98 protein-coding genes and 1 tRNA gene (1 of these 99 running past the window's edge) are annotated in these 115343 nt (G+C 45.7%); 68 read left to right on the top strand and 31 right to left on the bottom strand.

Annotated elements, in window-relative coordinates; translation table 11 throughout:
• Window positions 1–351, top strand: the 3' portion of a protein-coding gene (locus FBF61_RS27865) for a hypothetical protein (RefSeq protein ID WP_138483654.1). It extends 222 nt beyond the left edge of the window; the window shows 351 of its 573 coding nt (coding positions 223–573); its start codon lies beyond the left edge, outside the window; the stop codon is at window positions 349–351.
• A 111-nt stretch (window positions 352–462) separates the two neighbouring features.
• Window positions 463–1524 carry an agmatine deiminase family protein gene (locus FBF61_RS27860; RefSeq protein WP_374756636.1) on the top strand — a complete coding sequence of 354 codons (1062 nt, stop codon included), beginning with the start codon at window positions 463–465 and terminating at the stop codon, window positions 1522–1524.
• 2 nt (window positions 1525–1526) lie between these two features.
• Here the strand turns inward: FBF61_RS27860 and FBF61_RS27855 are convergent, their stop codons facing one another.
• Window positions 1527–2333 carry a glycoside hydrolase family 25 protein gene (locus FBF61_RS27855; RefSeq protein ID WP_138483650.1) on the bottom strand — a complete coding sequence of 269 codons (807 nt, stop codon included), beginning with the start codon at window positions 2331–2333 and terminating at the stop codon, window positions 1527–1529.
• Window positions 2334–2465: 132 nt separating this feature from the next.
• Here FBF61_RS27855 and FBF61_RS27850 point away from each other — a divergent pair, with 132 nt between their 5' ends.
• The 3 genes from FBF61_RS27850 to FBF61_RS27840 all read left to right on the top strand — a co-directional run bounded on the left by FBF61_RS27850 (window position 2466) and on the right by FBF61_RS27840 (window position 3468).
• Window positions 2466–2666, top strand: coding sequence for a hypothetical protein (locus tag FBF61_RS27850; RefSeq protein ID WP_138483648.1), 201 nt, complete (start codon window positions 2466–2468; stop codon window positions 2664–2666).
• Window positions 2663–2929, top strand: coding sequence for a type II toxin-antitoxin system RelE family toxin (locus tag FBF61_RS27845; protein ID WP_138483646.1), 267 nt, complete (start codon window positions 2663–2665; stop codon window positions 2927–2929). The genes FBF61_RS27850 and FBF61_RS27845 overlap by 4 nt, the downstream gene beginning before the upstream one ends.
• A gap of 158 nt (window positions 2930–3087) precedes the next feature.
• On the top strand, window positions 3088–3468 hold the full coding sequence (locus FBF61_RS27840) for a T9SS type A sorting domain-containing protein (RefSeq protein ID WP_138483644.1): 381 nt from the start codon (window positions 3088–3090) through the stop codon (window positions 3466–3468).
• Window positions 3469–3577: 109 nt separating this feature from the next.
• Here FBF61_RS27840 and leuS read toward each other — a convergent pair whose 3' ends face one another.
• Complete coding sequence (gene leuS, locus FBF61_RS27835; protein ID WP_138483642.1) at window positions 3578–6445, bottom strand: leucine--tRNA ligase; 2868 nt, start codon at window positions 6443–6445, stop codon at window positions 3578–3580.
• A 295-nt stretch (window positions 6446–6740) separates the two neighbouring features.
• Between leuS and FBF61_RS27830 the strand changes: the two genes are divergently transcribed.
• The 4 genes from FBF61_RS27830 to FBF61_RS27815 all read left to right on the top strand — a co-directional run bounded on the left by FBF61_RS27830 (window position 6741) and on the right by FBF61_RS27815 (window position 11673).
• Window positions 6741–7412: a porin family protein gene (locus tag FBF61_RS27830; RefSeq protein ID WP_138483641.1), complete on the top strand. Its 672-nt coding sequence runs from the start codon at window positions 6741–6743 to the stop codon at window positions 7410–7412.
• A 160-nt stretch (window positions 7413–7572) separates the two neighbouring features.
• Entirely contained in the window at window positions 7573–9063 is a 1491-nt protein-coding gene (locus FBF61_RS27825; RefSeq protein WP_138483639.1) for a helix-turn-helix domain-containing protein, read from the top strand.
• 163 nt (window positions 9064–9226) lie between these two features.
• Entirely contained in the window at window positions 9227–10147 is a 921-nt protein-coding gene (locus tag FBF61_RS27820; RefSeq protein WP_138483637.1) for a sterol desaturase family protein, read from the top strand.
• Window positions 10148–10290: 143 nt separating this feature from the next.
• Window positions 10291–11673, top strand: a complete 1383-nt coding sequence (locus tag FBF61_RS27815) for a T9SS type A sorting domain-containing protein (protein ID WP_138483634.1) — start codon at window positions 10291–10293, stop codon at window positions 11671–11673.
• 13 nt (window positions 11674–11686) lie between these two features.
• Here FBF61_RS27815 and FBF61_RS27810 read toward each other — a convergent pair whose 3' ends face one another.
• Window positions 11687–12607: a sugar phosphate isomerase/epimerase family protein gene (locus tag FBF61_RS27810; RefSeq protein WP_138483632.1), complete on the bottom strand. Its 921-nt coding sequence runs from the start codon at window positions 12605–12607 to the stop codon at window positions 11687–11689.
• A 100-nt stretch (window positions 12608–12707) separates the two neighbouring features.
• Here FBF61_RS27810 and FBF61_RS27805 point away from each other — a divergent pair, with 100 nt between their 5' ends.
• The 7 genes from FBF61_RS27805 (at window position 12708) to FBF61_RS27775 (ending at window position 21861) form a co-directional block, all read left to right on the top strand.
• A complete protein-coding gene (locus FBF61_RS27805) occupies window positions 12708–14294 on the top strand; it encodes an NAD(P)/FAD-dependent oxidoreductase (protein ID WP_138483630.1) in 1587 nt (528 codons plus the stop codon).
• Between the two features lie 140 nt (window positions 14295–14434).
• Complete coding sequence (locus FBF61_RS35425; protein ID WP_310590292.1) at window positions 14435–14566, top strand: DUF4160 domain-containing protein; 132 nt, start codon at window positions 14435–14437, stop codon at window positions 14564–14566.
• Between the two features lie 67 nt (window positions 14567–14633).
• Window positions 14634–14873 carry a DUF2442 domain-containing protein gene (locus FBF61_RS27795; RefSeq protein ID WP_138483628.1) on the top strand — a complete coding sequence of 80 codons (240 nt, stop codon included), beginning with the start codon at window positions 14634–14636 and terminating at the stop codon, window positions 14871–14873.
• A gap of 37 nt (window positions 14874–14910) precedes the next feature.
• Window positions 14911–15564 (top strand): NUDIX hydrolase, encoded by a 654-nt coding sequence (locus FBF61_RS27790; RefSeq protein ID WP_138483626.1) that lies wholly within the window; start codon window positions 14911–14913, stop codon window positions 15562–15564.
• Between the two features lie 167 nt (window positions 15565–15731).
• Window positions 15732–18497 carry a DNA gyrase/topoisomerase IV subunit A gene (locus FBF61_RS27785; protein ID WP_138483624.1) on the top strand — a complete coding sequence of 922 codons (2766 nt, stop codon included), beginning with the start codon at window positions 15732–15734 and terminating at the stop codon, window positions 18495–18497.
• Window positions 18498–18700: 203 nt separating this feature from the next.
• A complete protein-coding gene (locus FBF61_RS27780; RefSeq protein WP_310590290.1) occupies window positions 18701–19294 on the top strand; it encodes a SanA/YdcF family protein in 594 nt (197 codons plus the stop codon).
• Window positions 19295–19335: 41 nt separating this feature from the next.
• Entirely contained in the window at window positions 19336–21861 is a 2526-nt protein-coding gene (locus FBF61_RS27775; RefSeq protein ID WP_138483620.1) for a DUF5686 and carboxypeptidase-like regulatory domain-containing protein, read from the top strand.
• 7 nt (window positions 21862–21868) lie between these two features.
• On the opposite strand, the gene FBF61_RS27770 is transcribed toward FBF61_RS27775, so the two are convergent.
• Together FBF61_RS27770 and FBF61_RS27765 are read right to left on the bottom strand one after the other, a co-directional pair.
• Window positions 21869–22849 carry an ABC transporter ATP-binding protein gene (locus tag FBF61_RS27770; protein ID WP_138483618.1) on the bottom strand — a complete coding sequence of 327 codons (981 nt, stop codon included), beginning with the start codon at window positions 22847–22849 and terminating at the stop codon, window positions 21869–21871.
• A gap of 2 nt (window positions 22850–22851) precedes the next feature.
• Complete coding sequence (locus FBF61_RS27765) at window positions 22852–23424, bottom strand: nitroreductase family protein (RefSeq protein ID WP_138483616.1); 573 nt, start codon at window positions 23422–23424, stop codon at window positions 22852–22854.
• A gap of 235 nt (window positions 23425–23659) precedes the next feature.
• Between FBF61_RS27765 and FBF61_RS27760 the strand changes: the two genes are divergently transcribed.
• Window positions 23660–23980 (top strand): heavy metal-binding domain-containing protein, encoded by a 321-nt coding sequence (locus FBF61_RS27760; RefSeq protein WP_138483614.1) that lies wholly within the window; start codon window positions 23660–23662, stop codon window positions 23978–23980.
• 20 nt (window positions 23981–24000) lie between these two features.
• Here FBF61_RS27760 and metF read toward each other — a convergent pair whose 3' ends face one another.
• Together metF and FBF61_RS27750 are read right to left on the bottom strand one after the other, a co-directional pair.
• The gene (metF, locus tag FBF61_RS27755; RefSeq protein ID WP_138483612.1) at window positions 24001–24957 is read right to left on the bottom strand and encodes a methylenetetrahydrofolate reductase [NAD(P)H]; all 957 of its coding nucleotides are present in this window, start codon (window positions 24955–24957) and stop codon (window positions 24001–24003) included.
• Window positions 24958–25371: 414 nt separating this feature from the next.
• On the bottom strand, window positions 25372–25827 hold the full coding sequence (locus tag FBF61_RS27750) for a GNAT family N-acetyltransferase (protein ID WP_138483610.1): 456 nt from the start codon (window positions 25825–25827) through the stop codon (window positions 25372–25374).
• 176 nt (window positions 25828–26003) lie between these two features.
• On the opposite strand from FBF61_RS27750, the gene FBF61_RS27745 reads away from it, so the two are divergent.
• On the top strand, window positions 26004–26720 hold the full coding sequence (locus FBF61_RS27745) for a YebC/PmpR family DNA-binding transcriptional regulator (protein WP_138483608.1): 717 nt from the start codon (window positions 26004–26006) through the stop codon (window positions 26718–26720).
• 9 nt (window positions 26721–26729) lie between these two features.
• Here FBF61_RS27745 and FBF61_RS27740 read toward each other — a convergent pair whose 3' ends face one another.
• Together FBF61_RS27740 and FBF61_RS27735 are read right to left on the bottom strand one after the other, a co-directional pair.
• Entirely contained in the window at window positions 26730–27176 is a 447-nt protein-coding gene (locus tag FBF61_RS27740) for a transcription elongation factor (protein WP_138483606.1), read from the bottom strand.
• Window positions 27177–27248: 72 nt separating this feature from the next.
• Window positions 27249–28952 carry a T9SS type A sorting domain-containing protein gene (locus FBF61_RS27735; protein WP_138483604.1) on the bottom strand — a complete coding sequence of 568 codons (1704 nt, stop codon included), beginning with the start codon at window positions 28950–28952 and terminating at the stop codon, window positions 27249–27251.
• 211 nt (window positions 28953–29163) lie between these two features.
• Between FBF61_RS27735 and FBF61_RS27730 the strand changes: the two genes are divergently transcribed.
• The 5 genes from FBF61_RS27730 to FBF61_RS27710 all read left to right on the top strand — a co-directional run bounded on the left by FBF61_RS27730 (window position 29164) and on the right by FBF61_RS27710 (window position 35765).
• Window positions 29164–30084 (top strand): aspartate carbamoyltransferase catalytic subunit, encoded by a 921-nt coding sequence (locus tag FBF61_RS27730; protein ID WP_138483601.1) that lies wholly within the window; start codon window positions 29164–29166, stop codon window positions 30082–30084.
• Between the two features lie 105 nt (window positions 30085–30189).
• A complete protein-coding gene (locus FBF61_RS27725) occupies window positions 30190–31080 on the top strand; it encodes an SDR family oxidoreductase (protein ID WP_138483599.1) in 891 nt (296 codons plus the stop codon).
• A 150-nt stretch (window positions 31081–31230) separates the two neighbouring features.
• The gene (locus FBF61_RS27720) at window positions 31231–32448 is read left to right on the top strand and encodes a GWxTD domain-containing protein (RefSeq protein ID WP_138483993.1); all 1218 of its coding nucleotides are present in this window, start codon (window positions 31231–31233) and stop codon (window positions 32446–32448) included.
• Window positions 32424–33191 carry a 23S rRNA (guanosine(2251)-2'-O)-methyltransferase RlmB gene (gene rlmB, locus FBF61_RS27715; RefSeq protein ID WP_138483597.1) on the top strand — a complete coding sequence of 256 codons (768 nt, stop codon included), beginning with the start codon at window positions 32424–32426 and terminating at the stop codon, window positions 33189–33191. Before FBF61_RS27720 ends, rlmB begins: the two co-directional genes overlap by 25 nt.
• Before the next feature lie 306 nt (window positions 33192–33497).
• Window positions 33498–35765, top strand: a complete 2268-nt coding sequence (locus tag FBF61_RS27710; protein ID WP_138483595.1) for a CotH kinase family protein — start codon at window positions 33498–33500, stop codon at window positions 35763–35765.
• A gap of 4 nt (window positions 35766–35769) precedes the next feature.
• Here the strand turns inward: FBF61_RS27710 and FBF61_RS27705 are convergent, their stop codons facing one another.
• Together FBF61_RS27705 and FBF61_RS27700 are read right to left on the bottom strand one after the other, a co-directional pair.
• Complete coding sequence (locus FBF61_RS27705) at window positions 35770–36921, bottom strand: alpha/beta hydrolase family protein (protein ID WP_138483593.1); 1152 nt, start codon at window positions 36919–36921, stop codon at window positions 35770–35772.
• 181 nt (window positions 36922–37102) lie between these two features.
• Window positions 37103–37978, bottom strand: coding sequence for a diacylglycerol/lipid kinase family protein (locus FBF61_RS27700; RefSeq protein WP_138483591.1), 876 nt, complete (start codon window positions 37976–37978; stop codon window positions 37103–37105).
• A gap of 44 nt (window positions 37979–38022) precedes the next feature.
• Between FBF61_RS27700 and FBF61_RS27695 the strand changes: the two genes are divergently transcribed.
• The 6 genes from FBF61_RS27695 (at window position 38023) to FBF61_RS27670 (ending at window position 47000) form a co-directional block, all read left to right on the top strand.
• Complete coding sequence (locus FBF61_RS27695) at window positions 38023–39096, top strand: App1 family protein phosphatidate phosphatase (RefSeq protein ID WP_138483589.1); 1074 nt, start codon at window positions 38023–38025, stop codon at window positions 39094–39096.
• Window positions 39097–39113: 17 nt separating this feature from the next.
• On the top strand, window positions 39114–39800 hold the full coding sequence (locus tag FBF61_RS27690) for a response regulator transcription factor (RefSeq protein WP_138483587.1): 687 nt from the start codon (window positions 39114–39116) through the stop codon (window positions 39798–39800).
• 1 nt (window position 39801) lies between these two features.
• On the top strand, window positions 39802–41169 hold the full coding sequence (locus FBF61_RS27685) for a sensor histidine kinase (protein WP_138483585.1): 1368 nt from the start codon (window positions 39802–39804) through the stop codon (window positions 41167–41169).
• Between the two features lie 80 nt (window positions 41170–41249).
• Entirely contained in the window at window positions 41250–42497 is a 1248-nt protein-coding gene (locus tag FBF61_RS27680) for a TolC family protein (RefSeq protein ID WP_138483583.1), read from the top strand.
• A gap of 54 nt (window positions 42498–42551) precedes the next feature.
• Window positions 42552–43640, top strand: a complete 1089-nt coding sequence (locus FBF61_RS27675; RefSeq protein WP_138483581.1) for an efflux RND transporter periplasmic adaptor subunit — start codon at window positions 42552–42554, stop codon at window positions 43638–43640.
• A gap of 252 nt (window positions 43641–43892) precedes the next feature.
• Complete coding sequence (locus tag FBF61_RS27670) at window positions 43893–47000, top strand: efflux RND transporter permease subunit (protein WP_138483579.1); 3108 nt, start codon at window positions 43893–43895, stop codon at window positions 46998–47000.
• A gap of 135 nt (window positions 47001–47135) precedes the next feature.
• Here the strand turns inward: FBF61_RS27670 and FBF61_RS27665 are convergent, their stop codons facing one another.
• The 6 genes from FBF61_RS27665 to FBF61_RS27640 form a co-directional block, all read right to left on the bottom strand.
• Complete coding sequence (locus FBF61_RS27665) at window positions 47136–47990, bottom strand: hypothetical protein (protein WP_138483577.1); 855 nt, start codon at window positions 47988–47990, stop codon at window positions 47136–47138.
• A gap of 88 nt (window positions 47991–48078) precedes the next feature.
• Window positions 48079–49509, bottom strand: a complete 1431-nt coding sequence (locus FBF61_RS27660) for a hybrid sensor histidine kinase/response regulator (RefSeq protein WP_138483574.1) — start codon at window positions 49507–49509, stop codon at window positions 48079–48081.
• A gap of 42 nt (window positions 49510–49551) precedes the next feature.
• Window positions 49552–51003 carry a sigma-54-dependent transcriptional regulator gene (locus tag FBF61_RS27655; protein ID WP_138483572.1) on the bottom strand — a complete coding sequence of 484 codons (1452 nt, stop codon included), beginning with the start codon at window positions 51001–51003 and terminating at the stop codon, window positions 49552–49554.
• Window positions 51004–51054: 51 nt separating this feature from the next.
• Window positions 51055–52497 (bottom strand): RNA polymerase factor sigma-54, encoded by a 1443-nt coding sequence (gene rpoN, locus FBF61_RS27650; RefSeq protein WP_138483570.1) that lies wholly within the window; start codon window positions 52495–52497, stop codon window positions 51055–51057.
• Between the two features lie 661 nt (window positions 52498–53158).
• Window positions 53159–53485, bottom strand: coding sequence for a hypothetical protein (locus tag FBF61_RS27645; RefSeq protein WP_138483568.1), 327 nt, complete (start codon window positions 53483–53485; stop codon window positions 53159–53161).
• Between the two features lie 24 nt (window positions 53486–53509).
• Window positions 53510–53794 carry a YtxH domain-containing protein gene (locus tag FBF61_RS27640; RefSeq protein ID WP_138483566.1) on the bottom strand — a complete coding sequence of 95 codons (285 nt, stop codon included), beginning with the start codon at window positions 53792–53794 and terminating at the stop codon, window positions 53510–53512.
• Between the two features lie 389 nt (window positions 53795–54183).
• On the opposite strand from FBF61_RS27640, the gene FBF61_RS27635 reads away from it, so the two are divergent.
• Window positions 54184–54573, top strand: coding sequence for a response regulator (locus FBF61_RS27635; protein ID WP_138483564.1), 390 nt, complete (start codon window positions 54184–54186; stop codon window positions 54571–54573).
• Window positions 54574–54683: 110 nt separating this feature from the next.
• Here FBF61_RS27635 and FBF61_RS27630 read toward each other — a convergent pair whose 3' ends face one another.
• Together FBF61_RS27630 and FBF61_RS27625 are read right to left on the bottom strand one after the other, a co-directional pair.
• Window positions 54684–56957 carry a tetratricopeptide repeat protein gene (locus FBF61_RS27630; protein WP_138483562.1) on the bottom strand — a complete coding sequence of 758 codons (2274 nt, stop codon included), beginning with the start codon at window positions 56955–56957 and terminating at the stop codon, window positions 54684–54686.
• A 38-nt stretch (window positions 56958–56995) separates the two neighbouring features.
• Entirely contained in the window at window positions 56996–59323 is a 2328-nt protein-coding gene (locus FBF61_RS27625) for a glycoside hydrolase family 65 protein (protein WP_138483560.1), read from the bottom strand.
• A gap of 177 nt (window positions 59324–59500) precedes the next feature.
• Here FBF61_RS27625 and FBF61_RS27620 point away from each other — a divergent pair, with 177 nt between their 5' ends.
• Genes FBF61_RS27620 through FBF61_RS27610 form a run of 3 tightly spaced genes read left to right on the top strand, consistent with a single transcriptional unit; the run spans window position 59501 to window position 66781 of the window.
• Window positions 59501–63259, top strand: a complete 3759-nt coding sequence (locus FBF61_RS27620; RefSeq protein WP_138483558.1) for a T9SS type A sorting domain-containing protein — start codon at window positions 59501–59503, stop codon at window positions 63257–63259.
• A 28-nt stretch (window positions 63260–63287) separates the two neighbouring features.
• Entirely contained in the window at window positions 63288–66494 is a 3207-nt protein-coding gene (locus FBF61_RS34920; RefSeq protein ID WP_138483554.1) for a DUF6443 domain-containing protein, read from the top strand.
• An 11-nt stretch (window positions 66495–66505) separates the two neighbouring features.
• The gene (locus FBF61_RS27610) at window positions 66506–66781 is read left to right on the top strand and encodes a DUF7683 domain-containing protein (protein WP_138483552.1); all 276 of its coding nucleotides are present in this window, start codon (window positions 66506–66508) and stop codon (window positions 66779–66781) included.
• A gap of 3 nt (window positions 66782–66784) precedes the next feature.
• On the opposite strand, the gene FBF61_RS27605 is transcribed toward FBF61_RS27610, so the two are convergent.
• Window positions 66785–67030, bottom strand: coding sequence for a hypothetical protein (locus tag FBF61_RS27605; protein WP_138483550.1), 246 nt, complete (start codon window positions 67028–67030; stop codon window positions 66785–66787).
• On the opposite strand from FBF61_RS27605, the gene FBF61_RS27600 reads away from it, so the two are divergent.
• The 6 genes from FBF61_RS27600 to FBF61_RS27580 all read left to right on the top strand — a co-directional run bounded on the left by FBF61_RS27600 (window position 67030) and on the right by FBF61_RS27580 (window position 69974).
• Window positions 67030–67296 (top strand): hypothetical protein, encoded by a 267-nt coding sequence (locus FBF61_RS27600; protein ID WP_138483548.1) that lies wholly within the window; start codon window positions 67030–67032, stop codon window positions 67294–67296. The two genes, FBF61_RS27605 and FBF61_RS27600, sit on opposite strands and share 1 nt — an antisense overlap.
• A gap of 32 nt (window positions 67297–67328) precedes the next feature.
• Window positions 67329–68000, top strand: coding sequence for a hypothetical protein (locus FBF61_RS27595; protein WP_138483546.1), 672 nt, complete (start codon window positions 67329–67331; stop codon window positions 67998–68000).
• Between the two features lie 4 nt (window positions 68001–68004).
• Window positions 68005–68499, top strand: a complete 495-nt coding sequence (locus FBF61_RS27590; RefSeq protein ID WP_138483544.1) for a hypothetical protein — start codon at window positions 68005–68007, stop codon at window positions 68497–68499.
• Between the two features lie 214 nt (window positions 68500–68713).
• On the top strand, window positions 68714–68890 hold the full coding sequence (locus tag FBF61_RS34730; protein ID WP_166444622.1) for a hypothetical protein: 177 nt from the start codon (window positions 68714–68716) through the stop codon (window positions 68888–68890).
• A gap of 88 nt (window positions 68891–68978) precedes the next feature.
• A complete protein-coding gene (locus FBF61_RS27585; RefSeq protein WP_138483542.1) occupies window positions 68979–69506 on the top strand; it encodes a hypothetical protein in 528 nt (175 codons plus the stop codon).
• A gap of 12 nt (window positions 69507–69518) precedes the next feature.
• On the top strand, window positions 69519–69974 hold the full coding sequence (locus FBF61_RS27580) for a hypothetical protein (protein ID WP_138483540.1): 456 nt from the start codon (window positions 69519–69521) through the stop codon (window positions 69972–69974).
• A gap of 277 nt (window positions 69975–70251) precedes the next feature.
• Here the strand turns inward: FBF61_RS27580 and FBF61_RS27575 are convergent, their stop codons facing one another.
• Window positions 70252–70566 carry a hypothetical protein gene (locus tag FBF61_RS27575; RefSeq protein WP_138483538.1) on the bottom strand — a complete coding sequence of 105 codons (315 nt, stop codon included), beginning with the start codon at window positions 70564–70566 and terminating at the stop codon, window positions 70252–70254.
• Window positions 70567–70713: 147 nt separating this feature from the next.
• Entirely contained in the window at window positions 70714–71361 is a 648-nt protein-coding gene (pgmB, locus tag FBF61_RS27570) for a beta-phosphoglucomutase (protein ID WP_138483536.1), read from the bottom strand.
• 125 nt (window positions 71362–71486) lie between these two features.
• Here pgmB and FBF61_RS27565 point away from each other — a divergent pair, with 125 nt between their 5' ends.
• From FBF61_RS27565 to FBF61_RS27555, 3 genes are all read left to right on the top strand, one after another.
• The gene (locus tag FBF61_RS27565; protein WP_166444621.1) at window positions 71487–73256 is read left to right on the top strand and encodes an alpha-amylase family glycosyl hydrolase; all 1770 of its coding nucleotides are present in this window, start codon (window positions 71487–71489) and stop codon (window positions 73254–73256) included.
• Between the two features lie 159 nt (window positions 73257–73415).
• Window positions 73416–74246, top strand: coding sequence for an N-acetylmuramoyl-L-alanine amidase-like domain-containing protein (locus tag FBF61_RS27560; protein ID WP_138483534.1), 831 nt, complete (start codon window positions 73416–73418; stop codon window positions 74244–74246).
• Window positions 74239–75321, top strand: a complete 1083-nt coding sequence (locus FBF61_RS27555; protein WP_138483532.1) for a mechanosensitive ion channel family protein — start codon at window positions 74239–74241, stop codon at window positions 75319–75321. Before FBF61_RS27560 ends, FBF61_RS27555 begins: the two co-directional genes overlap by 8 nt.
• Window positions 75322–75391: 70 nt before the next feature.
• On the opposite strand, the gene FBF61_RS27550 is transcribed toward FBF61_RS27555, so the two are convergent.
• From FBF61_RS27550 to FBF61_RS27535, 4 genes are all read right to left on the bottom strand, one after another.
• Complete coding sequence (locus tag FBF61_RS27550; protein ID WP_138483530.1) at window positions 75392–77005, bottom strand: SulP family inorganic anion transporter; 1614 nt, start codon at window positions 77003–77005, stop codon at window positions 75392–75394.
• 177 nt (window positions 77006–77182) lie between these two features.
• Window positions 77183–78553, bottom strand: coding sequence for an ATP-binding protein (locus tag FBF61_RS27545; protein WP_138483527.1), 1371 nt, complete (start codon window positions 78551–78553; stop codon window positions 77183–77185).
• A complete protein-coding gene (locus FBF61_RS27540) occupies window positions 78550–79227 on the bottom strand; it encodes a response regulator (RefSeq protein WP_138483525.1) in 678 nt (225 codons plus the stop codon). The genes FBF61_RS27545 and FBF61_RS27540 overlap by 4 nt, the downstream gene beginning before the upstream one ends.
• Window positions 79228–79445: 218 nt before the next feature.
• On the bottom strand, window positions 79446–80003 hold the full coding sequence (locus tag FBF61_RS27535) for a DinB family protein (protein ID WP_138483523.1): 558 nt from the start codon (window positions 80001–80003) through the stop codon (window positions 79446–79448).
• 368 nt (window positions 80004–80371) lie between these two features.
• Between FBF61_RS27535 and FBF61_RS27530 the strand changes: the two genes are divergently transcribed.
• Together FBF61_RS27530 and FBF61_RS27525 are read left to right on the top strand one after the other, a co-directional pair.
• A complete protein-coding gene (locus FBF61_RS27530) occupies window positions 80372–80983 on the top strand; it encodes a DUF4136 domain-containing protein (RefSeq protein WP_138483521.1) in 612 nt (203 codons plus the stop codon).
• A 1-nt stretch (window position 80984) separates the two neighbouring features.
• Window positions 80985–81641 carry a hypothetical protein gene (locus FBF61_RS27525; protein WP_138483519.1) on the top strand — a complete coding sequence of 219 codons (657 nt, stop codon included), beginning with the start codon at window positions 80985–80987 and terminating at the stop codon, window positions 81639–81641.
• A gap of 19 nt (window positions 81642–81660) precedes the next feature.
• On the opposite strand, the gene pheA is transcribed toward FBF61_RS27525, so the two are convergent.
• On the bottom strand, window positions 81661–82734 hold the full coding sequence (pheA, locus tag FBF61_RS27520; protein ID WP_138483517.1) for a prephenate dehydratase: 1074 nt from the start codon (window positions 82732–82734) through the stop codon (window positions 81661–81663).
• Between the two features lie 116 nt (window positions 82735–82850).
• Window positions 82851–84722, bottom strand: coding sequence for a DNA topoisomerase IV subunit B (locus FBF61_RS27515; protein WP_138483515.1), 1872 nt, complete (start codon window positions 84720–84722; stop codon window positions 82851–82853).
• 272 nt (window positions 84723–84994) lie between these two features.
• Between FBF61_RS27515 and FBF61_RS27510 the strand changes: the two genes are divergently transcribed.
• The 19 genes from FBF61_RS27510 to FBF61_RS27420 all read left to right on the top strand — a co-directional run bounded on the left by FBF61_RS27510 (window position 84995) and on the right by FBF61_RS27420 (window position 105003).
• On the top strand, window positions 84995–87490 hold the full coding sequence (locus tag FBF61_RS27510) for an SLBB domain-containing protein (RefSeq protein ID WP_138483513.1): 2496 nt from the start codon (window positions 84995–84997) through the stop codon (window positions 87488–87490).
• A gap of 1 nt (window position 87491) precedes the next feature.
• Window positions 87492–88568, top strand: coding sequence for a GumC domain-containing protein (locus tag FBF61_RS27505; RefSeq protein WP_138483511.1), 1077 nt, complete (start codon window positions 87492–87494; stop codon window positions 88566–88568).
• A 1-nt stretch (window position 88569) separates the two neighbouring features.
• Window positions 88570–89403 carry an ABC transporter permease gene (locus FBF61_RS27500; protein WP_138483509.1) on the top strand — a complete coding sequence of 278 codons (834 nt, stop codon included), beginning with the start codon at window positions 88570–88572 and terminating at the stop codon, window positions 89401–89403.
• Window positions 89404–89420: 17 nt separating this feature from the next.
• Window positions 89421–90680, top strand: coding sequence for an ABC transporter ATP-binding protein (locus FBF61_RS27495; RefSeq protein ID WP_138483507.1), 1260 nt, complete (start codon window positions 89421–89423; stop codon window positions 90678–90680).
• Complete coding sequence (locus FBF61_RS27490) at window positions 90673–91755, top strand: DegT/DnrJ/EryC1/StrS family aminotransferase (RefSeq protein WP_138483505.1); 1083 nt, start codon at window positions 90673–90675, stop codon at window positions 91753–91755. Before FBF61_RS27495 ends, FBF61_RS27490 begins: the two co-directional genes overlap by 8 nt.
• Before the next feature lie 4 nt (window positions 91756–91759).
• A complete protein-coding gene (locus tag FBF61_RS27485) occupies window positions 91760–93808 on the top strand; it encodes an ArnT family glycosyltransferase (protein ID WP_138483503.1) in 2049 nt (682 codons plus the stop codon).
• Between the two features lie 6 nt (window positions 93809–93814).
• Window positions 93815–94513, top strand: coding sequence for a WbqC family protein (locus tag FBF61_RS27480; RefSeq protein WP_138483501.1), 699 nt, complete (start codon window positions 93815–93817; stop codon window positions 94511–94513).
• Window positions 94514–94515: 2 nt separating this feature from the next.
• On the top strand, window positions 94516–95172 hold the full coding sequence (locus tag FBF61_RS27475) for an acetyltransferase (protein WP_138483499.1): 657 nt from the start codon (window positions 94516–94518) through the stop codon (window positions 95170–95172).
• A 70-nt stretch (window positions 95173–95242) separates the two neighbouring features.
• The gene (locus tag FBF61_RS27470) at window positions 95243–96466 is read left to right on the top strand and encodes a glycosyltransferase family 4 protein (RefSeq protein WP_138483497.1); all 1224 of its coding nucleotides are present in this window, start codon (window positions 95243–95245) and stop codon (window positions 96464–96466) included.
• Entirely contained in the window at window positions 96463–97446 is a 984-nt protein-coding gene (locus tag FBF61_RS27465; RefSeq protein WP_138483495.1) for a glycosyltransferase family protein, read from the top strand. The genes FBF61_RS27470 and FBF61_RS27465 overlap by 4 nt, the downstream gene beginning before the upstream one ends.
• Window positions 97446–98204, top strand: coding sequence for a DUF5672 family protein (locus FBF61_RS27460; protein ID WP_138483493.1), 759 nt, complete (start codon window positions 97446–97448; stop codon window positions 98202–98204). Before FBF61_RS27465 ends, FBF61_RS27460 begins: the two co-directional genes overlap by 1 nt.
• Before the next feature lie 6 nt (window positions 98205–98210).
• Window positions 98211–99164: a hypothetical protein gene (locus FBF61_RS27455; RefSeq protein ID WP_138483491.1), complete on the top strand. Its 954-nt coding sequence runs from the start codon at window positions 98211–98213 to the stop codon at window positions 99162–99164.
• Between the two features lie 26 nt (window positions 99165–99190).
• On the top strand, window positions 99191–100078 hold the full coding sequence (locus FBF61_RS27450) for a glycosyltransferase family 2 protein (protein ID WP_138483489.1): 888 nt from the start codon (window positions 99191–99193) through the stop codon (window positions 100076–100078).
• Window positions 100075–101406 (top strand): hypothetical protein, encoded by a 1332-nt coding sequence (locus FBF61_RS27445; protein ID WP_138483487.1) that lies wholly within the window; start codon window positions 100075–100077, stop codon window positions 101404–101406. Before FBF61_RS27450 ends, FBF61_RS27445 begins: the two co-directional genes overlap by 4 nt.
• A 20-nt stretch (window positions 101407–101426) precedes the next feature.
• The gene (locus FBF61_RS27440) at window positions 101427–102479 is read left to right on the top strand and encodes an acyltransferase family protein (RefSeq protein WP_138483485.1); all 1053 of its coding nucleotides are present in this window, start codon (window positions 101427–101429) and stop codon (window positions 102477–102479) included.
• A 119-nt stretch (window positions 102480–102598) separates the two neighbouring features.
• The gene (trxA, locus tag FBF61_RS27435) at window positions 102599–102895 is read left to right on the top strand and encodes a thioredoxin (RefSeq protein ID WP_138483483.1); all 297 of its coding nucleotides are present in this window, start codon (window positions 102599–102601) and stop codon (window positions 102893–102895) included.
• Window positions 102896–102941: 46 nt separating this feature from the next.
• Window positions 102942–103487 carry a pentapeptide repeat-containing protein gene (locus tag FBF61_RS27430; protein WP_229215253.1) on the top strand — a complete coding sequence of 182 codons (546 nt, stop codon included), beginning with the start codon at window positions 102942–102944 and terminating at the stop codon, window positions 103485–103487.
• Between the two features lie 58 nt (window positions 103488–103545).
• Window positions 103546–104655, top strand: coding sequence for an N-acetylglucosamine-6-phosphate deacetylase (gene nagA, locus FBF61_RS27425; RefSeq protein ID WP_138483479.1), 1110 nt, complete (start codon window positions 103546–103548; stop codon window positions 104653–104655).
• A gap of 108 nt (window positions 104656–104763) precedes the next feature.
• Window positions 104764–105003 (top strand): hypothetical protein, encoded by a 240-nt coding sequence (locus FBF61_RS27420; RefSeq protein ID WP_138483477.1) that lies wholly within the window; start codon window positions 104764–104766, stop codon window positions 105001–105003.
• A gap of 57 nt (window positions 105004–105060) precedes the next feature.
• Here FBF61_RS27420 and FBF61_RS27415 read toward each other — a convergent pair whose 3' ends face one another.
• Window positions 105061–107259: a B12-binding domain-containing radical SAM protein gene (locus tag FBF61_RS27415; protein ID WP_138483475.1), complete on the bottom strand. Its 2199-nt coding sequence runs from the start codon at window positions 107257–107259 to the stop codon at window positions 105061–105063.
• Between the two features lie 161 nt (window positions 107260–107420).
• On the opposite strand from FBF61_RS27415, the gene FBF61_RS27410 reads away from it, so the two are divergent.
• A complete protein-coding gene (locus FBF61_RS27410) occupies window positions 107421–107780 on the top strand; it encodes a DUF31 family protein (RefSeq protein ID WP_229215252.1) in 360 nt (119 codons plus the stop codon).
• A gap of 366 nt (window positions 107781–108146) precedes the next feature.
• Here FBF61_RS27410 and FBF61_RS27405 read toward each other — a convergent pair whose 3' ends face one another.
• Window positions 108147–109415 carry a serine hydrolase domain-containing protein gene (locus tag FBF61_RS27405; protein ID WP_138483472.1) on the bottom strand — a complete coding sequence of 423 codons (1269 nt, stop codon included), beginning with the start codon at window positions 109413–109415 and terminating at the stop codon, window positions 108147–108149.
• Window positions 109416–109581: 166 nt separating this feature from the next.
• Between FBF61_RS27405 and FBF61_RS27400 the strand changes: the two genes are divergently transcribed.
• The gene (locus FBF61_RS27400) at window positions 109582–110985 is read left to right on the top strand and encodes a purple acid phosphatase family protein (protein ID WP_138483470.1); all 1404 of its coding nucleotides are present in this window, start codon (window positions 109582–109584) and stop codon (window positions 110983–110985) included.
• 67 nt (window positions 110986–111052) lie between these two features.
• On the opposite strand, the gene FBF61_RS27395 is transcribed toward FBF61_RS27400, so the two are convergent.
• Window positions 111053–113542 (bottom strand): M14 family zinc carboxypeptidase, encoded by a 2490-nt coding sequence (locus tag FBF61_RS27395; RefSeq protein ID WP_138483468.1) that lies wholly within the window; start codon window positions 113540–113542, stop codon window positions 111053–111055.
• A gap of 257 nt (window positions 113543–113799) precedes the next feature.
• On the opposite strand from FBF61_RS27395, the gene FBF61_RS27390 reads away from it, so the two are divergent.
• The 3 genes from FBF61_RS27390 to FBF61_RS27380 all read left to right on the top strand — a co-directional run bounded on the left by FBF61_RS27390 (window position 113800) and on the right by FBF61_RS27380 (window position 115062).
• Window positions 113800–113871: transfer RNA gene (locus tag FBF61_RS27390), tRNA-Glu, on the top strand.
• A gap of 190 nt (window positions 113872–114061) precedes the next feature.
• Window positions 114062–114571 (top strand): hypothetical protein, encoded by a 510-nt coding sequence (locus FBF61_RS27385; RefSeq protein WP_138483466.1) that lies wholly within the window; start codon window positions 114062–114064, stop codon window positions 114569–114571.
• 62 nt (window positions 114572–114633) lie between these two features.
• Window positions 114634–115062, top strand: coding sequence for a lipoprotein (locus FBF61_RS27380; RefSeq protein WP_138483464.1), 429 nt, complete (start codon window positions 114634–114636; stop codon window positions 115060–115062).
• Window positions 115063–115343: the final 281 nt, after the last annotated feature.

Genomic DNA, 115343 nt, shown 5'->3' with positions numbered 1-115343 from the left:
CAAAGTGTGAGCACCCAGGTCCTGCAGATTGACGTGTACAACAAACCCAATTCAAAGCTGACAGCAGTTTATCTGCGGCCCGCCTCCGAAAAAAGCGACCAGACAAGGGTACCTGCGTTGCTGCTTGAAGCTGCCCCGGATCACCGCGTTCAGACGCAGAGAGGCAAAAAAAGGTTGAAAAAGTTATCAAAAAAAGATATTCTTTATCATTACGACCCTTCAACCGGGATCGTCTCCAACTGGAAAGTCGGCGCAGTCCATAACAATGCCCGCAAAGTTACCAAAGCATATAATCTGGAAACAGAATATGGCACCTACCTGATTGATAACGTAGTGGTAGCAAATAATTAACCGCATTATTTACTCAATTTTATGAGTAAAATGGTTCCCTGGCGATAGGGAACCATTTTTACTTTTACGACATTTGCCCTTGAAACCAAAAAGGCAAATCAGTCAATATCCATCGTGCTTTCAGACAAAACTTCATCAACACCCCGCGAACTCGGTTTTACTTTTCCCGCCGAATGGCATCCGCATCGAGCTACCTGGCTTACTTTTCCGCATAATGATGCCTCGTGGCAGGGAACCCGGCTCGCTAAAATGCGCCCGCAGTATCTTGCTTTTATCAAGGCCATCAGCCAGGGTGAAAACGTCGGGATCATAGCAAATGACGAACAACTGAAAGGATTCATAACGTCGGAGCTCGGCAAGATTGGTGTGGACCTTTCGCGCATTGAGTTTATTGTAAAACCGACCAATGACGCATGGTGCCGCGACCACGGCCCTTCTTTTCTGATCAACCCGAAAACAAAAGAAAAACTGATCGTCGACTGGGGCCACAATGCCTGGGGAGGCAAATATCCTCCCTATGACGACGACAACCGCACGCCGGCTGCCGTGGCTGCATATCTTGACATTCCCATGGTAAATCCCGGGATTATCATGGAAGGCGGGGCCGTAGAATTTAACGGAGCGGGAAGTTTGCTGACGAGTAAATCATGTCTTTTGAACCCCAACAGAAACCCACATCTGAATCAGGGCCAGATCGAAGAAATCCTTTGCGGTTATTACGGGATTGAGCAGGTACTCTGGGTTGAAGGCGGGATTGTGGGCGATGATACCGACGGGCATATTGACGATACCACGCGTTTTATCAATGAAGATACGGTCATAGCATGCGTTGAAAATAACGCTGATGATGAAAATTACGGTATTCTGCAGACCAATCTTGATATGCTGAGAAAAATGCGGCTTGTTAATGGTAAGCAGCTTAATATCATTGAGATACCAATGCCTCGGGCCGTGATTATCGATGATTTCAGGACACCCGGCTCTTATGCCAATTTCCTGATCTGCAATGCCGGGGTGATTGTGCCGGTATTCAATAATCCAAATGATCAGGTTGCTGTTGACATTCTTGAAAAGGCTTTCCCGGAGCGCAAGATCATACCGCTCGAAGCTACCGAGATTATCTGGGGCCAGGGCAGTTTTCACTGTTTGAGCCAGCAGGAGCCGGTTGTATAAAATTACCGGCTAAGATCGGCCCAGTCCGACGGTTCGTGCAGGAAAACATTGTAATCCACAAAGCCGCGGATACCATCAGCCCAGCCTTTTTCGCTGTGCTGCCAGAAGAGCACCTGGGCATCCGTTGCCAGGTCGTCGACGTGTGTACGGGAATAGCCGGCCAGCCAGAGCGGATAGTCATCGAAATTTCCTTCGATGTATTTTTTATAATAGTGTTCGTTCACATAAATGATCGGCCGGACACCATAATGTTTTTCTATCAGTTCCAGCCAGTTGCGCACACCTTTTACGATGATCTCGTCCGGCTTTCTGGCGTCTGTTTCGAGGTCGAGTACAGGCGGCAAGTCGCCCGGCTCCATCCTTACCTGCCCAATAAAGTTATCCACCTGCCTGTTAGACATGACTCTGGGGTTATAAAAATGATATGCCCCGCGTTTCATCCCCACCCGCTTTGCCTCACTCCAGTTCCTTTTAAATTGCCGGTCAAGATGCGTGGCTCCTTCCGTTGCTTTGATATACACAAAATCTATCCCGACATTTTCCGAACGTGCTTTTTTTAATTTATCCCAATTGATCTTTGCATTGTGGTGCGAAACATCAATGCCATGGATCGCGTACCTGAGCGGAAGCTTGATGCCGAATTTGCTGATAAACTCCCACCGGTTCACATCTTCCTTATCATTCCACCAGACCAGCGCACCAATCAGTATGACCACAGCGCCTATAATGGCCCAGCCCTTCGCCGGCAGCGGTTTTAAATACTTGAAATTACTCTTGGTTTGGGCAGTGCGTGCCTTTCTCTTCGCCATAGGGCAGCAAAAATACAAAAAGATAGCAGCGTAGCAGAACTCTAACCGTAATTGTAATTCAATAGCATCGACCCAAAAATCACAGCCTTAAATAAATGCAGGTTTGTTACTAATTTACATTCAAAAAAGAATATGGAATCGATTATTGTGACACCAAAAAACCAGGAAGAATTCCGCCTTCTGACTGACCTTCTGGCAAAAATGGACATTTCTTCAAAGGTTCTTTCCGAAGAAGAAAAGGAAGATACCGGATTGGGGATTCTTTTGCAGGAAGCGGATCGGAATGAGAAGGTATCGCGGGAAGAAATTATGAACAAACTCGAAGAGAATTGACTGTCGAATTCCTGAGCAAATTTTCCAAGGATCTGGACAAATTCAATCAGCCACACACTAAGATAGCAGTGAGGAACCTCAAACTCGCCGTAGAGCAAGCCGCTTCTCTATCAGAAATCGCAACTATTAAAAAGCTGACAGGTTTTACACACGCCTACCGTTTCAGACTGGGCGATTACAGAGTCGGTGTTTTTACACAAAATGACACCATACAATTCGCCGGAATTGCCTACAGAAGGGATATCTACGACATATTCCCCTGATTTCTCCCAAAGCGCTGTTCATAAATCGACATCTGTCAACCATTCATTTTCCTATATCACCGCCCATGTACTTTGCAATACATAGTACCTAGCATAGCCTATATATTTGTCCTGTTCTTAATGAACATCTATTAGCCAACCTTAAATAAAATACAGCCATGAAAAAGTCAGTTAAAACCATCGTCTTTGCATTTGTTTTCAGTGCAGCATTCGCGTTTTCCGCAGTAGCATCCGACAAGGAGGCCAAGAAAGTGACAAGTTTCGCAACAGGGATCTATGTCACCAAAGAAGGAAAAATCAATCTGAACGTTGACAAGTACACCAGCTCAAAAACCACCATCCTGATCACCAACCGCGCCGGTAGTGTGATTTACAGAGAAGTACTGGGAAAAGACCTGTCGAAATTCAAACGTTCGTTGAACGTTGACGCATTGCCTTCGGGAAAATATACCCTGGAAGTTTCCAGTGACAAGGAAAAACAAATCAAGCATTTCGAGATTTCCGAAGAAGTCAAATCAAAGGAGATTACGCTTAACTGACGTTCGTTAAAGTTCTGGCAATCAAAAGCCCGAATAGCAAAAGCCGTGGTAACCCGGACAGCAAGGACAAAATCCTCGCCCCGCTTACCACGGCTTTTTTAATATACAATTAAATCACTACGTTCACTATACGTTTCGGAACGACGATCACTTTTTTTGCATCCTTACCTTCCATCCATTTCCGTACTGTCTCATTGGCAAGCACTTCCTTTTCAATTTCAGCAGCCGGTGTATCCAGCGCAAAGGGTAAGGATATCCGCACCTTACCGTTGATCTGTACCGGATATTCGAACACCGCGTCCTCAACGTGCTTCTGTTCCCATTTAGGAAACGCAGACTTGGAAACCGTGCCTTTTCCATGACCGAGCAGCTCCCATAATTCTTCGGTAATATGCGGTGCATAAGGTGATAACAGCACGACAAGCTCATTCAAAACCTCCTTACTCTGGCATTTGAGGCTTCCGAGTTCGTTCACACAAACCATGAAAGCACTTACTGCAGTATTGAATGAAAAATGTTCGATATCCTCCTCGATTTTCTTGATCGTTTTGTGGAGGATTTTCAATTCCTCGGGTTTGGCAGGAACATCTTTCACGACCCACTGGCCCGCATCATTGAAGAACAACCGCCAGAATTTCCGGATAAAGCGGTATGTCCCGTCGATACCGTTGGTATTCCAGGGTTTTGCCTGTTCCAATGGCCCCAAAAACATTTCGTACAACCGCAAAGTGTCCGCGCCGTACCTTTCGACAATATCATCCGGATTTACGACATTGAATTTCGACTTGGACATTTTCTCCACCTCTACGCCGCAATAGTATTTCCCGTCTTCCAGAATGAATTCCGCATGCTCACCGGCGATATCAGGACGTGTTGCTTTAAATTTCTCTACATCCAGGATGTCGTTTTCAACAATATTAACATCCACATGCAGAGCTGAAACTTCATATTGAGATTTAAGGCCCGCGCTAACGAATACTGGTTTACTGTAATTCTCACTTTTCACCCGGTACACGAAATTACTCCTGCCCTGGATCATTCCCTGGTTGATCAGCTTTTTAAAAGGCTCTTCCTCAGGAACGTAACCTCTGTCTTTCAGAAACTTGTTCCAGAAACGGCTGTAAAGCAAATGTCCGGTCGCATGCTCGGTGCCCCCGATGTACAAATCCACATCACGCCAGTAGCTGATCGCCTCTTTGGAAGCAAATTCGTTCTCGTTTTTCGGGTCCATATAACGGTACCAGTACCAGCTGCTGCCAGCCCAGCCCGGCATGGTACTCAGTTCGTAACCATTGCCTGAACCATGCGCCCAGTTTTCTGCACGTCCCAGCGGCGGTTCCCCGTTTTCGGTCGGCAGGTATTTATCTACCTCGGGCAAATTCAGCGGCAATTCGTTTTCTGCCAATAAATAGGGCAGCGGCTGTCCGGTGCTGTCATTTTTATAATAAACAGGAACCGGCTCACCCCAGTAACGCTGACGGCTGAAAACCGCATCACGCAGACGGTAATTGACCTTCCCTTTTCCTACGCCTTTTTCTTCAAGCCATTGGATCAAAACCTTATTAGCCTCGTGGAAGGTCATTCCGTTGATGATACCTGAATTGATATAATGTCCTTCCTTGGTGGCGTCGGCCTGTGTTTCTATATCTTTTTGTGCATCGAGGATCGGGATGATCGGCAGATCAAAATGCTTGGCAAAATTCCAGTCACGCTGGTCGCCGGAAGGTACCGCCATCACCGCGCCCGTTCCATATCCGGCCAGCACATAGTCCGCAATATAAACCGGTACTTTTTCCCCGTTAAAAGGATTAATGACATAAGCGCCCGTAAAAGCACCTGAAACCGTTTTCACATCGGCCATTCTGTCGCGCTCCGATTTCTTCTGCGTCATAGCAATGTACGCATCAATATCTCCACGCTGAGCCGGTGTCGTGATCTGATCAACAAGCTCATGTTCAGGTGCTAATACGATAAACGTCACACCGTAGATGGTGTCGACTCTTGTGGTGAAAACTTCGATTTTGGGAGTATTGGAGGAAGGGGACGAAAGGGATGACAATTCTCCCTTTCCTCCTTCCTCCATTTCCTCCTTAATCCCCAATTCGAATCGAACAAGCGCCCCCACCGACCTTCCGATCCAGTTGCGTTGCTGCTCTTTTAATGAATCCGTCCATTCAATGTTATCCAGTCCGTCCAGCAGACGCTGCGAATAAGCAGTGATGCGCATCATCCACTGACGCATCAGTTTCTGGATCACCGGAAATCCTCCGCGTTCAGAAACCCCGTCTTTTACCTCATCATTGGAAAGTACGGAACCCAGGCCCGGGCACCAGTTGACCGTAGCATCAGCCACATACGTCAGCCGGTATTTCAATGTCACTTTATATTTTTCTTCCTCTGTCCATGCGTTCCACTCAGCAGCCGTAAAAGCGGGGGTATCTTCATCGCAAGGTGCGTTGACGGGTTTGTTACCTTCTTTTTCAAAGACTGCGGTCAGGGATTCAATCGGCTCGGCTTTCTGGGTGTCGTTATTATACCAGCTGCCAAAAAGCTCCATGAAAATCCACTGCGTCCATTTGTAATAATCAGGGTCAGAAGTCCTGACTTCCCGGCTCCAGTCGTAACTAAAACCGAGGTTCTTCATTTGCTCGATATAGCGGGTAATGTTCTGTTCCGTCGTGATCGCAGGATGTTGCCCCGTCTGAATCGCATATTGCTCTGCAGGCAAACCAAAACTATCAAAGCCCATCGGATGCAGCACATTGAAACCCTTTAATCTTTTATACCTGGAATATATATCTGAGGCAATATATCCCAGCGGATGCCCCACATGCAGGCCAGCCCCGGAAGGATACGGGAACATATCCAGCACATAATATTTAGGAAGTGCTGACTCATTGGTTACCTGAAAGGTACCTTTTGAATCCCAATACTCCTGCCACTTTTTCTCTAGTTCGCGATGACTGTATTCACTCATGTTTGTTAGTTATTATTCATATTCCGGCAAAAACCAGAAATATTCCCTCAATGGGCTCTTTTTAAATTCAACTGTAACAATATTTTAGCCTGTTATTCACAATGCGACCGCAAAAATAGCTTTTTTGATTGTATTCAGATGACTTCCAGCAGCAATACATTTCGAATTGTCCGCCTGCCCTGTTGTAGAAACTACTACCCGATTAAAGTTAAAACAGCACATTCCCGGGCGGGCATGGGTTTTTAATAGTTGGTATACCAACAAATTATTCCATTTCAATTTAATAAGTGCATTTATGAAAAAAATGATGACCGCTTTCTTTGTGATCGCAATGAGTTACACAGCTATGGCGCAGTATGACCCGGGTTTCCGGTTTGGTATCAAAGCGGGCGCAAATTTGTCGAATATCAACGGTAGCAATGACCTTACGCTTTCTTCGGGAGGCAACGCATTTAATTTTCAGGATAACAGCAATCGTTCCCTCGGTTTCGTAGGCGGGGTGTTTTTCAGGTTTGGAAAAAATGTTTACATCCAGCCGGAATTCCTTTTGTCGCAGAAGGGCGGTAAGTTCAATGTATATAAAGACGGTGTTCAGAATTCCGATGGAAAAGTGGACGTTCGTTTTTCCAATCTGGATGTACCCGTGCTTTTCGGGGTGCGAGTAGCGAAGTTTTTAAGGATCAATGCAGGCCCGATGGCCTCTTTGCGGTTGTCCAGTAACGGAAAAATCGGCGATTCATTTGATGATATCACGGACGGAAATTCTAGTACAGAATTCAAAAACAGACTGGCTTACGGTTACCAGGCCGGTGTTGGCTTTGATTTTGGCAGGCTGAGCCTGGATGTCCGTTATGAAGGGAACTTTACGGATATTGTCAAGGTCAATTTTGACAACGCTACCACAGCTTCACAGTTTGGCAAGAAATCAAACCTCTTCCAGGCAACGCTTGGATTTGCGATATTCTGACGGAATGTGACAATGAGAAAACGGAGCCTGATCAACAGGCTCCGTTTTTTTGTTTTTACAGATTACCTGTGAATATCCCCGCGATTTCTACTTTTGTGTTTCTTTAATTAAATTGCCTGTAAGCAAAATCTTACAAATTCAGACCCATTCCTCCCGCACCGTGGCTATAAATACAGATAATGTAAGATTGGTTTTTGGATTAAAATTAAAACAGCTCCGTCTCGACAAAGGTATGTCACTCAGCGAGCTGTCTCAAAAATCCGGATTGTCCATTTCTTACATCAATGAGATTGAAAAAGCCAAAAAGTACCCCAAATCCGACAAGATCATCGCGCTGGCCGCAGCCATGGACGTGGACTATGATACACTCGTGTCCCTCAAACTGAGCAAACGCCTCGAACCTATCTCGGACCTGCTGAGCTCCAACGTCCTGACCGAACTTCCGCTTGAACTTTTCGGCATCGACCCTGCCAATTTGCTGGAAATTTTATCCGACGCCCCTACCAAGATCAGTGCTTTCGTGGGTACGCTTATTGAAATTGCACGGAACTATAATATGTCCATCGAGAAGTTTTACTTCTCTGCCCTGCGTACCTACCAGGAAATGCACGACAATTATTTTGAAGATATTGAACTGGAAGCCGAGCAGTTCCTGCTCGAACAAAACGTGAAACCGGAGCAGCTGCTGGATGAAACCTACCTCGCCGATATTCTTATTTCCCGCTTTAACTATAAAATCGAGTCGATCAATGAGAAGGCAAACCCGGAGTTTTCCAGTGTGCGTTCGCTGACCGTCACCAACCCCGCCGGTAACAGGCTGCTGCTCAACACACAGTTATCATCGGTACAGCGGGCATTTATATATGGTCGGGAGATCGGATATTTATACCTGAATTTAAAAAACAGGCTGCATACGACGGCACTGGTGGAAGCGGAGTCTTTTGAACAGCTTCTCAATAATTTCAAGGCTTCCTACTTTTCCAGCGCGATCATTATTAAAAGAAACCTGCTGGTAACAGCCATCGGCGATTTTTTTGCACAAACTACCTGGCAGCCCGAAAAACTGATCTCGCTGATCCATCATTTCAATACAACACCTGAATCGTTCTGTTACCGCCTCAGCAACATATTGCCGCGCTATTTCGGGATCAATCAGATCTTTTTCTCGCGTTTCAATAATTTTGTCGGACAGAACATTTTTGATATGACCAAGGAAATGCACATTTCAAAAAAGCATTATCCGCATACGGTCAAAGATGAACATTATTGCCGCCGGTGGGTAGCACTGACCATCCTCAACGATCTGGGTGAAATCATCACTGCCAAGGGCCAGCCCGGTATCCTTTGCAAGGCTCAAAAATCCACCTACATAGATACAAAGGACGAATACCTCGTGGTGAGTTTCGCTCAGCCCATGTCGCCGACGCCCAATCTGAACGTGAGCGTTTCCATGGGGATTTACCTGGACAATCAAACCAGAGAAAAGCTCGCATTTCTAAACGACCCCAATCTGAATGCCAGGGAGGTAAACCAAACTTGTGAACGCTGCTCCCTGTTTGAATGCAGGGAACGCATTGCTGCGCCTGTCATTCTTCAGAAAAAACACAAAAATGAGGAGCTCAGGAAAGCGCTCAAAAGGATGATAAATTAGGAGACTGCATAGGGGTTTGATCAGAAACAAATGTCATTGCAGAATAAGGATTACAATGCCGTACAATTGGTGAATTCCTGGATTAAAAATTACTTAGAAAGCAGCATCCAGGACATTCAAATTCTGTTCTCAACTATCTTTGTCAAACACTTGAAATACTGTTATGCCCGGCACTTATGATTTGGAGGACCTTGTATTAAAACTGTCCACCCCGTTTTATCTGTTCCTGATTTGCCTGGAAATATTCCTTACCCACAGCGTCGACCGCGATTCGCTTTCGGCCCGCACTGCCTATTCATTCAAAGATACGCTTACCAATGCCGCACTCATGCTCCTCAACGGAGGTATCGATCTGTTGTTCCGGGCTGCTTATATCGGCGTACTGATATGGTTCTATAATTTTCAGATTTTCGCCCCGATCGGAAATCCTTATCTGTACTGGTTCTCCCTTTTCCTGCTCGAAGACCTTGCCTTTTACACATTACATTATGTTGACCATCACTGCAGGCTTTTCTGGGCCGTACATGTGACACATCACTCTTCCGAACATTTCAATCTCACTACCGGCTTCCGCTCTTCAGTTTTTCAGCCTTTGTACCGGTTTGTTTATTTTATCCCGCTTGCACTCATCGGTTTCAATCCCGCAGACATTGTGATCATGTATTCGATCACGCAGATCTACGGGGTTATCGTACATACGGAGTACGTCAAGAAACTGGGCTTTTTGGAATATATCTTTGTAACACCCTCTCACCACCGCGTCCATCACGCCAGCAATATCGAATATCTTGACAAGAACATGGGTATGTGCCTGATCATCTGGGACAAGCTTTTCGGGACTTTTCAGGAGGAAATACCAACAGTGCCACCACGCTACGGACTTACCAAGCCGACGGAACATCAGGGCATCACCCAAACGATCTTTCACGAATGGAAGGAAATCGGGAAGGATTTTGAACAACCCGTCGACTTTGTGACCAAACTCAAATTCCTGCTCAAAGCACCTGGCTGGTCGCCTGACGGATCACGTCAAACCAGCAGGGAACTGCAAAAGGACCTGCATGACCACGGCAAAAAAGCCTAACTTCAAATCTTTTCTCTTTTTTGTAGTATTTTTTTCATTTTACGTAGATTTTATTCTATCTTTTCAGGAACGTAACCTTTCGGGCCTGATAGCTCGCTTTGTCGTTTATTATTAATCTTAAACAGGTTAGCCAGACAGCTGCGATGAAAAAACTTTTTACCTCTCTGAGTACATTCTGCATTTTATTATCCATTATTACCCCTTTTAAAACAAATGCGCAGATCATTTGGCGGGACGACTTCAACCGGGGAGCGCTCGGGGCTGCATGGCTGGCTTCTGATTATTCCAAATGGTCTGTTGTTTCGGGGAAGGCCTACAATTACATCGATGGAACGGGCGGCACACTGACTACCAGCAAAAAGTTCACCCAGACCAGCTACGTACTCGAGACTGTAGGGTTAACCCTGGAAAACGGCTATCACAGACAGTACAGCATTCTTTTTGGAAAGCTAGATCCCCGCAGCGAGTACGGTTATACGTTGAAATATCAGCCCAGCTACGATCAGGGCCTTACCCTGGGGCGGGCGGAAGGAAACGAATACTGGCCGATTGTACTGGCCCATAAAGATATAATCCTGGATCCGATAAAGCCGATCACGTTCAGAATTGAGAAGTATTCCAGCGGCCTGATCAAGGTTTTTCTGAACAGCGGTAACGGATATAGCAACGTCCCTGTGCTGGAAGCGACGGATACAACATATCCTGCTCTGGGTCATTTTGGATGGCGCGTAGATACGGAAACCGCTCCGGTTCCTTTTTCGGTCGACTGGATCGAGGCCAGGAGGTTGCCTTCTGTAATCACAAACCCGATCAACGATAACGGTAAAGCCTGTCACGTAGCGGTCATGTCACCTGGCTTCCCAGTGTATAGCGATCGTGACTACACCTTTTTGAAAGTACCGCCTGTTTTGAACGGTGCCGCTTTTATACAGACAGCCAATCTGGATAAATGGAATACCTCGCGATCATTCCTGAAATTCAAGCTGACAAAACAGTCAACGTTGTATGTATTATATGATCCGAGGGCAACGGCTTTGCCAGCCTGGCTCAGCGGCTGGACCAAGCTGCCCGACAGAGTGAAGACCAACGATCCTGGCACATCCTATCTTGATGTATACAGCAAAACTTTTCCTGCGGGAACCATTCACCTAGGGGGAAATCTGGCTTCTCCTGCCAAGGGTGCACTCACCCATTACCTTGTTGCTGCAAGCCTTTCCAACTCCGGCGCGCGCATGGCAGATGAATCTGAGGAAAAGGATGATAGCCCAGTTACCGCAGCGTCTGCCTTTCCCAATCCTGCCAGATCCCAGGCAACTATCCGTTACCAGCTAAGCGAAGCTGCGCCTGTTAAAATAAACTTGTTCGACTCCGGCGGCAGGCTTACTTCTGAACTCGTTAATGAATACCAGCAGCCCGGAACCTACGAAAAAGTGCTCGATGTCAGGAGCATGAAAGAAGGGATCTACATATACAGCGTACAAACCGGCATACAAACACAAACCGGCAAGTTGCTGATCGCCAGATAACACGGAACGACAATTACCCGAAAATCTGCTTTACATATACCATATCTGCCTTATGTGCTTCTATGGCGTTGGTTGTGTTCGGTGAAGTCTTTTCCAGGCATTGTTCCAGAACAAGGTGCGGCTTGACATTCATTTTTTTCAAAACATCGGCCAGCCGGGCGTAATCTATATCGCCCGGCCCGAATGTTTCCTGCCAGATACCACCCTTGGATTGGCGCAAATGCAGCTCGGCGATCCGGTTCCCATACAATTTTACAATGTCAAAAAGTGCGACCTGCGAATTGCCGGAACCCCTGTAAACCCAATGCACGTCCAGACAAAGCGACACGTTTTTCGGATCGGTGGCCAGCAGCATGTGATGGAACTCCCTGGCTGCCGCACGCAGTTCGACATCGTGGGTGTGGTACGCCAGCGACATTCCCTTTGTTTTCAGCTCGGCACCCAGCTTGTCCAGATTCCGGGCTTGTTCTGCAAGCTCCTCGTCCGATTTATCTTCCCCGCTGCCCCATTTGATCGGGTTTGGGTTGGTGACGATGATTTTAGTACCGGCTGGCTTCAAAGCATCGGCTATCGCCAGTACGGATTCCAGTGATTTGCTTGCCTCTTCTGATTGGTGCAAAGATGTATTTACATAAACTGAGGGCATTACCAGCTTGTATTTTTTCAGCAGCGGCAAAAGTTTAGGTACTTCGTCGGCATGATTAAAGGCAGGCTCATATGCTTTGATCCCCGTGGCGGCAAATTCCGATAAGGAAACATCCGGATTTGCACCCCAGTCCCGGCCTTCACGTCCAAAGAATGTGATCCAGGAATACTGGTTACAGGAAACAGGAAAGGTATTTTCGAGGCTTCCGGAAAAAGAAAGCTCCGGTAAAAAAGCCCCTCCGGCAGACAAAGCGAGCGTGTTTAGAAAGTGACGACGATTGATTGACATGATATCCGGGTTTTAGGTGATCCGGCCATTTCCCGCCGGTGAAATATCAAAGTTATCAAAAACCTTATCTTTGCACCATTAAAGGATAAATCCCTTTCCAATGCAAACTACCATTCAGCTTACACTCGCTCCCGAAATCGCCCTGGACGATGAGAATTTCCGGCAGCATATCATCAAAAAACTGAGGTTACGCCCAGGTGACAATCCCGTAATCCGGAAAACCCGCCAGTCTATCGACGCGCGCGGCCGGCAGGTAAAAATCAATGTACAGGCCGAAGTTTATGTCAATGAAATCCCGCCTTCGCTGATTCAGTTTCAACTGGAGTATCAGGACGTAAGCAAAAGCCCGGAAGCAATTATCGTGGGCTGCGGGCCGGCGGGTATGTTTGCTGCGTTAAGGCTCATTGAGCTGGGTATAAAACCGGTTTTATTTGAAAGAGGCAAAGATGTACGCACCAGACGTCGTGATCTGGCTGCGATCAACAAAGATCACATTGTCAATCCCGAATCCAACTACTGCTTCGGCGAAGGCGGCGCCGGGACGTACTCCGACGGAAAGCTATACACCCGCTCGAATAAACGCGGCGACATACGCAGGGTGCTGGAAATCTTCGTGGGGCACGGTGCCAGCGAACAGATCCTGATTGATACACATCCACATATTGGTACCAACAAACTTCCCGTAGTGGTATCTGAAATGCGGGCGAGCATTCTGAAAGCAGGTGGCGAAATCCATTTTGACACCAAGGTAACAGACCTTATTATTGGTCAGAATAAAATAAAAGGCGTAGTTACCAATGATAATCAGGAACATACGGGAATCGGCGTTATACTTGCGACCGGGCATTCCGCACGTGATATCTACGATCTGCTGCATGCCAAAAACATCCTGATCGAAAGCAAGTCTTTCGCGATGGGCGTCCGCATAGAACATCCTCAGAATACGATTGACAAAATCCAGTATCACTGCGAAACTGATCGTGGGCCTTATTTGCCGGCAGCTTCCTATAGTCTTGTAACCCAAACCAGGTACCAGGGAGTGCAGCGGGGCGTGTTTTCGTTTTGTATGTGTCCGGGCGGCTTTATTGTTCCGGCGGCAACCGATGCAGGCGAAGTGGTCGTCAACGGCATGTCACCTTCCCGGCGCGATTCCCCTTATGCCAATTCCGGCATAGTGGTTTCCATAGAGGAGGCCGATCTTTTACCCTACCGGGAATACGGACCACTGGCAGGTTTGCAAATGCAGAAAGAAATGGAAGCGACGGCCTGTAAGCTGGCGGGCGCTACGCAAACCGCCCCCGCTCAATTGGCCATGGATTTTGTAAAAGGAAAAATTTCGTCGTCTCTGCGCGAAACCTCCTATCAACCCGGACTTCACGCGGTGGATCTTCGCGAAGTTTTGCCTCCCCATATTGCATTTCCACTGCGCGATGCACTTTCAGATTTTGGGCAAAAAATGCGGGGATACCTTTCGGCAGATGCACAACTGATAGGTGTTGAAAGCAGGACGTCTTCACCCGTAAGAATTCCACGTGAGCGCGAAAGCTGCGAGCATCCGGAGATCAAAGGTTTGTTTCCCTGCGGGGAAGGCGCCGGCTATGCCGGGGGCATCATGTCAGCCGCTATGGACGGAGAACGTTGCGCCGAGCAGCTCGCAAAATTATATGCCGCTGTTTCCCAGGAATAGCCGGTTAAATCCTGTAATTGTTATTATTTATATTTGCATAATTGTATTTGACAATCATGCATTAACACACTTTAAATATGCCGGAAATTTTCAGAATGTTTGGAATGAAATTTTTCTTTTACAGTCTTGAACATTAGCCTATTCACATACGTGTGAGAAATGCCGATGGAACGGTTAAATTTACATTGAGGCCTGTCAGACTTGTGGAAAGCAGTGGTATGAAAACAAAGGATCCGGTTCTCGCTGAGGCTTTGGTAGAAGAGAATGAGTAATTGATTATTGACAAATGACATCAGTTTCATGGTCAAGAGATCATCGACGTTACAAAACTGGGAAATTATGAAAATCGATAAAGTTTGGTTTGATGAAAATAACATTTACGTCGTCACTGACAGCGGGCATACCATAGGAAACCCTTTGGCTTGGTTTAAGAGGCTCCAAAATGCTTCTCCGGAACAACGTTACAATTTTGAAATCGGGCCGGAGCACGACAGCGTCCACTGGGAAGAGCTCGACGAAGACCTGAGCCTGGAAAGCTTTTTTGATTTCAACAGGCAACTGAATTACGCAAGGATTTAAATTTAACAACGTTCGCTACTCAATCCCTCAACCTCACATGCCTACACTAGGATCATTTTCATCCTTTGTAAATCAACTGACCAAAAACCTGAAATATCCGCTGCCCGGGGAGTCGGCTCACCGGATCATGCAAGCTTCATCCAAACTCCGCCTGACTTTCAAACCCAACACGCGGACCCGAAAAAGTGCCGTCCTGATTTTATTTTATCCCTACAAAGGCGAGATCTATTTTCCGCTGATACTCCGGCCGGCTTACGACGGAGTCCATTCGGGACAAGTTGCCTTTCCCGGTGGACGTTACGAACCTTCTGACGAAGACCTGATCCGCACTGCCCTGCGCGAAGCCCAGGAAGAAATCGGATTGCGCCTGAATGATGTAAAAATCATCGGAATCCTGACCGAACTTTTCATTCCCGCGAGTAACTTTTATGTCCTGCCCGTCATTGCACACATGCCCTACCGTCCGGATTTCTACCCGGACCCCCGCGAGGTCGAAGATATTTTTGAGATCAAAATTGAAGAAATTTCTGATATTAATATTATCGGTTCCAGTGACATCCAAATACGTGGAGAACAGGTACATGCACCGCATTATATGGTCCAGGGATACAAGATTTGGGGTGCAACTGCCATGATGATCAGTGAACTTCTGACCGTTATAAATACCCCCGATCCCGACCCCAAAAGCTAAAAACTATCGCTTTATTTGTTATATTAGCAGGTAAATCAAATAACCCTTTCGGTGTTCTTCGTCCTGTTTTGTTCTTCTTGAATACATCAGTCCTGCAACGTAAGCCGGTTGGGATAATACCTTACAAAATTTACTGAATACTTAAAACCTGGTTCTTCCTTCATTTTATGGACGAAAACGGAGCTACGCCTGACGTAGAAGATAGCGGATTGCACGACAAATTACCCATCTCGGGTCTCTATGAAAGTTGGTTTCTTGATTATGCCTCTTATGTAATTCTGGAACGCGCGGTTCCGGCAATAGAAGACGGTTTAAAACCGGTACAGCGCCGGATCATGCACGCGCTGAACGAAATGGATGACGGCCGCTTCAACAAAGTGGCCAATGTGGTAGGATCATCCATGCAATACCACCCGCACGGAGATGCGTCTATTTACGACGCTATCGTGAATATCGGACAGAAAGAACTGCTTTTTGATACCCAGGGAAACTGGGGGGATATCCGCACCGGCGACAGCGCCGCGGCCGGACGTTATATTGAAGTGCGCCTTTCCCGTTTTGCCAAAGACATTGTATTTAATGATGATACCACCGAGTGGCAGCTTTCCTATGATGGCCGCAAACGCGAACCGGTAACGCTGCCCGTTAAATTTCCCCTTCTTTTATCGCTGGGCGTAGAAGGGATCGCGGTAGGATTGTCGACCAAGATACTTCCGCATAATTTCTGTGAACTGATCGAGGCTTCGATCGCTATTCTTCAGGAAAAAGAAATTACCATTTATCCCGATTTCCTGACCGGCGGGCAGATCGACATTTCCAATTACAATGACGGCCAGCGGGGCGGAAAAGTGCGTGTACGTGCCAAAATAGAGGAAGAAGACAAAAAGATGCTGGTGATCCGGGACATTCCGTTCGGCACGACCACCACTTCCCTGATCGATTCCATAGTGAAAGCCAACGACGGCGGGAAGATCAAGATCAAAAAGGTGGTCGATAATACGGCTGCCGAAGTGGAAATACAGGTACACCTGGCGCCCGGCGTTTCCCCGGATATCACCATGGATGCGCTTTACGCATTCACGGAATGTGAAGTTTCGATATCTCCCAATGCCTGTATCATTATCGCCGACAAGCCTCATTTTGTAGGGGTTACGGAAATTTTAAGGTACAATACCCAGCAGACTGTCGGGCTTTTGCAGCGCGAGCTGGAAATCAAAAGGCTGGCCTTGCTCGAAAAGATCCTGTATGGTTCTCTCGAAAAAATATTTATCGAAAACAGGATCTACCGGGACATTGAGGAATGCGAGACTTTCGAAGCCGTGATCCGAACCATCGATAAAGGACTTGATCCCTACAAACCACAGTTTTACAGGGAGATAACAGACGATGACATCGTCGCGCTCACAGAAATCAGGATCAAACGGATTTCCAAATATGACGGCTATAAAGCGGATGAGCTGATGCGCAAATGGCAGGAGGATCTTGCTGAGGCCGAGGATAACCTTGCGCACATAACCCGGTTTGCCATTGATTATTACAAAGATCTTTTAAAAAAATACGGAAAAGGAAGAGGCAGAAAAACCGAGATAAGGGCATTCAACCAAATCTCCGCAAATATTGTCGCGGCCAACAACCAGAAGCTCTACGTCAACCGGGCGGAAGGCTTCATAGGTTATGGTCTTAAAAAGGATGAATATGTCATGGACTGTTCGGACATAGACGATATCATTGTGTTCAAAGCCGACGGACGATGTCTTGTCGTAAAAGTTCAGGAAAAGGTATTCGTAGGCAAGGACATTATTTTCTGTTCGGTTTTCGTCAAAAATGATGAACGGAAAGTCTATAACCTGGTATACCTTGATGGGAAAACCGGGGTATCCTATATCAAAAGATGCCAGGTAACCGCCGTGACCCGCGACCGTGAATATGACCTGACACAGGGTTCGCCCAAGTCAAAAATCACCTATTTTTCAGCGAATGAAAATGGCGAAGCTGAGATCATTACTGTAAATCTCACCGCCCAGAGCAAGGCAAAGGTGAAGCAGTTTGACTTCAATTTTGCAGACCTCCTGATCAAAAACCGGAGCGCGATGGGCAATATCCTTACCAAATATCCGGTCAGGAAAATTACAATGAAACAGGCAGGAAGATCCACGCTCGGCGGTGTCGATATGTGGTTTGACCCGATCATCGGCCGGCTGAACCGGGACGAACGAGGTGAATATCTTGGGAATTTCGGGCCTTCCGACAGCATTCTGGTGATTTATAAAGATGGTACCTACGAGCTGACGAACTTCGACCTAACCAATCATTATGTGTCCAACGAAGTATTGCTTGTCAAGAAATTTGACCCGAAACTTGCGATCACCGCCCTGTATTACGACAGCGGGCAAAAATACCATTTCATCAAACGTTTCAATATTGAGACTTCTTCGCTTGACAAAAAGTTTCTCTTTATCAGCGACTCGAAAAACAGTAAATTGCTACTAGCAAGCACCGACAAGCGTCCGCGCCTGGAAGTGATCATTCCCAAAACCGCCCAGAAAGAGGAGATACACGAGGAGTATCTGATAGAAGAACTGGTGGACATCAGAGGCTGGCGGGCCATGGGCAACAAACTGCCAAGCGACAAATTCAAGGAAGTACGCTGGCTGCCGTCACTTCCCGATCCTGTTGAAGAGGTACCGGAAGTTGTTTCAGACGAAGAACCTGTTGACACGGATGTGGATGACGCGGAGGACGACAGCAATGAAAATGAAAATGAAAACGGGTACACAGAAAGCCTCGAAGCTACTGATCAATCCGTTGAAAATGAAACAGATGAGCCGTCTGAGAGAGAAAACCCCGAGGATATTTCAAACAGTCAAGCGAAACCTAAAAAGAAACCCAAAAAAGGGCCTGATGCTTCCGAAAGTCAGTTAGGCTTGTTTTAACAGAAACGGATGCAATTATTTCTGCCCGCATAAAGCAGCCAATTAGCAACAAAAGAGATACCCGAATGCGTACCTCTTTTAAAAGCGCTGAGTTATGCATGTACGGACGGATTATTACAAAGAGTTGGTAGATTTAGAGGGTAACTTTAAGTATACAGGTGAAAAGATTGATCAAAACCATATTAGTTTTATTATTCGTCTGCATGGTTTTCATCTTGCTTTGTAATTTTTGGATAGTTTATTGTACCCGGCAATTCAATTATTTTTCGATAGAAAGTCTTCCTTCCAACGATGTTGCGCTGGTTTTGGGAACGAGCAGGAATTTGGAGAATGGGAAAGAGAACCTGTTTTTCAAGTACCGGATGGAGGCAACGGCCCGGCTGTTCAAGGAAGGGAAAATCAAGTATATCATTCTAAGTGGAAATAATGATTCGCAATATTATAATGAGCCGCTGGACATGCAAAGGGCGCTTTTGAATCTCGGAATACCTGAAAATGTGATGACCCTGGATTACGCAGGATTCAGGACATTCGACTCCATTATCAGGTGCAAGGAGGTTTTTAACCAGGATAACTTCACGATCATTTCGCAGAATTTCCACAATGCAAGAGCTTTATACATAGCTCATAATGAAGGGATCAATGCCATTTCCTTTGCTGCGCAGGACGTTCCGGACGGGTATTCAGTACGAACGCTGATCAGGGAATACCTGGCCAGGCCAAAGGCTGTTCTGGATGTACATATCCTGCGTCCCCCCGCCGACATCACCTCCAATAATGAGATCAGGAAAAAATGAGAAAGATGAAAGCGGTAAAATGGGCATCACACACATCACTCATGAGATCCGGCAAAAAATCGATAAGACTTTTCGCATTTTTAATAGTAATAAACGCCTCATTTAAAGCATTTTCTCAAAATACATTTACTATAAAAGGAAAAGTTACGGATGCCAGCACCGGCGATCCCATTCCTTTCGCCAACATCGGGATTAAAGGCTCGGCTTCCGGCGCAGTCACCAATTTCGATGGTCTTTACCAGATCACTTACACGCCCCCTGCCGATTCCATCCTGGTTACATATGTGGGATACGTTACCAAAAGCAAAGCTATTGTTCCCGACCAGCAAAGCCAGGTCATAGACATTCAAATGTCGCCGGGCGCACTGCAATTGCGGGAAGTGAAGATTTTTGCAGGGGAAAATCCTGCGTATGCATTTATGCGAAAAATCGTTGCCCGGAAAACCAAAAACAACAGTGAAGAACTGGACGCCTACGAATATGAGAGCTACAATAAGATCCAGATCGATATAGACAATCTGTCGGAAAAATTCCGGAACAGGAAATCGGTAAAGAAAATGACCCATATTGTGGACAAATACGATGAGGTCAAAGGAGAAAACGGAGAGACTATTATCCCAATTTTCATTTCTGAATCGGTCTCAAATGTCTATTATCGCAGAAATCCAAGGAAGAAAAAGGAGGTTATCAACAAAACCAAGGTCTCAGGTGTGGGGCTTACCGACGGCAGCCTTGTTTCGCAGGTAGTTGGCTCGTCGTTTCAGCAATATAATTTTTATAACAACTGGCTGAATATCCTGGACAAGGATTTCGTATCCCCGATCTCCGACAGCTGGAAACTTTATTACGAATACTATCTGGCAGACAGTGTTTCCAATGGTTCCGGTTACGATTATCAGATCGATTTCGAACCGCGCCATGAGCAGGACCTGGCATTTACGGGGTCTTTCTGGGTGGACGGTGAAACTTTCGCGTTGACGCAAATGGATGTCAGCGTTGGAAAACGGGCTAATCTCAATTTCATCGAAAAGATCAAGATCCAGCAATCATACGAATTGTTTGAGGATGAAAAAACATGGATCCCCTCTAAAACCAGGGTCTTGATCGATGTGGACGAGCCGACCAAACAAACTGCTGGAATGCTCCTTAAATTTTACTCAGCCAACTCCAGATACAAGATCAACTCGCCCCGTGACAACCGGTTTTATGATACCGCCATTGAGCTCAAAGAGGATTACATGCAGCACGATTCAACGTTCTGGGCCAGGAGCCGGCCTGAGCCGCTGAGTGCAACCGAACTGCTTTCGTTTCAGCTTGTGGACTCGCTGAAAGTACTTCCAGTCGTTAAAACATATACCGAGATCCTCAATGTTTTTGTGAATGGATATAAGAAAATAGATAAATGGAATATCGATATCGGGCCATACCTTTTTCTGTATGCCAATAATGCGGTTGAAGGTCACCGCATACGGCTGGGATTTAAAACAGATCCCGGTTTTAGCAGGAAATGGATATTCAGCGGATATGGAGCTTATGGCACACGTGACAAAGCATTTAAATACGGAGCCGGGATTGATTATATCATCGACCGGAAACCCTGGACCATGGCCGGGATTTACTATTCCAAAGACTTGGAAAGACTGGGCGTTTCGGCGGAAACCATTGGACCCAATACTATTTTTGGCGCATTTTCCAGGTTCGGGGCTTTCCGGAGGCCTTATTGGCAGGAGGATATTTCTGCGTACTTCAAGCGCGAGCTCGTCAAAGGATTGTCCGGGAGTGTACAGCTACGCCATCGCAATTTCAACCCGTTATTTGAATTTGCCTACAAAACCGACGCCGCTTTGGGCGCAGAGTCGCCGCTGAAAAGCTCGTTTGACATTACCGAAATCAATTTCGAAACAAGGCTTGCCAGTAAGGAGACCTTCCTTCAGAATGATAATGAAAGGATCAGCATGGGCAATGGCAACTCGCCTGCCTTGACGCTGCGTTACACTGCCGGGTTTAAGCATTTTCTGGGTGGGGATTTCAGCTATAATAAATTCTCTTTCAATATTAAACACAGCTTCCGGTCTGGTGTTATCGGCCGAACTTACTATAATCTTACGCTGGGCTACATCCCGTCGACCTTACCCTACCCTTTGCTATATACTCCTTTGGGTAATGAATCCCTTTTTTATGTGGACAATGCCTATAACCTGATGCGGTATTTTGAATTTATCAGTGACAGATATATTGCGTTCCGGATGGAACACAATTTCGAAGGCCTGCTTTTCAACAGAATTCCGGCGATCCGAAAACTGAAGCTGAGAATGCTGGCAACAGGGAAGGTATTTTACGGAAGCGTCAGCGACGCCAATATTGCCCTGACGACCACCCAGGATGAGTCAGGACATGAAATCCAGACATTTAACAGGCTGAAAGATCGTCCGTATGTGGAGCTGGGTTATGGTATCGATAACATCTTCAAGGCCGGGAGGATTGATTTCGTGCACCGGCTCACATATCTTGATAACCCGAATGTGACCCCATTTGCAGTCAAAATTTCCTTCTGGTTCAGTTTGTAGAAGAGCCTCAGATACTTTTAAGGTCTTTGGCAGCGTAGGTAAGGAACACTTCCTGTCCGATTTCCAGGTCCATCCGGTTGCGATAAAATGACAGCTTTCCGCTTTTATTCACGCATCTGATCTCCCAGTGATTGCCATGGAAGCGGATCGCTTCCACTTTTCCATGCCATTTGCTTTTTTCGGGATGCCGCGTAGGTTTTATTTTTTCAGGACGTATAAAAAACTTTGTCCCACCCCTGGTTTCCTGATCAATCCAGTTGATATCGCCGGTCAGTTCAGCCACGTAACTGTTTGCCGGCTGGTTATATACTTCCTGCGGTGTTCCGATCTGAATGATCTCTCCGTTTCGCAGCACTGCTATCCTGTCCGACCAGGCGAGTGCATCGGTGGCTTCATGGGTCACAAAAATACAGCTCATCTGCTGCTGCTTCCGCATGCTTTCAATTGCATCTGCCAAAACCCTCCGGTTATGATTGTCGAGATGCGCAAAGGGTTCGTCGAGCAGTAATACATCCGGCTGCTCGGCGAGCGCCTTAGCAATAGCGGTACGCTGTTTTTCGCCTCCGGAAAGCAGCTTCGCTTTTTGATTTTTCACATAGCCCAACCCTGCCACGTCCAATAGTTCGGTAACCTTTTCAGCTTTGTATTCGGGTTCATAAAAACGAAGCGAATAAGCTATATTTTCCTCCACCGTCTGGTTGGGAAAAAGCTCAAATTCCTGATGGATCAGCTTGATAGACCCGTGCCCGGGCATGAGCTCTCCGCTAACCGGCTTCAATTTTTCTTCTTTAAAATAAACACTTCCCTGATCCTGGTCCAGAAACCGGCCCAGTATACGCAGTAAAGTGCTTTTTCCCGACCCGCTTTCTCCGAGTATACCCAGCCACTCTCCGGCACCGAGCGTCAGCTCAATACCGGAAAGCACCGTATTTGTCCCGAAGTTCCTGGAAACGGATTCGGCACGGAGTGTGGGCTTTGTTTTTTTCATTCTCAAGCCCAGGTAACCTTGTTTTCAATCGGAGTACGGCGTGCAGGTGCTTCCGGCGCATCGTGATATCCCATAAAGAAAAGTCCGAGACATTTTTGGGTACTGTCAATTCCGGCGAATTCTCCCAGCTGCGTTAAAATAGCCGGACTGCTCCAATACGAACCAATCCCGTAGGCCGTCGCCGTTAACCACATATTCTGCACCGCACAGGCCACCGACGCTGTTTCCTCCCATTCAGGAAGTTTGTCGGGATGAAGCTCGGCTGCAATGATGATTACGCAATTGGATTTTAATACTTTTTCCCCTGCGGCATCATATCTCGCTTGTGAAAACGACTCCGGCGGGGTTACTGTGCGATATCTTTCGGAAAAGAAACCCGCAAGCCTTTTCAGGCTTTCTCCTTTGAAAACAATAAAACGCCAGGGTTCAGTCAGCTTATGCGTAGGTGCATAGTTGGCATTTTCGAGTATATCGTTAATGATTTCGTTGGGAATTTCTTTTTCGATGTAGCTGGGTGGAAATATGCTGCGCCTGTTACGAATAACGTTATTTACTGCTTCTACTGAATTTTGCATCGTTACTATTAAAATTTACTGCTGTTATTTGTCAAAAAACAAAGCTAAGAATTATTGGCTGCCCTTTGTAAGAACAGGCAATGTGCATTTTCCAAATAATGAGAATATCGATGATTGTACCTAAAAATTACCGGCATCCTGTGCAACTTTACCTTTTAACAACTATTTTACAGTTAGCCTGACGGAAATCAGCTAATTTGTCCCGAAAATTTTGTAGCACTCAAACCTGATTCTTATGCTCGTTACCACTACGCCAAACATTGAAGGAAAACAAATTGTAAAATACATCGGGCTTGTCAACGGCGAGGCGATTATCGGGGCCAATTTTTTCAAAGATTTCCTGGCCGGAATTCGTGATGTAGTGGGTGGCCGTTCCGGTTCCTACGAGCAGGGACTCCGCGAAGCAAAAAGTATTGCGATCCGGGAAATGATGGATCAGGCGCAACGGCTGGGCGCCAATGCTGTAATCGGAGTTGATATAGACCTGGAAACCATCGGGGGCAACAGTTCGATGCTCATGGTCAGCGCCAACGGAACTGCCGTTTGTTACGAATAACAAACAGCAGCCTTCGTGTATCAGAATATCTTTTCAGCGATTTTCGCTACGTTATCGGATTTCCCCATGGTATAAAAATGCAGTACCGGTACGCCGTAATCGATCAGTTCCCTGCACTGCTGGACGCCCCATTCAATCCCTACCTGACGCACTTCTTTATCCGACGCACACCGGTTGGCCTCATCAACAAGTTCTTTCGGAAATTCAAGATGGAATATCTGTGACAAAACAGTCAGCTGCTTTTTGGTTGCAAGCGGTTTTAAACCCGGAATGATCGGAACGGTAATCCCTTCCGCCCTGCATCTTTCCACAAACCTGAAAAACTTCTGATTATCAAAGAACATCTGAGTAACAATGTAATTAGCCCCCAGATCGACTTTTCTTTTCAAATGTTCGTAGTCGGAATCAAAACTGACCGCGTCAAAATGTTTTTCCGGGTAGCCCGCGATACCGATACAGAAATCTGTCGGGTACATTTCAGTTTCTGCATTCAACAAAATACCTTTATTCATATCGCTGACCTGCTTCACCAGCTCGGAAGCATAAGTATGGCCGCCTGCCTTGGCTTTGAATATCCCTGCTGATTTTTCAGGATCGCCTCGTAATACCAGCACATTATCAATTCCCAGATAACTGAGGTCTATCAGAACATCCTCGGTTTCATCTTTTGTAAAACCACCGCAAATGACGTGAGGAACCGCATCAACATGGAAACGTTCCATCAGCCGCGCGCATATACCCACCGTACCAGGCCTCTTGCGAACCGGAATACGTTCCACCAGCCCGTCGGGCCCTATCCGGTCAATCAACTCTTCTCTGTGATAGGTAACATCCACAAACGGAGGCTTAAATTCCATCAACGGTTCTATCGAATTTAACAGTTCATTGATATTCTGACCTTTTAGTGGTGGGATGATCTCAATAGAGAACAGGGTTTTGCCATTAGCCTGGCGTATGAACTCGGTAACTTTGGTCATGTACTGATAATGGTGTGTTCGAAAAGAGTACAAATGAACACCATTTAAATATTCAAACCAATTCGTAAGGCACAAAAAAATGGCCTACCGCATTACAGTAGGCCATTCCACGTAAACCCTCCTCTATCAGTGTTCGTCAAAAATGTTATTGGGTGTCTGACAGGGCGTCAGTCCCAAAGCAACAATTTGCTTGACTGAATACTAATAACTAAAATTCTGTGCCAAATTATCAAACTTCTACAAGAACAACAAAAAATAGTAAAGTTTTTTAGTTTTTAATATAGAACAACTACTACAAACTGTTTTCTTTCGATGCATATCCGACTATATTGAGAGAACCCGCCACAATAATCTCTATTCACCATTTGATTATTATTTCATCATTATGGGAAAACCTTCCCCACAATGTCCTTGTCAAGCCGGCCTGGTCATTACAATATGTTCTATTTTATCTTCGAGATATACATTGCTAGACTGCTGAAAGCCAAACGATTCATAGAATTTCTTAAGGTATAACTGGGCACCTATCCGGATGATCCCCTTGCCATAAAGCTTCTCAGCGGTCATGATAGAAACATTCAGCAACTCCGCTCCAAATCCCTTTCCACGGGCATCCACTGAAGAAACGATCCGACCGATAGATACATATTCATAAGACAAACCAGGGGGAACAATGCGGGAATATACCATCAGCTTATCATTCAGGTATCCCAGCAAATGAGTACAATGCTGATCTTTGTTATCGACATCCAGGTAGCAACAGCGTTGTTCCACCACAAATACTGCACATCGCAGACCCAGCAACTGATAGAGCTCTTCGTTTGTAAGCTCATCGAAAGTTTTGATTCTCCAATCCAATTTTAAATTCATTTCGGGACCGTTGTTTCTGAAAGGATTTTATTTTTACCTGATTTTAATCGTCTTTTATAAATTTGCAGCATAATTCAGATTTGGCAATGTATCAAAAATTTAAGATTTCTGTGTGCGCGCCGTTTCCTGACAATCTTTAATCATTTTTTAAAACCTAATATTAATACACAATAAGCATGGGAAGAGCTTATGAATATAGAAAAGCGCGGATGTTCAAGCGTTGGGACAAAATGGCCAAGACTTTTACGAGGATTGGAAAAGATATAGTCCTGGCGGTGAAAAGCGGAACCGCTGATCCGAATACCAATGCCAGACTCAGGGTCCTTCTTCAGAACGCCCGTGCCGCGAACATGCCCAAAGACACCATCGAAAGGGCTATTAAAAGAGCCTCATCCAAAGACCAGGAGGATTACAAGGAAATGGTGTATGAAGGGTACGGCCCACACGGTGTTGCGATTTTGGTAGAAAGCACCACCGATAATCCGACCCGCACCGTTGCCAATGTAAGAAGTTACTTTAATAAGCTGGGGGGAAGCCTGGGAACAATGGGTATGCTCGACTTCATTTTCGACCGGAAATGTATTTTCAAAATAAAAAATACGGCTTCAAAAGACCTGGAAGAGCTTGAATTTGAATTGATCGACGTAGGCGGAGAGGAAGTTTTTCTGGACGAAGAAACCAATCAGATCAACATTTATGGAGAGTTCACAGCTTTCGGCGCACTGCAGCATTACCTGGAAGACAATGGTTACGAAATCATTGAAGCTGATTTTGAGCGGATTCCCAACGATACTAAAACCTTAACCGAGGAAGAGACTGCGGAGGTCGAAAAACTGATTGAAAAAATAGAGGACGACGATGATGTGCAGCGCGTATACCATAACATGGCCTAGCCGCCTGTTTTAGAATAACGCCAGGATCTCGTGCGTTTTCCTGAGGAAATCAAACTTGCTTCCTGCCTCCTTTCCGAGTAACGATGCCCCAACGGGTGATGAAGATGAGACTGCGATCACAGTCTCATCTTCGTATTTTATAGCTCCCAGACTCACGGAAATAAAAAACCAGCCTGCCGAAGTATGCAGCAGAGAACCGACCGCCGATCTTTTTGAAGATTCCCCCAGGCTGATCCTTTCCAGCAATAACCTCTCCTGCCTGATCTGCTCATACTGACGGGCGTGCATATTCCTGTCGAGCTGGCCCATGGACCGGGAAGTTTCATACTTATCGCCCATTGAGCTTTTGCCCTGGTCATTTGCCGACTCTTGTGCTGCTTCCATAGCCGCCCATGCAACCTGCATACTATCGTTCAAAAGCCCTTTCATGTGCTCAATTAAACCTGCCTTGTTCATCTTTCTGCTAAATCTGTATCATCGGCTCCGCAAAATTTGCGACCGTGCTGGCTTCAAAGATAAGAAAGACATTTATCGCTTGGCAATTTTCTTACTCACCAGCTGGCCGGAATTCATTTTAATGTTGATCAGATAATCGCCTTTTTGAAGTGAGGAAATATCGATCTGGTTACTTTTTGATTTGCGTAGAACGACTTTCCCACTGAGATCAAACAATATAACATCCTCCACCGTAGTGCCGTTATCGGTTACGACCTCAAGATGATGCTCAGCCGGGTTCGGAAATACGTAGTCTTCCGGTTTTCTTTCACCGGCACGAACCGCGATAATCTTGCTTAACGAAGATGTGCCGTCGTAATCTACCTGTTTAAGCCGGTAATAGGCCACTTTCGCACCCCGTGATTCATCTGTAAAGGAATACACGCTGCGCTTCTCACTATCACCCACACCCTGTATGTTCCCGATCGTTGTAAAATGGACAGCATCAGTACTTTTCAGGATTTCAAAATGATCGTTATTCGTTTCAGACGTAGTAACCCATTCAAGCTCGCTTCGGCCGTCGGCCAGCAATTTTCCATCAAAACTCACCAGCGTAACGGGCAGTGGCGGACCGGGCACAGTTGGCGGCTGTGCCATAAGGGGTTGTGCATTGGCCATTAAATTGGTGGTCTCACTCATAATCGCATCCCTCCAGAGTTCGGCGGCGCGGACCTGACCATCTGCATTAAAATGAAGCTTGTCATATCTGCCCGAATTATCGATCTGGTTCAGGTCCGCACCTCTGAAATTATACTTTGATGGGTCGATAAGATCATTTTGAGCGGCTGTAATTTCGGCTTTGACGCCATCATTGTAGCAGGAAGTTGCAATCATCCAGGCCAGTTTGGGATAGTTTGCTTCCTCTCTGGACTTGGCCATTACCATTTCGCTCCTGAAAACGAAACCAGCCCGCGTAGTATCCAAATCATTGACCCCATGGCCTGACAGAACAGCCCTGATGCCCGTTCGCGGTACATATTTGTTCATTGCATTCCTGATATTGGTGTAGGGCATCCGAATGCTGTATTTGATAAAACCATGATCAAACGGAAGGTTATAGGCCGACTTGTAAAACGACCCCATATTACTTCCTCCAAACGCGGCTCCGTAAAAAAGCACCGGAACCTGCAGCGAATTGACCAGTAAGTCCCCCAGCCTCGACCAGAACCAGGGATACTCTCCCATGGGGGCTATGCCGCAGGTCTGGCATAACGGCGTTGGCTGTAACGGCGGCAAATCATCGGCATTTCCTGAATTGAGATACTGGTTTCTCAAATTCATGTCGGCCATTGCGTCGATGGAATTGACCAGGTCACTATTGGCTCCGACCATTTCGCTTTCAGCGGCAGCCGCATTGGAATGCCCGACAATCAGGAACACTTCACCCACCCCGACCTTTTCTACTGATACAGTATTTTCTACCTGCACATTATTTTTGATACCCCTGACCTCCAGATTATACCGGCCACCTGTGGCCGTTAAAAAACCGGAAAAGACATTCCCCGAAGGACTGGCGATCTCCGTCCAGCCTACCTGTGAACCGGGCTCACCGTTTCTGGTGGTCAATCTGGCCTCGATCTTGTCCACGGCCTGTATGTACGTACCGGTGACGTATACCTTGGTATCCCCTGCCTGGTTTCTTTGGTACACCATTCTGGCTGGCGGAAAAGTGACGACAATCTGTCCGTAAACCGATGTGGCGCAAAGCGAAAACAATAACCATGTAAAAATTCTCATAAGCGTCTGAAGTAATGTTGATGTGAGATTAATATCAAAATATATAAGCAACAAATTCTACTACTCTAGTGAAATTTGTTTACATAAATATTCTCACGTGATCACGATACATTTAAGATTTACGGCGTTGTTGTTCCTTTTAAAATACAAATTCCATTTTCTCGTTGGCCGCTTCCTTATTATCTTTGCAAAACTTTCTTGAACATAAGCAATGACAAAACTTTCGGTCCGGCACTTACTTGGAATTAAAAACCTGAACGAGAATGACATTCACACCATATTAGATACGGCGACCCAATTCAAGGAAGTCATCAACCGGCCCATCAAGAAAGTACCTTCTCTAAGGGATATTACCATCGCCAACGTTTTTTTCGAAAATTCCACCCGCACCAGGCTGTCTTTCGAGCTTGCTGAGAAAAGACTTTCGGCAGATGTGGTGAATTTTTCAGCCTCCGGAAGTTCAGTAAAAAAGGGAGAAACATTGCTGGATACAGTCAACAATATCCTGGCCATGAAAGTGGACATGATCGTGATGCGGCACAGCAGCCCCGGAGCTCCTCATTTTCTCTCGTCGCGGATTCCGGCCAATGTCGTAAATGCAGGGGACGGTACGCACGAACACCCTACCCAAGCATTGCTGGATGCTTTTTCTATGCGTGAAAAACTGGGCGATCTGCAGGGAAAGAAAATCGCGATCATCGGAGACATTACGCATTCCAGGGTAGCGCTTTCCAATATTTTTTGTCTGCAGAAACTTGGCGCAGAAGTGATGGTTTGCGGGCCTTCCACATTGATCCCGAAACACCTGGACGAACTCGGCGTCAAAATCCGGCATAATGTGAAAGAGGCTTTACAGTGGTGCGATGTAGCCAATGTGCTCCGCATTCAGCTGGAAAGACAACAGATCAAATATTTCCCTTCACTTCGGGAATATTCTTTGTACTATGGCATCAACAAGGCAATGCTGGATGAGCTCGACAAAGAAATTGTGCTGATGCACCCGGGCCCGATCAACCGGGGCGTTGAACTATCCTCCGACGCAGCCGACTCCCATCATTCCATTATCCTTAACCAGGTGGAAAATGGCGTCGCAGTGCGTATGGCTGTCCTGTATTTACTGGCTCAACAGTAATATATTCCTTCTTTTTCTTAGATTTTAACAATTGCTTTCCCGGCACTCGCTTTCCGTTCTGTTTCCTTAACTTTACCCGGAAGCATCATTTCATTATATTTCACTATGGCTTACAATGAAGGAATGCTCCGCGACGGAGCGCTGGACAACAAGACAATCATCATTACTGGGGGCGGTACAGGTCTCGGCAAATCGATGGCTGCATACTTTTTAAAGCTTGGGGCGAACATCGTGATATGTAGCCGCAGATTGGAAGTACTGGAAAAAACTGCCAGGGAACTTGAAGAAACCACCGGCGGCAACGTCCTTTATGCAGCTTGCGATGTAAGGAAAACGGAGCAGATTGAAGACGTAATTGCAAAAAGCATCGAGCGGTTTGGCAGGGTAGACGGGCTGGTTAACAACTCCGCCGGAAATTTCATCAGTCCTACCGAAAGGCTGTCATTCAAAGCCGTGGACACGATCGTGGACATCGTTTTGCGCGGCACCTATTATTTTACCCTTGCCCTCGGCAAATATTGGATTGAACAAAAAATAAAGGGAACGGTTCTGAACATTTCAACGACCTACGCCTGGACAGGCTCCGGCTGGGTGGTACCATCTGCGATGGCCAAAGCCGGGGTTCTGGCCATGACCAAATCACTCGCTTTTGAATGGGCTGATCACGGGATACGCTTAAATGCCATAGCGCCGGGGCCTTTCCCTACAAAAGGTGCCTGGGAACGTCTTTTCCCCGAAGAGCTGGCCAAAAAGTTCTCATTTGAGAACAGGATCCCTTTGCAAAGGCTGGGAGAACATCAGGAACTGACCAATCTCGCAGCCTATCTGATGTCCGATTTTTCATCCTACATGACAGGTGAAGTCATCACCCTCGACGGAGGGGAAGTCCTTGCCGCCGGACAGTTCAATTTCCTGAGCGAAGTGTCTGACGACCAATGGGATTCCATTGAGGAAGAGATAAAAAACGCGAACCGTAACAGCAAGAAATCAGAATAAAAATTTTCTTACCGTTTTATTGGGTAATTTTACCCGTTCGTTCGTTATTTGACAAATGATGAAAACATGTACATGAGAACTACTTTAAGCGCTTGCATAGGTCTTTTTTCAGCTTTGGTGATAGCCGGATGTGCATCATCCAGTAAAACCATGAAGCAACTGCCGGAAGCCAAAGTGCATCCCACCCAACAGTCGGCTCAGCCGGTGTCTGCGGTTAATGAAGAACTTTCCCTCATCGCTATTCAAAGCAAATATTTAATAAAAGATACAACCCAGCTCAAAGTGTTTTTATACGTGGATGCGTACAAAGGCAAAAAACCGATCAAAGTAGAAGACTTTACTAAAATTTATAATCTTAACTACGTCATTTATTCGGATTACGGAACAAGGGACAGGCTGGGATATGGCAACGTCAAGCTGGATTCTTCAAACGTGACAAAGGTTGGTGACAAAATTGTGATTTCCTACGAGATCAAAAGTCCTAACAAGGAATATGGGGTGCTTTTAAGTGAGATCAGCCAGACCGGCACACTGAAAAAAGTGCTGAACGACCTTACCCTTCGTTTCAAGAAACATACAGTGAGTGAACAATATGGCGTTTACACTTCCGCAAGCAGCCAACCTTTACAGCGCCATTATGTCAATATCAATGAGCCTGTTACACTTAAAAACCTCACCCAATCCTCGGAGGATCTGCACGTTTTTTACTATAGCCATGATTTCGAGCCCGCAGGCTCTCCGATGAACATTGCACCGAAAAACGTCAGCAAGTCTCTGGAGGTGGACAGTACATTTACCATCAGATCGAACGAAACCATCCGCTTCGGTAAGGAAGGGTTGTATAATATTTTTTCAGATACTACCAGGTCCGAAGGCCTCGGTATACTGGTTGTCAACGAACGTTTTCCAAAACTGACCCGCCCTAATCTCCTGCTTGAACCATTGCTTTATGTCAGTACCAACAATGAGGTCAATGAGATCAAAAAAGCCGAAGATTATAAAAAAGCGCTCGACAAATACTGGCTTACGTTAATGAACGGAAATGCCCCGCTGGCCCAGCAGTCCATCCGGTCCTTCTATGGACGTGTGGAAGAAGCAAACCAGCTTTTTACAACCTATAAAGAAGGTTGGAAAACTGATAAAGGCATGATATACATTGTTCTCGGCCCGCCGGACAAGGTGCAACGCAGCAAAGACCGTGAAGTCTGGACGTACGACCAAAGAGGAAATGCCCAGAATGTTAATTTTACTTTTAATCGCAAAAACAATCAATTTGTGGATGATCACTATGAACTGGTTCGCTACGCCGAATACCAGCCTATTTGGTATCCAGTAGTAGAAGCATGGAGAAACGGAAGTATACGGTAAGAAAACCCGCACCAAGACAGTCCCAGGCCGACATGGTTTTTGGTACACAGTCTGTACTGGAAACCCTTCGTTCGGGAAAAGAAATAGAACGATTATTCATTCAAAGAGAGTTTGGTCTCGCTGAAATAGAAAAACTTGCAAAAGAGCTGGGTGTCCCCTACCAGCGCGTTCCTGTTGAAAAACTGAACCGGATTACCCGGAAAAACCATCAGGGCGTTATCGCTTTTGTGTCGCCGATCCAATATATGCCCCTGCACAATGTGCTGACGCAGGTATATGAAGAAGGAAAAACACCTTTGTTGTTACTTTTGGACAGGATTACGGACGTCCGGAATTTCGGAGCAATAGCCCGGACAGCCGAATGCGCCGGTGTGCAGGCGATCATTGTTCCAACCAAAGGTGGCGCCCAGATCAATGCCGATGCTATGAAAACATCGTCAGGCGCTCTCAACTTTCTGCCCGTCTGCCGGGAACCCAACTTGTATGAGTCATTACTTTATCTGAGAAATAGTGGGCTGCAGATTATCGCCTGTACCGAAAAAACAGAAAAATCACTTTACGACATTGACTTCTCTGTTCCTACCGTGATCATCATGGGGTCGGAAGAAGACGGGATTTCAAAAGAATTTATCCAGCTGGCCGACAGCGGCGCAAGAATTCCGCTGAACGGCCAGGTTGAATCTCTGAATGTTTCCGTCGCCAGTTCAATTGTTCTCTACGAGGCCGTGAGGCAAAGACGATGAGCAGGGAATTATAGATTTTGCATATATCAAGGAAGGCTGTCCCATACAGAGGATGGCCTTTTTTTCTCAAGTCAGGGCGACTTTTGGGCTTTTACAGGTGCTATGCTGTTCTCGGGATTGGGTCTTGTTTCATCAACTTTCACGGCTTTGACGAATTTGCGATTTAAAACCATTTTAGTTATTCCCAATAATTGCTATGCCAATATTTTGTCCGTTTTAACCCAAAATCCGCCGTTTTTAACCCGTTTTATTCCTATTTTACCTTCAGTATTTGTATATTGTTAAGATACACCTTACAAATATCTGATGAAAAGACTTCTTCTCGGATCCTTTTGGCTGCTTACTCTGATCCTTTGCAAAGCCACTGCCCAGCCAGTCCAGCTGACAAATCTTACCACGCTGTACATTACCACAGATGAAAATTTGCCTGTGGATTCAAAAAGCACCTGGCGCACGGGACAGCTAAGTATCGCTGCATCTCCTGGTACCGAAGGTGTTTATTCCGGGCCTATTGAAATCCGTGGAAGGGGAAATTCAACTTGGGAGCTAGCTAAAAAACCATATAGGATAAGGCTGGCTTCCAAATATCAGCTCCTCGGCATGCCTGCCAGGGAACGGAACTGGGTCCTGCTCGCCAACTATGCGGACAAAACCATGATGCGTAATGCACTGGCATTCGAAGTCAGCAAGTTTCTTGGGCTCCCGTACAGCTGTCCCTACCGGTTTGTAGATGTTTACCTGAACAATACTTTCGTTGGCAACTACACACTTACGGATCAGATCGAAGTAGCCGACGAAAGGGTTGAAGTTGAAGAACAGGAAGATACTGATACAGAGGAACCTGCCATAACGGGCGGATATCTGCTTGAAGCTGACGGGTTTGCCGACCAGGAGGTTTCCAAATTTACTACAGCACGCGGCATCAAGGTTACCATCAAGTATCCGGAGGACGATGAGATCAACACAGCCCAAAGCAATTATATCTCCAACTATTTTCAAAATATTGAAAACGCATTGTTTTCATCTGATTTTCAGGATCCCCAGAATGGGTATATGAAATATATGGACAAAGCTTCACTCGTGAACTGGTATCTGGCTTGCGAAATCACCGGCAATTCCGATTCATTCTGGAGCACATATATGTTCAAGAAAAAAAATGATGAAAAAATATATTTCGGGCCTCTGTGGGATTTTGATATCGCCTTCAACAATGATGAGAGACTAGGTGACGCCACTTTCAAAAGAATGTCCACAAATGGGCACTTCTCTGCAAATCGGGTCTGGATCGAACGAATGTTACAGGATGGCAACTTTCGGGCCGCGCTTTCGGAACGATGGAAACAATTAAAATCAGCCGGTTTACATTCACACTTTGACGGCCTGATCACCAGTATGACTTCCACACTCGCCCGGTCGCAAGTCAAAAACTATGAAGTATGGCCAACCCTGAACAGCAAGGTTTATCTCGAATATAATTACAGCGGCTCTTACAACGACCAGGTTGAATTTCTGAGAGACTATCTGGCAAAACGGTTGTCCTGGCTTGAACTTCAGATTACCGGCGAGCTGGGAAAAGAAACTTATTACAAAATCGTCAACAAGTCCACAGGCAAAGTACTGGCTCCCGGAAGCGACCCTTCGCTGCTGGTGCAAAAAAGCTTCGTCCAGGGCGACAACACTCTTCAATGGGCGTTGAGCAACATTGAATCCGATGGAAACAAATACTATTTCCTTTCAAACCGGGCATCCGGAAGATTGATCAGTTCGTCAGATAACAATACTTTAACGCAGCTCTCTCTGTCAACCGGACTCTCCGGTTCCCAGCAGCAGTGGCAGTTGATTTTCCTGCCTGACAATATGCATTTCGGACTGCTGAACCGGGCCAATGGAATGGCGATGGATAACTTTAACGAGCAAACGGACGAAGGCAACAAAATCATCCAGTTCGCAAACAATATCTACGCCGCCTCAAACCAGCAGTGGCAAATTGTACCGACTGAAGTAAACCAGAGTGCGTTACCGATTTACACTTCGGGCCTGAAGGCGACGACGGTAAAAAACAAGATCATATTATCCTGGGAGGTATATGATGAAAAAGGCGGATCGCATTTCGAAATCCAACGTTTCTCCGACCCAAAGAAATTTAATGCTGAAACGATCGGCACGGTACAGCTCACCGATGCCAGGACCGGCAGCTACAAATTCACCGATGAAAACCCGCTCCTGGGAATTAATTACTACCGTCTCAAACAGGTAGATATGGACGGAACGATTACGTTCAGCGCAATTGTGTCAGCCAAAAATACCGGCATCGCGCAGCTTTCGCTCTGGCCGGTACCCACTGCGGGAAAAGCGAACATTTCGTTTTCTTCTGTCTTCGCAGGCAACGGATCGCTTGAAGTGTATAACATTACCGGTCAGAAACTAGGGTTCTTTCCTTTCGCAATCCGGAATGGCGACAATAATTTCTCCTGGGATACCGCACCACTGACACAGGGCATGTACCTGCTGAAAGTAAATTACGGAGACGAGGAAGAAGCTGTTACATTAAAGCTGGTCAAAACGACCGACTGACAATTTATAGGAGAGTCATCACCGCTTCATCGCCCATTACGGCATTGGCAGGGCGGGGATGGCTCGCATTGAAAACTTCCAGCTCTTTTTGTTCCAGCACCTTTGCAGGTGTTTCATCAATATTACCTTGTGAGTCTGTAACCGCTTTCAGGTCAAGTCCCACATATTTTGCCATGAAAGCGTACATGGCTTTTCTTTTTGAAGGTCCGTAATCGTGCTTTTCATTTGCGAGATGCACACTTTCCACCAAGTTCTTTTTGCCGTAAAGCTGGTATACGCTTTGCATAAAAGGATATTCTACGGATACGGTATTCTTAGTCCAGTCGTCTCCGTCAGAGATCATAATCATGGGACGGGGCGCCGCAAGGGCGGCTATTTCCACATTATTTGTCTGAAAATCTCCTTTTTTGTGAATTGGCAACCCGCTTTCACAAACACATCCGCCGAAGAAATGAGCGGAAACCATTACTACAGGTACCGAAACTTTGACCCGGTTGTCGAGCGCAGCTAGTAGAAAGGTTTGCGTTCCGCCGCCAGACTCGCCTGTGACAGCCACCCGCTCAGGATCTACGCCGGGAATAGACAACAGGAAATCCAGCGAACGGATGCTGTTAATGGTCTGAAGTTTTAAAGCCTTTGCCATTTTATGTTCACATTGCCTGGAATCGCCCTGGCCGACCATATCCCAAACGAAAACGATAGCGCCCATACGTGCAAGCGTAGCGCAACGCTTCTGGGTTTGCTCGCGGAACCTTCCATGCGGATTTTCTCCATGTCCGTGCGGGCACAAAATCCCTGCATAGGATTTCTGCTTTTTAAGTGGTTTGTATAGATTTCCGGTCACATATATGCCCGGCATACTTTCAAAAGCTACATTTTCAATAGAATAACCATCCATTTCCCGCTTGCTGTGAATGATGGGTTTGGAGGTTGGCTTGGCAGGCAGGGTTTTCAGGTCCATTCCTTCACGGATCTGCTGTCTTATTTTCTGGCCCCGGGTTTCCCATTCCAGCTTGGTCGTCACCGCATGTTTTTTCAAAAACTCCTTCCCCTGCTCCTCGGTGAAATAAGCACCCTGACACAGTTCAACATTTTGCCCGGAGACATTTACGATCACGCCACAAGCCACAAAAAGAGATAAAACGGAAGTTCTCATTTGAAATTGAAAAGAATAGTTTTGATTATTTTGAAAAGGCAAACGAGCAGCGAAGATACTGTTGGGGCGCCTGTTGACTTTCGGCTGCCGGCGATCGGCGGTTTGTTATCGAAAGTCGCCAATGACAGTGAGCAACGCTGACAACTTTATTCGGGAGCCGACGGCCAAAAGCTGAAAGCCCTCAAGGTACCGCTACTCTAATATAGTCTTTCAATATATGCGCTTCAATATGCCTCACCATACCTTTATATTCCCCGTCAATCTGAAAATAAACTTCTTTATCGAGACATTCTATTTTTGCCTTTTCAACGGACAATACCTGCATAATTTCCGGATTAAAGTCGGTGCTGCCTGTGAGGATACGGGCGGTTTCGATGAAATCAAGTTTTTTGGCAATCACCAGCTCAAAAAAGCCGTCTGACATGTTGCCGGCCGGATTAATGGTTACCCCGGTTCCATATTTCTGGGCATTGGCAATGATAACGATCAGGGCCTCCGTCTCCACTATCTGCTGATCTGTGGTGATCCGCACCAGGAAATTTTCATGTTCAGTCAGGGTTTTGAACATTTCACGCGCATACCCGAGTTTACCACGTGTGTCGCTGCTTTCATAGTTTTTAACAAGCAACGCGTTCAATCCGATGTCACTCAGGTGCAGGCTGATTTCGCCATTGATCGATACTGCATCGATCCCAATCACGTTTTCGCCAAAAGCCACTTCCGTTACCTGGTCGAGCGAGCCCGAAACGCCAAAATCCGCAGCCAGCCCGTTGGCTGAACCAGCGGGTATTATGCCCATGATAATGTCTATATTCTGTACAGCCTCAGCCACCAGCGAGATAGTTCCGTCGCCTCCTGCTACCAGTATCCTTTCGGGGTTGATATTGCCGACAAGCTCACGGATCGCACCCAGATCGTCTTCGCCGGTTGTGAAATAGATGCGGAGATCATATCCCTTATCCTCCGTCGTTTCCTTTACTTTTTCAAAAATTGCATCCTTGTTTACATCCCCGGATATGGGATTTAGTACCAACAAAACTTTTCGTTCTGGAAACATATTGTCTAAATTAGGGACTTCAAGTCTAGGGGATAAAGATAGCTATGAAACGTTGTGACTTAAAATTGTACAGAGGATATGCCAATAAAAACGAGCTGGTTGTGTTTGGGCACGTTGTTAAAAAGTATCCCTCCGGTGATCGTAAATATACAAGGACGGGGTTCCGATATGCAAGAACAATCATTGCGCTTTTTTCAGTCAAAACAATATCGAGTCTGAAAGTGACGTTGCGCGTAGGTGACATTACTGCGGAAACCGTCGCGGAAGAGGACGGATATTTCCGGTTTCAGATCCCGTTTCAGGAACCAATGCCCAGCGGATGGCATAGCTACGAAGTGTATGTGGATGATGAAATAGATGGCAAAAAGTACCAGGCTTCGGCTCAGGAAGAGTTCTTTCTTCCATTTAAAAGCTCTTACGGGATCATTTCGGATATAGACGACACTTTTCTGGTTTCCCACAGCCGTCGCTCTTTTCGCAAGCTGTTCGTCCTTTTGGCCAAAAACGTACAAGCGCGGAAGCCCTTTGCTGACGTTGTAAAACATTACCAGCTGCTTTCTTTTGCAAGCCGTACACATCCCCACAAGGACAGCAATATTTTCTTTTATGTGTCCAGCAGCGAGTGGAACCTCTATGATATGATCGTCCGGTTTGCGGAACTCAACGGGTTGCCCAAGGCCGTACTCAAGTTAAAAAAGATCAAATCCGGGCTGGACGATTTTGTCATGACCGGCAGCGGCTCCCATGACCACAAGCTTCGCAAGATCCACAATATCCTTAAATTTTATCCCGAGCTGCAGTTTATCCTGTTGGGTGATGATTCTCAGAAAGATCCTGACATTTATGAAGAAGTATGCCGCGAATTCCCCAAGAACATCAGGGCAGTGTATATCCGTCAGACAAGAAAACGCAGCAAGCCCCAGACTACCCAGCACATGCTTACGATCCAGGCTCTGGGCATTGATACCTGCTATTTTGCACACAGTAACAAGGCCATCATACATTCACTTGAACATGGAATTGTTTTCCAGAGCCCGGCGGAGTTGCCGGAGGAAGTGCTTCCGGTTGCTCCGGAAGAATATAAACCGGTCAGCGGATCAGGAAAGACAGGCATTTGATTTTTTGTAAAAACACCATGAAAAAAATCCTGATCGTTGAAGACGACCGAAGAATTGCCCAGAATATTTTTCGTGGCTTAGCAACCGAAAATTTTGAGGCGGAAATCGCCTACGATGGTATCACCGGCAAGCAGCTGGCGCTTGACAAAAAATTCGATCTGATATTACTGGATGTCAACCTGCCGGGCATGAAAGGTTACGATGTTTGCCAGCAGATCAGGATTTATAAGCCATCCATCCCCATCATTATGCTTACCGCTTTCGGGGAAATTGAAGATAAGGTCGAAGGACTGAGCAGCGGCGCTAATGATTACATTGTTAAACCGTTCGATTTCCGGGAACTGCTTGCCCGGATCAATGCGGCGCTCCGGGTATCGGGTCTGATTAATCCTGAAACATCCGACAGGATTCTAAAGATTGCGGACCTGGAAATGAATACCGGCACCAAACAGGTTATGCGCGGCGGGAAAATCATTGAACTTACTGCCAAGGAATTCGCGCTGCTCGAATATTTTCTGCTTCATCGCGGGCGCGTTGTCTCCAAAATGGACCTCGCCGAGCATGTATGGCACCTGAATTTTGATCCCGGAACCAATGTCGTGGAAGTGTATATCAATTATTTACGAAAAAAAGTGGACAAGGATTTTACCATAAAACTGATCCACACCCGGCCTGGAATGGGGTATATCATGAAAGAAGAATAGCATGAAAATAAAAGACCGCATCGCTTTGCAGTTCACGCTTCTGGTGGCAGCGGTGCTGTTGCTTTTTTCAATTGCCATTTACAGTGTTTCTGAACATTACCGTCAGGAGGAATTTTACGACCGTCTCAGAAGCCGGGCGCGCACAACCTGTCGCCTGCTTGTGAAAGTAAAAGGTATCGACAAAGACCTGCTGAAAGCCATCGACCAGAATACACTTTCTGAAATGCTCGATGAAAAGGTACTGATCTTTGATGTCGAAAATGAGCTGATCTATTCCAGTGTGGACGATAAATTGCTGACCTACCGGTCGGCCCTGCTGAACGAAGTCAGGCAGCGGGAATACATGGAATTTCATCAGGGAGAAAGCGAGGTGATCGGTATGCTGTACCAGGAAGGCACCGAACCGCTGGTGGTATTGGCCTCAGCCTACGATACCTTCGGGCATAGCAAGCTGGCTAATCTCAGGAGCACTCTGGGCTGGGGGCTCCTGGCCGGTATCACGATCACCGTGGGGCTTGGGATTTATTTTGCCGGAAATGCGCTCAGGCCTATCAGTAAGATCAATGAGCAGGTTTCCCTGATCACAGCCCAAAATCTTTCCCAGCAACTCGACGAAGGAAACCGCAAAGATGAAATAGCACAGCTTGCTATCAATTTCAACACTGTACTCTACCGTCTCAATAAAGCGTTTGAACAGCAAAAAAGTTTTGTTTCCCACGCCTCGCACGAGCTCCGGACCCCGCTGGCTGCCCTGAAATCCGAAATTCAGCTTGGCCAGCTTTTTACCAAAAACAACCCGGATCTGGAAGAAGTATTTGCGAACCTTTTCTCGGATACCGAACGCCTGATCAGCATTACCAATAACCTGCTTTTTCTGGCCCGCTCCTATGAAAACCTGGGCAAAATGAAAATGGCCCATGTCCATATCGAAGACCTGGCCTTTCTTGCAAAAGAAGAATTGTTATCCGTTCACCCGGAATATACCGTGATCATCGACTATGAAAACATTCCGGAAAGTGAAAATGAAACGGTTATTGAAGGCAATGAAGAATTGCTGAAAACTGTTTTTTCCAACCTTCTGGACAATGCCTGCAAATATTCCCCGGATCACCAGGCGCAGATCCTGATCTCAACTGACGCCCAATCCTGCACAGTAAAAGTTCGTGACAAGGGTATCGGGATCAGCCAGGACGACCTGCCGCACATTTTCAACCCCTTTTTCAGGTCATCGAATGCTTCGGAACTGCCGGGCTTCGGCATAGGGCTTTCGATATGCCAGCGCATTACAGAGCTGCACCATGGTATCATTTCGGCCACCAGCGAAATCGGTAAAGGGAGCGAATTCCAGGTGCGTTTGAGCCATATCTGACATTCTAATTTTTTTCTAACGTTATTTTAAGGCTCCTGTAATACTAGCTGTTGAATATCGCATCTTCTAAAACAGAAATCATGCGAATCTACATCACCGCAGTTTTGAGCCTTTTGTCGGTACAACTGTACGCACAGGACACCCTTCGACTTTCTAATCGACAGGCAGACAGCCTTTTCCTGCAAAACAATCTCGAAATACTGGCTGAAAAGTATCAGATCGACATTGCCAAATCCATCGAAATACAGGATAAGCTCTGGAACAACCCAACTTTCGGCGTGGAGATCAGCGCCTACAATCCTTCCCGCGGACTGCTGGATGTGGGTCGTCAGGGGCAAAAAGCATTTACGATACAGCAACTGATCACCCGCGCCGGTAAACGCAACAAGCAGGTCGCCCTGGATGTGGAATCGATTAAGAAAAGCGAGTTCCAGTTCTACGACCTTATCCGGACACTGAAATTTGAACTTCGCCAGATCTTTTTCGAATCCTACTTCCTGGACCAGACTGTCGCTTTGTATGACAACCAGATAGGCACCCTCAATACCACGGTGACCGCATTTGAAAAAGAGTACAACCGGAAAAATATCTCGCTCAAAGAAGTGGTGCGTTTGAAAGCGCTGCTTTTCCAGCTGACAAACGACCGGGCTGATATCCTTTTTGAACTTCAGGAAAACCAAAAAGACCTGCGTATGCTGCTGAACACCGAGCAGCCTATTAAAACAATCATCGACAGCACTGAAATCCAGAAATACCAGCTGAATAACTACACCCTCGCTGCCCTGAAAGACATGGCACTGCAAAGCCGGGCGGACCTGAAAGTGGTGCAATCCTCTACTAAACAGGCTGAATTGAACTATACCTTACAGAAAGCACTTGCCAAGCCGGACATCCAGCTTGGCGCCGTGTACGATCAGGCCAGCAACTACGTCAACAATTACTTTGGTGTTTCAGCTTCGATAGACCTTCCTTTCTTCAACCGGAACCAGGGCAACATTAAGGCGGCAAAAAGCAATATCAGTTATTTCAAAACGGCTGAAACCGCCAAGCAAAACAGTGTCATTAATGAAGTGGATGCTGCAGTACAGAAAGTAGGCATCGCTGAAAAAGCATATCAGAGCGTGGAAAACCAGTTTACCGATCAGTTTCAATTGCTTAGCCGGGGTATCTACGACAACTTTCAAAAGCGGAACATTACCCTCCTGGAATTCATCGATTTTATTGAAACCTACAATGAAAGTATCAAGGAATTTAACCGCTTGCAGGCCGACCGGGTGAAGGTATACGAAGAACTCAACTTTGTGGTCGGGGAAGAGCTTTTTAACTAATTATCAGTATCCAAAATTAACGCATTTCACGGCCCCGGCCTTAATAGAATCAAAATGAAAAATCCCCTGTATATCGTCCTGTTGGCCGCAATTGGTGTTTGGTTGACGTCATGTAACAAGAAAAAAGAGCAGCCGGAAGAATCAAAAGCCTTCATGTTATCGGATACGATGATGAACCGTATCAGGCTGGACACGGTAAAAACGGAGGCTGTGCGCAACGAACTGACGCTGGTAGGTAAGGTAGTACCGGATGAAAACCAGGTGATCAAGATTTATCCGCTCGTGGGTGGGAATGTGGAAGAAGTGGATGTTGAACTCGGCGACAACGTTCGTAAGGGACAAAAACTGGCTGTGATCCGCTCCGGGGAAGTTGCGGATTTTGAGCGTCAGATGATCCAGGCCCAGTCCGATCTGCTTATTGCGAAGAAAAACCTGTCTTCTACTGAAGACCTTTATGAAAGTAAACTTGTTCCGGAGCGCGACGCTATTACAGCCCGGCAAATGGTCGACAAAGCCCAGGCCGAACTGAGCCGCGTGAAGGAAATATTCTCGATTTACGGTTTGGGTAAGTCGACAAACTACACTGTAAAGTCACCGATCAATGGTTTTATCATTGATAAAAATGTGAACCGCGGCATGCAGCTGCGTTCCGATAACTCCGAAAGCCTGTTCACTGTCGGGCAGATCGCCGATGTATGGGTGATGGCCAATGTGAATGAAAGCGATATTCCCCGGATCAGGCTGGGCATGAGCGCGGATGTACGTACGATCAGCTTTTCCGATGAAGTTTTCAAAGGCAAAGTAGACAAGATATACAATGTGCTCGATCCCGAAACCAAGGCTATGCGCATACGTATCCAGCTTCAGAACACAGGGTTTAAACTAAAACCCGAAATGCACGCTACTGTCAGTCTTAACTTCGAAGAAGGAAACCAGATGCAGGCGATCCCTTCCCAGGCGATCATTTTTGACCGCAGCAAAAACTGGGTAATGGTATACCACAGCCGTACCAAAATAGAAACCCGCCCAGTGGAAGTTTACAGGTCACTGGCCAACCGTACCTACATCAGCAACGGCCTGAAACCCGGCGAAACCGTCATTTCCAAAAACCAGCTATTGGTGTATGATGCGCTGAATGATTAGGAGGGGATTTAATTTTGAGTGAGTGAATGAGTTAATGGAGGAATGTTGAATGATTGACCGGGTCGCCGGAGCGATGACTGAATATTTTTTAATCAGTCACCTTCTGGCCGTAGGCCATTCAACCCTCTTTCTCCCTTTCCTCCATTCTCCCTCATTCACCCATTCGTCATTCCCGTTCCACAGCGGACTCATTCACTCATTCACTCATTCACTAATTCACTCATTCACTAATTCACTCATTCAAATCAGAAAATGAACAAATTCATCCGGGGGATCGTAGGTTTTTCTTTGAAAAACCGGTTCTTCATATTCTTTATGACCGGCCTTCTCATCATAGCTGGCGTCCTGAGCTATCGTGATACGCCGCTGGAAGCTTTTCCCGATGTCACCAATACGCAGATCATCATCGTGACGCAGTGGAACGGACGCAGTGCAGAAGAAATAGAACGGTTTGTGACGGTACCCATAGAGGTCGCGATGAATTCGGTCCAGCAGAAATCGAATGTGCGCAGCACGACGATGTTCGGATTGAGCATTATCAAGATCATTTTTGATGATGGCGTCGAGGATTTTTTCGCCCGGCAGCAGGTCAACAACCAGCTACGGAACATATCCCTTCCCGAAGGAGTCGAACCGGATGTACAGCCACCCTACGGCCCTACCGGAGAGATATTCAGATTTACATTAAAAAGCAAGGACCGCGACAGCCGTGAACTGCTCACATTGCATAACTGGGTCATAGACAGGCAACTTCGCAGTATCCCCGGCGTGGCGGATGTGGTTGCATTTGGCGGAAGGGAAAAAATATATGAAGTACAGGTCAACCCTACCAAACTGGTTAAATACAATATCACACCGCTGGAAGTATACGAGGCGGTAACCAAGAGCAATATCAACGTAGGCGGTGATGTCATCGAGAAAAACGGCCAGGCCTATGTGGTCCGGGGGATCGGCCTGCTCAACTCCATCCCTGACATCGAGAATATCATCGTGGAATACGTAAAAGACAACCCGGTGCTGGTAAGGGACGTGGCCACTGTAAAGGAATCGGATATGCCGCGTGTGGGCCAGGTCGGCCTGGACGACAATGATGATGTGGTGGAAGGTATTGTGGTGCAGCGGAAAGGTGAAAATCCGAGTGAGGTACTGGCAAGAATCAAGGATAAAATTGAGGAGCTTAACACAAAAATCCTGCCTCCCGATGTCAAAATGGTCACTTTTTACGACCGGGATAATCTCATCGAATTCTGCGCCCATACTGTGAAACACAACCTCGTGGAAGGAATTGTGCTGGTGACAGTGATCGTATTTCTTTTCATGGCCGACTGGCGTACCACAGTGATCGTGTCCATCATCATCCCGCTGGCACTGCTCTTTGCATTCATGTGCCTCAAACTGAAAGGAATGTCGGCCAACCTGCTGTCGATGGGGGCGATTGACTTCGGGATCATCATAGATGGTGCCGTGGTAATGGTCGAAGGGATTTTTGTAACCCTCGACCATCTCGCCCACCGCAACGGTATGGAGCGGTACAACAAACTTTCCAAACTCGGCTTGATCAAAAGAACGGGCGGAGAACTTGGTAAGGCCATTTTCTTCTCGAAGCTGATCATCATCACGGCACTGATCCCCATTTTCAGTTTTCAGAAAGTGGAAGGTAAAATGTTTACCCCCCTGGCTTATACCCTGGGTTTTGCACTCCTTGGTGCATTGCTTTACACCCTCACGCTCGTGCCGGTGCTTTGTTCTTTTTTACTGAATAAAAATGTCCGTGAAAAAAGCAATCCCGTCGTACGTTTCTTCGACAACGTCGTTTCCAAAGGTTTTGAATGGTGTTATGCACGCAAAAAGCTCAGTGTGGTATTTGCTATTGCTTTTTTGGGTACCAGCCTTTTTTCGGCCAAATTCCTGGGTACTGAGTTCCTGCCGACATTAAACGAAGGTGCCTTATGGGTGGAGGCAAAAATGCCGATGAGCAGCTCACTGAACGAAACGATCAAAATGGTAAAAACACTCCGCGCGAAGCTCAATGAATTCCCGGAAGTAAACGGCGTCTTATCGCAGACCGGCCGCTCCAACGATGGTACCGATCCCTCAGGTTTTTATTACGTCCAGATGCAGGTGAATTTAAAACCCAAAGAAGAATGGACCAGAAAAATCACCCAGGATGAACTGATCGAACAGATGGATAAAAAACTGAAGGAGTTTCAGGGGATCAACTATAATTATTCCCAGCCCATTATCGACAACGTGGCCGAAGCGGTAGCCGGGATGAACGCCAGCAACGCGGTCAAGATCTATGGAGACGACCTCGAAACGCTTAATAACAAGGCCAATGAAGTGTTGGAAGCGATCAAAGATGTACCGGGAATCAAAGACGTAGGTATCCTCAGAAACATCGGCCAGCCCGAGATCAGCGTGATCCTGCATGATCATAAAATGGCGCAGTATGGCGTAAGTACTGCTGATGTTCAAGCAGTTATTGAAATGGCGATCGGCGGAAAAACAGCTTCTATTTTGTACGAAGGTGAGCGGAAGTTTGATATCCGGCTGCGTTACGAGCAGCAGTACCGCCGGAACGTGGACGACATTCAGCAGCTGATGGTACCAACACTGACAGGCGGTAAAATTCCTCTGAAAGAAATCTCCTCCATACGTACGGTCACCGGCCCCGCCTTTGTATACCGGGACAATAACAAGCGGTTTATCGGGGTAAAATTCTCTGTGCGTGAACGTGACCTCGGAAGTACCATTGCCGATGCGCAAAGCCGTGTGAAGCCATTGCTGCAAACGCTGCCAAAGGGCTATTCAGTGAACTGGTCGGGAGAGTTTGAAAACCAGGTGCGCGCCACTGCCAGGCTCGGACAAGTGGTGCCTATCAGCCTCATCGGTATTTTCATCTTGCTTTTCATCATGTTCAGCAATGCAAAAGATGCGGGACTGGTGTTGATCAACGTCCCGTTTGCGCTGATCGGCGGAATACTTGCCTTGCATGTTACAAATATGAATTTCGGGATTTCAGCAGGGGTTGGATTTATCGCACTTTTCGGGCTTTGCGTGCAAAATGGGGTGATATTGATCTCTGTATTCAACAAAAACCTCACGGCACGGATGTCCCTGGACGACGCGATAAGAGAAGGTGTAAAATCCAGGATCAGACCGGTGATCATGACTGCCCTGATGGCGGCGATCGGATTGCTGCCGGCAGCTACCTCTACCGGGATCGGATCGGAAACCCAGAAACCCCTGGCCATTGTAGTAATAGGCGGGCTGATCACAGCCACGGTCCTTACTCTGCTCGTCTTCCCGATTATTTATGGTTTCTTTAACAGAAAGAGCAGGGGTGCGAGGATTGCTTAGCGGACTTCGACTGCAGCGCCCATGATGACATTTAGTATTTAATTTTCAATAAATTACAAACAAGACCTTAGCTGAACAGTCAAGCAAAACACCGTCACAGTTCGGCCGCCCGGCGGCCGAACTCCGAGCGACACCCTACTTAATCCTGATCGAAGAAAAATCGTAGCCCAAATGGAAAACATACCGCAATGACACACCGAAATTCCAGCCCGTACCATCTCCCTTGATTTGAGCATTCTCGATTTCGGTTCCATTCACAAAATAGGCCAGGTCGGTTGTAACGGAGGTTCCCATACCCCATTGTTTCCGGGCAAAAAAACTCATATCAACAACCCTCCCTACTTTGACAACATACTCGGCAGATACTTCCGCAAGCCCTGTCCAGGACGAGTTCGTTCTGGTTTCGCTGGTAAGGGCCAGGGTATCTACGCCCTGCCTTCGCCCCTTCTCCCGGTAACCATAGAACTCCATATAATCCTTTGTGTTTCCCGAATTCGGTACAAATCCAATCCCCGCGCCTACCCAGAAAGCAGAACGCCGTACTTTCGATTTCCCAAATAGCAATCGCCTTTTACCTCTGAGCATCAGGCTGTTCTTATCATTTTCAAGATTGTACCGCATCGGATTATCACCATTGATCAGCAATACGTTGTGAATTGCTGAGCGCGCATATTCCGCTTCCAAGGTCCATTGCTCTTGTGATACCCAGCCCACCACCGCACTCCACGCGGAAATCGTCGGCGACTGGGTGCCGATCAGTCCGTCGAAATCATTGGAGAGTGTGCTTTTATCGTTCCTCAAGAAACCATCTGCGCCTGCATACCAGCGGTTCGAGATACGCACATCACCCATAGTTTTTAAGAGCGATTCGGCTGTATGCGGTTTGGTGCCGATAGGCCGTGAATAAATCTTGCGGTAATAATCGGTATCCTGAGAAAAGGAAGTGAAGGCCGTAATGGCCATCAATAGTATCGTAGAAAGTGATTTCATAACATACCAAGCGACTTTTTCTTGAATTACGCGAAGGTAGGAATGATCGTTGCATGAAACCCCGGGAATCCCTGAGTTTCGCCGATTATTATGAAACAGTAGGAAAAGTCAATGTAAATGTGGTTCCGGCACCCATTTTCGACTGTACATCGATTCGTCCGTGGTGAGCATGAATAATACTCATTGTGGTGGCCAGACCAATACCCATTCCATTGTTTTTATTTGTAAAATAAGGCTCGAAGATTTTCTCCATATGTTCCTCATTTATGCCCGACCCATTATCCGTAAAAATCACCTGGATAGCATCTCCCTGACTCTTCGTGGTAATCCGCAGGATTCCCTTGTCCTCTTCCATCGCTTCGATAGCATTGGTAATAAGGTTAAGAAAAGCCATTTCGAGGGACACGGGATCAAGTGGCAATGCCAGATGCTCTTCTGCATACAGGTTTTCGATCTGGATCCTTTTCAGCTGCACACGGTCGAGCGCAGAACTGATGGCGTGATCCAGAACAGCATGTACCGAACTGTTCACCAGTTCAATGTCTGCAGAGCTGGAAGGCTGCAGAAGCTGCGAGATCAGGTCATTGATCCGTCCGCAGTTTCTTTTGATGATCTGGGTGTAGAATTTCTGGTCCTCATCGACCAGCTCCATTTCCAACTGTTCCGCGGAGAGATTAACGTTGGTAAGCGGATTCCTTACTTCATGCGCCAACATGCGCACCAGCCGGTCGGTTACCGCCATTTTCTCAGAAAACAGCCTTTCTCTTTCCGACTGCCTTCTGGCGGTCATATCATGAAACCTGCCCTGAATATACGGATGATCATCGTCGGTCTCCACAGAAGCAGAAAAAAGACAGTATTTTTTGTCCCCGTCCCTGGTCAGCAAACGTACTTCATAATCATGGATGGTCTGGTTACTGATGTTTTTCCATAGCATATCAAACTGAGGATCTTCAATCATTTCACGAATGTTCATCAGTTTCAGTGTCTCTTCTTGATAGCCTGTGAGCACACTGGCAGATGCGTTGAAATCTATTACATTGCCTTCCAGATCGCATATAAAGAGAAAATCTTTTGATTCTTCAAAAACTCGCCGGTATCTGCGCTCGCTATGTTTCAGCGCTTTCAGTACCGAGGTCCTTTCCAGGGCATAGCGGATACTTCTCTCCAGTTTTTCAGCATCCAGCTCGCTTTTGATCAGATAATCAGCCGCACCGAGCCGCAGAGCTTCCACAGCTATCTTTGTGTCTCCTTTGCCGGTAAGCAGTATGATAGGTTCCTCGCATTCAAACTGGCAGGCAAGTTCGATCAGGTCGATCCCCGTTTTTTCCCCCAACAGATAATCAAACAGGTACAGATCATATTTATTGGAACTGATATGCTGCTCGGCGTCCTTAAAAGTTGAGCACCAGACAATTTCGAATTTCCAGTTTACCAGGTCCTGGAAATACTCTCTGGTCAGGAAATAATCGTCCTCGTCATCGTCGACAAGCAGTACTTTAATGATTCTAGTATTCATTACAATATTTAAAATGAGCGCATTACCCTCAACCTTTTCTTGCTATATATCAAATTGCTTCATTTTATTGTAAAGGGTTTTTCTGTCGATATTAAGCAATCTTGCGGCTTTGCTTTTGTTAAAATTGACATCCCTCAATACCTGCATGATCATATCATACTCCGCCTCATTAGCCACCGTCTTCAGGCTCGGTTTAGAGTCTTCGACATCGGTAGTGTCGGCTATGCTTACTACGCCTGAAAGTTGCGAAACAGGCTCCTCGTCCAGATCTTTCAGTTTTTTATAATTGACAATTTCAAAAGGCAACGATTTTTCTTCGATCAGCTCGCCGTCAGACAGCAGAGTCGCCCGCTTGATCACATTTTTAAGTTCACGCAGGTTACCGGGCCATGAATAGCTGAGGAAATCGTTTTTAACTTCCTCCGAAAATCCTGTCACATTTTTATTAAGTTCAACATTCGTAGATTCCAGGAAGGTGGTCGCAAACACCATCAGATCGTCTTTTCTGTTTCGCAGGGCAGGAACTTCTATCGTAAATTCATTGAAGCGGTAATAAAGATCCTCCCTGAATTTGCCATTTTTTGCTGAATCCAGCAGCCGTTCGTTACTCGCGACCAGAATCCTCACATCCAGATCAATTTCCTTTGAACCTCCGATCCGGCGCATTTTACGTTCCTGCACTACACGCAGCAATGCCACCTGTATTTCGTAGGATAAATTGGATACTTCATCCAGGAACAGGGTACCACCGTTGGCCATTTCAAAATGGCCGATTTTGGTTTGCAGCGCTCCCGTAAACGAACCTTTTTCATGACCAAAAAGCTCACTACCAGCCAGTTCTTTGGATATTGCACCACAATCCATAGCTACAAAAGGCATATCTTTCCGCCTGGACCTGTTATGGATTTCCTGGGCAATTGCTTCTTTTCCCGAGCCGCTTTCGCCATAAATAATCACGCTGAAATTGGTCGGCGCCACCAGGTCCACCTGTCTGAACAGGTTTTCTGAGGTTTCGCTTTGCCCTGTCACATACCCTGCTTTGGTACGCGCGTGCATTTTCCTGACTGGCTTGGCTGTTTCTACGGCACCCGTTTCCGGAGATGCGTATTCAAGTTCTTCATTTTGGGAAGATTCGGCATCGGCGATCGCCTTTTTAACCGTCACCAATATTTCGTCCGGAAAAAGTGGCTTGGTGATATAATCGTAAGCACCCAACTTCATCACATTTACGGCTACCTTGATATCAGAATAGCCTGTAATGATCAACACCGGCAGATTTGGTCTCTTGGATTTAATAGCTGTCAACAGCTCAGTGCCCGTAATGTCACCCAGACGGAAGTCGGTCATGACAAGATCCGGTGATATTGAATCGATCAATGCCAGGCCATCCTTGCCATTTTGCGCCGTTTCTACTATAAAATCATTTTTTGATAAAAACCTCTTCAACAGGAAGCAAATGTCTGCCTCGTCATCAACAACAACAATTTTTTTCATGCCAGATTATGGGGCTTTGTCTTAGTTTGTGCTTGTGATTTTAATTAAACCTTAAATGGTCACTCTTAATCTTGCGGTAGGGATATTCAATTGTTCACGGTACTTCGCCACCGTCCTGCGCGCTACCGAATACCCTTTTTCAGAGAGCATATCCGTGATCTGCTGGTCGTTGTACGGGTGTCTCTTATCTTCTACCGCTACAATTTCCCGTATTGCCTCCTGAATTTCGCGATTGGAAACTTCCGTTCCGTCTTCATTGGTAACGCCTTCCGTAAACAGGTCTTTTAAAAGAACAATTCCGAACGGAGTCTGTACATACTTGTTCGTAGTGACCCGTGAAACCGTGGAAATATCCATATTAATGATCTCGGCAACATCTTTCAGGATCATAGGCCGGAGTTTTTTAATATCCCCAGTCTGGAAATAATCGTACTGAAGCTTTACAATTGCCCTCAGCGTGCTCAACATCGTGTTTTCGCGCTGCTTGATCGCATCTATGAACCATTTCGCAGAATTCATTTTGCTTTTCAGAAACTGATTCGTCGCCTTATCGTTTTTCTGTTCCGCCATTTGCGTGAACAGCTTGTTCAACTTAAGCGCCGGGCTGTTGCCCCATGTCAGCTGGACTTCTATTTCACCATCCTCGGTATACCTGAGCATAAAATCAGGCTTGATGCTCTCGTTAATGATCGAATCGTTCCGCAACCCAGAAGCCGGTTTCGGATTAAGCGTAGTAATGAGCTGAATGGCCTTTTTCAGAGATTCTTCGTCAAGGCCGCTGATCCGCATGATTTTATCATAGTTCCTGGAACCCAGTTCATCGAATGCATCGGTAACTATCTTGCACGCCCACCGCCAGGTTTCATCCCTGTTTTCCATCCTTTGCAGCTGGATCAGCAGACATTCGCGGAGATCATTCGCGGCTATACCGGCCGGTTCCAGCTGCTGGATCACCTTAAGCATGGCATTCACTTCATCAGTATCAATGAACATGCTGTTCGCAAACGAAATATCATCCGCGATCACATCACTCTCTCTTCTCAAGAAGCCGTCTTCATCCAGTGAATCAAGAATAAAATCGGCAATGAGCTGCTGCCTTTCATCCAGCCTTAAAAAATGCACCTGCTGCTTCAGATCATCCCGGAAGGACATTGTCTCAACCATCGGACGTGTATATAGCTCGTTGTCGGCTGACTGGTTATTTGCATAGGTTTTATAATCGGGGATATCATCGTCTCTGAACTCATCCCAATCGTAATAATCCTGTACCGAATTGTCTTCACCCGGCAACGCAGCATCGGGGTCACCGATTTCCTCGGGCGCCTCTTCGGAAGTACTCTCTTCTTTCCCTTCTTCTAAAATAGGGTTTTCTTCTAACTCTTCTTTGATTCGTTGTTCCAGCTCCATAGTTGTCAAATGCAGTAAATTCAGCATCTGAATTTGCAACGGAGAATATTTCAGGGTCTGTCTTTGCGTCTGCGTCTGTCTTTGCATCTTGCAACTAAAAATAAAATTAAAACTCTCTTTAACTGCTCCCCGGGCTCCAAAAAGGATTGTATACGTTCTGCAATCAAGCCTTTTGCCCCCTGCCGACTCCCAGGTGTGTCTTTTTACATCCTTTAAATTTACGATTCTTTATCTTACAAGCAGTAAAAAAAACTGATACGGTCCAAGATTGCGTAGTATTTTCCACAGACTGAGTATAATTATTCAGAATGTAGATTTAATACACATTTTTCGTTTAGATTCCCTCATCCCGAATACGCTGCTTTCCTTTGGAAAAACGGTCCTCGATACCCTACCGGTGATCTATTCTTACTCGCTGACCTCTCTATTATAAACGTCAGGCTACTAAACTGTTAAGTTAAAGCCTCGAAAAATAACAGGCAAAAAAAACGAATGAATATGTCGCGGCAAAAAGTAATACTACATCCAAAATCTGATAGACAGCCTCAAATCGAAAACCCGTAATCGTACAATTTCCGGTCGAATTAAAAGATCATTTTTATCAAGAAACAAATTTCTTGCCTCGGCACAAAAAGTACCTCAACAATGCGTACTACACCATTTACAACGTCTGAATTTATTGTCAAATGCAAAAGAAAACCCCCTGCGAATGCAAGGGGCCGGTTATTTGATGATAGAAGCTTCACTTTCAGGCAGTACCTACCGCAAGTTCTTCCTCGGGTTTTTCGTCAGTTACTCTTTTCAACCAGCGTAAGCCTACGAGCAGAAGCTCCCTACCGCCGTCCACCCCGTGTTTCATAATCACCTTTTCGGCAATCAGCGGGGCCAGAAAGTTAAGAGGAGCGGGCAGACCCTTTAATGCCGTCTTGGCTAGTACTGCTCCAACGCCAAGTTCAAGGCCCTTGCCAGCAGCACCGCCCGGGCCCGCTGTCAGCAAATCGCGGACGTAATTTACGGTGCCGGCCACCGGTGAACTTTCCCTGACATTTTCAGGATTCAGTGAGACGCTTTTCATAAGTTGATCAAGTTTGCTTTTTATCTAGAATTTGTTGATCTCTTTGCCCGCCGCATCCGCATATTCGTCGACTTTCGCGGCCGCCTCATCTGCATATTGACTCCCTTTTTCCTGAATTGTATCTGTCGCATCCGACACTTTTTGCTTCGATTTTTCAAGCGCTTCGATCAGGTCGCTGGCGAGACTGTTGGTTTTTCTTTTAATTTTCTTGCGCGTTTTGTAGCCATCCTCCGGAGCAATAAGCAACCCGATCAGCGCCCCTACCACAGCTGCGGTAATAATTCCTAAAAAAGCTTTATTACTTCCCATGATGTAATACCATTTAATGTGAAAAATTCATTTTGTGTAGTATCCGTCATGCTCCAAAAGCTGTACCAATCTTCCATACATTAAATTGCATATATTTAAATAACTGAATATAAGATACTTAATTCAGAACTTTAACAAAAAATGAACAGGTGCCTTTGAAATGTTGCAAAAATATCCACCTAAACGGAGCAAAAACCTGGACAACATTCCACAGCATGATCACAACCTATGGCCGCCTAAACGGTTATGCATCACCGGGGGCAAGTTTTAAATAGGGGTAGTAAATGGCAGGGTTATTGCAATTTAGTCTGCCGAACGTGTGATTTTTTACATCTCAAAAAACAAGATATATCCTCCAATGACTAAAGATCTACTTCTAACACATAGCTATGAAAATTGTAATCATTGAAGATGAACAGGATTTGGGGGTGTTGATGCGCAATTTTCTCATAAAGCAGTTGAATATTAAAATTCCCGATGCGGCGATCAGAATTGCCTCTTCACTGGCTGAGGGAATGGAGTGCGTTGCCGAAATCAGCCCGGACTGGGTGTTTATAGACAACAATTTACCAGATGGAAAGGGCATTAACCAAATCCTGAAAATTAAAAAAGCGACAGCCAATAAGAAGACGTGGATCGTCATGATGAGTGCAATGACAAACCTGCGCGAAGAAGCTTTCCGGCTTGGGGCAGACTACTTTCTGGACAAGCCGATCAGTTTTGTAGAGGTAAAGAACATTTTTAAAGATAACAACGAGAAGTCGGATCTTGCCGGCTGATACATGTGCATGAAATAGTGGAAATTATTTCTTAATCGGGGGAATACGGAGATTTGATTCGTAGAAAAAATTTCCCAATGCATGTTTGTTGTGCCCAAACTACCGATACTTCAAAAAATCACTGGGCATTTTGTACCTGACCGGCTCCTGCCCGGAAGTTTCACTTTCTGACTTCTGTATTTCACATTCTTTTTCCTGGGACCTTTGGTTTTCTTCTTCTCATAAGCCACCAGTTGGAAGTCGTAATCGGGGATAAAGTAATCTTCCTTGTACTCGGCCACTGGCAAAGGCATATAATGGCGACCGGGAAATGCCAGCACATCATATTCGTAATCATACAAATAGAGCGTCACAAAACCGTCGCGGCTGTACTTGATAGCAATGTCCGAAAAAGGGCTGTTTTCATCGGAAGAGGCCACTAGCCGCATCATTTCCTTTTGTTTCCCCTTTGCCAGAACTGTCATATTATACTGGAAAACGCGGTGCAACGAATCGATTTCCAGCGCAATCCCGAGGTAATACTTCGCATCCTTGATCCGTTCGAGTCCTGCATACATCACAGCCGTATTATTCAACGCGCTTTTATCCTGATAACTCTGGTAGCTCATTTTTGCCTCATCGTATTTCTGCATGTAGCGGTAAACATTCCCCTGGTTCACATTATAGAAACTCCTGGAAGGCGCTGTCTGCATGGCTTTCTTAAAGTCTTCAAACGCACCATCATACCGCGCATTTGCATCCTCCGTATGATGCTTCTGGTCATGCCTGTTTCCTATATACGCCTGAACAATCCCGTGGTTGTTGTGCAAAAAAGGTAACTCTGGATTCTCTTTAGTCAGGCTGTCAAATAAGGCCATGGACCGATCAAGCTGGTCGTTTTCAAGGAGTACCACACCCCAGCCGTTTTGCGCATTGATATTGGCAGGATTTAAAGAAACCGCTCTCCTGAACACTTGAAAACCTTTTTTGAACATATCAAAATGAAGCAGCAGATTTCCATAGTTGCTCCACATCCGGTCGTAATTTTTCTCATAAACCAGCGCTTTGGCCAAGTACTGCCCTGCCTCGGAAAACCGTTTCTGGTCAATCATAATGCTGCTCATACCGGCCAGAGCCTCATACCGGGCCGGATCGAGGCGGATCGCTTTGGCAAAATCCTCCTGGGCAGCAGCACTTTTTTTCAGGTAATATTCTGAAAATGCCTTGGTTACAAATAAGTCCGCAAAAAACTTGTTATCCGGATTCAATGCCTTTTCCGCTTTCTTAAAATCATCGAGCGCCAGATCATATTTTTTCTGCCCGTAATTAGCCACAGCCCGCCCGAGATAAGCAGGCAGGTAAGTAGAGTCTTTTTTGATCACCCGGTCAAAAAGCGTGTAAGCAGTCTGATATTCACGTTTAGAAAGAAATGTATTCCCAATTCCTGACTGCAGTGCCGGTGTTTCCTTTTTCAAAGTAGACGCGAGCCGGTAATATCGCTGGGCTTCAGTGATCTGTTTCAGTCCGTACAACGAGTGCCCCATACCCAGGTACGCATCTCCCCGGAACATGCGGTCCTCGCTTTCAAGGTATTTTTCGAAAACTGCCCTGGCCGCGCCAAACTGATTGAGGGAAAGCAATGCATTGGCATACCTGATCTGTGCTTTCGGATAAACGCGGGAAACTTTTTCGAAATCCTTCACGGCCCGTTTTTCATTTCCCGTACGCATCAGGATATCACCTCTCTGAAGGCGGTATGCCATTCCGTCTTTCTGCCTGATAGCCGACGAAATCTCATCTACGGCCTCGGCAAATTGTCCGTTGTACTTATAAAAAAGGCCGGTATTGTAATTCCATTTCCCGTCTGATTTTTTGGCCGGGTTCCCCCCCGCGAAATTCAAACCTTCCTGATATTTCTTTTCCTTACCGTAAGATACCAGGGCGTTGAGACTGGCCATCGTACCACCTGGCGCATCCTGAAAATCATTTCGGGCAAGCTGATATCTGCCCGATAGCATCGCGAACAATCCACGATTGTAATGCAGCTGCGGACTTTGTTCAGACAAATCGAGGTTTTCCATGACGCGCAGTGCCTTTTGAGGATTCCCGGACAAAGCCAGTATGATAGCTTCATTGTTCATCCGCTGCACTGAATCGGACGGCTCGAAATGTTCTTTATGGTAGATGGTATAAGCCGACTGCAACCGCCGCAGGGCGAGCTGATAAGATTCTTCTTTTAATAATGCCGGGTTATTTTCTTCAAAAGACCTGTTAAAGACCGGAAGTATTTCTTTAAGGATCCTCTGACATTCGCCAAAATCCTGACCCACCGACGTATCTGGGCATAAAACCATCAACATCAGCGCCAAACCTGAAAAAACACACCGGATTACACGCTTCAACATAGTGAGTGAAGATAATCAATTACCCCGTCATTATTATTTCATCCCAGCCCTGTTTGCATTACCGTAGCAAGTGCGCCTACTTCGAGTGGCCGCCCATATAATAAAATGGTGATCGGACTGTCGGTAATATTCCTGACGGACACCCCGTCTCTGGTCACTTCGATCCGCAATAAAGCGTCCCGGAAACCAATCCTGAAAGAATAGGAATTCCACTGCTCGGGGATATACGGATTGAGGGATAACGATCCGTTTTTCACGCGCTGACCTGCAAAACCTTTCACGACGCTCATCCAGGTACCGGCCATGGAAGTGATGTGCAGCCCGTCTTCCGTATCATTATTATAATCGTCGAGATCCAGACGAGCAGTACGGACATACATTTCATAGGCTTTGTCACGCAAACCTATTTTAGCCGCCAAAATAGAATGCACGCAAGGTGAAAGCGACGATTCATGAACGGTCATAGGCTCATAAAACTCAAAATTCCGCCTGATATCGTCTGCCTGAAATTCGTCTTCAAAGAAATAAAGCCCCTGCAAAACATCCGCCTGCTTGATAAAACACGACCTGAGAATACGGTCCCACGACCATTTCTGATTAATCGGCCTGTGCGCCGAGATATCATCGACGGTCAGGATTTCTTTATCCAGAAAACCGGACTGCTGTAAATAGACTTTCCTTTCCTGATCATATGGGAAATGCATATTTTCTACTATGTGCTTCCACGCGGCCATTTCACCGTTCAGGTCAAAATGTGTTTGGAGGATGATCTCGTTCAGACGACGGGAATTTTCCGTCCAGAGTTTGCCAATCACTTCCAGTGTGTAACGGAGCGTCCAGCAGGCAATGTAATTGGTATACCAGTTGTTATTGACATTATTTTCATATTCATTCGGCCCGGTCACACCCAGCATCACATATTGCTTTTTATCCTCCGACCAATTGACCCGCTGTTTCCAGAACCTCGAAATGCCGATCAAAACTTCGAGCCCATAGTCAGATAAATAGGTCTCGTCGCCTGTATACCGGGTATAGTCATAAATTGCATAAGCAATCGCCCCGTTCCGGTGTATTTCCTCAAAAGTAATTTCCCATTCATTATGGCATTCCTCGCCGTTCATGGTTACCATCGGGTAGAGCGCCGCACCATCCTGAAATCCTAGCTTTCCCGCGTTTTCAATTGCTTTTTCCAGGTGCTTAAACCTATATACGAGCAGGTTACGCGCCACTTTCTGATCGGCTGTGGAAAGATAAAATGGGATACAATAAGCTTCCGTGTCCCAATAAGTACTACCACCGTATTTCTCGCCGGTAAAGCCTTTGGGGCCAATGTTCAGGCGTTCATCTTCGCCGGTGTAAGTTTGTCCGAGGTGAAAAATATTGAACCGGATTCCCTGCTGGGCAGCGATATTCCCCTGGATCGTGATATCGTTTCTTTCCCACTTCGCCTCCCACACTTTTACATGTTCGGCATACAACTGCTCGAAGCCCTTTTCAGAAATCCGGCCGACGTAATTTTTCGCTTCCTGCACCAATACTTCTTTATCATAATTGGTAGACGATAAATTGACGGCATATTTGTAAACCGTAAGCTCCTGCCCCTCCCGTATATCGATATGCACAGTACCTGCCACATATTTTTCATATTTTACGGGCAGCGACTGATAATCCGTTTTAAGACCATTTAATTTGATATCGAAGCGCATGCCTGTCGCCACCTGAAACTGTTCCACGCCATAAGGATTTCCTTTAGTTTCCAGCACCAGATATCCTTCCGAAAAGCTCGTCTCCTTATGTATTTCCGTCCAGAAGGACTCGTCGTAATTGGAATCCCGGTTGCGGATATTTCCGTCGAGATAAGGCGTGATGGTCAGGGTATCATCAAAATTCAGGGCAGTGATTTTGTAGCAAATCGCTCCGGATTCGTCATCTGCCATGCTACAAAACCTCGTTGAATGTATTTTCAGGCGCTTTCCTCCGGGAAGTGTTACGGTTGCAGTTCTTTCCAGGATACCTTCTTTCATATTCAGCTCGCGCCGGAAATCGTCGACGGTGCAGGTGTTGAGATCCAGTACCTCCTCTCCTACTTTGATATCGATCCCTATCCAGTTGCAGGCATTGAGGACTTTTGCAAAATAGTTAGGGTAACCATTTTTCCACCAGCCGACCCGTGTTTTATCCGGAAAATACACTCCGGCTACGTAGTTACCCAATAGTGTTTTACCCGAGTAAGTCTCTTCAAAATTACCTCTTTGCCCCATTCTGCCATTTCCCAGACTCATCAAACTTTCGGTAATCTCATTGTTTGCAGCGTGGAAACCGTCTTCAACTATACTCCATTCGTGATGGGTGATGTAATTTTTCATTTAGCGTTGGGCTGTCTGATTTTCTAGAAAAAAACGTCTTGTCTTACCGGCAAGCCATTCCAAAGATGTGAAAATATGAAATAATTAAGAACCCTCCGTTACCTCGGGTCAACTACTTCGTCTAAATGCCAAAAGTTCCATTACATCGAGAATCATCAATTTATTCATTAAACAAACATGAAACACACTTTTATTACCTTATTGCTACTGTTGGGTGTTGCCATCCTCCACCATTCACTGGCTCAGTTACCCGAAGATCCGGACGACACCACGAGCATCCCAGAACCGGAAATACCCAATGTCATTCAGGCCCAAAGCGCTTTTCCCGCAGTAATTCCTTCCTCACCAAATGTATCGTCACTCGGAAAATTCATGGACATCCCCGTGAGCTACTATACCGGCACGCCTTCTATCGCAATCCCAGTTTATACTGTTAAAAACGCAGATACCGAGCTTCCCATTTCCATCCAGTACCACGGTTCAGGCATCCGTGTGGAAGAAGAGGCTTCCCAGGTCGGACTGGGCTGGGCGCTCCAGGCGGGTGGCGCGATCCGGCGGCAGATCCGCGGCCGCGATGACCTGAAAAGCGACGGAAACGCATGGCGACGGCTGGTTGAACTCACAGCAAACACTGCCCCCGCACTTTGTATCAACCTCTCCCAGGGAAATTATGGGATTTTCACAGCCAACAGCATCGGAGGCGGGAGCACGCCCGAAGGCGCCGAGCTGGCCGGAATACTGAGTGACATGACCACCATTTCCGGATTTGAGCCGGTCGTAGATGCCGAACTCGATCTTTTTTCGTACAGCATCGCCGGTTATAGCGGCCAGTTTGTGATCGAACCGCTGCCCGGCGGACTCTATACCGCCAGATCTTTGACAAAAGATGCAGTCAAAATCACTATAACCGGGGCTCAGCCTGCACAGTGGAACTTCATTCTGACATTCCCAAACGGGACAGAATACACTTTTGATCAGAGGGAAATCCAGAAGGTGATTGACCCCGGCCCTAAAAGAACTGTCAAATTCCAGAATGTGGTGGAATACGGTGGTCCGCTTTATACCTCTGCGGCCGTCGAGCACGTCGGTGCCTGGTATGTTACTAAAATAAAATCTGCAAACAGGAGTGCGGCAGATGCCATTACTTTTTCATACACCACCGGCCCCTATGTTGGGCAGCTGCCAACGGGAACAGAAACATTTTACAGCACCAATAATGGTCCTGACAGCGATCCCAATTTCCGGTGGCGGGTTTCGGAAGTACTCAGTCAGGAGGTGTTGCTGGACGAGATCGTTTTTACAAATGGCAAAGTTAAATTTTTCCGTAGCAGCCGCTCTGACCGCCCTGCCGGCAGTTTAAAACTCGACCGGATAGAAGTCCAGACACCCGGCGGAACTATTGTGAAAACCACGGCTTTCACCTACGATTATTTCAATAGCAACAGCAATGCGCCCGATGTTGTCAGAAAACGCTTAAAGCTGCTCAGCGTACAGGAGAAAAGCGGGGCCAGTACACTTCCAGCCTATCAGCTGGCGTACAATAGTGCGGTTAACCTTCCCGACAAAAATTCTTACCAGCAGGATTACTGGGGCTATTTCAACGGAGCGACCGTCAATGATACCAGAAACACTCTCCTTCCCTCCGATCAGGTGGTGAGCGGCGCCCAATTCAAATTACCAGCCGCATTGTCGACCGGCGCCGACCGTAATGCCAATGCTGCTTTTATCACCGCCAATGCTCTCACAGACATCACTTATCCGTCAGGCGGCAAAACAACTTATACCTGGGAAGCCAATACTTTCACCAACGCCAGCATACAGAATACTGTCACACCCGTGCTGAATGTGCACGACTTCATAGGAGGCGTGGAGATGGCCGGCGGCGGAACGCGCATCAAAAAGATTGAGCATAAGGAAAGCAACGGGGCTTTGAAAAAACAAAATCAGTATGAATACCAGGACCCTGGTACTGCCCAAAAAACCGGCAAGCTCATGGCCGCGCTCACATTCATGGAATGGGTGGACGGCGGCGTGCTTTACTCCTCTGCATCGCGCCACCCGATGGGCAGCAGCGCACAGGGGCACCCGGTTGGATATAATGTAGTGATCACTTTCGACGGGGCAACAAGACTCGCTAACGGATACTCGGCTTATCAGTACGAAAATAAGGTTGAGCTTACCAATAGCACCACTTTCTGTATGGCCTGGGGACAAGGCGGCGGGCAACCTGCTTGTGCGGTGCAGCCGGTTCTGTATAGTGTCGGCAGCTTCAACTGCAGTCCTTACAGCGGCCCTATTATGAACAACAAGTCCGTCACGGAAGCCAGTATGCCGAATATTGTTCATTACCTCAACGGAAGCCTGCTCAATGAAACCCATTACAATGGTCAGAACAAACCCGTCAGGGCGATTATCAACACATACGAGTCTACTGTCGACAAGTTGTTTCCACATTTCAAAGTAAAAGCCACGGACGGATTCACCTTCGGCCTTAGCTACAAAACAGAAAGTGCCTGGAACCGCCTGAAGGACAGCAGGGAAATCACCTACGATCAGGATGGGGACCTCAACCACTTTACCCAGACTGTTTCGGAGTATACTTATAGCAGCACATATCTGCAACCGGTCAAAATCGTAACCACCGACAGCAAGACAGGCCCTGCCAAAGTACCGGTTACCATCAATGCTGAGCAGGTAATGGTATACGACCGTCAGCTGGAAACTCTATTTAAATACCCTTTTGACTTCGCTGATCCCGTCTCAGTTGCCATGACTGGCAAAAACATGATTTCGGTTCCGGTTGAGACAGCCACACAGCTGGCTATTGTGAGCGGGAATGTCCAGACTTTTACCCCTGTCAAATGGCATAAGACCATCTATGCACTTTATCCGCCGCAATTATACCTGCCACAGACAGCGGAGAGTAAACTGGGCACAGCGCAGGCTGCGAGCACCGACATAGCATTTTTATCTTATGATCAGCGCGGCAATCTCTTAACATACAAGGATCGAGGCGGCAATATCACCCAACTGGAATATTTCACAACCGGTGACATCGGCAGCACCGATCTGCTGAAAAAGAAAACCGAAAGTGACGGAAATGCCCCTGCCCAAAGCATTGGTTATACTCATAAACCACTCGTAGGTGTAGAAACGGTTACCGATCCCAATGGAAAAGTCCTTTTTTATGAATACGAAGAATTCAACAGGCTCATAAACATCCGTGACAACAGTGCCGGCGGTGCACTACGGGCTTCATTTTGCTACAATCAGGCTGGGCAGAATATCGCATGCGGTCCGCTGGCACCGATCAGCGGCGTGATAAATCCGGCTTCTCTGATACTCCTTGCTGATAGCTCCGAAGTACCGCTGCCCGTAAAACTGATCCGATTTACTGCCCGAAAAGAAACTGAAACAGCCTTTCTGCAATGGGAAACAGCGGAAGAATTAAACAGCGACCAATTCGAAATTGAACGCAGCACAACAGGAAAACAGTGGGAAAGGATTGGCAGCATTCCTGCCCAAACCAATGGGCCGGCCGGTAGTATTGTTGAAAAAAACGCAAATCGCAATTACTCATTTACAGATGCCTTTCCTGTACGCGGACAGAATCTTTACCGCCTCAAAATGACCGACCTGGACAGCACATTTGCTTACAGCAAAATCGAGGCCTTAAGCTTCGACAAACCAAACGATATCATGCTTTATCCTAACCCCATCACCATGGGCGAACAGCTGAATCTGCGGCTGGAAGAGGGAAGTATCGACCAGGTGCAGATCTATGACATATATGGGAAACTGGTGCATGACACATCAAATATTCACCCTGGGCAACAGGGCGAAATCCGCACTTCACATCTGGCCGTGGGCGTGTATGTCATTAAGGTTACGCGTGCGGGCGGCGTCATAACCACCCACCGCGTTGTAAAACAGTAGTTATCCTCCATTTATAAAAAATACACACATGCATTTTTTTCTAAAATCCCTGCTGTTCCTTGCAGCATTGCAGACTGCCTTGGCCCAGAGCGGCGAGCGCAATTATGTCCTTTCACGCACCTACAAACAAACCGGTGCCAACCCCAACGATGTGGGCAAAGTTCAGGTACAGGTCCGGTACTTCGACGGGCTGGCAAGGCCAGTCCAGACGGTCCAGGTAGGCCAAAGCCCCTCGGGCGCGGATATGGTCGCCCCGGCCGAATACGATGAGTATGGCAGGGAGCCCAGGCAGTACTTGCCTTACCCCGTCACTGGCGGGGGAGGCAGTTTCCAGCCAGCGGCTGCGGCATCCCAGGCCGCCTTTTACACCGCCAACACTGCCGGCCTGAAAGCCGACAACCTGTCGAGGGCCTACCAGGAAACCTTCTTTGAAGCATCCCCCCTGGGAAGGGCCACCGGCAACCAGGCACCGGGCGGCAAAAGTGCTGCCGCCTCCGTAGTACTGGGCTCCAATGTGGCCGGTGAAGTCAAACGCTATGACTATGCCCCCAATGCCGACATCCTGCTGACGGTTTCCCAGCAAGGCAGCTATGGTGCAGGCACGCTCTTCCGCAAGCAAATCACCGACGAACAGGGCAACGTCACCCGCGAGTACACCGACCGGCAGGGCCAAATGGTCTGCCGCGTCATTGCCGGGGCCGTGACACTGGCCACCTACTATGTTTACGACGAGCTGGGCCAGCTCCGCGCCGTATTGCAGCCCCAGTACCAGGACGATGCCAATGCGGCCAATTTTGCTTTTCTGTACAGTTATGATGACAGGGGGCGGGTGGTTGTCAGCAAACTGCCCGGTGCGGGCCTTTTGGAGACGGTATTCGACCAGTACGACCGGCCCGTTTTGTCCCGCGATGCCAACCATCTGGCCCGGGGCGTGTGGGCTTTCACCAAATATGACCCGCTGAACCGGCCGGCCGTTACCGGGGAAATTGCCTCTGCCGCTACCCGTCAAAGCTGGGCGGGCGTTGTCGATGCAGGCACCCAGCACCATGAAGACCGCGCCAACGGGACCTTGGCAGGCTATACCCTCAACAAAACAGCGCCCCTCAATGCCACTGAGGCCGACCTGCTGACAATTGTTTTTTATGATGATTATGCTTTTTCAAAAGCAGCGGGCTTGTCTTATTCACCTGTTTATTACCCTGCTTTTAATAATTTGGTCAAAGGGCATGTTACCGGCGGCCGCGCGAGGGTACTGCCGGGCAACGGCGGGGCGGGCGGCTGGCTGACCAGCGTCACTTATTATGACAACGAGTACCGACCTTTGCAGGCCGTCAAACAGCTGCACGATCTGGGCGCTGCGGCCATTGAGCGGAGCTCAATGCTTTATAAGTACGACCTGGCTGCCGTGGTTTCAGAGCAGAAAACCGAACAGGTACTTGTCGGCGGCATCCAGGTACATTTGCAAGCTTTCACCTACGACCATGCCGACAGGCTGCTGGAAGTCAAAGAAAAAGTTTCTGTCGGTGGCGAGGGGAAAGAGGCCGTGACTTTGGCCCAGCGTTACAATGCCTTGGGGCAGCTCTCCCAAAAATGGCAGCATTCCGACGATGGCATCAAATTCCGCAGGCGCACCAACTACACCCACAACATCCGCGGCTGGCTGACCGAGGCCAAAACGTTTTACAAGATCAAGGAAAACGGGGCGGATTCTTCTTTTTACAACATTGCCCTGGACTATGCCAATGGCAACAGCTACACCAACGGCAACATCAGCCAGGCACAGTGGGCAGGGAAGGCCGAGGACACCTTCACCCAAGGGCTCGCTTTCAGCTACGACAATGCGGGCAGGTTAACAGGCAGCTCCGGGCTTTTCAATTACAAGGAAACCGAAAGCGGCATCACCTACGACAAAAACGGCAACATCAAGACGCTCATTAGAAATGGGGCCGCCGGGGCCATCGACAACCTGGCCTATTCCTACACCGGCAACCAGCTTTCGGCCCTCAGCGACGGCTCGGGCAGCGGCCTGGGCGTCAAGAATGGCATGAGTGCCTATGGTTACGACGGCAACGGCAACATGGTCACCGATGGCAACCGGGGCGCTGCCATCACCTACAACTACCTGGACCTGCCCAGGACCGTTACCATCGGTGCCAACGTGCTGGCCTACGATTACGATGCATCCGGCACCAAACATAAATATGTGGCCGATACCTTGACGGTCAAATATGCCGGTGGCTTCGAGTACAACGGGGCCAATGCTTTCAAAAGGCTTTCGCTTTCTGACGCCCAGGCCGTTTTCCGCAAAGATTCCCTGTGTTTTGACTATTACCTCAAAGACCACCTGGGCAATGTCCGTGTTGTTTTCGACGAAAAGGGGAAGATTTTGCAAAAAACCGATTACTATCCTTTTGGGTTGAGCATCAACCGCGACGGTGCCCCACCACAAGTCCAGAACTGGGTCAACAGGTATTTGTATAACGAAAAAGAACTGCAAGTCGGAACTGGCTATTTGGATTATGGGGCCAGGATGTATATGCCGGAAGTGGGAAGGTGGGGTGTGGTGGATCCTATGGCCGAGAAAAACCACGATGTTTCGGGTTATTCATATGTACTTAATAATCCTATTTTATACATGGACCCTTTTGGCTTGGATACCTCAAGCGCAAATGCCAACAAACCAGTAAAACAAGGTGATGTAATTGTTTTTGATGATGGGTCAAGTGCAACGCAAAGTGCAAATGAGGCAACAGTATGTGGACAAAGTAATAGTAGTCAATCGGCCAGCATGACGATGATATTACCGGGATCCTTTTCACCAACATTTAGGCCCGGTCCAACGCCAACAACGATACCGAGAGCAGCACCTTTGCTCATACCGGTTGTTTACAGTGAACTTGATACTTATCTCAAAAGGCCGTCAGCAATTGAGGAAATTGCTAGGCTATTGGAAAGATTGGGTGTGCCAAGTGATGTACTTAGGGGCCCAGAAGTTAGAAATTATACACCAGCGCCTAAAACACTTCCTGGATTTCCAAATGCAGAAAAAGTGAGCCCCAAAGCTGGCAGAGCTAGATGGAGAGATAGAAATGGAGATATTTTAGAGTGGGATTCTCAGCATGGAGAAGTAGAAGTCTATAATAAGAGTGGTAAAGTTCATAAGGGGGCAGCGGATCCCAATACTGGACAAATTAAACCAGAAAGTGCTAAACCGGGTAGAACCACACAAAACTAAAAAGAATTAGAATGGAAATCGAACGATCAATAACCGTTTATAATCGAAAAACGGAACGGCTAAAAGAAGAGATCAATATTGATTATATTGACCTTGTAGAATTAAAAAGAATATTTAAGCCAGTAGATGAAGACCCCTTGATGTATATGGCTTATGAAATTAGTGAAGATTTGGTTCAGCCTGTCAATGAATTACTAGGTAATAAAATCAAATTTGATTTACAAAAAAATTCATACTTCGTGGAATGCGCACAGCTTCCGCCTTATGATTTTGAAAAGCAAAATTAAGTTCTATTGCGGTATAAGGCTTCGATACTGAGGTCTTATACCGCGTATTGCTGTTAGCTCTAAAATCCCTGATAAAGGCATCCAGCAGGGCAAAAACGGTTTCTTTTCATCTTCGGGCAATTGTTCAATGGCTTGCAGCCGCTGAATAATTTTTTTGTCCAGGGAAGCACTTTGTCCTTCGCCTACCAGGTAATCCAGCGTCACGCCCAAAGCGTCGGCGATACGCTTTGCAAATCCGTAGTTTACCAATGGCAGCAGATAGGCACTTCTGCCAGCCGCTCTTTGATGCTTTGAAATTACCGTCCCTTCAGCCAGCCCACATCAACCGCGACGGTGCCCCACCACAAGTCCAGAACTGGGTCAATAGGTATTTGTATAACGAAAAAGAACTGCAAGTCGGAACTGGCTATTTGGATTACGGGGCCAGGATGTATATGCCGGAAGTGGGAAGGTGGGGTGTGGTGGATGCTTTGGCGGAGAAATGGGAACGGTTTCGAGTTATTCGTTTACTTTGAACAATCCCATCAATCTGATTGATCCGGACGGTATGGATGTAACTGACCTGGGCGACAGGGTCCGATATACAGGAAAAGACAAAGATGCTTTGGCAAATGAACTTGGGATTGGAAAGAAAAAAAACTCGAGTGAGGATATCGAGCTCCAATTTGATAAAAATGGAAAATACGTCCGGTCCGTTGAAGATGGTAAGAACGAATATTCTGGATCCGTGATAGATGAAGAGGGCACGATCCTGGAAAGGTTCAATTTCAATGATCAAAATGACGCAAAATTGGTCGAAAAGGGTAAATTATCTCTTGATCTGAGATTTTCGAAAATGACCAAATATTATTTGAAAAAATCTGGTGTTGATGGACAAAAAAATATTTTATACAGGTATCCATATGCATTTATTAAATCACTCGCACACGGTGACATGGATTTCGTACAATATTTAGCTCAATACTCAAAGACCGATAATGTATTGTACATAGCTGGAAATATAGCATATAACAATTACGACGCAGGTAATTTTCTCTGGGGGCTGGCAATGAAAAAATTAGGATTTGACTACGGATCAGTAGAGTTTGGTTCCGAGTTAAACGGCTTCTTTAATTCAAAACGCCAAAACGGAAAAGGTTACGGAGTAACCTTAGGCGGAGATTCTCCAGAAGACCAAAAAGCAATTCGAAAAGGATATTTTTGGAAAACAAACAAATAAAACTATGCAAAAAATATTGTATGTGTCGATGTTAATTATTATTACATTCTCATGTCGAAAGAAAAATGAATATGCACAAGATTTATTTCATGATATTGTAACGGAAGAAAGCATGGTAAAAAAATTTAATGGATACTCGATTTCAAATCGAGGAGTATACTATATATTTGAAAATGACCAAAAAGTATATTTTGTCGATAACTTTAAAATAAATAAAGAACATCGTCTAAACATCGTAAATTCCATTGAAATTACCGAGAGAAAAGAGAAGGAGCTATATCTTCTGCTTGCTTTTATGAAGAAATATAATATTATAAACGTTAAAGGGAATTTCCAGTCACCAAACGGTTTGGTAATTGAGTTCAGAACTGTTAGCAATGAAATATTAATTTACTTTGATGAATATCATTTCGATAAGAATAAATTAAAAAAATTCGAACCATCATTTAAAGAGATAAATAGAAATTGGGGATACTATATAGGCAAGAGTAGTGATTAACAATTTTGCAATAAAAAAATGTCCCAAGCTACTACCACAAACTGTCCAGAAAATTTGGCTGAATATGTTCCCTCCAATTTTCTAGCTACGGTCGGTTTCGGTGAGTTGTTAAAATATATACCGCGTCGGTCAAAATCAACAATTCATAAAATCACCATTAGCTATTTTTTTACAAATTTCAATTGTAAACGGTGATTTTGGTTCTCTTATTCGAGTGGAATTTAATTCAAAAAAGATAGGTGGCAATATTGATTTTTGGGCGCTTGGATGGTTAGGAATTTTTGTCTGGGATTATGAAACAGAAGAACAATTAATGAATGTTCTCTTAGAGCCCCATCAAGATAAGGAGAAAGAAGAAGCCTTTAAAAAATTAGAAAAGCTATTACAGTAATAGAGATGGAGCCCCAAGTTTGGGGCTTCATCGTTTTAAGAACGTGTTTGAGAATTGCAAGGAAAGGGGATAGTACCATCTCAGGGAGGTGCTGCGCGAGCAAGAGGAGCGGGACAAGAAGAGGGGTTCGTCTGATTCCCCGAATATCCGGGCGGCGGAAGCGAAACAACCATTCGGTGTAAATGCACGTTTGCAGGAAGCGAGCTGGCAACCCGGACAGCCAATTCCTGCGGTCGATGGCATCGAAAGTGATCATACTATCGATTTTGCCGTAATACCGTTTGCGAAGCCGATAGAATGGTTGGCCAAACCGCTTATTGGGTTGATTTGGGCTAGGTGGCTGGCAGTCGCCGCTAAGGGGGGAATAGCTGCAATAGAAGCAGGAGAATATACTATTACCAAGACTGTTGCTAAAAATCTTGCTACACGTCCATATATAAATTCGCCATCCACAATTACTAATATTATGAAGTCAGGTAAGGGCGTACCTGATGCTTTCTTCAAAGTTGGAATGAATTGGAAAGTGCCGGGTACATTCCAAGGTTCAAAAGGAATATTTGAGTTAGGTATCAATCCTGAAACAAATACAATCTATCATTTTTTATTCAAGCACTAAAATAGATCGAACATGAAATTTTTGATAGAAAACAATAATAAAATAGGACAGCAAGAATTACTATATCTTGAAGATGAATGTTCTTTTTATACGGAATACACAGGTATAGGGATTGATGTAGAGTTAATAGTAAATAAGATTGCTTTACAAGCTTCTGAAAGTAAAATAGTTGATTTAAGTGGATTTTGTGGTCTAAATAAATCAATGAAATCAAACTTTAAAGTTCCTGAAAGTCAAAAAGGGATATTAAAAGTTATAGATGATTTAGAAGGAGGGATTGGCTCTTATAGCGTAAACAAAGAAGATTTACCAGTGTATGTAAATACTCAAACAGGTTGGGTATGTATTGGAAACCCTGAAAAGAAAGGCAATGCAGTTGAGTTTATAAAGAATTGCGTTGCAGTTATAGACGATGATAAAGAGCTTGTATCACTTTGGTTGAAGCCTAAGAGGTTACCAAATATTTAACGCAGAAAAGCCCGGCAAGTACGGGCTTTATTTTTTTACATACGCTTGACTGGTTCTGTAATCCCGCCCCGTCACAAGTCCAGAACTGGGTCAACAGGTATTGTATAACGAAAAAGAACTGCAAGTCGGAACTGGCTATTTGGATTATGGGGCCAGGATGTATGTGCCGGAGGTGGGCGCTCGGGCGTCAGTGATTAAAAGAATATTACACAGCTTTTGGAACAGATTGGAGTGCCTGAGGAGGTTGCGGTATGGCCGACGTGTTAGTTTTGTCGAATTAAAGATCTCCCGGTATCTCTTTGCGCTTGTTTGTAGAAATCATGACGATGCCATAACGCCAATCGTTACCATATCTGGCTCTTAGCGTATCGTTACTTGTCACGATTTGGGTTTTGGAAAACTGATCTTGAAAAGCAGGCCTGGCTTCCTGCAATGACACTCTTTCACCGTCGACAACATACAAAAAGTTCGGTTTCTCAGAAGCAGTGACAACCGGTTCCTTCAATTTGGCGGCAGGCTCGACGGTCTTTGAACTTTCATCGGCACAGGAGGATAAAACGGCAAGAATGGAAACAAATGTCAGGTTTTTCATCAGGAAACTGGTTTGATACATCACTGACCAACAACGTGTTATATGACCGGTAAAGTATATATTCATCTCATTAAAACCCTCGCTAGCGCCGAGGTCTCCTCGGTGCGCTTTATGTTACCGAGCTCAGCTCGGCAGCGAGAAGATCTCTCAATCCCCCAGATCAGAAAAATGAAAACCCACAAAGCCGGGTACCACGATATCAGCTTCGGCAAGAACGGATTTCTCTCCTATTCCCACAGCCAGCATCCCAGCGGCAATAGCTGACTGAATTCCTGCCACTGCATCTTCAAATACGGCACAGTTGGCAGGTGGGGTATTCAGATCCTCCGCTCCCAGCAGAAAAACCTGCGGATCCGGTTTTCCCCGGGTAATCCGGTTGCCGTCAACAATCGTTTCGAAATAAGAAAGCATATCGATCCTTTCCAGGATCACTTTGGCATTTTTGCTGGCCGAGCCAAGACCTACCTTTACTGATCGATGTTTGAGCTCATCCAAAAAAGCACGAACGCCGGGCAGGGTATCTTCTGGCGTCATTTGCATGCAGAGTTCCAGATACCTGACGTTCTTTTCCGTTGCACGTCGTACTTTTTCCTCCTCCGACAATTCTACCCCGCCGATGGCAAGAATAATATCGAGGGACTCCATGCGGCTAATTCCTTTCAGCTGCTCATTTTGCTCCAGGGTCAAATCAAATCCCAGCTCATTGGCTAGCTGGCGCCACGCCTGGTAATGGTACTTTGCCGTATCCACAATTACTCCGTCAAGATCAAAAAGGCAGGCTTTTATTAAGGACATATCATTTCAAATTTAATATCTTGCAAAATAGTAAAAATTCCCTCGCCCGTTCCAGAAGTCTTCAATTCCGCACAATTGAAGGCATAAACCAGATAAACGACCCGGCGTTAACTACTAAAATTATAATGGCGAACACTCCAATTTCTGAAATGAAAATATCCGCGACCAATAAGGACAAACTCGTTATCTATCAGATTTTCACCCGTTTGTTTGGCAATCGGAATACGACTAACAAGGTGTACGGGACCATCGAAGAAAACGGGTGCGGAAAATTCAATGATATCACAAACCAGGCGCTGGCAGAATTGAAAAAATTCGGGATAACGCATTTGTGGTACACCGGAGTGATCGAACATGCTACGCTGACAGACTATTCCGCATACGACATCGCTGCCGATCATCCGCTGATCGTGAAAGGAATTGCCGGCTCACCCTATGCCGTGAAAGATTATTATGATGTAGATCCGGATCTGGCAACAGATGTAAATAACCGGATGCAGGAGTTTGAGGCACTTGTGAAAAGGACCCACGCCCTCGATATGAAGGTTATCATCGATTTTATCCCCAATCATGTCGCCAGGCAATATCATTCGAATGTCCGTCCTGCGGGAGTGAAGGATTTTGGTGAAGACGACGACAATACCATTGCGTTCAGTCCCGATAACAACTTTTATTACATCCCAAATCATGATTTCATTGTTCCCGAAGGCCATAAGCCGCCTTTGGACGTAACTGCCCCTTATCACGAACGCCCGGCAAAGGCTACCGGCAACGATGTTTTTCGGGCGCAGCCGAGCCAATATGACTGGTATGAAACGATCAAGCTCAATTATGGCGTCGATTATCTGAATAACCGCACCCCGTATTTTGACCCTATCCCTTCTACCTGGCTGAAAATGCGGGATATATTAAGTTTTTGGTCAGAAAAAGGTGTTGACGGTTTCCGGTGCGATATGGCGGAAATGGTACCGGTTGAATTCTGGTCATGGGTTATCCCGGAAATAAAAAAACTTTATCCGGGCATCATCTTTATTGCAGAGATATACAATCCCTACGAATACCACAATTATATCCGCATCGGGAAATTCGATTATCTCTATGATAAAGTCGGCCTCTACAATTCGTTGCGGCGGCTGATGGAGGGGCATGGCAGTGTGGAAGATATCACCCGGCTCTGGCAGCAAGAATCGGGGGACATCAGCGAAAATATGCTACGGTTTCTTGAAAACCACGACGAACAGCGTATTGCGTCACGCTATTTTGCCGGAGACCCCTGGACTGCGGTTCCGGCTATGACCTTGAGCGCAACACTCCATACCGGGCCGCTGATGCTTTATTTCGGACAGGAACTCGGGGTAAATCCGACTGTTGCAGAAGGCTTTCAGGGGGAGGACGGGCGAACTACAATTTTTGATTACTGGGGCGTACCGGAATTTCAGGATTGGGTCAATGGCGGAAAATACAATCAGGAAAAGCTGACCTGGGAACAGATCAGGCTACGTGCATTTTATGAAAGCCTGAACCACTTTGTTTTAGAAAATGAGGCGATCTACGCTGGTCAGTTTTATGATCTGCAGTATGTGAATATCGATGGGCAGAGCTTCAACTACGATAAGCAGTTTGTTTACAGTTATTTGAGATATACCGAAAATCAGGCATTCCTGTTCATCTGCAATTTTAACCTGCACCAAAAAATTGAAACCAATGTCCGTATCCCGCAGGGCGCCTGGACAGATGTGCTGAAGCTGGGAAATACCAGCGCCTATAAATTGAAACCGGTTTTCCCGTCGTTCGTGACATCCGTCAGTCCAAAAGCATCTACCATTACTTCTACCGGGATACATGTGGAGCTTCCGCCGTCTTCTGTTGTCGTTTACGCCATTGTTCCGGAATAATTTTTTTACCCGGAACCGTTGTCCGAAAGCACGGCGGACGAGCGTCGGAGAGATTGCAAATAGGGCATTTCCTGACTAATTTTACATAAACCCGGTTCTTTGAAAGGAGTATCACGGAAAGGCTTTTACTTTTACAGCAAAAAACAATTAGACTTCGGCATGATCAGAAGCATATTTCTATCCATTTTCATCCTGGCATCAGGCAACCTCTCGGCTCAGTTGAGTATACAAAAGGTTTTCGGACAAAAAATGGAATTGCCGGACAGCAGGGATATCGGCACCCAGGTATTGCGCATGAGCGAATCATTTCTCGGGACGCCTTATGTGGCTGGTACCCTGGAAGGAAACCCTGTTGAAAAGCTGGTTTGCAAGTTCGACGGCCTAGATTGTACCACCCTGGTAGAAAGTGCTGTGTCCCTTGCTGTGGCCAAAACCGAGAACCCGACTTACGAAGGCTTCAAAAATGAGCTGACCAAGCTGCGTTACCGGGATGGTAACATTGATGGCTACGCTTCCCGCCTGCATTATGTCCTCGACTGGATGTATGAGAACGAAAAACGCGGCCGCCTCGAAAACATTACTGCGAAAGTAGGCGGCGTACCTTTTAAAAAGGATATCAATTTCATGACAAACCATTCCAATCTCTACCCTGCCCTGGCTGAAAGCGCGGTTTGGGAAAAAGTGCGGGAGCAGGAAAACCTGATCAATTCGCGAGAATACAGTTACATACCTAAAACCGGCATCCAGAAAGCTGAACCGATGCTGCATAACGGAGATATCGTGGCTTTTACTTCTTCCGTCGAAGGACTGGATGTTAACCACATGGGCATTATCAGCAGGATCGGCAGCCGTGCTTATCTGATACACGCATCATTAACAGGCAAAAAAGTCATCATGTCCAGTGTGCCTCTGGCGGAGTATGTGGCTTCCGTTCCCAAACACACCGGAATGATCGTAGCCCGTCTTAATGATATCAAAGTCAATGAATGAATTCCTCGAAATATTCGATTACAAAAACTCTCCATGGGTATTTCTTCTGATAGCAGGGGTTTCAGGGCTCATCATCAGTGCTATTTTTGTTTACCTGATCAAAATTACCGCGGACAGAAAAAAGTGGCCGACAGTGAAGGCCATTCGTGAAAACCAAACCAGCGTACTGTACTTTTTCGTCCCGCTTGTACTGATTACCGCCACATCCAAAACCTATTATATTGCTCACCACGAATACGAATGGGTATTGTCGGTGAGCAAAACCCTGCTGATTGCAGTAAGTACCTGGCTCATGGCCCGCATTGTCATCATTGTCGAAAAAGTGCTGATCGAGCAACTTGATTTTAACAGCCCGGACAACAATCAGGCTCGGCGCATGTTTACCAAAATCAAGTTTGTAAAACGAATTGTGATCATCCTTATCGTTACGGTGGGTATCTCTGTACTGCTGCTGAGTTTCGAAAGCGTGAGGCAGTATGGCGTGGGATTGCTTACTTCGGCCGGTATTGCGAGTGTGATCATTGGTTTTGCGGCTCAAAAATCCCTGGCAAATCTGATGGCAGGGATACAGATCGCTTTTACCCAGCCTATTAAAATTGACGATGTAGTGATAGTGGAAGGAGAATGGGGTAGAATTGAAGAGATCAACCTGACTTACGTTGTTGTCAATATCTGGGACCTGAGGCGTATTGTTTTACCCATTACCTATTTCATTGAAAAGCCATTTCAGAACTGGACCAGAAATGAAAGTGCGCTGATCGGCACGGCGTTCTTTTATCTCAATTACCTCACACCGGTTCCGCAGTTACGTGAAAAACTGAAAGAAATCCTGCTGGAAACGCCCCAGTGGGATGGCAAATCCTGGGCTCTTCAGGTAACCGACACACAGGGGCAATTCATGGTCGTGCGGGCGCTGATGTCGGCCAGAAATTCGTCTGAAACGTTTGACCTCCGCTGTATTGTCCGCGAAAAGATGATAGAATTTATCGTATCCGAATATCCGGACGCCCTGCCCAGTTTCAGGATCGAGGAAAGTCAGGAAAAACACGTTACCATGCCCGGTTCCAAATCATAATCATCCTGACAAAAAATTGGCCTCCGACATTCCGGAAGCCATTTTCCCCTTACTACTCACCTAACTCAATTTAACTTAATACAGTTTCTCTCTGATTTCTTCTGGCTGCCAGCGGGTGATCCGACAATGCAAGATGGTGATCGAACCCAATCAGTTCCATGTGCCCTCCTGCCTGCTCGTAGTCAGTTTTAAATCTGGTTATGTTTTCCATTACGGTATGATCCACATATGGAGCGCCTGAAAAATCAATCTGAACAACTTTACCGACCGGCAGCGCTTCCAGTTTCCATTTCAGGCCCAGGTAATTTGTAAATACAGCCGCCCCCGAAAGGCTGACGAAATAAATATCCTTTTCTGCCCGTACTTCGAATTTCGGATTAAAAATATGCGACGGTTTCACTCCGTAAATCTGTTGTATGATCACTTTTACAAGTATACCACAGCCGATACCAGTCAGTATATCAGTACTTAAAGTGGCCACAATCGTTACCAGAAATATGATCAGCTGCTCTTTTCCTATGTAATAAATGTGTTTGAATTCAGCGGGAGAAGCCAGCCGGAACCCTACGAAGATCAGCATCGTTGCCAGGGCAGCAACCGGAACCATTTTGACCACCGGAGAAAGAAACACTACAAAAATCAACAGAAAAACACCGTGGAACAGGTTGGCCCAGCGTGTTTTACCGCCGTTGTAAATATTGGCAGAACTACGTGCCACCTCGGATATCATGGGAAGTCCCCCAAAAATACCCGCTATCACATTCCCTGCGCCGACTGCCTCAATGTCGCGGCTCAGGTCCGCCTTGCGTTTGAACGGGTCAAGAAGATCGATTGCTTTTGTGGTCAGCAGAGATTCAAGGCTGCCTACCAGTGCGAACATGGCCACATATTTCAGAAATGCAGGAAGCAAATCACCTTTCATTCCCCCAAAATCAACATGACAGCCGATTGAAAATTCACCCGGGTTGATCAATGGTTTAAAATCGCGGTAAGCCGGCTCAAACAAGTGAAAGAACCGACCAAGAATGATCCCTGCCACCAATACAACGAAAGCTGGCGGTATTTTTTTAAGGAAAGAAAATGAAAGATATTTCCAGCCAAACATGATCATCAGACCAACCAGGCCAATGATAGCAATATGATATTCCATGTGCAACAGGCTGTGCGGCACCATTTCAAGCAATTCTAGCGGTGTTTTTCCTTTCAGCTCCCCCGGCGCTATGCCCACTGCAAGGTGTATTTGTTTTGACATAATAATAATCCCGATCGCCGCCAGCATTCCATGTACTGCCGACAAAGGGAAAAAATCACCAAACCTGGGAAGTTTGAGCAACCCCATCAGGATCTGTATTGCGCCGGCCACTACAACCGCCCCAAGCGCAAGGTGCCAGCCCATCGCTGCATTGCCTTTTCCCAGCTCATCCACCGCGCCAGCCGCAATCACAATCAACCCGACGGCTGGTCCTTTAATAGTCAATTCCGAATTGGTAAGAAAAGAAACCAGCACCCCGCCCACAATGGCTGTCATTACACCCATGATCGGAGGGAAGCCACTGGCACCTGCAACACTCAGGCTTAACGGAAGGGCAATAAGCGAAACTAAAAAACCGGATAACAAATCATCTTTCCAGTTTTCTTTCAGCCCTTTAAAGCCCTCAGCAGGTTTCCATCTTGGTGACTTCATAACCATTGGTTGGATTGACAAATAATATCTTTCTGTGCTCCACAGACAAGCTCTGAAAAGAGTAAGAAAAAAGCACCGGGGAACGATCCAAAGCACGTAGAAATCAGATCAACTGATTTATGCTACAAAACACCTTTATGAGAGTTAAAGGCACATTAACACTGAATTAAAAGAAAATTAAAAAGGAGGGAATTTCAAGATAAATGTAGTCCCCGAACCTTCAAGGGACTCGACTTCGATACTGGCTCCCTGCATATTAATGATGCGTTTGGTTAACGCAAGCCCAATACCGTAGCCAGCTTTGCTGATGGTGGTGGCACTACGGTAAAAAGTATCGAAAATGTACGGTAGTTCTTTGGCGGCAATACCAATACCAACGTCCTTGAAATAAATTTTAATGAGGTCCTTCTGGATTTCGAGGAAGATATTTACGGTTTTGTCATTGGAATATTTGCAGGCATTGTCCATGAGGTTCATAAAGGCTGTCCGGAGGAGGCTTTCATCCCCATACCTTTTCAGCTGCTCCTCGTCATCGGGTATCTGGTCATAGTGGATATGGACTTCGTACCCCGGATTCTTTTGCTGAATCGACGATTTTGCCTGCCATAAAACTTCGTCCACGCGGATCTTGGAAAAAGTAACCTTAAAAGCATGCTCTTCGGTACGGGCGAGTTCCAGCAGCCTGCTTACCAGTTCGTTCATTTCTTTTGCTTCGGCAAGAATCCCTTTCAGGGCGTCTTCATATTCCTCTCCCGATCGTTGTTTCATCAGGCCCAGCTCAGCCTCGCTCATGATCAGCGCAAGCGGCGTCCTGAGCTCGTGGGAAGCGTGGGAAACAAAATTTTTCTGCGCTACAAAAGCAATTTCCAGACGGTTAAGCATCTGGTTGAAGGTCTGCGCAAGCAGCGCGAGCTCATCTTTTTCCCGACCTACCGTTACTTTATCATGCAAATTGCCCGCAGAGATATTGTTCACCTGGTCGATGATGTCGGAGACGGGCTTAATCGCATCATTGGCAAATTGCCAGCCCGAAACTCCCACTAGTCCCAGCGACAATAACCAACCAATCACCAGGATTTCCCGCAGCCTCTTCAACTGGTCCATCCCGGGAATATCATTGGCTACGGCAATGATCACCCAGGGTTTCCGGTGATCCTGCAAAATATGACGAATGATGATTACCTCCTTTTTCTGATATTTTGTGCGCACTTCCCTCCCCTCCCTTGCTTCTGCCAGCATGGAAGGCGAAAGCTCGAACTTCTCCTTGCCGCTCGTAAAAATTATAGAATCCGCACCATCGTAGATCGTTATTTCCTCGTCGAGCAGAATATTTTTATTCTCCTTCTCAATTTTCTCAATATCATCTTTGCTGATCCCGGTGCTCGCCTCCACCAACTGTGCGATAGTCTGTCCGCGTTCATTCAAAAACGAATAGAACTGCTTTTCGCGGTACTGGTCGTAGAAAAAATAAATGGACAGGCAAAACAAAGCCATGATGGAACCGACCAGCATGGTAAAGAGTAACGTCAGGCGGGATTTGATGTTCATTCCTCTTTGAAAATGTAACCCATTCCTACCACCGTGTGGATCAGCTTGTTGGGATAATCCTTATCTACTTTTTTTCTTAAAAAATTGATATAGACATCAATCACATTGGTACCCGTGTCGAAACGGATGTCCCAGACCTGCTCGGCAATATCCACCCGGGAAACTACCCTTCCCCTGTTTCGCATCAGGTATTCCAGCAGTGCGAATTCTTTGGCTGTGAGATCGATACGGTTTCCGGCACGGCGCGCTACTTTTTCATCCAGGTTTAATTCCAGATCGGCCAGGCTGAGTATCTGGCTGGATTGTTCCCGGTTACTATTCCTGTGTGAAAGAACCTTAATCCTGGCTATTAATTCTCTGAATTCAAATGGTTTAACCAGATAGTCATCTCCTCCCGCCTCGAAACCATCCAGCTTGTCGTCGATAGTCCCCAAGGCTGTCAGAAACAAGATAGGCGTAGTAAGTCCGTCGTTACGGAGTTGTCGTGCAAGATCATATCCGTTGAGGATAGGAAGGTTCACATCCAGGATAATGACGTCGAAACGATAATTCGAAGCCATCTTCTTTCCAACCTGCCCGTCATATGCTAACTCTACTTCCCACGATTGCTCTTCAAGTCCTCTTTTTACAAAACCGGCCAGCTTGGGTTCGTCTTCAACAATAAGTATCTTCATAGGGATGATTAGGCGGTTTGAGATGTCAAATGTTACACAGATTTCAGACTTTTCATAAAAAAAGCTATCCGAAATATCGAATAGCCTTTTCGTCTATATCCACACCATTAAAGCGCCTGTACTTCCATACATGATCCGCTCTATTATTATGCAAAATATAAAATTTAAGTTATAAACAATAAGCATTTTGCAGATTTGCAAAATTTTATTCAAGTAAATCAGTAATAATCAGTTCCGCTGTCGAAATCAGACCGGTCGTCGTAAGCGCCAAAATCGTCTTCTTCCAGCCGCATACCCTTCACAGCCTTCTTGATCAGCCCGATCTGGCCTGCATGATAAACATCGTGCTGGATCACACCATGGATCAAAGTATAATAGGAATAGTCCCTTCCCGGCACGAATTCTTCCAAAAATGCATCGCTTTCTATTTTCTCCAGCTCGGATATCAGCTCCTCCTGCGAAAGGCTCAGCTCCATCTGGATCGCCTCCCATTCAAATTCGTCCACAACCGGAAATTTCTTCCAGTCTTTATCCTGCGTCTTAATATCAAATTCAGCGTCGCCCTGGATCTTCCGTACTGCGAATATCCGCCACGTGGTCATATGGTAAACAATTTCGGCAATGGAGTGTGTGTTGGTACTCAGCCTTACCTCAGCCATCTTCGGCGTCACGTCGCGCAGTGCTTCCACTACCGAAGGGCCATACCATGCCTCTTCGCTTTCGTAGGTGTCATTCAGTACATCTATTATTCTTAAAATCTCTTCTTTTGTTTCCATATAGGTTTATAATATGCTCATCGCGAATTTAGATTATTAGAACCAAAATAATTGCAGTTTCCATTTTAGTAAAGACACATTTTAACAAAAATCATACTCCTTTTATCAGTCCCAAAATCAAGATTTTGCGTTTCTGAGCATCTGTCCGATCTTAGAAGTTCGTCTTTTACGTTCATCATGAGATACTTGCAGGCTACCATCATTACCGTGCAAACGTTTTCAGGAGAATTTACAACTAATTTTCATTCATTGTAGTCATGAAAACAGAGCCAGTTTTAAATCAAAAAAATTGGGGATAGAAATAAACAAAAATAAAATCTTCAATTTCAAATTTCGTTTATTTATCACATTTAAAGACAAGATAAAAAATGTTAAAAAAAGCTTCATTAATTATTCTGATAGCCAGCCTCGGATTAACCTCCTGCTCAAAAGACCCGATCGGGGACCTTTCCAACGAAGAGTCGCTGGTATATGCTACCAATCATGATAAATCGGCTGATTACAAGCAATACAAAACTTTCAGTATTGTAGATTCGGTGCTGGTTGTGGAAAACGGAAGATCGAGAACGACGCTTGATGAGATAGACAGAGACCTGCTGCAAAGGATTGTTACCAATATGGAAAGCATGGGGTATGAATATGTAAGCCCGAAAGCCAATCCTGATGTCGGTATCAATGCTGCATGGATCACCAATACTTATCTGAATGTGGTTTCCCAGCCGCTTTCTTCTTACTACGGCGGTTATTGGGGAGGCGGCGGTTATGGCTTCGGTTACCCTAGCTATTATTCTTATTACGAAACTGCCGAAAGCTACTGGCTGATTTCTATGCTTGATTTCAAAAATCCGAACACGGTCGACAAAACTTATAAAGTGATCTGGGATGCGCAGATCCGTGGCTCCGGTATTGGCCAGTCACAGCTTGTCGACAAAATGGTGGATTCAATTTTCGGGCAGTCCAATTATTTAAAAATCAATTAAAATGAAAAAAATAGCAGTAATAGCCCTTTTTCTTGCTGGATTTGTGCCTGGTTTCGCCCAGGATGCTCCGAAACTCTACACGCTCCCCTCCCCTTTTGAACGATACACGCATTACCTCGCGACCGCACGTTTTATGGGCGCAGCACCGCTGGGATCTTTTTCAAGCAACTATATCGACAAAGCTTCTTTCCAAAACTATTCGATTTCAATAGAATGGGTTTTGAGAAATGCATTTTCAGTAGGCGGAGAAATCGGATCGACGTATTTCGAAAAACGGATTCCGCGTGCTTTGTATCAGAGCGGTGACGAAACGATATCAGCAGTACAGACCCGTACCCTGTCGCAATACCCTGTTGAAGTTTTTGGCAATTACCATTTGCTACCCAAAACCTCCAAAATACAGCCTTATTTACAGGTAAGTGGAGGGATCAGCATTCTGGACTACACGGTTTTTTACGGATCGTTGGCGTCGCAGAACCAAAAAGTGGCGCCTAAATATGGTATAGGCGCCGGTTCTAAATTTCTGTTCAAAAAAGATGGCTCTTTCGGGATCGATGTCCGCGTAAAATACGACGGAAGTACCTATAAATATGATTACATCGAAAACGGCATTTCAACAGTAAGCGGATCCGTCGGCGTTTTCTATCGCTGGTGGTAGCTTGCCGGTTGGGCAGTTGCTAGGAAACTCTGATGTAACTGCCCAGCCATTTCAGATGCGTGCCATATTTGTGCATGATCTCCTGCACAGGTTCATCCTGAACATGGCCCAGAAATTCCACGAGAAACCATGTTCTGAATGCAGCCTCACCTCTCAACGGCCTGCTTTCGATTTTGGTGAGATTGATTCCTCTGTCATTAAAATCTTTCAGGAATTCGTACAGTACACCCGGACGGTTGGTATTAGGCAGATTTGCGATGATAGTCGTTTTGTCGTCCTCGCTTTTCACATTCAGAAAATCCTTCGCGAGAATTAAAAAGCGGGTCCTGTTCTGGTCGCTGTCCTCAATGTTATCATAAAGAATAGGCACACCAAATAGCCTCGCCGAGATAGAAGAGCAAATCGCAGCAGCGTCCACTTCCTGCGAGGCAAGCTTGGCAGCTTTGGAAGTAGATTCAACCGGGATCAGCTCTATGCCCATCCCTTCCAGATATTCGCTGATAAACTTGCCGCATTGCCTGAAGGCTATGTCTTTGGAATAAATTCGGTTGATATCTTTCAACGTATCGGACTGGGAGGCAAATGTAAAATGGACCGGGAGCAGCACCTCAGCCACGATCGAAAGATTTTTTTCGCGCAGAAAATCCACCGTTTCGATCACAATACCTTCCTGGTTATTTTCCACCGGTACCACACCGAATTTGGCACGCCCTGTTTCCACGCTTTCGAAAACGGAATGGATCGTCGGCAAAACCAGGTATTCGCTCATTCCCCCAAACCTGCTCTCGGCGGCCTGATGTGTAAAACTGCCCTCAGGGCCAAGGTATGAGACTCTTTCCGGCAATTCCAGGTTACGCGATACGGCAAATATTTCAAAAAATATGGCATCAATAGCCTGACGCGTCAGCAAGCCGTTGTTGCGCTTTTCCAGCCTGTCGAGAATTTGCTTCTCCCGCTCAGGACGATAAATAATGGATTGGGACGACCTTTTCAGGTCTCCTACCTTCTTCACAAGCTCCATCCGCTCGTTCAGGACGGTTAGTAACTGATCGTCGAGGCTATCTATTCTGTTTCTTAAATCTTGTAAATCCACAAAGAGGTATAGTATAAATGTCAGTACATATTGGAGTAGGAGGTCATATTTTAACGTGTAAAGACTTTCCTTTTCCGATATTACTTTAAATGGCCAAAGATAAGCTAAACCAATGGCTATCCTGCCAGCGCCAGCTCTTCAATATTCTTTTCGATTTTGAGGTTATCAATAATAAACCGCTGGCGTTCAGGTGTATTCTTTCCCATAAAGTAGCTTAACAATTTATTTATCGAAGTCTCCTTCTGCAAAATCACCGGTTCTACCAGCATATCCTCCCCGATGAACTTCCCGAACTCGTCAGGCGAAATTTCACCCAGACCTTTAAAACGTGTGATTTCGGGTTTGCTCCCCAGCTTGTCAATCGCAGCCTGCTTTTCCTCAGCTGAATAGCAATATATTGTTTCCTTTTTATTTCTCACCCGGAAGAGCGGAGTCTCCAGTACGAAAAGATGGCCGTTACGCACCAGATCGGGGAAAAACTGAAGGAAAAATGTCATGAGCAGCAACCTGATGTGCATTCCGTCGACATCGGCATCCGTTGCGATCACAATGCGGTTAAAACGGAGATTTTCTACACCGTTTTCTATATCCAGTGCATGCTGCAGCAAATTGAACTCTTCATTTTCATATACGATCTTTTTGGTCAGCCCGAAACAATTTAACGGCTTACCCCTTAAACTGAAAACAGCCTGGGTCTGTATATTCCTGGATTTTGTGATCGAACCGCTGGCAGAATCCCCTTCTGTAATGAAAAGTGTTGTTTCATAACGCAAGTCATTTTTCAGGTCCGTAAGATGCAACCGGCAGTCTCTCAGCTTTTTATTGTGTAAGTTCGCTTTTTTGGCCCGATCGTTGGCCAGCTTCTTGATTCCCGCCAACTCCTTGCGCTCACGTTCCGACTGCTCTATCCGTTTTTTCATCGCGTCTCTCGACTCGGGATGCATGTGCAGATAATTATCCAGCCTTTCTTTTACAAAATCATTGACAAAAGTCCGGATGGTAGTGCTGTTTGGATCAGGGGAAACAGTGTTTGAGCCGAGCTTTGTTTTTGTCTGTGACTCAAACACAGGCTCCTGCACACGGATCGCCACGGCTGCGATGATGGATGAGCGGATATCTTCCGGCGCATAATCCTTACCGAAGTGTTCCCGTACAGCCCGCACAACTGCCTCTCGGAAAGCGGTGAGATGGGTTCCGCCCTGAGTCGTATACTGGCCGTTCACAAATGAATAATACTCTTCACCGTATTGGTTGCCGTGCGTCATGGCAAACTCGATGTCTTCTCCTTTTAAATGAATGATCGGGTAACGGATAGATTCAGCATCAGATTTGCTCTGGAGCAGATCCAGCAAACCGTTCTGAGAAATATACTTTTGCCCGTTGAAATTGATGGTCAGTCCTGCGTTCAGGTAGCAATAGTTCCAGATCATGTTGTCCAGATACTGCGGTATGTACCTGAAATTCTTGAATATCGTACCGTCTGGTTCAAAGATCACGTGTGTACCGTTGCGTTGATTCGACGCTTCTTCTTTGGATTCATGTAGCAAACCTCCTTGCTGAAACTCGGCATTTTTGGTTTTCCCGTCCCGATAAGACTGTACTTTAAAGTAATGTGAGAGCGCATTTACAGCTTTTGTACCCACTCCATTCAACCCCACAGATTTCTGGAACGCGCCTGAATCGTATTTACCGCCGGTATTAATTTTGGAAACACAATCGACCACTTTTCCCAACGGAATGCCACGCCCGTAATCTCTTACCTCTACCCGGTGTTCTGAAATCTTGATCTCGATCGTCTTTCCATTGCCCATCATGTGCTCATCAATGGAATTGTCCAAAATCTCTTTGACCAATACATAGATCCCGTCATCCACCGACGAGCCATCCCCCAGCTTCCCGATATACATCCCCGGCCTCAGCCTGATGTGTTCCTTCCAATCCAACGACCTTATACTATCCTCATCGTACTGAACATTCGTGCTTTCCATAATATAATTATCCTTATAGGAGGATCCCTTATTTTGAATATTGTATTTTAATAATTTTAAATATTTATCGTTACCCTGTTATAACTTTGTAACCAGCCCCCGTCCCGGCCGGTTTAATATAAATTCTTTAAAAATAAGAAAAATCTAATTTACTTTGCCATGTTATACACATCCTGACATCAACTATGCCCGCATTAAAAATTCCAAAATACACGGTCTGATATTTAGTTTTTATAAATGATCAGCATTTCAATGGTACAATAATACTACTTATGAACACATTCAAATTGGCCAAAAACTATAAAAACATATTTCCCTATTTTTTCTGTTTACTTCTTTCCCTTCCTGCCTTATCCCAGATAACACCTTCGCTGCCTTCTTCCCAGGCTCCCGCCGGTAACGGTGCGGCACAGGGAACACAAGGCACAGGCAACCCAAGAGGAAATACGCCGACAAACACGGGAAACCAGCCAGGTACCACCAACCAGCCTCAGTCTGCCAATCCGCAATCGACGGATAACCAGGGAAATGATAAGGGAAAAACAGCTGCAGACCCCAATTCACAGGCCAAAGAGGGCTCGGATCAGAGTAAGGTAAATCAAACTACATCTACAACACTTTCTCCTGAAGAGCAGGAAAGAGAAGCGTTTCGTCAGAAAATTTACGGGTATTCTATTTTTGCAGACAAAAAATTTGACCCGATTCCTGATATGCAGATCGCCACCCCCAGCACCTATGTTTTAGGACCCGGCGACGAACTCAATATCTACATTTATAACTACGCCGAAAGTTCATATAAAACCCTTGTAAACAGGGACGGCTTTATCACAATCCCGCGTGTGGGCAACGTATATGTGGCGGGCAAAACAATAGAAGAAGTCCGTAAGATACTCATCGACAAATTCTCGAAGTTCACCCCGGGATTGATAGGTACCGGAGGCGAAACTGCCCGGACGAAACTACAGGTAACCCTTGGCGAGATCAGGACTGTAAAAGTATTTGTTACCGGAGAAGTTATCAATCCGGGAACTTACGAATTATCGTCTCTTGCGTCCGCTTTCAACGCGTTGTATCAGGCAGGAGGCCCTAATGAAATCGGATCTTTCCGGGATGTACGTGTAGTTCGCGACGGGAAGGTTGTGGCCCGTATAGATATTTACGATTACCTGGTCAACGGCAAGATCGATGGTGATGTCCGCGTGCAGGATAACGACAATATCGTAGTCGGATACTATTTGAAAAGGGCAGAAATTACCGGGATGGTCAAAAGGCCTGGCATTTACGAGTTGAAAACGGAAGAAAAGCTGGGCGACATCATCCGTTATTCCGGCGGATTCAGCGACAAAGCTTACCGTGCAAGACTTAAAATACAGCGTATAACATCTAAGGAAAGGAGGCTTCTGGATGTAGCCGAGCAGAACTATCCTACCTTTGATATTGTCACCGGGGACTCCATCAATGTAGAAACTGTCCTGGACAGATTTGAAAATATGGTTACTATTGAAGGTGCCGTGATGAGGCCGGGCAATTATTCTCTGGACAACAGCCCTTCGCTTAAAGCGCTGGTTGAGAATGCTCAGGGGCTTCGGGAAGATGCATTTGTAGGCCGGGTAAGTGTACTCAGGACCCGTCAGGATCTTACCATCCAGAATATTTCCCTCAATTATACGGATATCGTCAATAATACAGTTCCCGACCTTATGCTGACAAGGCTGGATCAGGTAATTGTCCCATCAAGATTTGACATGGCCGAAACCGCCTTTGTAAGCGTTGAAGGGGAAGTTAACAATACTAAAATTGCTGAGAACGACGGTAAGTTCCAGTACACCGCGGACATGACCTTAGAAGATTTGTTGGTGCAGGCAGGCGGGCTTAAAGAATCAGCTTACTCGTCTGAAGTAGAAGTGATCAGACGGAAAAGAAACAGTGTGGCAGGTGCTGCAAACGCTCAGATATCCGAAGTTTTTAAATTTAACGTTAACAGAGACCTCTCGCTGAACAGCAAAGAATCGAACTTTGTACTGATGCCATTTGACCAGGTTACCGTGCGCAAGTCGCCTAATTATGTTGAGCAGCAATCGGTTTTTGTCGAAGGCGAAGTGCTGGTTAACGGACCTTACACGATTATCAATAAAAATGATAAAATCAGTGACATCATCAAAAGAGCCGGCGGACTCACTGAGCTGGCTTATCCTGAAGGTGCGACTCTTCTCAGAAGAACAATTATCAAAAGCCTCGACGAGCCTACCGACTACGATCAGGCCGCTGTTACTGAAACGAGCATTAAAAAAGGCATGATCCTGGGCGATCAGGCTAATGTAAAGGAAGAGTCCATTGGTATTAAACTGAAAAATATTCTGAAAAGTCCGGGGTCTTTTGAAGATCTGGTAGTGCAGGAAGGTGATATCATACGTATTCCGAAGAGACTGGAAACTGTACAGGTTTCGGGATCTGTGCTTTATCCGACTACCGTTAAATACGGGAAAGGAATGAGTTTCTCGGACTATATTTCTCAATCGGGCGGGTTTACGACCCAGTCGCTCAGAAAAAGCTCTTACATCAAATATCCGAATGGTAATGTAGACCGTACCAGACGATATCTGTTTTTCAATGTATATCCCAGGGTAGAGCCAGGATCTGAAATTTTCGTACCTGTGCGGGCCGCACCTGTCCTTAACCCACAACAGACCATTTCAACTGCAACTGGCTTGCTGAGCTCAGTGATGGGATTAATTGTAACAATTCTCGCCTTCCGATCATTAAATTAAAATGTCGACGACCACAACCACACAACACATACCGGATGACGAGCTGACACCTAATGATGTCATTGAAAAAGTTCTGGTAGTAAAAACCGCAATTTTCCGAAACTGGAAGATTATCCTGCTTTTTCCTATTATCGGGTTTGGGATCGGCTATGCGATGGACACTTACATGAAAACCGCTAACAAGTACGAAGCCAACGTGGTTTTTAACCTGGGAGGTGGGAGCCAGTCTTCCGGGCTTGGCGATGTAGCGGGTTTGCTTGGCCTGGGTTCCCAGCCGGACGCAAATATTTTTACAGGTGAAAACTTCTTCTACTTCGTAAAATCCCGGCCTGTACTGGAAAGGAACCTTATGAAAGAGGTTACAGTGAACGGCAATAAAATGATTTTTGCTAATTTCTTCATTGATTCCAGCGGGATAAAAACAACAGAGTGGAAAGAAAGGCCTGACATGCAGAACTTCCATTTCCAATCAAATGACCTTAAGAAGCTGGATAAGAATTCAAGGATTGTTTTAAATGAAATTGTTAAAAAAGCCGGCGGATCGACGGAAATCGGGTCTCTGGACCGTAAATCTTCCTTCATTTCGATTTCCACTTCCATGGAAAACGAAAACCTGGCCGGGTTATGGGTTACAACTCTCTTGAAAACCGTCGAAGAGATGTATACCGAAAATCAGACCCAGAAAACACGCAAAACGTTACGCTTGCTTCAGCATCGTGCGGATTCGCTGGCCCTGGTTCTTGGAATTGCAGAACACAAACTTGCCAAACAGCTGGATTACAGCCAGCAGATCATCATGCCTGAGGCTAAAATTTCGGCCAATAGCATGGAACGGAAGTCTGCATTTCTTCAGCAGCTGTATTACGAAGCGATGGCCCAGGCCGAAAAAATGCGAATATCGCTGGTCCGGGAAGCGCCGCTTTTTACAGAGATCGAAGGTGTGAAAGTACCTCTGGACATGAAGTCTGAGGACAAACGCAGAGCCAAAATCGGTGTGTTGGCAGGATTATTGATCGCGCTTATTTTTACTTATTTCAGAACAGTGCTTACACCTGCACCCAAGTCAGTAAAGGCATAAAATGGCTATACAACATACTATTACCATTAAAGCAGGGGGGTCGGAGAAAGATTACTGGAAAGACCTTTGGTTGAACAGGCAATTACTCTGGATCCTTTCGAAACGCGATATTTCAGTTCGATACAAGCAAACTCTTCTGGGTGTGGCCTGGAGTGTTTTGAGACCACTCGCGACCATGATTGTCATGGTGTTTGTTTTCAGCTATGTTGCAAAGCTCAAAAGCGATCCCGGCGTTCCATATCCCCTGATGGTGTTGTGCGGTATTACTATCTGGACCTTTTTTTCAAATACATTTCAACAGATCAGCAATAGCATCCTGCTTAATTCCAATCTGGTTTCAAAGGTTTACTTCCCGAGACTGCTCATGCCGCTGAGTTCGGTGGCGGTCGGCTTCGTAGATTTTCTGGTCACATTCGGGATTTTCCTGGTCATGACCATTTTCTTCAAGCATCCGATCAGTTGGACCATTGTATTTCTTCCTTGCTTCATTTTACTAACATTTATTACATCTTTGGGATTTGGCCTCTTCTTTGCGGCGCTTAATGTGCGTTTCAGGGATATCGGTCAACTTATTCCATTTTTGGTACAGGTTGGCATGTATCTCTGTCCGGTAGCATACAGCAGCAGAGAAGTGAACAACACTTGGTACGAAAAATACTATAACCTGAACCCTCTTGTTGGAATTATTGACGGTTTTCGATGGTGCCTGCTGGGCGACAAAGCTTATTTCAATCCTCAGAGCCTGTATTCGACGGCCATAATTTCCTTTGTGATATTGATATTATCTTTGATTTACTTCCGTAAAAAAGAAAATACTTTCGTAGATCACATTTGAACTAATTAAATTTGGGCATGCCTGTAATTACAGCTGAAAATATCAGCAAGAAATATATCATCGACCATCAACGTAAGGGCGGCTCCCCGAGTCTCCGGGATGTTGTATCGGAATCGATGAATAAACTGTTTTCACGGAAGCAGGAATCACCTGATTTTGCGGAAAAAGAGGAATTCTGGGCTTTGCGGGATGTTAATTTCAGCATAGAACAGGGTGACCGTATCGGAATTGTAGGCCATAATGGCGCTGGCAAATCCACTTTACTTAAAATCCTTAGCCGGATTACAGAACCGACCACAGGAGAGATCAGGATCGAAGGCCGTATTGCGAGTTTGCTCGAAGTAGGTACCGGATTTCATCCCGAACTGACCGGCAGGGAAAATATCTTCCTTAACGGCGCGATATTAGGCATGTCAAAAAGTGAGATCAAGCAGTCTTTCGATGCAATTGTTGATTTTGCGGGCGTCGAAAAATTTCTTGATACACCTGTCAAAAGATACTCCTCCGGAATGTATGTGCGGCTTGGTTTTGCAATCGCTGCCCATCTTAACCCGGAAATCCTGATCGTCGATGAAGTGCTTGCGGTTGGCGACACTGAATTCCAGAAAAAATGCCTTGGTAAAATGCGGGACGTGTCCGAGAGCGGAAGGACGCTGCTCTTTGTAAGCCACAACCTCACGGCCATCCAGGCACTCTGCAACAAATCATTCTACTTCGAAAAAGGCCGGCTGATCGATCAGGGAGATACTACACATATAGTCACGAACTACCTGAGCAAGGTTTCACATAAATCGCTCGAAAAACATTGGGACAGCATTGAAAGCGCTCCCGGCAATGATCAGGTCAGGGTCAAAAGGTTTAAGCTTTTCCCTGAATACCAGGATGAGCTCAACCATATCGATGTGCGCACGCCGATTAACTTCCAGTTTGAGTTCTGGAATCTGGTGGAAGGCGCGAACCTGAATTTGAGCATGCACTTATACACGTTTACAGGAGAGTGTATATTTAATGTAGGTACACAATCTGAGACTTTTGCCAAAGGTCTGGTGAGAGGTGTGTGTGAGATTCCAGGCCACTTTTTGAACGACGGGTCATATGTCGTCTCCATGATGATTGTGAAAGATACCAGCACGGTACTTTATAACATGGAGGAAGCGCTCGTTTTTGACATTGAGGATTATCGTGAAAATGTTACCTGGTATGGCAAATGGCCCGGATATATTCGCCCTCAACTTAATTTTTCCATTCGCCAAACTGAACACGTAGTGAATGATTAACGTCACTAAAACCTTTTTACCCGACCAGGAAAAATATCTGCAGTACGTCCGTGAAATCTGGGAACGCGGATATGTCACCAATAACGGGCCGCTTTTACAGGAGCTCGAAGCACAGCTAAAAGATTATCTGCAGGTAGATCACCTGTATTTTTGTGGAAACGGAACGATCGTTCTGCAAATTGCCATCAAGGCGCTGGAAATAACGGGTGAAGTGATCACCACACCATTTTCATACGTTGCTACTTCCAATGCAATCCTCTGGGAAAACTGCACACCGGTTTTTGTTGATATTGATGCCAAAACGTTCAATATCAATGCTGATCTGATCGAAGCAAGCATCACGCAGGCTACAACTGCTATTCTGGCAACACATGTGTACGGCAATCCCTGTGATATTGAAAAAATCGAAGAAATAGCCAAAAAACATAATCTCAAAGTCATTTATGATGCCGCACACGCATTCGGTGTCAAATATAAAAATCGCTCATTGCTTTCGTATGGTGATCTGAGTACCTGTAGTTTTCATGCCACGAAAGTTTTTCACACTACCGAAGGTGGTGCTTTGATTTCAAACCATCCTGAACTGGATCGGAAACTTGCGCTCCTGCGCGCATTCGGGCATCAGGGCGACGAGCATTATCTGTATGCGGGGATCAACGGAAAAAATTCCGAATTCCACGCCGCTATGGGACTATGCAACCTGCCACATGTACCGGAAATCATCAGTGCCCGCAAGGAAATTTTTGATGCTTACGACAGCATACTGAACTGGGACATTCTGTTCAAACCGGCTATGCATCCCGAAATAGAATACAATTACGCCTACTACCCTGTCGTCTTCCCTTCCGAGGAAGTCATGAAAAATGTGATGGAGGCTCTGCGTGTTGAAGATATTATCCCCCGGCGATACTTTTATCCATCCCTGAATACACTTTCTTTCATGCCGCGGCAAATTGCTTGTCCGGTTTCAGAGGATATTGCGGTAAGAGTCTTAAGTTTGCCATTATATGTTGGACTTCCATATTCAGATGTAGAAAGGATATCTAATATTATCAACAGTCATCTATTACCATAACCACATGGTCTTTCTTTATTGGCTATTTTTCTTTCTGTTTTTATACAGCATTCATTACGTTGCAAAAAAAATTGCCCAGCCTTCCCTGACTGAATGGCTCATTGTGTGCTTTATCCTCTTCGCTGGAAGTGTAATTCCGGCAGGATTTGTGCTGTCGGCCCTTGATCTTACAGCTGATATCTTTGCCTGGATACCAGGAGTTTTCATCGTTCTTGGCGTTCATCTACTGCTTTGGACATTTCTCCTGCCATCGAAACCATCCTACTCGATCCGTGCAATTATTGCCAACAGGGCCGGAACTTTCAAAATATGGGGTCGCGAATTATCCGTGTACCTGAAGAGCATTTTCATTATTCTTTTTGGTACACTGGCTGTTATAGCGGTAACCAATCTTATTCTGGTCCTTTTTACTGCACCCAATGAGTGGGACAGCATGACAGGGCATCTCAACCGGGCCATCAGATACATCCAGCGCGGCACCATGGAGCACTTTGGAGGCACCAACTGGAACATGGATACCTATCCCAAGAGTCCTACTACCATCCAGATATTCACTTATCTGATCAGCGGAAACATTGAAAATGCATTCAAATTCATTCATCATGCTTCTTATTATGTTACGCTGGTTTCTGTTTTTGGTATTGCGCAGCGTATTGGAAGAAGCCTTTCCGCCAGTTTTTTTTGTGCTTTAGCCTATGGCATGTTTCTGGACTTCCTGATGCAGGCTGTCACCACTGAAACGGATATTGTACTGACGGCCTACCTGAGCTGCCTCCTCTACTTTCTATTTACATATTACACTACGCGGGATAACCGGTACCTGTACCTGGCCGGCATGGCTTTTGGAATTGCATTCGGACACAAAATCACTTTTGCCCTGCTTCTGCCATCCGTATTCGTGGTGATGCTTTACGCTGTATTTTTAGCGCCAGGATTTAAAGTCTTTTTCGAAAGAACACTAAGGCTAGGCACAGCCATTCTTCTGGCAATGCTCGTCTACACGCTCCCGACCGGGTATATCAAAAACGTAATGGTTTTCGGGCATCCGATCGGGCCGCCCACCTCTCTGAAACATCAGTCGGTTGAACGTGCGGGTTCTTTATCCAATCTCTTTGAACAGGGAAGCCGGAATGTAGTACGATATGCGTATGATTTTGCCAACCTGGACGGAATCAGAAATGCACAATGGGGTTACGATGTCAATTCCGTGATGCGGGAACCGCTGGTTGTATTGGAAGACAAATTAAACATGCGGCTTGATGACGAACTGGATTTCACGATTTTCCCATTTGCCTTTCAGCGCCGTTTTGATTTTTATAATGCTAACCCATACTGGGGAGTATTTGGCTTTGCACTGATCATTCCTTTGATTCTATTGGTTTTCATCCGTGTTTTCAGATCGCGTGTGCACTGGTTCCTGTCGCTGGCATTCTGCCTGCACTTTGCGGCTATATCCTACTCTGCACCATATGACCCGATGAAGGGACGTTATTTTATAGAAACAGGATTGTTTGGGGTGCTGTTTCTCCTTCTTTTGTTTTCGCATCACCGGTTATCGATCATCAAGCCAAGAAGAAATTTATGGAAGGGATATGTGATGACAATCGTCATTTTGGCCTGCATTTCCGCGGTTATGTCGGTATACCTCAATATCCGGTGCCTGCCTTTCAAAGCATTTGGCCACGAATCGGCGCTGAAAATGGAGCGCATCCAATTTCAGACATTTGCCCGTCCTGACGTTACCAAAGCTTACGAGACCTACGATTCCATTGTCCCACAAAACGCAACAGTGGCACTGGCAACCGTAAACAGCGATTTCGAATATCCGCTTTATGGCGAAAAATTAACACGTAAGCTGATTTCCATCAACCCGTTTGAGCAAGGCCTCAGACCAATCCCCAAGGAGGCAGACTATCTTTTTTATGCCAAAAGTGTCATCAACGACACCAGCAGGATCAAATCACTGCCTACTGATATAAGGCTCGGCTCTGATACATCCATGACCAACCTCATCGAGAAAGGACAGGACTATTACCTCAGGAAACTTAAATAGTAGCCAATGACAATTGCCATTATGCAGCCTTATATATTTCCATATATCGGGTATTTTCAGCTTATTAATGCAGTCGATAAATTCATTATCTATGATGATGTAAACTTCATTAATAAGGGATGGATCAACAGGAACAACATTCTGGTTTCGGGCCAGCCGCATCTTTTTACGGTCCCTCTTAAAGATGCAAGCCAAAATAAACTTATCCGTGCAGTAGCGCTGGCACAGGGAGAATCCTGGCAGAAAAAGTTCTTAAAGACCATTCAGCAGTCCTATCAGAAGGCTCCTTATTACGAAAAGGTTTTTGTTCTGATCGAAGAAATTGTAAATTTAGAAGTTAATACAATCCATGAACTTACCCATTCTGCATTAGAAATTACCTGTGCATTTATGGATATCCGGACCGAAATCATACCCTCTTCAACCCGATACAATAATACAGAACTGAAAGGACAGGAAAGGATCCTGGATATATGTAAGCAGGAAAATGCCAGCCATTACATCAATCCGATTGGAGGTATGGAATTATACGAAAAAGACAGATTTGCAAAAGAGGGTATCCGGCTAAGCTTCATCAAAAGTGTTGCAAGCCCATATCCCCAATTCAAAAATGCTTTCGTACCTTGGCTGTCAGTTATAGATATTCTGATGTTTAACGACCAGGAAAACATCAGCAAGCACTTAAAGGCATACGAACTTATTTAGGAATGGCGAAAGTTATCGTTTTTGGGGTGCTGGACACGGCCGAATTAGCGCACTATTATCTTACTCATGATTCTGAACATGAAGTGGTTGCTTTCACCATCAACCGGGAATATATTCAAAATGAATCATTTAAAAACCTGCCTGTTGTAGCTTTTGAAGATGTGGACACACTCTTCCCGCCTCAGGAATATTCATTCTTTGCTCCGATGACCGGGCGCAATATGAACAGAAACAGGGAGAGTATATACAACGCGGCCAAAGCAAAAGGCTACCAGTTTATTTCATATATCAGCTCCAAAGCAACGCTCTTCAATAATGTGATCGGCGACAATTGCTTTATCCTGGAAGACAACACGATTCAACCGTTTACTACGATCGGCAACAATGTGGTGATGTGGAGCGGCAACCATATAGGCCACCACGGACAAATCAAAGACCATGTCTTTTTTACATCGCATGTGGTACTTTCAGGGCACTGCTTGGTGGAATCTTATTCGTTTTTTGGTGTTAACAGCACCATCCGCGATTACACTTCCATCGCTCAGGGAACGCTGGTAGGAATGGCGTCAGCAATTACGAAGGAGACGGAGGAATGGGGCATCTACATCGGGAATCCCGCAAAAAAGGTCCCGGGTAAAAAGAGTTACGAAGCTTATTGAGCATTTGGATATCCGGACCAGGTAAAGTAAACGGGAAGTCCGATGTTGAAGATAGCAATACACTAGGGTAATGGAGCAGAAGAAAATATTATTTGTAAGTCACGACGCCAACCGGGCAGGTAGCCAGCTGCTGCTGCTGCAATTGCTCCGGCTGCTGAAAGAACGGGGAATACCCATGCACCTATTGTTGTGCAGCGGCGGAGAACTGGAACATGAGTTCGAGCAGGTTGTGAGCATTACCCGTCTTTATCAGAATTACAAAGTTTCTCCCCCGCAATTAACCGGCAGATTGCTCAAAAAAGTTAATTTATATAAAATTTACGAAGAACGCTCCAACCAAAAAATCAACGAAAAAATTACTGCTGAACTCGAAGAGCAGAATATCGGCCTGGTGTTTATCAATTCAATTGCCAATTCAGCGGTTTATTACGACTTTCTCAAATTCCTGCACCATCTGCCCGTGGTATTGTTCGTTCACGAACTCGGGATGTCCGTTAAAATTTACACACACGAAAAACACCTGAATTTTCTCCTCAAAAAAACCGACCATCTGATCGCGGTTTCCCATGCGGTGGCCAATTACTATGTCAGAGAATTTGATTTTCCCGAAAAGCTGGTCAGTACTTTCACGCTGATTGACCACGAGCACATCGATCAGAAACTTAAATCGGTACAGAAAGATATTCTAGAAAAAACGTACGACATCCCAGAAGACGCCATTGTGATCGGGGGATGTGGTAATGCAGAATGGCGCAAGGGAAATGATATTTTTAACTGGGTTGCCAAGCGGGTTATCCATAAAACCACTCCCCTCCCCGTATTTTTTGTGTGGGTCGGCGCAGGGCCGCAGCATGAAATTTACGAGCTGATCCAAAGCGACATCCGTTTAATGGGCCTAAGCGACCGGATCATCCTTGTTCCGCCTACCCCGAAAGCATTGGATTACATCAACCGTTTCGACGTATTGCTGCTCAGTTCCAGGGAAGATCCTTATCCGCTCGTTGTGCTGGAAGCTGCTTTGCAGGAAATTCCGGTTGTATGTTTTGAAGATGCAGGCGGCGCGCCCGAGCTGATCGAGTCGGATGCAGGGTTTGTCGTTCCTTACATGGACATTTCGGCGGCGTCGGAGGCAATTATAAAACTGGTACTGGATCCGTCACTCAGGGATTCCCTGGGTCAGAAAGGCCGGAAAAAAGTGTTGGAAAGGCACAATACGGAAAAAAGTTTGGCGAGTATCGAAGCCATCATTCAAAAGTATTTACCCTTACAAGTTTCGGAACAACACAATCAATGACCATTGCCTTTACCATTTGCTCCATCAATTATTTAGCGCAAGCCAGGACCTTAGGCGATTCTCTCAAATCCACTAATCCGGAAATACTGTTTTTTATAGGGCTGGTCGACTCTCTCGATGGAATTTTGTTCGAGGATTCTTTCGCTCCTGACTTTCCGATGATTGAAATTGACAAAATTGAGATCAGCGGCTTCCAGGAAATGGCCGACAGATATAATATTACCGAGCTTAATACTGCGGTTAAACCCTTCTACTTTACCTATTTTTTCAAACGTTACCCGGAAGCTGAAAACGTCATTTATTTTGACCCCGATATTATTGTTTTTCAACCACTTACGGGGTTGCTGAATTCGTTAAAAATCCATCCGGCTGTTCTTATCCCACACATTAACACGCCCATTGAGGATCGGCTGACTCCCAACGAGTTACATCATTTGAATACCGGCGTTTACAATCTCGGCTTTGTTGCGTTCAGCAGATCCGAGGAAAACGACAACTTTATTAAATGGTGGGAAGAAAAATTGAGATACGAATGTCTGATCGACCTTTGTAACGGGCTTTTCGTGGATCAGAACTGGATGAATTTCCTCCCGATTTTTGTTCCCAATACCTTAATTGAGCGAAATCCGGGATATAATGCAGCCTACTGGAACCTGCATGAACGTACTTTTTCATTTCAGGATGGCACCTTCCTGGTTAACGGGGAGCATCCGCTGATATTTTTTCATTACAGTGGTTACGATCCTGCCAAACCCGAAATACTATCGAAATACCAGGACCGTTTTGAACTCGCGCAGCGGGCTGATCTGACTGAATTGTTCAAATTATACCGGGAAAGCCTGCTCGCAAAAGGAAATGCCTATTATAGAAAATTCCAATGTTTTTACATCAAACCAACTCCCGTCCGGCGTTACCAGCGTGTACGTAAATGGCTGAACATGCCATTAAAATACATGATTGAACGCCTGGAAACCATGTAATGAAAGAGCTTGTATCCGTTATCGTTCCCATATTGAATCCGCAGATCAATCCTACGGAGGAAAAGCTCCTGCACCATTGCCTGGAAATCTTGAATAATTATCCACTGATCTTCGTGACCTACGAAGGAGCGGATTTATCGATCATCAAAGAGCACAACGAAAATATCGACGTAGTTCAGTTCCCAAAAACATACTTTCAGACACGCCAGGATCTGTCCCGGCTCTTGCTCACAGAAGATTTTTATGAACGTTTCAATTGGGCAGAATTTCTGCTTATTCATGAACTCAACAGCTGGATCGTGAAGGATGAACTCTATTACTGGTGCAAACAAGGATATGATTATTTACGGGCCGCTCCTGTCTACGCAGACTTGTATAAGCGGACTGATGGTATTATTCCGAGGATATTAGGCTTGAAAGAACCAGATAAACAGGCAGTCGGTAATGCTTACAATGACAACGGCCTGTACCTTTGCCGCATAGAACGGATGGTGGAGACTTTGAAATCAAAAAAAAGGGAGGCTTATCGGTACCGCCACAATGAAAGTTTGCCAAACTCGGATTCTGTTTTCTGGGAAATTGAAGCGAACCGTTTTTGGCCCAACTTACGGAAGCCGACTCCGGTTGTTCAAAATTATTTTGCAAAAAATGCTTTTGATATGGCTGGAAGCAAGAGTTTACCGTTTGCGCTCACCGGGGTTTTGCGCAGCAACATAGAGAGTTTGTCCTATTTTCAATCTTTGCCGGAAGCAGATTAATTGCACATGAATATTATTTACACCGTTTGCAATCGAACCAATCTGGCACACGCACTGGCTTTGTCCGAGTCCGTGCTGCGACATCAACCGGATTCTGCTTTTTACTTGTGCTGGGTAGATAACATTGCGTTGGATACCCTTCCTGATCATGTACATCGGTTGTCTGTTGGCGAGGTTGACATTCCGGGCTGGGATAAAATGCAAGCGGAATATTATGATTTTGAACTGCTTGCCGCATGCAGGCCATGGTTTGCAATCAGATTACTGGAACTGCATACGGATTGCAAAAACATAACATTTCTTGCACCAACGACTTTATTATTAAACTCTTTTGACGAATTGTTGACTTCCGGCGGTCCCGTTTCCCTGACACCGAACATTCAAAAACCTTTGTCAAAATCATCGGTACTGGACGACAAGCGCATCCTGAATGTTGGAATGTTTCATTCGGGAAGCTGGATATTAAAACCGGGTGCCGACACACGGAAAATGCTAGGCTGGTGGGCTGAACGTACCGTTGACAGGGCAAAATTTGATCTTTGTAACGGTATGAATATGGATCAGCTGTGGCTGAATTTCGTTCCGGTTTGGGTGCCGGGTACGGTTCAGATCGGGCATACGGGCTGGCATTATGGACTACATGCTGTTTTAAACAAAGAGCTGTCTCTAAAAAACGGGGAATACTTAGTTGATAACCGGAGTCTAATCTCAGTAGACTTTGCCGGACTGGATTACTTTGATCCAATCTGGTCTGACCATACGAGCTTGTTATCTCAAAACGGTATTTTTAAAAGCCTTTTTAAAAATTATAAAAGTACATTAAAGACGCCACATCAAATTTCTGTTGCTGAAAAAACGCCTGCATATGGTAAATTACCGGATATCAGAAAAAACAGAAATCTGAGAAATGGCATTGCCGGCAAGCTCAAAGCAATAACGCGATACATTGAAGAATTTTAATTTTATAAAAGCGGTATCAGGATCCTATGCACTTTCTTGAACAAAACACGCAGGACCTGCGGGCATTTATTTCTCAACTGAAAATAGTTAAAGCAGACGCTGCGGGACAAAAAAGTGGCTATCCGAAGCTGACTGTGATAACGCCTTCTTACAATCAGGCTGCATTTCTGGAACGCACGATCCTGAGTGTTTTAAACCAGAATTACCCTAACCTGGAATATATCATCGTCGACGGCGGCTCCACCGACAATAGCGTCGAGGTGATCAGAAAATATGAAAATTATCTGGCGTACTGGGTTTCAGAAAAAGACCGCGGCCAGGTTCACGCGATCAACAAAGCCCTTGAAAAAGCGACCGGGGATTATATCAGCTTCCAAAACTCCGACGATGTATATTTCCCGGGCACATTCAGTCGTTTTGGAGAAGCAGCAAAAAAAAATACAGATGATATTCTGTTTGGCGATCTGTACATGATTTCGACAGACGACGAAGTCACTGAAATCCTGAAAACAACTTCTTACAATTTCAGTTGTCAGATTCTGGAAGGGATGCAGATTCATAACCAGTCTCTATTTTTCAAACGTTCACTTGTCGAGCAATACGGAAAATTTGATGAATCTTACAGGTTTGCCTTCGACTATGAATTTATCAGCAGGTATACTTCCCACAAAACTACGACTGTACGGAAAATTGAGGGGCTGGCTGGTGCGCTGAGAGTACATGCCGATGCAAAGTCATCCACTATCGCCTCAGTAGGAAAAGAAGAACATCTCCGTGTGCATGAAATTTACATTTCATCGGTCGGCCCCCGGGCTCTCAACAAAATGAGGTATCTTTGGTGCCGGATTCGGAAAATAGGCTATTTTGCCCTGCGAATGGATTTTAAATACATACGTTTCAGATTGTCCAGATGAATTGGAGTCTTCTTAATGTAACCACAAATTTTAATAATCTCAGGTACTCTGCGGGCATCGCGATGATGTTCAACGGGTTCCCGCTGATATTTTTTTTCAGGGATACCTTGGGTATTGGACCGGCCAGCAGCGTTTTTACAGCTGCTTTTTTCACACTTGCACTGTTATTAATGACCCCTGTGCACCTTTTCAAAAGGCTGTACAAACCCAACGTCATACTGCTGAACCTGGGGCTGGGTTTTCTTTTACTTACTTTTTACTATTTCATTTTTATCAACTCCGTCGGAAAATCGGTGGCTGATATCGGTAATTATGTGTTCGTTTTCGGGTTCATAGTACTGCTGCTCCACGTTCCAAATGATGTAAAGGACACGCTGGTCATAGTCTTTTTCCTTTTTTCATTCTTCGCCAATATTACCCTGGTATATTCTCTGCTCACGGACCCAAACTGGACTCCGGGTATGCGGGCGGCAGTCAGCTTTGCGAATGATGGCGCTCAACCGGGAGGTAATCCGCATATAACAGCCAGAAACGGTGTCATTTGTATGATTTCAGCAGTGGTTATGCTCAATCGTACACCTGGTATCTTTACAAAGCTGTTCCTGTTTTTTTCTATATTGTTCAGCTTAGGCGTAGTAATACTCTCCCTGGCGAAATCCAGTTATCTGGGTATCGGCATCATGCTGGGGGCCTACTTCATCTTCCATTTCAAAGTTTCGAGCATTTTTACCGCCATCGGAAATGCCTTCAAGTTTAGAAATGTGATCATCATCTCAATCATACTTGTCGGGATCAATTACTTCCTGAACAAGTACGGCGATATCCTCAACTTACTGCTCGGCTACTGGGATGTTTTCGAAAACAGGATCATGGACGTGATTTTCACATCCACAGGTCTGAAGCTCTCTGAAACTGCGGACGTGGACTATTCAGCCATGGGACGGGTTAGCGGCTTCGGCGAGTTCCTTGAAACGTTGTTTTCCTGGCAAGTATTTCTTGGAAGAGGCTACAAAAGTGATTATCTGGATGTACCGCTTCTGGAGTCGTGGGTGAATCATGGCGTTTTCGGCTTTGTATTTTTTGCAGGATTCAATTTTTTCCTGCTCATTTTCGCAATCCGTGAAGTAAGAAGAAATACCAACCAGCTCACCACTTTTCTGGCTTACTTCTTTTTGTCCATGATGGTTCTGCTGATCACCGGCGGAAGGCCTTATGATATCGCTTTCTGGTTTCCTTATACAGTTATGATCCGGTTTTTAGGTATCAGATATCTTGATAACATCAGTAAACAACCAACGGCGAACCAGTTAACATCCGTTGCCTCCTGATGAAGGCAACCCATTTACGCATGAAAAACAGAGTTGAACAACTCGACGGACTGAGAGGCATTTTCTCTATACTGGTTATTGCACATCATCACAATGCTTTCAAAGAATCCGCCTTTTACAATAATTTCTTCGTCATCAATTCCAGCCTTTTTGTTGATTTTTTCTTTGTGCTGAGCGGTTTCGTGATTGCGATGAACTATGTAGACCGGATCAAAACCCCGGGGGACTTTGTCTCATTCATGAAAAGACGGTTCATCAGACTTTTTCCACTTCTGCTTTATACCGAAATCGCATTTCTCATCGCCAACATTTTAGGAGAAAACAGCGCCCTGAAAAACACCGGAGAAATGCCCATATCGTATTACCTGTACACAGTCCTGGATACATTAACTTTTATGGGTTCAACACCTGTTTTCGGGAACTGGATGAGCATCAATTACCCCGCATGGTCCATATCCGCCGAAATGATTTCCTATTTGGTATTCGGATTAATTGTGCTTCTCCTTCCCGCCAGAAAATATGCTGCATTTCTCTTATTAATTCTAGTGTCCGGGCTTTTCATTATTTCAAGGGGTGAGTATCTCCTGGCTTATGATTACGGTTTTGTCCGCGGGATTTTATGTTTCTCGCTGGGAATATTTACACATCTCCTGCTCAGCAAAAAATCTTTCCAGCTTTCATTTCTCGAAATTCCGTTTCTTGTTTTCCTCGTCACGGCGATGTATGCAGTACACCACTGGGACCTGAATCTGTGGAAGCTGGTATTTCCGGTCATTTTTTCAATCGGCATCATTATTTTCGCAAGCTCTACAGGCGTGGTAACGCAGCTGCTTTCAAGCAAGCCATTTCAATATCTCGGTAAAATCTCTTATTCGATCTATCTTAACCATGCGCTGGTGCTGATCATAGTGAATGTAGTACTGTTCCGGCTGCTGAAATCGCCCGTTTCAGAATGGATGATTGGTATCTCTCTGATAATTTCTGTTTCGCTGACCATACTTTATTCCAATTTTACGTACGAGTTTATAGAGAAAAGATCAGGCAAATTCCTGAGGGAAAAGCTTGGATGGTAATTCTTTTTTCAGAGGTTAATGACGTCAGCGAATGGCATGATCCTTTGAGCAAGATTATCACGACCAATTAAACCTTTACCCGTCAGGATTGGTTATTTGTATAAATAAATACTACGATTATGGCCACATTTTCAGAACTCATCAACAGCAATAAGCCTGTACTGGTTGACTTTTCCGCCGAATGGTGCGGACCTTGTAAAATGATGAAACCCATTTTGGATAAAGTAAAAGCCGAGCTGGGCGATAGCGCTACGATTATCAAGGTGGACGTTGATAAAAATCCGTCTGCTGCAAATGCTTATAAAATACAGGGCGTGCCTACGCTGATCGTTTTCAAACATGGAAAACCCATGTGGAGACAATCCGGTGTTGTTCAGGCAGACCAGCTCAAATCTGTCATCCAAAAGTATATTTAACCCTTTTCGATCAGGAAACAGCATTTTGATGATAAAAAGAAACAACATGGAATCCATCAATAATATGGATTTCACGGTGGAAGTATTGCGACAGGATAATTTCGAACAGTTCAAATTTACAAACTGCGTATTCCCGGATCTTTCCGGGATTGATTTTATAGATTGCCTTTTTGAGGATTGCAACATCAGCAATGCCCGCGTAGCCAATAGCAAGTTTTCGGACGTTGAATTTGTAAACTGCAAGCTCACTGGTGTCAACTTTTCAGAAAGCAAGGATTTTGCCTTTGCGGCCCGGTTTCAAAACTGCATTCTTGACTATGCCATTTTTGAGCGAAAAAAGCTGAATAAAAGTGAATTCATGAATTGCAAGATTCACGGTGCTGACTTCACCCAGGCGGATCTGTCTAAATCCAGGTTTCAAAATTGTGATTTTTGGGATGCTGTTTTTTCAAATACCAATCTGGCCGGTGTAGATTTTACGACCAGCAAAAATTTCAGCATCGATCCTACTTCGAACAATATCCGAAAAGCCAAGTTCCTTTCTTCGGACCTGGCGGGGCTCCTCACCAAATTCGACATTATTATCAAATAGCATTTTGACTGCCTGATCATTTTTTGTTTCTTCAACAACCAAATCCCTTCACTGAACCATGTCTGTACAACTCTTTGCGGAAAACCTTTATACCGGAACCGGGTTACTTAACAATCAATTAGTTACTACTGAGTACGGCAAAATAGAAAATATAGAGGCATCAGCGCCGAAAGAAGGGGTCAGGTCTGTAAAAAATCTTGCTGCCGGTCTTTTTGACATTCATATCAACGGGGGAGAAAAATTCCATTTTACCCAAAAAGCCGACGAAGAAACGATTGACGATATTTATCAGGCAAGTGTGCGCAGCGGAACAGCGTACGTTTTCCCTACGCTCATTACTTCTCCACAGGAAAATATCCTGAAAGGTATTGAAGCGACAAGAAATTATCAGCAAAAAAATCCCGGCTCGGGTGTGCTCGGCATGCACCTGGAAGGGCCGTTCCTGAACCCCGTCAAGCGAGGGGCGCATTTAGCAGCCTTTGTGCGCAAGCCACAGAATGCTGAGCTGGAAGAAATCATCCGTTATGGTAAAGATGTGATCCGCTTGATTACGATTGCTCCCGAAATGTTTACAGCCGACCAGATCCAAATGCTGCTGGATTCGGGCATTACCGTTTCGGCGGGTCATTCCAATGCTACCTATGACGAGGCCGCAAGAGCATTTTCACAGGGGATCCGACTGGTTACTCACCTCTACAATGCAATGTCGGCTTTTGGGCACCGCCAGCCTGGCCTTGTCGGCGCTACTTTTGATACAGAATCTGTTTATGCGCCGATTATTATCGATGGTGTACATAGTGATTACGGTGCTGCCAGTGTAGCGTATAAAATCAAAAAAGACAAACTGTTCTTGATTTCAGATGCATTGTTTTTAGGCGAAAAAGTGACTGAATTCCAATGGGAAGAATTTGACGCGCATCTGAAAGACGGTCGCTACACTAATTCGGACGGAAATCTGGCCGGGGCAACTATTGCATTGCCCGATGCTATCAGGAATGCGGTTAAAATAGTTGGAATTCCCTTGCAGGAGGCGATCGAAATGGCAACGATTCGTCCTGCCAGGGCAGTAGGTTTGTCCGACAGGATCGGAAGCGTCGCTATCGGCTATCCTGCCGTTTTCACGACCTTCGACGACAACCTCGAAAACTTCGAGGTGCTATCTCTATGACGCCGTGGTCCGTGGATCTCGATCGATCCATATCCATGATCCATAGCCCAGGACTTAAGTCCTGGGCTGGATGTGCGGCCTGGGGTATATGTGTGGCCTGGGCTATATGTGGGTCCTGGGATAGATGTGCGGCCTGGGATAGATGTGTGGCCTGGGCTGGATGTGCGGCTTGGGCTGGATGTGCGGCCTGGGCTGGATGTGGGTCCTGGGATAGATGTGCGGCCTGGGCTAGATGTGCGGCCTGGGCTGGATGTGGGTCCTGGGATAGATGTGCGGCCTGGGATAGATGTGCGGCCTGAGATGGTCGTGCCCGGAGGCCACGCATGTCCGCGGCATGTGACTTCCTGACTAGGCATCTCCCGGGCCGGGCACGTCTCTCGCAACACATGTCACTGAACTCTCCTTCTAGAGAATGAGCAACCCGCCATCCTTCAACTCTTTCCAAACTCTTGAGTTAACAAATACATCAAAACTACCCAAACCAGCTGATCCAAAATCATCTTTCAATTTTTCCAAAGAATATGGTTCAGCATTGGTGATCAGCAGTTTTGGCATGATTTCAACCAGCCACTCCCCTATTTCAGTATCCGTTTCAATAGCCCATTCTTTTTTCTTATTATAAAAAACAAGCTCGGCAATCTCGTAGACCTTCTTCCCTCTCCTTTCTTCAAAAACAGAGAGCTCAGGTAAACTACCCAGCCAGGTAACAAGCGCATTGGGCCTTATAACTGAATCAGGTAACTCGCTGATACTTTTTTCGATGTATTTTGGAGAAATCGATGTTGGCGGGACTTTGAAATCAAACCATCTGGAAAGTGGAAAATCCAGGCAAACCCCATGCATATAGTTGAAAAGCGACTTTTTCAATCCTTCTCCAAAAAGATCGTGGTCAGCACCAAGCGGGTCTGTATGTTCAAGGTCGTTGTTTGCAAACTTGCCGTCTTCCGGACTAAGCCGCATTACATCGAATCCCTCGGGATGCATTCCTACCGGGCTGTGGGCGGTCATCGCAAACCGGTGCCAAAACCCGGACTGGACAATCCCCTGCTGAAACAGCTGTCTTACCATTTCCAGGGAATCGATGGTTTCCTGGGTAGTCTGAGTAGGGAAACCGTACATTAAATACGCATGTACCATAATGCCCGCCTGCGTGAAAGCATCGGCCACACGCGCCACCTGCGCCACAGTGACCCCCTTTTTCATTCGTTCCAACAGACGGTCAGAAGCCACTTCCAGTCCGCCGGAAATGGCGATACAACCAGAAGCTTTCAGAAGAAGACACAAGTCATGTGTAAAATTCTTTTCAAACCGGATGTTAGTCCACCAAACCACCGTCAGTTTCCTCCTGACTATTTCCAGCGCAAGATCCCGAAGTAAGGCAGGAGGAGCAGCCTCATCTACAAAATGAAAACCATTTTGCTGAGTCTGCTCAATGATTTCTTCAATTCTGTCGCAGAGCAACGCAGCGGTCATAGGTTCATATCGCCGGATATAATCCAGCGATATATCACAGAAAGAGCATTTTCCCCAATAACATCCGTGCGCCAGCGTCAATTTGTTCCAGCGGCCATCGCTCCACAGCCTGTGCATCGGATTTACGATTTCTATGACCGACAAATAATCATGCAGCGGCAGGTCACTATAATCCGGAGTACCCGTGTCCCGCTGCGGCACATCCTTCTCTTTCGCGCCATTATGATAAATCACCTCTCCATTTACGCGGGCATAAACACGTTTGAGATGCGCGATTTCGCGTTCTCCATCGAGACATTCCAGCAATGATAAGAGCGGAGCCTCGCCGTCATCCAGGCAAACAAAATCGATATAATTAAAAACGCGCGGCTCTTTCAGCGAGCGCAGCTCCGTATTCGCAAACCCGCCGCCCATCACGACCTTGATATCCGGATAATGCCTTTTCAAATACTGTCCGCACTTGAAACCTCCGTAAAGATTTCCCGGAAACGGAACCGAAATACATACAATATCAGGGTTGTACTTTTGAATTTTTTGTTCTAAAATCTCAGTCAGCGTTTTTGACAAAAGTGTATCAGGTACTTCCAGAGCCTCCTCCATTTCATCAAAACTGGTCGCCGATCTCCCCAACCGCTCCGCATAACGGCTGAAACCAAAATGTGGATCCACTGCCTCCTGAATCAGATCACCCAGATCTTCCAGATACAAAGTTGCCAGGTGACGTGCTTTGTCATGAATCCCCATTGTTCCGAAAGCCCAGTCCATATCTTCCAGCTGTTGAAAACGGCCTGCCTCGGGTAAATAACTTCGGTCGCATATACTGTGCGCCAGCGTTGGATTGGCATTTTTCAGGAACCGGATAACCGGATCGATGGTCCTGATGTATTCATCACGAAGAGAATAAATCCGGAAACTGTTGTCCGTCAGTTCCGCGTCAGAACTTTCCAGGTCAGAAAAAAGCCTTTTGAGCCCTTTGGAAGAAAACAACGCCAAAATTACGTCAATACCTAGATCTGCCTGATACGAAGTCCTGCCCAGCGTATTTAAAAACCCTTTCAAATAAGCAGTAGCCGGATATGGTGTATTGAGCTGCGTAAATGGCGGAGTGACGAAGAGTGTTTTCTTTTGCAAAGTATTGTGATTTCTTTACGCAAAGTTAAGGGTTTTGAAATTGAAAGTAACCCGGTAGCTTTTACAGAACAATTTCCATGACTTAACAACTCTTGCTAATTTTGATCACTTAGGCTCAACAATACATTTTATGAATAATTGGCATAAACTGAATTGGATATATGAGTCCGGCGAGACAAATCAGCGTCGAAATAGATAAGCTAACCAGGTCAATCGAAAATGCTTGGACGGGTGAAAGCTTCACTACTGCGGTTTTGCCGCTTACATCCGACGATATGAAAGCAGTAGGAAAGACGTACTGGCTTTTTGATTGGAAAGCAGAGACCAAGAGTAAAGAGAAACAAGTTTTCAAATTGGTTATCAAGGACAATGCACATGTTATTCAAGGACTTATAAGTTTACAGGAACGAGAAGATCACGTTTTTATGCATCTCATCGAAAGTCATAAATTGAATAAGGGCGAAAAAAAGTTGTATCTAGGTGTAGCGGGAAATCTTATTGCTTTCGCTTGCAAACTATAGTTTGAAAAAGGTTTTGAGGGTTACGTTTCTTTTAAAAGTAAAACAAAACTAGTTCAACATTATCAGGAGAGTCTAGGCGCCAGCCTATTATTTGGTAACATCATGGTCATTAATTCAAATGCGGCAGTAAGGCTCATTCATCAATACTTCCCCAAAAATTCGTAACTTGTTGTGATGGTAAAAAAAGCTGACGATATAGAGTTTTTGACTACTGGCCGGCAGCCTTCCGACAGTGATTTCAAACGCATAAGTGAATGGATACGTGATCAGAAGGGTAAAAAAAACAAAAATCACAAGACGAGTTTCATCCCAAGTACAGTGCCCCCCAAAGTGTAGTTCGCATTGTTTAAAATTGCCCTGGCTCCCTCAATGCGGTTGTTTGTCCCTTAAATAGTCGTGGAAATTGATCGGGGAAGTTCTCCTGCCTTTGTTTTCTTCCATAACAGTTGCATATGCCCACAGTACGTACGACGTAATGTCGTAATAAGCATCCGAAAAGATTGGAAAAACTCCGTCCCTATGCCTTAATGCATTGGTAAACAGTACGACCGTTATGTCATTCGGGCAGGTCATCCAGATACTACGGAACCCTTTCGTCCTCTCTTTGTAAAAACCGGAATGCCACCACCCGTCGTGATAACTAAATTCTCCCAACGGTGTAACCGTGGTATAACTACCCAACCCTGACTGTATAGAATCCTGCAACGCCTGGCTAAGGATAGGGCTGTCTTTTACAAACATGCCGGAATAAATCTTGACTGCTTCGTTCGCAGAAAGATAAAATCCATAACCGCCGGCAGTTTCCCTTAAATCACCCGGATTGAAGCCCCATTCTCCATCAGTATACGGATAATCGTAGCCGAAAGTTGGAAATGCCGACGAGTTAAAGAGCAGTTCCGTAGAAAGCACTCCGGCTTTCTGGAAAATGTGTTCTTTAACATAATCCTCATATATTTTTTGGGTGTTGGCATTATCATTTTCGTCGTTTCCGGTGAATTTGTAACCGAGCATTGCCGGAATCAAAACTCTGAAAAGCCCGAAATTCGCATTCTGATAACATTGCTGATACATGTTTTCAGTCTTCACACCCTTCTTCATCAGATTTTTGAGCCCAAGCCAGTAGTTTTCAATATAGGACCCATTCTGGCAGTTATCTCCCACTCCAATAATGCCGCTCCGGTGCGTGAGCAAATCCCTGAAAGCAATCTTGTCAACATTCGGCCCTTTTGTCCATGATGCCGGGAGATAGTTTATTATTTTATCGGTTGTTTTGATGCCCTTTTCCTGCCCGATCATCAAAAAAGCAGCTGCGGTCAAGGTTTTCGACATGCTGGCGATCTGCATTTTGGTGTCCAGCGTGACCGGACGTTCACCAATATATTCAATACTTCTAGACGCCGGCCCGCCAAAGCCAGAGCCTACCAATTCATTTTTTCTGTAAACAACGAAGCTGTATCCAAATCCGCGACCTTTCAGAGAATCATCCAGAAGGGTAACAAATCGCCTGATATTCTCAATGGGCACGACAACTTCCTGATCTTTGTCTTTTTTACAGCCCCCATGAATCAAAACGATCGCGAAAAACGACAAAGCCAGGGGCAGAAATCTCTTTGAAATTTTAGAATTTTCGAACATAGTGGTGGATTTTTAAGCTATACAAATATGATCAAATTAAGGCGCATATTTAAAATCCCGGAAACTGCCGACACTAAAAATTTATATAACCTTAATACGCTTAACTAGCCTGATCAACGAAAAACGAGGTATCATTATAGATCAGAACTCAAACATTTATTATACGATGTCAGATATTACGAGACTATATTTCAAACCGGTTGCTACGTTTTTTCTACTATTTACATGTTATTATTCCGCTCATTCCCAGCAAAATAAAACCTACCCGGCATCGAAATTTCCCGATCGGGTCATTCTCGGGTTTAAAGGCGACCCGGCTGTTTCGCAGGCCGTAAACTGGCGGACAGACTCCACTGTGACCAACGCAGTTGCCGCTATATACGAAGCTACACCTTCTCCGGATTTTGTCCCAAAAGCCAGAATTACAAATGCCAATAGCCAGCCAACCGTTCTGGACGGAAAAACGGTGATTTACCATGAGGTGAATTTTACAGATCTGAAACCTGCAACCCAATATGCCTATCGTGTCGGCGATGGTGCTTACTGGAGTGAGTGGTTTCATTTCACAACTGCATCTTCCGGTAACGAACCGCTTTCTTTACTCTATTTCGGCGACGCACAAAATGATATCCGTTCGCTGTGGTCGAGGGCTGTGCGAGGCGCATACTCTACCCTGCCGAAGGCAAATTTCATGATTCATGCGGGCGATCTGATCAACCGCTCCAACAACGATTACGAGTGGGGAGAATGGTTTGAGGCAGGAGGCTGGATCAACGGGATGGTTCCCAACCTGGCTGTTCCGGGAAATCACGAATATTTTACAGATACAGACAAACAGGAAAAAGTTTCCAGACACTGGCGTCCACAATTTGCCCTGCCGGAAAATGGCCCCGACGGACTGAAAGAAACGGCATATTACATTGATTATCAAAACAAAAGATTCATATTCCTGAATTCGGAACATGCAACTATCAATGCAGAAGAGCTTAATAAACAGGCTGAATGGTTTGAAAATGTAGCTAAAAATAACCCTAAGCGCTGGTTGGTAGTTGTTCATCACCATCCAATTTATTCCACCAAAAAAGGAAGGGATAACAACGAATGGAGGGATAAAATGGAGCCGCTCTATAAAAAATACAAAGTGGATATCGTTTTACAGGGTCACGATCACACTTACGGAAGAGGCCTTAACATGCCGGTAGGCCAAAGCCGGAAAAGACCTGACGGGCCTGTTTATGTGGTTTCCGTGAGCGGGCCGAAAATGTACGATATCGGTTTGCAGGACTGGATGGACCGCGCTGCGTCCAACACGCAGCTATACCAGGCTATTACGATTGATGAAAACAAACTGGCATTTAAGGCTTTCACCGTAAACGGCGACTTATATGATTCTTTTGAACTGATCAAAGATAAAAAAGGTGTGAATTCTCTAGTTGAGTTATCCAATTCCCTCAAAATGCAGGAGCTCCTTAAACTCCCCGAACGATACGAAAAGAGCTTTAAAGAAGAAGAACTGAAACAATACAACGAGCGCTATCAGGAATACAAAAAGCGCAAAGGATTAAAATAATAATCAATAAAAAGTTGCCCCGTGAAACCAATAGAATTTACAGGGCAACTTTTTTATTGATCACTTTTTACCTGAAAACGGCGTTGCTGAAAAGTATTTTACCATTGTAGAGCATTGCCCGAAAAACGGGATCGTCTAAAAGGTAAATTACCTGTCCATTTCCCATTTCCTGCACGCCCATGATCAGCGTATTTTTTAGCTTCCCGGCTATTTTATTTCCTACAAAACCAGCCTTGTATCCCGTCTCTTCCAGATATCCGACATTCCAACCATCTTTCAGGTAGTCAATTTCATAGGCGTGGCGTACCAAAGTAAAGTATTCCTTAGCGCAGCCAAATGACAAAGGGTGCGTGGCATCCATCGTCACCTGAAACATGCTGCCAGGCGAGGAATCACCGGCACCTTCCCGCTCCTGATCACCATACTTCCTGAATACATCCGAATTCCTTTTCTTATCCGTAAATTTTTTGGTGAGGGCAAAACCCGGCTTGCCAATGAATGCATCAGTAGCCCGTTCCATGATGATGATTTTACCACCATTTTTCACCCAGTATTGGATTACTTCCAAGTGCTTTTCGCTGATCAGGTCGGCGTATTTTCCATCGGGCAGGATCAGCACATCGATCGTATTCCAGGGCAGTTCCAGCAGCCGGCTACCATTGACCATGGTTACTGGGTATTTGATCTGCTGTTCGAAATAATGCCAGATCGCACCTACCGAAGTGGCACTGATACCATCACCCGTAACTGCTACAACTTTGGGTGCTTTCAATGACGCGATATAATCACTTCCAAAGTCTGCGCCGGAGCTTACATATCCGGTTTGAGCGGCCGTCAGTTTCACATGATGCTTCGTAGCGAGCGTGGTCACCAGCTTATCGAAAGCAAGATGTTCGTTACCTTTTTTGGTGATAATCAATGTTCCAGCCTCAAAACTCCTTTTATCTATTTCAAAAGGCACATTGGAGCTTTTGACCAAAATCCTGTTTTTCAACAAATCAGCAAGAAAACCAGCATCTTCCACCTCCGACCAGGTGGCCAGATAAGCATAAGGAGATGTTGCCGGTATGGGATTTTCAATTTTTTCAGGCTGATAAGTCGCAGGGGTAAATTTTTCTTTCAAGCCATACGCCTTTAAACCATACAAATAAGCCAGGCCCCAGCTTGTCACATCATAGGTAACCGAATCTTCCAGCACCGGTTTAGGCTCAAATAAAACCCGTAGTAAATTGGATTTGGGCTGATATGCACTGATCAACAGATCATTATTTTCAATTTTCAACGTACTTTCAGCAAGTGTTGTAAGCTCGGTTCCCTTGGCAGAAATTGCCTTTCCGGCTGTTCCATACACAAATCCCTGACGGTCAAGCCACTCGCTGAACGACCTGATACGCTCTTCATTCCCTTTCGACTTGATAATATATGTTTTGAAAGAGCCCGATGGAGAATTTGCGGCATCCTCATGAAATTTGATAAACTCCGAAACCATGCGATCCTTCTGAGAAAGTACCGCTTCCAGCGTAGCCAGGCTCGTGGCATAATGATGTGATATCCGGCTTGCAAGTGTTAAAGTATCGTGCTCATCCTTCCGCTCAACTGCCAGGCCTGCCCGGCCGCCTCCACCCTGCTCGTATGTAACACCGACAGCACCATTCATCGTTGGCCAGGTATCGCCATAACTCGGATAAAATAAATCATAGTTGTACCGTGTAAAATAAGTCCACCCATTTTGATCAAAATATTTTCTGCAATACTCGCCAATGAGGTCATTAAACTGTCGCTGCCACGCAGTAACATCCTTATGAAAGGGCTTGGCAGCAGGCGGGAAATAGTAACTTCTGGTGTGTCCCATTTCGTGGAAATCGGCATGAAAATGCGGCATCCATTGATTGTACAATGCAATTCTTTCCTGCGTCTCCTTCTGTGTCTGCCATGCCCAGTCACGGTTAAGGTCGAACAGATAGTGGTTGAATCTTCCACCGGGCCACGGTTCGTCATGTTCCAGTGCAAAAGGAGTAATATCGGGCGAGACATTCTGTACACGGTTGTACCACTGGGTGTAGCGTTCGTAGCCGTCAGGATTAATGCACGGATCAATCATGATCACCATGTTTTTCAGAAAATCCTGCGTAAGCGTATTTTGTTTGTTCAGCAACTCATACACCACTTTCATGCTTGTATTTGCCGACACAGACTCATTTCCATGCACGTTATAGCTCATCCAGACAATGGGCGGAGTAGCCGCATCCGGTTTCCCTTCCATCAATTTAACGCTCTTCAGATGGTTCGTCCGGATTTTTTCGAGATTGGATATATTCTCAGCAGACGATATAAAAGCAACCACCAGCGGCCTGCCTTCATTGGTAGTACCATATTGGACCAGTTTCATCCGGTCGGGATTCTGCGACTGCAGTGATTTGATATAGTCGACAATCTGATGGTGGTAAGCAAATTTGGATCCCAGCGGGTACCCTAAAAATTGATCTGGTGTTTTGTCCTGGGCAATAGTTTGATGAAATAAAAACAGAAGTAGGATACAGCAAAGATGTCTGATCATGATAGCAAAATGAAAATGGAAAAAACAGGCAACCCAAATTTAGAAAGTTACCTCAATTTAACGTCACGGCGGAATGAATAAAAAAAGTTTCAGAACAAACACACTGGAAATGAATTGAGTACAAAATAACTTCATTTTATTTCCTACCCCTGTTTGGAATTTAAAATTCAACCCTGCATATTTGCACCACGATTTCGGAAAACGGAAACGAAAAGTGAAAGAAAGTGCTAAAAAACGCGCGAAGTAGGAGACCAGTCGGCCCATTCGTCTAGCGGTTAGGACACGACCCTTTCACGGTTGAAACAGGGGTTCGATTCCCCTATGGGTCACAAAACCGTGCGATAGCACTTTCGACATTTTGCAAAAGCCACTCTTTTCGGAGTGGTTTTTTTGTGCTCTTTTGGGACGGTTTCTGTCGGGGCGGGCTCGACTTTTTTACAACCTGTCGGCATTAGACATGCCGATAAAAATGCTTTAGAATTTAACCTACTACTTCCTCTAAATATTATTTTCGTTAAAGTGAAAAAAATTCTATTTTATCTTGTTTTTCAAGCTGCTTCCTTTGTATCCAATGCCCAGACATTAAGCCTTAACGAACTGATCGATAAAAGCAGCTGTGATGATTTCAACTGCATCAATGAGTCCATTACCAACAGGGGGTTTTGTTTTTTGAACACTAAAAAGAAATCCAGTGGCACGCTTTATACCTACGAAAGCTGCTATGAAAATGGAACCCGAAGCGATTTCATCTTTACAAAATATGATAACAATTCGACTGCGTCAAGCATCGGAACGGAGTCGGAGAGCTACGTCCGAAATTTGCTGTCTCAACTAAAACAAATGGGGTTCAAGGCAGTTAAGACGGATGATTCTAACACGCGGGTTACTTCTGTAACCTACCGGTCGCCCATATATTCCCGCATAACAATAGAACTGGCAACATCCCGGTCCAACGACTTGGAATCAACCAGCCAATATTATAGGCTAACCTGCATGCGACAAGCTAACCAGTCGGGACAGAGATTTTAGTCTGTAGCCGTTCCAACTATTGACAGGCTTACGGCATCTGTTTTAAAAAATCCACGAATTTCATGAAACAGATCCTATTCCTACTTTTTGTTTTGTTTATCCTGTCCGGATGTAAAAAGGACGACACCGACACGCCGCCGCAAATTGAGGGTATTGTCGGAAAATGGCAGCTTACAGAAACGGAAATAACTGAAAACGGCCGGACAGTCTGGCAGGAAGCTGGTGTTTATGATAAGCCCTATTATTTCAGCATTCGGTTTGACGGAGTCCTTCTGGATGATAAAGATTTACCCATGTGCTGCAGTCCGCAATCTCTTACCGTCAACGGTTTTCTATTTGCAATTGAGCCCAAGGCCAGCGTCCCCATCAATCCGCTCTGTGCTGCCGTTTCCTGTGCCCAATGCCCGAACTGGGAGATCGAGCAAACCGGTGATCAGATGATCATTACGACTTGTGGCATTTCACTAAGATCAAAATATGTGAGGAAGTAAAAGTTGTTGTTGAGAAAAGTCAAAATATTGGCAGTAAAACCATTCGCATCATGTGGGTGGTTTTATTATTTTCAGGCATTAGTCTCAAACAATTGCCCGGGAAGGTATCCCCGCAACAAATTCCAGCGCCACCGTAACGCGCTCGATCCTGTCAACTGACGTGGTTCCCTTTTGGTTTACACTTTTGCGGGTTAGTAAATATTTAAAAACTTCAATTCTTATCCAGTTTGTCGGTAATATTCGGCTTCAAAAGCTGCTGGATTTAAATAGTTCAAAGAGGA

This window comes from Dyadobacter bucti (assembly GCF_005869225.1).
Classification (GTDB): domain Bacteria; phylum Bacteroidota; class Bacteroidia; order Cytophagales; family Spirosomataceae; genus Dyadobacter; species Dyadobacter bucti.
The sequence above is the reverse complement of the archived record's forward strand: the minus strand, read 5'-3'. Positions and strand labels throughout refer to the sequence as shown.

What these genes read in the sequence shown, in the direction of transcription:
- FBF61_RS27855 (WP_138483650.1), bottom strand. Translation starts at nt 2,333, where the DNA reads ATGGCGAAGAGAAAGGCACGCACTGCCCAAACCAAGAGTAATTTCAAG.
- FBF61_RS27850 (WP_138483648.1), top strand. Translation starts at nt 2,466, where the DNA reads ATGGAATCGATTATTGTGACACCAAAAAACCAGGAAGAATTCCGCCTT.
- FBF61_RS27840 (WP_138483644.1), top strand. Translation starts at nt 3,088, where the DNA reads ATGAAAAAGTCAGTTAAAACCATCGTCTTTGCATTTGTTTTCAGTGCA.
- leuS (WP_138483642.1), bottom strand. Translation starts at nt 6,445, where the DNA reads ATGAGTGAATACAGTCATCGCGAACTAGAGAAAAAGTGGCAGGAGTAT.
- FBF61_RS27830 (WP_138483641.1), top strand. Translation starts at nt 6,741, where the DNA reads ATGAAAAAAATGATGACCGCTTTCTTTGTGATCGCAATGAGTTACACA.
- FBF61_RS27820 (WP_138483637.1), top strand. Translation starts at nt 9,227, where the DNA reads ATGCCCGGCACTTATGATTTGGAGGACCTTGTATTAAAACTGTCCACC.
- FBF61_RS27815 (WP_138483634.1), top strand. Translation starts at nt 10,291, where the DNA reads ATGAAAAAACTTTTTACCTCTCTGAGTACATTCTGCATTTTATTATCC.
- FBF61_RS27810 (WP_138483632.1), bottom strand. Translation starts at nt 12,607, where the DNA reads ATGTCAATCAATCGTCGTCACTTTCTAAACACGCTCGCTTTGTCTGCC.
- FBF61_RS27805 (WP_138483630.1), top strand. Translation starts at nt 12,708, where the DNA reads ATGCAAACTACCATTCAGCTTACACTCGCTCCCGAAATCGCCCTGGAC.
- FBF61_RS27795 (WP_138483628.1), top strand. Translation starts at nt 14,634, where the DNA reads ATGAAAATCGATAAAGTTTGGTTTGATGAAAATAACATTTACGTCGTC.
- FBF61_RS27790 (WP_138483626.1), top strand. Translation starts at nt 14,911, where the DNA reads ATGCCTACACTAGGATCATTTTCATCCTTTGTAAATCAACTGACCAAA.
- FBF61_RS27785 (WP_138483624.1), top strand. Translation starts at nt 15,732, where the DNA reads ATGGACGAAAACGGAGCTACGCCTGACGTAGAAGATAGCGGATTGCAC.
- FBF61_RS27780 (WP_310590290.1), top strand. Translation starts at nt 18,701, where the DNA reads ATGGTTTTCATCTTGCTTTGTAATTTTTGGATAGTTTATTGTACCCGG.
- FBF61_RS27775 (WP_138483620.1), top strand. Translation starts at nt 19,336, where the DNA reads ATGAGATCCGGCAAAAAATCGATAAGACTTTTCGCATTTTTAATAGTA.
- FBF61_RS27770 (WP_138483618.1), bottom strand. Translation starts at nt 22,849, where the DNA reads ATGAAAAAAACAAAGCCCACACTCCGTGCCGAATCCGTTTCCAGGAAC.
- FBF61_RS27765 (WP_138483616.1), bottom strand. Translation starts at nt 23,424, where the DNA reads ATGCAAAATTCAGTAGAAGCAGTAAATAACGTTATTCGTAACAGGCGC.
- FBF61_RS27760 (WP_138483614.1), top strand. Translation starts at nt 23,660, where the DNA reads ATGCTCGTTACCACTACGCCAAACATTGAAGGAAAACAAATTGTAAAA.
- metF (WP_138483612.1), bottom strand. Translation starts at nt 24,957, where the DNA reads ATGACCAAAGTTACCGAGTTCATACGCCAGGCTAATGGCAAAACCCTG.
- FBF61_RS27750 (WP_138483610.1), bottom strand. Translation starts at nt 25,827, where the DNA reads ATGAATTTAAAATTGGATTGGAGAATCAAAACTTTCGATGAGCTTACA.
- FBF61_RS27745 (WP_138483608.1), top strand. Translation starts at nt 26,004, where the DNA reads ATGGGAAGAGCTTATGAATATAGAAAAGCGCGGATGTTCAAGCGTTGG.
- FBF61_RS27740 (WP_138483606.1), bottom strand. Translation starts at nt 27,176, where the DNA reads ATGAACAAGGCAGGTTTAATTGAGCACATGAAAGGGCTTTTGAACGAT.
- FBF61_RS27735 (WP_138483604.1), bottom strand. Translation starts at nt 28,952, where the DNA reads ATGAGAATTTTTACATGGTTATTGTTTTCGCTTTGCGCCACATCGGTT.
- FBF61_RS27730 (WP_138483601.1), top strand. Translation starts at nt 29,164, where the DNA reads ATGACAAAACTTTCGGTCCGGCACTTACTTGGAATTAAAAACCTGAAC.
- FBF61_RS27725 (WP_138483599.1), top strand. Translation starts at nt 30,190, where the DNA reads ATGGCTTACAATGAAGGAATGCTCCGCGACGGAGCGCTGGACAACAAG.
- FBF61_RS27720 (WP_138483993.1), top strand. Translation starts at nt 31,231, where the DNA reads ATGAAGCAACTGCCGGAAGCCAAAGTGCATCCCACCCAACAGTCGGCT.
- rlmB (WP_138483597.1), top strand. Translation starts at nt 32,424, where the DNA reads ATGGAGAAACGGAAGTATACGGTAAGAAAACCCGCACCAAGACAGTCC.
- FBF61_RS27710 (WP_138483595.1), top strand. Translation starts at nt 33,498, where the DNA reads ATGAAAAGACTTCTTCTCGGATCCTTTTGGCTGCTTACTCTGATCCTT.
- FBF61_RS27705 (WP_138483593.1), bottom strand. Translation starts at nt 36,921, where the DNA reads ATGAGAACTTCCGTTTTATCTCTTTTTGTGGCTTGTGGCGTGATCGTA.
- FBF61_RS27700 (WP_138483591.1), bottom strand. Translation starts at nt 37,978, where the DNA reads ATGTTTCCAGAACGAAAAGTTTTGTTGGTACTAAATCCCATATCCGGG.
- FBF61_RS27695 (WP_138483589.1), top strand. Translation starts at nt 38,023, where the DNA reads ATGAAACGTTGTGACTTAAAATTGTACAGAGGATATGCCAATAAAAAC.
- FBF61_RS27690 (WP_138483587.1), top strand. Translation starts at nt 39,114, where the DNA reads ATGAAAAAAATCCTGATCGTTGAAGACGACCGAAGAATTGCCCAGAAT.
- FBF61_RS27685 (WP_138483585.1), top strand. Translation starts at nt 39,802, where the DNA reads ATGAAAATAAAAGACCGCATCGCTTTGCAGTTCACGCTTCTGGTGGCA.
- FBF61_RS27680 (WP_138483583.1), top strand. Translation starts at nt 41,250, where the DNA reads ATGCGAATCTACATCACCGCAGTTTTGAGCCTTTTGTCGGTACAACTG.
- FBF61_RS27675 (WP_138483581.1), top strand. Translation starts at nt 42,552, where the DNA reads ATGAAAAATCCCCTGTATATCGTCCTGTTGGCCGCAATTGGTGTTTGG.
- FBF61_RS27670 (WP_138483579.1), top strand. Translation starts at nt 43,893, where the DNA reads ATGAACAAATTCATCCGGGGGATCGTAGGTTTTTCTTTGAAAAACCGG.
- FBF61_RS27665 (WP_138483577.1), bottom strand. Translation starts at nt 47,990, where the DNA reads ATGAAATCACTTTCTACGATACTATTGATGGCCATTACGGCCTTCACT.
- FBF61_RS27660 (WP_138483574.1), bottom strand. Translation starts at nt 49,509, where the DNA reads ATGAATACTAGAATCATTAAAGTACTGCTTGTCGACGATGACGAGGAC.
- FBF61_RS27655 (WP_138483572.1), bottom strand. Translation starts at nt 51,003, where the DNA reads ATGAAAAAAATTGTTGTTGTTGATGACGAGGCAGACATTTGCTTCCTG.
- rpoN (WP_138483570.1), bottom strand. Translation starts at nt 52,497, where the DNA reads ATGCAAAGACAGACGCAGACGCAAAGACAGACCCTGAAATATTCTCCG.
- FBF61_RS27645 (WP_138483568.1), bottom strand. Translation starts at nt 53,485, where the DNA reads ATGAAAAGCGTCTCACTGAATCCTGAAAATGTCAGGGAAAGTTCACCG.
- FBF61_RS27640 (WP_138483566.1), bottom strand. Translation starts at nt 53,794, where the DNA reads ATGGGAAGTAATAAAGCTTTTTTAGGAATTATTACCGCAGCTGTGGTA.
- FBF61_RS27635 (WP_138483564.1), top strand. Translation starts at nt 54,184, where the DNA reads ATGAAAATTGTAATCATTGAAGATGAACAGGATTTGGGGGTGTTGATG.
- FBF61_RS27630 (WP_138483562.1), bottom strand. Translation starts at nt 56,957, where the DNA reads ATGTTGAAGCGTGTAATCCGGTGTGTTTTTTCAGGTTTGGCGCTGATG.
- FBF61_RS27625 (WP_138483560.1), bottom strand. Translation starts at nt 59,323, where the DNA reads ATGAAAAATTACATCACCCATCACGAATGGAGTATAGTTGAAGACGGT.
- FBF61_RS27620 (WP_138483558.1), top strand. Translation starts at nt 59,501, where the DNA reads ATGAAACACACTTTTATTACCTTATTGCTACTGTTGGGTGTTGCCATC.
- FBF61_RS34920 (WP_138483554.1), top strand. Translation starts at nt 63,288, where the DNA reads ATGCATTTTTTTCTAAAATCCCTGCTGTTCCTTGCAGCATTGCAGACT.
- FBF61_RS27610 (WP_138483552.1), top strand. Translation starts at nt 66,506, where the DNA reads ATGGAAATCGAACGATCAATAACCGTTTATAATCGAAAAACGGAACGG.
- FBF61_RS27600 (WP_138483548.1), top strand. Translation starts at nt 67,030, where the DNA reads ATGGCAGCAGATAGGCACTTCTGCCAGCCGCTCTTTGATGCTTTGAAA.
- FBF61_RS27595 (WP_138483546.1), top strand. Translation starts at nt 67,329, where the DNA reads ATGGATGTAACTGACCTGGGCGACAGGGTCCGATATACAGGAAAAGAC.
- FBF61_RS27590 (WP_138483544.1), top strand. Translation starts at nt 68,005, where the DNA reads ATGCAAAAAATATTGTATGTGTCGATGTTAATTATTATTACATTCTCA.
- FBF61_RS27580 (WP_138483540.1), top strand. Translation starts at nt 69,519, where the DNA reads ATGAAATTTTTGATAGAAAACAATAATAAAATAGGACAGCAAGAATTA.
- FBF61_RS27575 (WP_138483538.1), bottom strand. Translation starts at nt 70,566, where the DNA reads ATGAAAAACCTGACATTTGTTTCCATTCTTGCCGTTTTATCCTCCTGT.
- pgmB (WP_138483536.1), bottom strand. Translation starts at nt 71,361, where the DNA reads ATGTCCTTAATAAAAGCCTGCCTTTTTGATCTTGACGGAGTAATTGTG.
- FBF61_RS27565 (WP_166444621.1), top strand. Translation starts at nt 71,487, where the DNA reads ATGGCGAACACTCCAATTTCTGAAATGAAAATATCCGCGACCAATAAG.
- FBF61_RS27560 (WP_138483534.1), top strand. Translation starts at nt 73,416, where the DNA reads ATGATCAGAAGCATATTTCTATCCATTTTCATCCTGGCATCAGGCAAC.
- FBF61_RS27555 (WP_138483532.1), top strand. Translation starts at nt 74,239, where the DNA reads ATGAATGAATTCCTCGAAATATTCGATTACAAAAACTCTCCATGGGTA.
- FBF61_RS27550 (WP_138483530.1), bottom strand. Translation starts at nt 77,005, where the DNA reads ATGAAGTCACCAAGATGGAAACCTGCTGAGGGCTTTAAAGGGCTGAAA.
- FBF61_RS27545 (WP_138483527.1), bottom strand. Translation starts at nt 78,553, where the DNA reads ATGAACATCAAATCCCGCCTGACGTTACTCTTTACCATGCTGGTCGGT.
- FBF61_RS27540 (WP_138483525.1), bottom strand. Translation starts at nt 79,227, where the DNA reads ATGAAGATACTTATTGTTGAAGACGAACCCAAGCTGGCCGGTTTTGTA.
- FBF61_RS27535 (WP_138483523.1), bottom strand. Translation starts at nt 80,003, where the DNA reads ATGGAAACAAAAGAAGAGATTTTAAGAATAATAGATGTACTGAATGAC.
- FBF61_RS27530 (WP_138483521.1), top strand. Translation starts at nt 80,372, where the DNA reads ATGTTAAAAAAAGCTTCATTAATTATTCTGATAGCCAGCCTCGGATTA.
- FBF61_RS27525 (WP_138483519.1), top strand. Translation starts at nt 80,985, where the DNA reads ATGAAAAAAATAGCAGTAATAGCCCTTTTTCTTGCTGGATTTGTGCCT.
- FBF61_RS27515 (WP_138483515.1), bottom strand. Translation starts at nt 84,722, where the DNA reads ATGGAAAGCACGAATGTTCAGTACGATGAGGATAGTATAAGGTCGTTG.
- FBF61_RS27510 (WP_138483513.1), top strand. Translation starts at nt 84,995, where the DNA reads ATGAACACATTCAAATTGGCCAAAAACTATAAAAACATATTTCCCTAT.
- FBF61_RS27505 (WP_138483511.1), top strand. Translation starts at nt 87,492, where the DNA reads ATGTCGACGACCACAACCACACAACACATACCGGATGACGAGCTGACA.
- FBF61_RS27500 (WP_138483509.1), top strand. Translation starts at nt 88,570, where the DNA reads ATGGCTATACAACATACTATTACCATTAAAGCAGGGGGGTCGGAGAAA.
- FBF61_RS27495 (WP_138483507.1), top strand. Translation starts at nt 89,421, where the DNA reads ATGCCTGTAATTACAGCTGAAAATATCAGCAAGAAATATATCATCGAC.
- FBF61_RS27490 (WP_138483505.1), top strand. Translation starts at nt 90,673, where the DNA reads ATGATTAACGTCACTAAAACCTTTTTACCCGACCAGGAAAAATATCTG.
- FBF61_RS27485 (WP_138483503.1), top strand. Translation starts at nt 91,760, where the DNA reads ATGGTCTTTCTTTATTGGCTATTTTTCTTTCTGTTTTTATACAGCATT.
- FBF61_RS27480 (WP_138483501.1), top strand. Translation starts at nt 93,815, where the DNA reads ATGACAATTGCCATTATGCAGCCTTATATATTTCCATATATCGGGTAT.
- FBF61_RS27475 (WP_138483499.1), top strand. Translation starts at nt 94,516, where the DNA reads ATGGCGAAAGTTATCGTTTTTGGGGTGCTGGACACGGCCGAATTAGCG.
- FBF61_RS27470 (WP_138483497.1), top strand. Translation starts at nt 95,243, where the DNA reads ATGGAGCAGAAGAAAATATTATTTGTAAGTCACGACGCCAACCGGGCA.
- FBF61_RS27465 (WP_138483495.1), top strand. Translation starts at nt 96,463, where the DNA reads ATGACCATTGCCTTTACCATTTGCTCCATCAATTATTTAGCGCAAGCC.
- FBF61_RS27460 (WP_138483493.1), top strand. Translation starts at nt 97,446, where the DNA reads ATGAAAGAGCTTGTATCCGTTATCGTTCCCATATTGAATCCGCAGATC.
- FBF61_RS27455 (WP_138483491.1), top strand. Translation starts at nt 98,211, where the DNA reads ATGAATATTATTTACACCGTTTGCAATCGAACCAATCTGGCACACGCA.
- FBF61_RS27450 (WP_138483489.1), top strand. Translation starts at nt 99,191, where the DNA reads ATGCACTTTCTTGAACAAAACACGCAGGACCTGCGGGCATTTATTTCT.
- FBF61_RS27445 (WP_138483487.1), top strand. Translation starts at nt 100,075, where the DNA reads ATGAATTGGAGTCTTCTTAATGTAACCACAAATTTTAATAATCTCAGG.
- FBF61_RS27440 (WP_138483485.1), top strand. Translation starts at nt 101,427, where the DNA reads ATGAAAAACAGAGTTGAACAACTCGACGGACTGAGAGGCATTTTCTCT.
- trxA (WP_138483483.1), top strand. Translation starts at nt 102,599, where the DNA reads ATGGCCACATTTTCAGAACTCATCAACAGCAATAAGCCTGTACTGGTT.
- FBF61_RS27430 (WP_229215253.1), top strand. Translation starts at nt 102,942, where the DNA reads ATGGAATCCATCAATAATATGGATTTCACGGTGGAAGTATTGCGACAG.
- nagA (WP_138483479.1), top strand. Translation starts at nt 103,546, where the DNA reads ATGTCTGTACAACTCTTTGCGGAAAACCTTTATACCGGAACCGGGTTA.
- FBF61_RS27410 (WP_229215252.1), top strand. Translation starts at nt 107,421, where the DNA reads ATGAGTCCGGCGAGACAAATCAGCGTCGAAATAGATAAGCTAACCAGG.
- FBF61_RS27405 (WP_138483472.1), bottom strand. Translation starts at nt 109,415, where the DNA reads ATGTTCGAAAATTCTAAAATTTCAAAGAGATTTCTGCCCCTGGCTTTG.
- FBF61_RS27400 (WP_138483470.1), top strand. Translation starts at nt 109,582, where the DNA reads ATGTCAGATATTACGAGACTATATTTCAAACCGGTTGCTACGTTTTTT.
- FBF61_RS27395 (WP_138483468.1), bottom strand. Translation starts at nt 113,542, where the DNA reads ATGATCAGACATCTTTGCTGTATCCTACTTCTGTTTTTATTTCATCAA.
- FBF61_RS27380 (WP_138483464.1), top strand. Translation starts at nt 114,634, where the DNA reads ATGAAACAGATCCTATTCCTACTTTTTGTTTTGTTTATCCTGTCCGGA.